This window comes from Zunongwangia sp. HRR-M8, from assembly GCF_027594405.1.
GTDB lineage: Bacteria > Bacteroidota > Bacteroidia > Flavobacteriales > Flavobacteriaceae > Zunongwangia.
The window spans coordinates 2,891,450-3,006,792 of the sequence record NZ_CP115161.1 but is presented as its reverse complement, the minus strand read 5'-3'; the positions used below and the strand labels follow the sequence as shown (position 1 = coordinate 3,006,792).

General features: G+C 35.1%; 95 protein-coding genes, 3 tRNA genes and 1 other RNA gene (2 of these 99 running past the window's edge). 54 read left to right on the top strand and 45 right to left on the bottom strand.

Features of this window, described 5'->3' with window-relative positions; genetic code table 11:
* The 3 genes from PBT89_RS12955 to ssrA all read right to left on the bottom strand — a co-directional run.
* On the bottom strand, positions 1–1,098 hold the 5' end (the start) of the coding sequence (locus PBT89_RS12955) for a T9SS type B sorting domain-containing protein (protein WP_270062264.1). The gene continues 2,142 nt to the left of window position 1, outside the view; only the first 1,098 of its 3,240 coding nucleotides appear in the window; it begins with the start codon at positions 1,096–1,098; its stop codon lies off the left edge, out of view.
* 586 nt (positions 1,099–1,684) lie between these two features.
* Positions 1,685–1,972, bottom strand: a complete 288-nt coding sequence (locus tag PBT89_RS12950; protein ID WP_270062263.1) for a hypothetical protein — start codon at positions 1,970–1,972, stop codon at positions 1,685–1,687.
* Positions 1,973–2,327: 355 nt separating this feature from the next.
* Positions 2,328–2,729, bottom strand: a transfer-messenger RNA (tmRNA) gene (ssrA, locus tag PBT89_RS12945).
* Positions 2,730–3,155: 426 nt separating this feature from the next.
* Between ssrA and PBT89_RS12940 the strand changes: the two genes are divergently transcribed.
* The 3 genes from PBT89_RS12940 to PBT89_RS12930 all read left to right on the top strand — a co-directional run bounded on the left by PBT89_RS12940 (position 3,156) and on the right by PBT89_RS12930 (position 7,423).
* Positions 3,156–4,355: an NAD(P)-dependent oxidoreductase gene (locus PBT89_RS12940; protein WP_270062262.1), complete on the top strand. Its 1,200-nt coding sequence runs from the start codon at positions 3,156–3,158 to the stop codon at positions 4,353–4,355.
* A 61-nt stretch (positions 4,356–4,416) separates the two neighbouring features.
* A complete protein-coding gene (locus tag PBT89_RS12935; protein WP_270062261.1) occupies positions 4,417–6,441 on the top strand; it encodes a M13 family metallopeptidase in 2,025 nt (674 codons plus the stop codon).
* Between the two features lie 157 nt (positions 6,442–6,598).
* Positions 6,599–7,423: an endonuclease/exonuclease/phosphatase family protein gene (locus tag PBT89_RS12930; RefSeq protein WP_270062260.1), complete on the top strand. Its 825-nt coding sequence runs from the start codon at positions 6,599–6,601 to the stop codon at positions 7,421–7,423.
* Between the two features lie 90 nt (positions 7,424–7,513).
* Here PBT89_RS12930 and PBT89_RS12925 read toward each other — a convergent pair whose 3' ends face one another.
* The 11 genes from PBT89_RS12925 to kdsA form a co-directional block, all read right to left on the bottom strand.
* Entirely contained in the window at positions 7,514–7,990 is a 477-nt protein-coding gene (locus PBT89_RS12925) for a Coq4 family protein (protein ID WP_270062259.1), read from the bottom strand.
* A gap of 54 nt (positions 7,991–8,044) precedes the next feature.
* The gene (locus PBT89_RS12920; protein ID WP_270062258.1) at positions 8,045–8,818 is read right to left on the bottom strand and encodes an oxygenase MpaB family protein; all 774 of its coding nucleotides are present in this window, start codon (positions 8,816–8,818) and stop codon (positions 8,045–8,047) included.
* Positions 8,819–8,820: 2 nt separating this feature from the next.
* On the bottom strand, positions 8,821–9,138 hold the full coding sequence (locus tag PBT89_RS12915) for a hypothetical protein (RefSeq protein WP_270062257.1): 318 nt from the start codon (positions 9,136–9,138) through the stop codon (positions 8,821–8,823).
* A gap of 47 nt (positions 9,139–9,185) precedes the next feature.
* Positions 9,186–9,491: a winged helix-turn-helix domain-containing protein gene (locus PBT89_RS12910; protein ID WP_270062256.1), complete on the bottom strand. Its 306-nt coding sequence runs from the start codon at positions 9,489–9,491 to the stop codon at positions 9,186–9,188.
* 22 nt (positions 9,492–9,513) lie between these two features.
* Positions 9,514–10,116, bottom strand: coding sequence for a hypothetical protein (locus PBT89_RS12905; protein ID WP_270062255.1), 603 nt, complete (start codon positions 10,114–10,116; stop codon positions 9,514–9,516).
* A 110-nt stretch (positions 10,117–10,226) separates the two neighbouring features.
* Positions 10,227–11,084 carry a universal stress protein gene (locus PBT89_RS12900; RefSeq protein WP_270062254.1) on the bottom strand — a complete coding sequence of 286 codons (858 nt, stop codon included), beginning with the start codon at positions 11,082–11,084 and terminating at the stop codon, positions 10,227–10,229.
* On the bottom strand, positions 11,077–12,702 hold the full coding sequence (locus PBT89_RS12895; RefSeq protein WP_270062253.1) for a BCCT family transporter: 1,626 nt from the start codon (positions 12,700–12,702) through the stop codon (positions 11,077–11,079). The genes PBT89_RS12900 and PBT89_RS12895 overlap by 8 nt, the downstream gene beginning before the upstream one ends.
* 16 nt (positions 12,703–12,718) lie before the next feature.
* Entirely contained in the window at positions 12,719–13,879 is a 1,161-nt protein-coding gene (locus tag PBT89_RS12890) for a hypothetical protein (RefSeq protein WP_443089599.1), read from the bottom strand.
* 134 nt (positions 13,880–14,013) lie between these two features.
* Entirely contained in the window at positions 14,014–15,177 is a 1,164-nt protein-coding gene (locus PBT89_RS12885; RefSeq protein WP_270062252.1) for a porin, read from the bottom strand.
* Between the two features lie 148 nt (positions 15,178–15,325).
* Positions 15,326–17,245 (bottom strand): TlpA disulfide reductase family protein, encoded by a 1,920-nt coding sequence (locus PBT89_RS12880; protein WP_270062251.1) that lies wholly within the window; start codon positions 17,243–17,245, stop codon positions 15,326–15,328.
* A 234-nt stretch (positions 17,246–17,479) separates the two neighbouring features.
* The gene (kdsA, locus tag PBT89_RS12875; protein ID WP_270062250.1) at positions 17,480–18,298 is read right to left on the bottom strand and encodes a 3-deoxy-8-phosphooctulonate synthase; all 819 of its coding nucleotides are present in this window, start codon (positions 18,296–18,298) and stop codon (positions 17,480–17,482) included.
* Positions 18,299–18,696: 398 nt separating this feature from the next.
* On the opposite strand from kdsA, the gene typA reads away from it, so the two are divergent.
* The 7 genes from typA to PBT89_RS12840 all read left to right on the top strand — a co-directional run bounded on the left by typA (position 18,697) and on the right by PBT89_RS12840 (position 25,169).
* Positions 18,697–20,499, top strand: coding sequence for a translational GTPase TypA (gene typA / locus PBT89_RS12870; protein ID WP_270060487.1), 1,803 nt, complete (start codon positions 18,697–18,699; stop codon positions 20,497–20,499).
* A 392-nt stretch (positions 20,500–20,891) separates the two neighbouring features.
* Positions 20,892–21,227: a hypothetical protein gene (locus tag PBT89_RS12865; RefSeq protein WP_270060488.1), complete on the top strand. Its 336-nt coding sequence runs from the start codon at positions 20,892–20,894 to the stop codon at positions 21,225–21,227.
* 65 nt (positions 21,228–21,292) lie between these two features.
* Complete coding sequence (locus tag PBT89_RS12860; protein WP_270062249.1) at positions 21,293–21,730, top strand: hypothetical protein; 438 nt, start codon at positions 21,293–21,295, stop codon at positions 21,728–21,730.
* A 21-nt stretch (positions 21,731–21,751) separates the two neighbouring features.
* Positions 21,752–22,123: a hypothetical protein gene (locus PBT89_RS12855; RefSeq protein WP_270062248.1), complete on the top strand. Its 372-nt coding sequence runs from the start codon at positions 21,752–21,754 to the stop codon at positions 22,121–22,123.
* Positions 22,124–22,248: 125 nt separating this feature from the next.
* Positions 22,249–23,052 (top strand): MbnP family protein, encoded by an 804-nt coding sequence (locus tag PBT89_RS12850; RefSeq protein ID WP_270062247.1) that lies wholly within the window; start codon positions 22,249–22,251, stop codon positions 23,050–23,052.
* Between the two features lie 76 nt (positions 23,053–23,128).
* Positions 23,129–24,184 (top strand): cytochrome-c peroxidase, encoded by a 1,056-nt coding sequence (locus PBT89_RS12845; protein ID WP_443089598.1) that lies wholly within the window; start codon positions 23,129–23,131, stop codon positions 24,182–24,184.
* Positions 24,185–24,224: 40 nt separating this feature from the next.
* Positions 24,225–25,169 (top strand): transporter, encoded by a 945-nt coding sequence (locus PBT89_RS12840; RefSeq protein WP_270062246.1) that lies wholly within the window; start codon positions 24,225–24,227, stop codon positions 25,167–25,169.
* A gap of 272 nt (positions 25,170–25,441) precedes the next feature.
* Here PBT89_RS12840 and PBT89_RS12835 read toward each other — a convergent pair whose 3' ends face one another.
* Positions 25,442–26,125 (bottom strand): cell division ATP-binding protein FtsE, encoded by a 684-nt coding sequence (locus tag PBT89_RS12835; protein ID WP_270060493.1) that lies wholly within the window; start codon positions 26,123–26,125, stop codon positions 25,442–25,444.
* Positions 26,126–26,377: 252 nt separating this feature from the next.
* Between PBT89_RS12835 and PBT89_RS12830 the strand changes: the two genes are divergently transcribed.
* From PBT89_RS12830 to PBT89_RS12810, 5 genes are all read left to right on the top strand, one after another.
* On the top strand, positions 26,378–29,401 hold the full coding sequence (locus tag PBT89_RS12830; protein WP_270062245.1) for a tetratricopeptide repeat protein: 3,024 nt from the start codon (positions 26,378–26,380) through the stop codon (positions 29,399–29,401).
* Between the two features lie 33 nt (positions 29,402–29,434).
* Positions 29,435–31,168 carry a TonB-dependent receptor gene (locus tag PBT89_RS12825; RefSeq protein ID WP_270062244.1) on the top strand — a complete coding sequence of 578 codons (1,734 nt, stop codon included), beginning with the start codon at positions 29,435–29,437 and terminating at the stop codon, positions 31,166–31,168.
* 218 nt (positions 31,169–31,386) lie between these two features.
* On the top strand, positions 31,387–32,511 hold the full coding sequence (locus PBT89_RS12820; protein ID WP_270060496.1) for a hypothetical protein: 1,125 nt from the start codon (positions 31,387–31,389) through the stop codon (positions 32,509–32,511).
* Positions 32,512–32,606: 95 nt separating this feature from the next.
* The gene (locus tag PBT89_RS12815; RefSeq protein ID WP_270062243.1) at positions 32,607–34,232 is read left to right on the top strand and encodes an amidohydrolase; all 1,626 of its coding nucleotides are present in this window, start codon (positions 32,607–32,609) and stop codon (positions 34,230–34,232) included.
* A gap of 43 nt (positions 34,233–34,275) precedes the next feature.
* Positions 34,276–35,208: a peptidylprolyl isomerase gene (locus PBT89_RS12810; protein WP_270062242.1), complete on the top strand. Its 933-nt coding sequence runs from the start codon at positions 34,276–34,278 to the stop codon at positions 35,206–35,208.
* Between the two features lie 65 nt (positions 35,209–35,273).
* Here PBT89_RS12810 and PBT89_RS12805 read toward each other — a convergent pair whose 3' ends face one another.
* On the bottom strand, positions 35,274–35,915 hold the full coding sequence (locus PBT89_RS12805; protein WP_270060499.1) for a peroxiredoxin: 642 nt from the start codon (positions 35,913–35,915) through the stop codon (positions 35,274–35,276).
* A gap of 154 nt (positions 35,916–36,069) precedes the next feature.
* A complete protein-coding gene (locus tag PBT89_RS12800; protein ID WP_270062241.1) occupies positions 36,070–36,630 on the bottom strand; it encodes a thioredoxin family protein in 561 nt (186 codons plus the stop codon).
* A gap of 67 nt (positions 36,631–36,697) precedes the next feature.
* On the opposite strand from PBT89_RS12800, the gene PBT89_RS12795 reads away from it, so the two are divergent.
* Positions 36,698–37,033, top strand: coding sequence for a tRNA-binding protein (locus PBT89_RS12795; RefSeq protein ID WP_270062240.1), 336 nt, complete (start codon positions 36,698–36,700; stop codon positions 37,031–37,033).
* Positions 37,034–37,038: 5 nt separating this feature from the next.
* On the opposite strand, the gene PBT89_RS12790 is transcribed toward PBT89_RS12795, so the two are convergent.
* The 5 genes from PBT89_RS12790 to PBT89_RS12770 form a co-directional block, all read right to left on the bottom strand.
* Positions 37,039–37,746 (bottom strand): potassium channel family protein, encoded by a 708-nt coding sequence (locus PBT89_RS12790; RefSeq protein WP_270060502.1) that lies wholly within the window; start codon positions 37,744–37,746, stop codon positions 37,039–37,041.
* Between the two features lie 7 nt (positions 37,747–37,753).
* On the bottom strand, positions 37,754–39,517 hold the full coding sequence (locus tag PBT89_RS12785; protein ID WP_270062239.1) for a TrkH family potassium uptake protein: 1,764 nt from the start codon (positions 39,515–39,517) through the stop codon (positions 37,754–37,756).
* Positions 39,518–39,740: 223 nt separating this feature from the next.
* On the bottom strand, positions 39,741–42,260 hold the full coding sequence (locus tag PBT89_RS12780; protein ID WP_270062238.1) for a M14 family metallopeptidase: 2,520 nt from the start codon (positions 42,258–42,260) through the stop codon (positions 39,741–39,743).
* Positions 42,261–42,338: 78 nt separating this feature from the next.
* Entirely contained in the window at positions 42,339–42,716 is a 378-nt protein-coding gene (locus PBT89_RS12775; RefSeq protein ID WP_270060505.1) for a PUR family DNA/RNA-binding protein, read from the bottom strand.
* A 76-nt stretch (positions 42,717–42,792) separates the two neighbouring features.
* On the bottom strand, positions 42,793–44,550 hold the full coding sequence (locus PBT89_RS12770) for an ABC transporter ATP-binding protein (protein WP_270062237.1): 1,758 nt from the start codon (positions 44,548–44,550) through the stop codon (positions 42,793–42,795).
* Positions 44,551–44,688: 138 nt separating this feature from the next.
* On the opposite strand from PBT89_RS12770, the gene PBT89_RS12765 reads away from it, so the two are divergent.
* The 4 genes from PBT89_RS12765 (at position 44,689) to yajC (ending at position 47,658) form a co-directional block, all read left to right on the top strand.
* The gene (locus PBT89_RS12765) at positions 44,689–45,792 is read left to right on the top strand and encodes a Glu/Leu/Phe/Val family dehydrogenase (RefSeq protein WP_270062236.1); all 1,104 of its coding nucleotides are present in this window, start codon (positions 44,689–44,691) and stop codon (positions 45,790–45,792) included.
* An 84-nt stretch (positions 45,793–45,876) separates the two neighbouring features.
* On the top strand, positions 45,877–46,821 hold the full coding sequence (locus tag PBT89_RS12760; RefSeq protein WP_270062235.1) for a transcription antitermination protein NusB: 945 nt from the start codon (positions 45,877–45,879) through the stop codon (positions 46,819–46,821).
* A 42-nt stretch (positions 46,822–46,863) separates the two neighbouring features.
* A complete protein-coding gene (locus PBT89_RS12755) occupies positions 46,864–47,331 on the top strand; it encodes a DUF1573 domain-containing protein (RefSeq protein WP_270062234.1) in 468 nt (155 codons plus the stop codon).
* 18 nt (positions 47,332–47,349) lie between these two features.
* Positions 47,350–47,658, top strand: a complete 309-nt coding sequence (yajC, locus tag PBT89_RS12750) for a preprotein translocase subunit YajC (RefSeq protein ID WP_270062233.1) — start codon at positions 47,350–47,352, stop codon at positions 47,656–47,658.
* 113 nt (positions 47,659–47,771) lie between these two features.
* Here yajC and pepT read toward each other — a convergent pair whose 3' ends face one another.
* Positions 47,772–49,004 (bottom strand): peptidase T, encoded by a 1,233-nt coding sequence (gene pepT / locus PBT89_RS12745; RefSeq protein ID WP_270062232.1) that lies wholly within the window; start codon positions 49,002–49,004, stop codon positions 47,772–47,774.
* Between the two features lie 273 nt (positions 49,005–49,277).
* On the opposite strand from pepT, the gene PBT89_RS12740 reads away from it, so the two are divergent.
* The 5 genes from PBT89_RS12740 to guaB all read left to right on the top strand — a co-directional run bounded on the left by PBT89_RS12740 (position 49,278) and on the right by guaB (position 55,422).
* On the top strand, positions 49,278–50,306 hold the full coding sequence (locus tag PBT89_RS12740) for a quinone-dependent dihydroorotate dehydrogenase (protein WP_270062231.1): 1,029 nt from the start codon (positions 49,278–49,280) through the stop codon (positions 50,304–50,306).
* A 37-nt stretch (positions 50,307–50,343) separates the two neighbouring features.
* On the top strand, positions 50,344–50,958 hold the full coding sequence (locus tag PBT89_RS12735) for a LysE family translocator (protein ID WP_270062230.1): 615 nt from the start codon (positions 50,344–50,346) through the stop codon (positions 50,956–50,958).
* Between the two features lie 107 nt (positions 50,959–51,065).
* The gene (locus tag PBT89_RS12730; RefSeq protein ID WP_270064262.1) at positions 51,066–51,923 is read left to right on the top strand and encodes a hydroxymethylglutaryl-CoA lyase; all 858 of its coding nucleotides are present in this window, start codon (positions 51,066–51,068) and stop codon (positions 51,921–51,923) included.
* Positions 51,924–52,062: 139 nt separating this feature from the next.
* Positions 52,063–53,874 (top strand): tetratricopeptide repeat-containing sensor histidine kinase, encoded by a 1,812-nt coding sequence (locus tag PBT89_RS12725; RefSeq protein ID WP_270062229.1) that lies wholly within the window; start codon positions 52,063–52,065, stop codon positions 53,872–53,874.
* A 75-nt stretch (positions 53,875–53,949) separates the two neighbouring features.
* Positions 53,950–55,422: an IMP dehydrogenase gene (gene guaB, locus PBT89_RS12720; protein WP_270064261.1), complete on the top strand. Its 1,473-nt coding sequence runs from the start codon at positions 53,950–53,952 to the stop codon at positions 55,420–55,422.
* Between the two features lie 68 nt (positions 55,423–55,490).
* Here guaB and PBT89_RS12715 read toward each other — a convergent pair whose 3' ends face one another.
* The gene (locus PBT89_RS12715) at positions 55,491–56,048 is read right to left on the bottom strand and encodes an OmpH family outer membrane protein (protein WP_270062228.1); all 558 of its coding nucleotides are present in this window, start codon (positions 56,046–56,048) and stop codon (positions 55,491–55,493) included.
* 250 nt (positions 56,049–56,298) lie between these two features.
* Here PBT89_RS12715 and PBT89_RS12710 point away from each other — a divergent pair, with 250 nt between their 5' ends.
* From PBT89_RS12710 to PBT89_RS12690, 5 genes are all read left to right on the top strand, one after another.
* A complete protein-coding gene (locus tag PBT89_RS12710) occupies positions 56,299–57,159 on the top strand; it encodes a peptidyl-prolyl cis-trans isomerase (RefSeq protein WP_270062227.1) in 861 nt (286 codons plus the stop codon).
* Complete coding sequence (locus PBT89_RS12705; RefSeq protein ID WP_270062226.1) at positions 57,122–58,573, top strand: peptidylprolyl isomerase; 1,452 nt, start codon at positions 57,122–57,124, stop codon at positions 58,571–58,573. Before PBT89_RS12710 ends, PBT89_RS12705 begins: the two co-directional genes overlap by 38 nt.
* Positions 58,574–58,586: 13 nt before the next feature.
* Entirely contained in the window at positions 58,587–59,540 is a 954-nt protein-coding gene (locus PBT89_RS12700) for an AAA family ATPase (protein WP_270062225.1), read from the top strand.
* 387 nt (positions 59,541–59,927) lie between these two features.
* Positions 59,928–62,195 carry an aconitate hydratase gene (locus PBT89_RS12695; protein ID WP_270062224.1) on the top strand — a complete coding sequence of 756 codons (2,268 nt, stop codon included), beginning with the start codon at positions 59,928–59,930 and terminating at the stop codon, positions 62,193–62,195.
* An 86-nt stretch (positions 62,196–62,281) separates the two neighbouring features.
* Positions 62,282–62,845 carry a TlpA family protein disulfide reductase gene (locus tag PBT89_RS12690; protein WP_270062223.1) on the top strand — a complete coding sequence of 188 codons (564 nt, stop codon included), beginning with the start codon at positions 62,282–62,284 and terminating at the stop codon, positions 62,843–62,845.
* Here the strand turns inward: PBT89_RS12690 and PBT89_RS12685 are convergent.
* The 5 genes from PBT89_RS12685 to PBT89_RS12665 are packed head-to-tail and all read right to left on the bottom strand — an operon-like array spanning position 62,842 to position 67,668.
* The gene (locus tag PBT89_RS12685) at positions 62,842–63,984 is read right to left on the bottom strand and encodes a lycopene cyclase family protein (RefSeq protein ID WP_270062222.1); all 1,143 of its coding nucleotides are present in this window, start codon (positions 63,982–63,984) and stop codon (positions 62,842–62,844) included. The genes PBT89_RS12690 and PBT89_RS12685 overlap by 4 nt on opposite strands.
* A 9-nt stretch (positions 63,985–63,993) precedes the next feature.
* Entirely contained in the window at positions 63,994–64,449 is a 456-nt protein-coding gene (locus PBT89_RS12680) for a sterol desaturase family protein (protein WP_270060524.1), read from the bottom strand.
* Positions 64,450–64,465: 16 nt separating this feature from the next.
* Positions 64,466–65,305 carry a phytoene/squalene synthase family protein gene (locus tag PBT89_RS12675; protein WP_270062221.1) on the bottom strand — a complete coding sequence of 280 codons (840 nt, stop codon included), beginning with the start codon at positions 65,303–65,305 and terminating at the stop codon, positions 64,466–64,468.
* Positions 65,306–65,309: 4 nt separating this feature from the next.
* The gene (locus PBT89_RS12670; protein WP_270062220.1) at positions 65,310–66,773 is read right to left on the bottom strand and encodes a phytoene desaturase family protein; all 1,464 of its coding nucleotides are present in this window, start codon (positions 66,771–66,773) and stop codon (positions 65,310–65,312) included.
* Position 66,774: 1 nt separating this feature from the next.
* Positions 66,775–67,668 carry a MerR family transcriptional regulator gene (locus tag PBT89_RS12665; protein ID WP_270062219.1) on the bottom strand — a complete coding sequence of 298 codons (894 nt, stop codon included), beginning with the start codon at positions 67,666–67,668 and terminating at the stop codon, positions 66,775–66,777.
* Positions 67,669–68,154: 486 nt separating this feature from the next.
* Between PBT89_RS12665 and sbnA the strand changes: the two genes are divergently transcribed.
* The 3 genes from sbnA to PBT89_RS12650 are packed head-to-tail and all read left to right on the top strand — an operon-like array spanning position 68,155 to position 72,438.
* Entirely contained in the window at positions 68,155–69,153 is a 999-nt protein-coding gene (gene sbnA / locus PBT89_RS12660; protein ID WP_270062218.1) for a 2,3-diaminopropionate biosynthesis protein SbnA, read from the top strand.
* 41 nt (positions 69,154–69,194) lie between these two features.
* Positions 69,195–71,006: an FAD/NAD(P)-binding protein gene (locus PBT89_RS12655; protein ID WP_270062217.1), complete on the top strand. Its 1,812-nt coding sequence runs from the start codon at positions 69,195–69,197 to the stop codon at positions 71,004–71,006.
* Positions 70,996–72,438, top strand: coding sequence for a Y4yA family PLP-dependent enzyme (locus tag PBT89_RS12650; RefSeq protein WP_270062216.1), 1,443 nt, complete (start codon positions 70,996–70,998; stop codon positions 72,436–72,438). Before PBT89_RS12655 ends, PBT89_RS12650 begins: the two co-directional genes overlap by 11 nt.
* 236 nt (positions 72,439–72,674) lie before the next feature.
* Here PBT89_RS12650 and PBT89_RS12645 read toward each other — a convergent pair.
* From PBT89_RS12645 to PBT89_RS12635, 3 genes are all read right to left on the bottom strand, one after another.
* Positions 72,675–72,758, bottom strand: a tRNA-Leu gene (locus PBT89_RS12645).
* A gap of 66 nt (positions 72,759–72,824) precedes the next feature.
* Positions 72,825–72,897, bottom strand: a tRNA-Lys gene (locus PBT89_RS12640).
* Between the two features lie 33 nt (positions 72,898–72,930).
* Positions 72,931–73,003 (bottom strand) — tRNA-Lys (locus PBT89_RS12635).
* Between the two features lie 125 nt (positions 73,004–73,128).
* Here PBT89_RS12635 and PBT89_RS12630 point away from each other — a divergent pair.
* Positions 73,129–73,653 carry a shikimate kinase gene (locus PBT89_RS12630; RefSeq protein WP_270062215.1) on the top strand — a complete coding sequence of 175 codons (525 nt, stop codon included), beginning with the start codon at positions 73,129–73,131 and terminating at the stop codon, positions 73,651–73,653.
* Here PBT89_RS12630 and PBT89_RS12625 read toward each other — a convergent pair.
* Entirely contained in the window at positions 73,646–74,146 is a 501-nt protein-coding gene (locus PBT89_RS12625; RefSeq protein WP_270062214.1) for a phosphoribosyltransferase family protein, read from the bottom strand. The genes PBT89_RS12630 and PBT89_RS12625 overlap by 8 nt on opposite strands.
* A gap of 10 nt (positions 74,147–74,156) precedes the next feature.
* Complete coding sequence (locus PBT89_RS12620; protein ID WP_270060533.1) at positions 74,157–74,555, bottom strand: RNA-binding S4 domain-containing protein; 399 nt, start codon at positions 74,553–74,555, stop codon at positions 74,157–74,159.
* Positions 74,556–74,636: 81 nt separating this feature from the next.
* Here PBT89_RS12620 and PBT89_RS12615 point away from each other — a divergent pair, with 81 nt between their 5' ends.
* A complete protein-coding gene (locus tag PBT89_RS12615) occupies positions 74,637–75,632 on the top strand; it encodes an FKBP-type peptidyl-prolyl cis-trans isomerase (RefSeq protein WP_270062213.1) in 996 nt (331 codons plus the stop codon).
* A gap of 66 nt (positions 75,633–75,698) precedes the next feature.
* Here PBT89_RS12615 and PBT89_RS12610 read toward each other — a convergent pair whose 3' ends face one another.
* The 3 genes from PBT89_RS12610 to PBT89_RS12600 form a co-directional block, all read right to left on the bottom strand.
* Complete coding sequence (locus PBT89_RS12610) at positions 75,699–76,292, bottom strand: outer membrane beta-barrel protein (protein ID WP_270062212.1); 594 nt, start codon at positions 76,290–76,292, stop codon at positions 75,699–75,701.
* Between the two features lie 125 nt (positions 76,293–76,417).
* Positions 76,418–77,371: a transketolase family protein gene (locus PBT89_RS12605; protein WP_270062211.1), complete on the bottom strand. Its 954-nt coding sequence runs from the start codon at positions 77,369–77,371 to the stop codon at positions 76,418–76,420.
* 27 nt (positions 77,372–77,398) lie between these two features.
* Complete coding sequence (locus tag PBT89_RS12600) at positions 77,399–78,244, bottom strand: transketolase (protein ID WP_270062210.1); 846 nt, start codon at positions 78,242–78,244, stop codon at positions 77,399–77,401.
* A 174-nt stretch (positions 78,245–78,418) separates the two neighbouring features.
* Between PBT89_RS12600 and tgt the strand changes: the two genes are divergently transcribed.
* The 6 genes from tgt (at position 78,419) to PBT89_RS12570 (ending at position 85,162) form a co-directional block, all read left to right on the top strand.
* On the top strand, positions 78,419–79,549 hold the full coding sequence (gene tgt, locus PBT89_RS12595) for a tRNA guanosine(34) transglycosylase Tgt (protein WP_270060538.1): 1,131 nt from the start codon (positions 78,419–78,421) through the stop codon (positions 79,547–79,549).
* 12 nt (positions 79,550–79,561) lie between these two features.
* A complete protein-coding gene (locus PBT89_RS12590) occupies positions 79,562–80,638 on the top strand; it encodes an LptF/LptG family permease (RefSeq protein WP_270062209.1) in 1,077 nt (358 codons plus the stop codon).
* 85 nt (positions 80,639–80,723) lie between these two features.
* On the top strand, positions 80,724–81,677 hold the full coding sequence (locus tag PBT89_RS12585) for an acetyl-CoA carboxylase carboxyltransferase subunit alpha (protein ID WP_270060540.1): 954 nt from the start codon (positions 80,724–80,726) through the stop codon (positions 81,675–81,677).
* A 168-nt stretch (positions 81,678–81,845) separates the two neighbouring features.
* Positions 81,846–83,402, top strand: coding sequence for a replicative DNA helicase (gene dnaB / locus PBT89_RS12580; protein ID WP_270062208.1), 1,557 nt, complete (start codon positions 81,846–81,848; stop codon positions 83,400–83,402).
* A 46-nt stretch (positions 83,403–83,448) separates the two neighbouring features.
* A complete protein-coding gene (locus tag PBT89_RS12575) occupies positions 83,449–84,696 on the top strand; it encodes an asparagine synthetase B (protein ID WP_270062207.1) in 1,248 nt (415 codons plus the stop codon).
* Between the two features lie 43 nt (positions 84,697–84,739).
* A complete protein-coding gene (locus tag PBT89_RS12570; RefSeq protein WP_270060543.1) occupies positions 84,740–85,162 on the top strand; it encodes a secondary thiamine-phosphate synthase enzyme YjbQ in 423 nt (140 codons plus the stop codon).
* A 52-nt stretch (positions 85,163–85,214) separates the two neighbouring features.
* On the opposite strand, the gene PBT89_RS12565 is transcribed toward PBT89_RS12570, so the two are convergent.
* From PBT89_RS12565 to PBT89_RS12555, 3 genes are all read right to left on the bottom strand, one after another.
* The gene (locus PBT89_RS12565; protein ID WP_270062206.1) at positions 85,215–86,108 is read right to left on the bottom strand and encodes an alpha/beta hydrolase; all 894 of its coding nucleotides are present in this window, start codon (positions 86,106–86,108) and stop codon (positions 85,215–85,217) included.
* 98 nt (positions 86,109–86,206) lie between these two features.
* Positions 86,207–87,391: a DUF4861 family protein gene (locus tag PBT89_RS12560; RefSeq protein WP_270062205.1), complete on the bottom strand. Its 1,185-nt coding sequence runs from the start codon at positions 87,389–87,391 to the stop codon at positions 86,207–86,209.
* A 25-nt stretch (positions 87,392–87,416) separates the two neighbouring features.
* Positions 87,417–91,508 (bottom strand): hybrid sensor histidine kinase/response regulator transcription factor, encoded by a 4,092-nt coding sequence (locus PBT89_RS12555; protein WP_270062204.1) that lies wholly within the window; start codon positions 91,506–91,508, stop codon positions 87,417–87,419.
* A 256-nt stretch (positions 91,509–91,764) separates the two neighbouring features.
* Here PBT89_RS12555 and PBT89_RS12550 point away from each other — a divergent pair, with 256 nt between their 5' ends.
* From PBT89_RS12550 to PBT89_RS12500, 11 genes are all read left to right on the top strand, one after another.
* A complete protein-coding gene (locus PBT89_RS12550; protein WP_270062203.1) occupies positions 91,765–95,007 on the top strand; it encodes a SusC/RagA family TonB-linked outer membrane protein in 3,243 nt (1,080 codons plus the stop codon).
* A gap of 11 nt (positions 95,008–95,018) precedes the next feature.
* Complete coding sequence (locus tag PBT89_RS12545; protein WP_270062202.1) at positions 95,019–97,013, top strand: RagB/SusD family nutrient uptake outer membrane protein; 1,995 nt, start codon at positions 95,019–95,021, stop codon at positions 97,011–97,013.
* A gap of 224 nt (positions 97,014–97,237) precedes the next feature.
* Positions 97,238–98,545, top strand: coding sequence for a BNR repeat-containing protein (locus PBT89_RS12540; protein ID WP_270062201.1), 1,308 nt, complete (start codon positions 97,238–97,240; stop codon positions 98,543–98,545).
* Positions 98,546–98,560: 15 nt separating this feature from the next.
* The gene (locus PBT89_RS12535) at positions 98,561–99,805 is read left to right on the top strand and encodes a glycoside hydrolase family 88 protein (RefSeq protein WP_270062200.1); all 1,245 of its coding nucleotides are present in this window, start codon (positions 98,561–98,563) and stop codon (positions 99,803–99,805) included.
* Between the two features lie 39 nt (positions 99,806–99,844).
* The gene (locus PBT89_RS12530) at positions 99,845–103,012 is read left to right on the top strand and encodes a glycoside hydrolase family 2 TIM barrel-domain containing protein (protein WP_270062199.1); all 3,168 of its coding nucleotides are present in this window, start codon (positions 99,845–99,847) and stop codon (positions 103,010–103,012) included.
* A 150-nt stretch (positions 103,013–103,162) separates the two neighbouring features.
* A complete protein-coding gene (locus PBT89_RS12525; RefSeq protein ID WP_270062198.1) occupies positions 103,163–104,011 on the top strand; it encodes a glycoside hydrolase family 16 protein in 849 nt (282 codons plus the stop codon).
* Between the two features lie 6 nt (positions 104,012–104,017).
* Positions 104,018–105,244, top strand: coding sequence for a DUF2264 domain-containing protein (locus PBT89_RS12520; RefSeq protein ID WP_270062197.1), 1,227 nt, complete (start codon positions 104,018–104,020; stop codon positions 105,242–105,244).
* Positions 105,245–105,258: 14 nt separating this feature from the next.
* Positions 105,259–106,398, top strand: coding sequence for a glycoside hydrolase family 43 protein (locus PBT89_RS12515; protein ID WP_270062196.1), 1,140 nt, complete (start codon positions 105,259–105,261; stop codon positions 106,396–106,398).
* A 21-nt stretch (positions 106,399–106,419) separates the two neighbouring features.
* Entirely contained in the window at positions 106,420–107,499 is a 1,080-nt protein-coding gene (locus PBT89_RS12510) for a glycoside hydrolase family 43 protein (protein ID WP_270062195.1), read from the top strand.
* A gap of 9 nt (positions 107,500–107,508) precedes the next feature.
* A complete protein-coding gene (locus tag PBT89_RS12505) occupies positions 107,509–108,486 on the top strand; it encodes a glycoside hydrolase family 43 protein (RefSeq protein WP_270062194.1) in 978 nt (325 codons plus the stop codon).
* A 34-nt stretch (positions 108,487–108,520) separates the two neighbouring features.
* Positions 108,521–109,489: a glycoside hydrolase family 43 protein gene (locus PBT89_RS12500; protein WP_270062193.1), complete on the top strand. Its 969-nt coding sequence runs from the start codon at positions 108,521–108,523 to the stop codon at positions 109,487–109,489.
* A gap of 97 nt (positions 109,490–109,586) precedes the next feature.
* Here PBT89_RS12500 and PBT89_RS12495 read toward each other — a convergent pair whose 3' ends face one another.
* A complete protein-coding gene (locus PBT89_RS12495; RefSeq protein WP_270062192.1) occupies positions 109,587–110,909 on the bottom strand; it encodes a sugar porter family MFS transporter in 1,323 nt (440 codons plus the stop codon).
* A gap of 275 nt (positions 110,910–111,184) precedes the next feature.
* Here PBT89_RS12495 and PBT89_RS12490 point away from each other — a divergent pair, with 275 nt between their 5' ends.
* The gene (locus PBT89_RS12490) at positions 111,185–111,544 is read left to right on the top strand and encodes a hypothetical protein (RefSeq protein WP_270062191.1); all 360 of its coding nucleotides are present in this window, start codon (positions 111,185–111,187) and stop codon (positions 111,542–111,544) included.
* 54 nt (positions 111,545–111,598) lie between these two features.
* Here the strand turns inward: PBT89_RS12490 and PBT89_RS12485 are convergent, their stop codons facing one another.
* The 3 genes from PBT89_RS12485 to rpe form a co-directional block, all read right to left on the bottom strand.
* Positions 111,599–112,345 carry a DUF1835 domain-containing protein gene (locus PBT89_RS12485; RefSeq protein WP_270062190.1) on the bottom strand — a complete coding sequence of 249 codons (747 nt, stop codon included), beginning with the start codon at positions 112,343–112,345 and terminating at the stop codon, positions 111,599–111,601.
* Positions 112,346–112,570: 225 nt separating this feature from the next.
* Complete coding sequence (locus PBT89_RS12480) at positions 112,571–113,542, bottom strand: YpdA family putative bacillithiol disulfide reductase (RefSeq protein ID WP_270062189.1); 972 nt, start codon at positions 113,540–113,542, stop codon at positions 112,571–112,573.
* Positions 113,529–114,191 (bottom strand): ribulose-phosphate 3-epimerase, encoded by a 663-nt coding sequence (rpe, locus tag PBT89_RS12475; RefSeq protein ID WP_270062188.1) that lies wholly within the window; start codon positions 114,189–114,191, stop codon positions 113,529–113,531. The genes PBT89_RS12480 and rpe overlap by 14 nt, the downstream gene beginning before the upstream one ends.
* A gap of 131 nt (positions 114,192–114,322) precedes the next feature.
* Between rpe and PBT89_RS12470 the strand changes: the two genes are divergently transcribed.
* Positions 114,323–115,321: a lipoate--protein ligase gene (locus PBT89_RS12470; protein WP_270062187.1), complete on the top strand. Its 999-nt coding sequence runs from the start codon at positions 114,323–114,325 to the stop codon at positions 115,319–115,321.
* On the opposite strand, the gene PBT89_RS12465 is transcribed toward PBT89_RS12470, so the two are convergent.
* On the bottom strand, positions 115,318–115,343 hold the 3' end of the coding sequence (locus PBT89_RS12465) for a BLUF domain-containing protein (protein ID WP_270062186.1). 388 nt of this gene lie beyond the right edge of the window; 26 of the gene's 414 nt are visible here — the last part of the coding sequence; the start codon falls outside the window, past its right edge — the gene reads right to left on this strand; the stop codon is at positions 115,318–115,320. The two genes, PBT89_RS12470 and PBT89_RS12465, sit on opposite strands and share 4 nt — an antisense overlap.

Below are 115,343 nucleotides of genomic sequence, written 5' to 3'. Positions count from 1 at the left end.
ATCATGATTAGGTGTACAGTTGCGTTGCCATGAAGTGCCTGTATCTTGAGTAGAACCCGCTATAAATGCTACACCTTGACCACCAATTATACCTTTATGCACTTCTACAAGAATTCGTTTTACGCCTGTAGGAACAGTAACCGGGGTTTCAAAATTAACAGTAATAATCTGAGATGAGCGCCCTATATCTGGCTGTAGTCGTTCTGTTTGACTACTACCTATTAAATTGTCCTCAGAAAATGAATAGGGGAAGTTATCGTCAATCTCATATATATTAAAGGTTAAATTGGCTGTCCACCCAGTTTTATTAACAGCTACTTGTCCAGATTTGATAATAAATTCTTCATCATTTGAAATGCCATATTTTGCAAGTTGAAAGTCTCTGGCCCAATAAATAAAGCTGTCTTTACAGGAGTAAATATCGGTCTCTATAATGTCGTCACAGGTATTGTGACTGAGACGGGTGGTTGATCCCGTAAGTTCTAACGGAACGATGTCTGCCTTTGCATTAATATAAAAATTAGCATTAGGAATCGGTGTAGGCAGCTCATTCGTATTTCGCCACAGATACCTCTGGTCACAACCCAGGTACCATGATTCTCCGGTATCATTGGTCGTTCCTGCTACTTTAAACAATGAAGATTCTGGATTGTAGTGGTCATCTTGTTTATGAAAAATTATGATTATGTATTCATAATTTGCGGGAACCACGATGGGTTGCTCAAATTGGTATGAGAATATTTCAGGTCCTCCTGTAACAACCGGGGGGCTACCCAGACCTCGCTGCCCCAGATTATTATAAGGGTTTTCATAGCCCGGTGTTTTACTATTATAATCTACAAAGCCTCCTACACTAAAATACATTGATGCTCCAGGGTTTGTTTGCAGTAGCCCTATTTCAGCAGATCGAATGATTAGTTGCTCTCCGGGACCGACGCCAAAATCAGATACTTTAAAGATACGTGCCCATGATTCATCTTCCTCACATGATGGCATTCCAGAATCTATAAGATTAGTGCCTATATTATGGTCTAATGTTATTTGAGCATGTAAGCACTGTAATGACAAGAAGAAAAGGAATAATAGTGTTTTTTTCAAATGATTTTATTTAAAACTGAAAAATAATCATTCCTTTCCAATTTAATCATTTAAAATTTTAATTCTTTCGCCCTTTACGTCTATTTTTCGCCAGTGTGCGTTCTTATGCCAGTCGCCTGCCATAATAGAGCTGTAGGGTAGTACTTTATCGAATATCGTTTCTATGTTTTGTTCCTGGATTTGTGCACACACCGTCGCCGCAGGTTTGTAGGCAATTGGCAGTTCAGATATGTCAATCTCGTTTGAGCAAAACCGAATATCCAAATCTGCTATTTCTTGCTTAAAAATAGCTCCGTCAGCTTTTTTCGCTAGATTACGTTTGTGCTGACTTTAACTCAGATTACGTACGGCTCCGTGGGAAACAAATCCCAGATTTTTTTCCGTAGTTCCATCTTAAAACTTTGAATAATCTTTAAATCAATTTCTACAAAATTATCTATCTTAGAAGATGAAAAAACCTGCAACTTTAGTGATTACAGGGTTTTGACATGAGATTAGTTTACAAATATCATAGTTTTTTTGCTATGGTATTATCGTATAATCATTAATTACATCCTAATTGAATTAATTTTATTAAGATCCAATCTTAGTCTTTCCATTTGTATATATGAAGGTGATTATTTTGAACTTTTTCTTTTGAAGGTGAAGTGATAATATAGGAAGTACAAATCAAACCCCATTTTTTGTTATCACAAAATATTGGTTTCGATATTCTTAGAACTGTTTGATTTATTTCGTTGCTTTGAACTAATGGTTTTTCTGCAATTATAGCCTGATTCTGATCTTTCTTTTCTAATACAGCTATTTTCAGGGCATCAGGATCACAATTTTTAATAAAATCTTGAAATTGAGCCGAAATATGTTCTTCTCCCATTACATTCCAATTATATTTAAGACTTTGTTCAGTTAAAAAATTTAGATTCATGAAACTTGTCCAGGGTTGAAATTCAACTTTTATACTCCATAGGAGATGGAAATCCACGACATGTTATATTATGAACTTTCTGTAATATTTATCGGAGAATTAGAACTATTTAGTGTATCAAAAGTTTTATTTATTAGAGAATTGTCGTTATCGCTTTCTGAAGTCTTAGTAGTTCTGTTTTTTTTTTAGGTAAAACTAAGTTGGTAAGAATGCTCATATTTTTGATTTTAAATGATATCCCAAAAAATAAAAAAACCCGTAAATCCTAAGATTTCGGGGTTTTTGTTTGAGTTTAACGCTCAAAAAGTGGAGTCGGAGGGGTTCGAACCCTCGTCCAAACAAGCAATTCAGAAGCTTTCTACACGTTTAGTTTTCACTTGGATTGTCGGGAAAAAATCTGGCTGAAAACGACCTAATCTTTTCCGTATCCTTAATTAAGTTTCGAAACTACATCAAGGCCCTGCAGTTTCTATATTTACTTTATCGGTGCCTCTGGTGTGGACGCCGTAAATCAAGGCTTCCACGAGACATCTCGGCTCCCTACCTAGTAGGGACTAAGCAAACCTACTATGATTCGGTTATGCAGCCAAGGCGTAGTTATTCTCGCCGTTTAAAAAAGTGTGAAATATGAGATTTACGAGCTATATCCCAGCGCTCGACGTGCTTACAACTCAATTAGACTCGCTGTCAAAACCAAGTCGACCCCATTATGTAAAGAACATTGTACTTTGTATGTGGGCGTTCCGTTTGCCCTATCGGCCAAACGGCGGGCTATTCGCTTTTAGTTTTTGTTCGTTGCCTCACAAAAAGCTAACCGCTGCTATCCCTAACGCAAAATCAAAATTCAATCAAACAAAGAACATTAATTCATCTTACCGTTTATAAAACAGCAAGGCCTGCAAAGGTACTATTAAATTTATATCTTTACTTAATAATCGAGATTTTAAATATTTTGTAACATTTTAAAATTCTAAAAAGTTAGATCTCAATATTCAATATTTAGACCACTAATTTTTAAATTAGGGAAACTAAATTCAATAAAAAACAGATCGTAAAACTAAAAAGACTCATCTGTTTTTACAAATATTAGCTTTTAAAACCTGTGCAAATTGTACAAAACCTAAACCAACCTATGCTCAAATTCGCTATCATTCGAGAAGAAAAAACGCCACCAGATCGTCGTGTAGTATTCTCCCCAAAACATCTCAAAAAAGCAAAAGATCAATTTCCCGAAGCTCAATTTAAGGTCCAGACTTCAGCTATTCGAATATTTAAAGACGAAGAATATCAAAACGAAGGATTTCAGGTTTCAGAAGATATTAGTAATTGTGAGGTGATGATTGGTGTAAAAGAAGTGCCGATAGAAAGTTTAATTCCGAATAAAAAATATTTTTTCTTCTCCCATACCATCAAAAAGCAACCTTATAATCGTGATTTATTAAAAGCGATTTTGGATAAAAACATCGAGCTTTTTGATCACGAGGTGATTACCAGTGAAAGCGGAATGCGACTTATTGGTTTTGGACGTTATGCGGGGTTGGTTGGAGCGTATAATGGATTTCGAGCGATCGGACTCAAAAACGAAATTTTCAATTTACCAAAAGCTGACGATCTTCCAGATCTAAATGCAATGTTGGCCGAATTAGATAAAATTAAAGTTCCGAATTTAAAAATAGTACTCACCGGTAGCGGAAAAGTAGCCCGTGGCGCTAAAGAAATTTTAGATCACCTAAAAATAAGACAAGTTGAGGTTACCGAATATTTAGCTTCAGAATTTGAAGAGCTGGTTTATTGCCACATCGATGTGTTAGATTATAACAAACGCTTGGATGGCAACGAAGGTAATATTCCAGAATTTTTTAAAAATCCCGAGTTGTACGAATCAGATTTTTGGCGTTTTGCAGTAAGTAGCGATTTCTTTATTGCAGGCCATTTTTATGGGCAGGGCGCTCCTGTGTTTTTCACAAAAGAAGAGGCGAAAACCCCTAATTTCAGAATAAAATATATTGCAGATATTTCCTGTGATATTGCCAAACCAATCCCCAGTACCATACGTGCTTCCACAATCGCCGATCCTATTTATGGTTATGACCCTAAAACCGAAAAGGAAACCGATTACAAAAATCCTGAAGCAATTACGGTAATGGCGGTCGATAATTTGCCTTGCGAATTGCCAAAAGACGCCAGTGATGGTTTTGGCGAAATGTTTTTAGAACATGTGTTGCCGGCATTTTTTAATAATGATAAAAACGGAATTTTAGAACGCGCAAGAATGACCAAAGATGGCAAACTAACCCCTAGGTACAGCTACCTACAGGATTTTGTGAGCTAAAATATAAAGTTAATTTATCCAATATTGTAACTTATAAGGACATTATTAATCACTACTTTTTATGAAAATTAAAAAAACTACGTTACTTCTTCTGGGGTTGCTTTCTCTGGCCTCCTGTAAAAAGGAAGAATCTACTGAAAAAGAATTTATCGAAATTACCGGTGTCGATCACAGTTTAGAACCTGGCGATAATTTCTTTAGGTATGCAAATCGCAAATGGTACGATACCGTATCGATACCAGAAACACAGGCTGGGGCAGGAGCGTACATGTTTATGAACTATCCGCAGCGACTTCGCTTACAAGGAATTCTGGATAGCGTTTCACAAAGCGAAAATCCTACAGGTAGTATTGCTCAAAAAGTGGGTGATTTTTATGCTTCGGGGATGGATACTTTAACAATCAACAAAAGAGGATTCGAGCCTTTGAAACCAATTTTAAATGATATTGATGCTATTAACGATATTTCTGCTTTGATGCATTTTGTAGCTAAAGCCACGATATCGGGAAATACTTCAATCTTAAGTTTCTATGTTGGGCCAGATGATAAAAATAGTCAGATGAATATTGCGCATGCCGGTCAAACAGGAATTGGCCTGCCAGATCGAGATTATTACTTCAGCGAAGATTCAGAAACCGTGGCGATTCAGGAAGCTTATAAAAAATATCTTTCAACATTATTTGAACTTACCGGAGTTAACGAAACTGAAGCTAAAAAGAAAGCCGATTTGGTATACGATATCGATAAACAAATTGCCGAATCACATAGAACCAGGATCGAGCGCCGAGATGTAAAAGCGAATTATAATAAGATGGCGGTGAGCGATCTTGCTCAAAAACAACCTAATATTGGCTGGAAATCTGTTTTAGACGATTTCAACACGCAAACCGATTCAATCGATATTGGGCAACCGGAATATTATGAAAAGCTGAATTCACTTTTAAAATCTGTTCCGTTAGCAGATTGGAAGGTTTATTTAAAAGCACATACTTTAGACAATTATGCCGATAATTTAAGTCGACCTTTTGTAGATGCTGCTTTCGAATTTACTAAAGTGATTTCGGGGCAAGCAGTTCAGAAAACACGTGGGGAAATAATGGCGAGTGCCGTAGATGGATATCTTGGCGAAGCTTTAGGCCAATTATACGTTAAGAAATATTTTCCTGAAGAAGCTAAAGAGCGTATGAAGGAACTTGTTGATAATGTACAGAAAGCTTACGCGGCAAGAATCGAGAATTTGGAGTGGATGAGTGATAGCACCAAGATAAAAGCAAAAGAAAAGTTGGCTGCCATCACGAAGAAAATAGGATATCCCGATCATTGGAAAGATTACGATAATGTGACTATCGATAGGCACGCTTATTTTGAGAATATTGTTTCTGCTTCTTCCGCAGCGTATCAACGTAATCTGGAAAAGCTAGGAAAACCGGTAGATAAATCAGAATGGTTTACTACACCTTCAACGGTAACCGCATATAATAATCCTTCAGCAAACGAAATTGTTTTTCCGGCAGGAATTTTACAGCCTCCTTATTTTGATAATCAAGCCGATGATGCTTTAAATTATGGTGGGATAGGAATGGTAATTGGGCACGAATTAACCCATACTTTCGACGATCAGGGAGCGCAATTTGATAAAGAAGGGAATGTAAAAAACTGGTGGACAGATAGCGATTACGAGAAATTCAAATCGAAGATTCAGCAGGTGATCGATCAATACAGTGAATTTGCGGTATTAGATTCGCTTCATATAAAAGGAGCCATGACGGTTGGAGAAAATACTGCTGATATTGCCGGAGTGGCTGTTGCTTACGATGCATTTAAGATGACAGAGCAGGGACAGGATACAACTAAAATTGGTGAGTTTACTCCTGATCAGCGATTTTTCCTTTCCGTAGCTAAAATATGGCGTGTAAAAATGAAAGATGAATTTTTACGATTATGGATTAATAATAATCCGCATTCGCCACCATCCTGGAGAGTTAATGGTCCATTGATGAATAGTACACCGTTTTATGAAGCATTCGATGTGAAACCAGAGGATTCATTATACGTTAAGGAAGAGGACAGAATTGTGATTTGGTAATTTCCTCAGAATTAATCTTCCGTTAACACGAAAACGATGACCAGGAAAAAAAATAGATCATAATTTGCAAAAAATAAGGATTGGTTAAAATTGAATAAACCAGTCCTTGTTTATTGCTATCTACATTTTTTTAAATAGTTGAAATTTACCCAAAACAATGAAAAGAAATCTTAGTGCCCTAATGCTAATTTGTTGCTTAACCAGCGCATTTGCTCAAACCAAATTGATGACCTATAATATCAAATATGCCAATGAAAATGATGGTGAAAATAGCTGGTCGTATCGCAAAGATTGGATTACCAATCAAATTAAGTTTTACGAACCCGATGTTTTTGGAGTTCAGGAAGCGTTGCATACGCAGATTACATATTTCGATGAACAAATGCCGAATTACAAATATATTGGCGTAGGTCGTAATAACGGACAGCAAGAAGGAGAATACAGTGCGATATTTTATAATGCCAACAAATTTGAAGTTTTAAAAAGCAACACATTTTGGTTAAATGAAAATCCAACCGAAATTAAAAAAGGTTGGGATGCTGTTTTGCCAAGAATTTGCACATACGGACTTTTTGAAAATAAAGAAAGCGGAGAAAAATTCTGGCATTTTAATGCGCATTTTGATCATGTTGGTGTAAAAGCAAGACAGGAAAGTGCCAAGCTGATTTTCAATAAAATCCAGGAGTTAAATACCGAAGACTACCCAGTGGTATTAACTGGCGATTTAAATCTAACTCCAGAAACAAAAAGTATCCAGTATTTATCTGAAAAAATGCTTGATGCTAAAAGTGTAGCCGAACTTGTATTTGGTCCCACAGGAACTTATAACGGATTTAATTTTTTCGAACCGGTAACCACAAAACTTGATTATGTTTTTGTTTCAAAAAATGGATTCAAAGTAAAGAAACATGCTGTTTTAAGTGATTCTAAGGATTTACATTATCCCTCAGATCATTTACCGGTGATGGTGATTTTAGAATAAAATTGTAATGGAGTTTATATCTAAAGCTATCTTTTGGATAGCTTTTTTTGTTTTTTAAAATTCGGAATTAGGTCGCGATTGAATTACCTCTCAATTATTGAAAATTACCGATGCTTGAAAAATCCTTTGCCTAAAATCTTCAAAATTAAGCTCAAGAATTTCTTTGTAATCATAGTGATGAAAAGTATTCGCATTTTTACCAATCTGGAATGAGCGATAATAATACCTGAAATAATCAGGAAGAATTAATGTTCCCAAAATGATCGCTCCAAACATATAAGGACTTCTTTTTCCGTTGCCTAAACATAAATATTGTAGCGCGATTTCATCTTCAACCTTGGTTCCGTAACCGCAAAGTGTATGATAGGCATCATGACGCTCTACTTTTGCGATTAGCTCAAAATTATTTTTATTCAGAAAGTGACCAAGATGATATCCAAAACTTTCTTGGGGATATTTCAGGAGATCAGAGGTGCTAAAATTCCACGGAATGTGATCACGTTTTAGCCATTTAGTGTATACTTTCTGAGTTTGATCGAATAACCAATGAATTAATTTCTTTCGCATATTGATTAATTTAAAGTACTTTGAAAAACAAAGTAAATGAGTAAAATTTTTTGATTAATGAGTGGTGGAATGATCTAAGGCTTTTATATCTTTTTTATACTTCTTAGGAAGTAAAAGTTCTTTTAATACATAATCCATTCTGAAAATTTTGCTTAGGCGATACAAAGGAAGTACACCAATAAGCAGCGATTTATTTTTGAAGTTTAGTAAATGCCTCACCCTGGCAGGAGCCATTAAGGTTTGCGCCTCTAATAATAAAAAATAGTGGATGGCACCCAAATGCTTTTTGTACTGAATAAAGAGATCTTCGGTGTATTTACTATATTCAAAATTCTGTTTCAGTTGAAGTTCGCGTTGTTTTTCCCAGGCTAAAAAATCTTCAGGTAGGCCTGCAATCTTCATTTGCTTGCCAACTTTCGAGAAAACTTCAAAAACTTCATTCTTTTCAGCTAAAATCAGTTTACGTTCCAGTGCTTCAAAAGCTCTTATAGAATAATCAATAAGCATAAAAAGTACATCCCGATATGCCCAATCTGGTATTTTAGCACCGCGATTTTCTTCAACTTGCCCATGAATTTTATTCATTTGATCGATCGCATGGATGGCAGATTTTTCTTCAGCAAAAACAATTAGTTTCGCATAATTCACAGTAGAGAAGAGACGCCCCAGTGGATCTTTAGGAAGACGTCCGGTAAAATATAGCCAATCTACCGCTTTATTCAAGGCAAATTCTGCAGCAGCTCCGGCAAAAATAAAAAGTATAGTATCTGCCTTACCCCAAATTTCCCTAACGATAGATTGTTTGCTTGTGAAATATTTGGTTTCCATAACTAATCCCAAAGTCCTACTCGCGCTAATGCAAAAACAAGGCTTAACCAAAAGATGACGAGAAAGCAAAATCTGCAGAAAAGGTTAATTATATTTCTGTATTTATGGTCTTTAAAAAATAAATCATGGGCCAGGTAATAAAATAAACCACTGCAGGCACCACCAATCGAAGTGGTAATTATAGGGATATACACCCAACTTTTAATTTCGCCAACTATTAATAAGATTACTGCCAATAAGAGTAATGCAATTCCTGCTCCGGTAACTGCTTGTTTGGATGCCAAAAGGTAATTTATTCTCAATGGATGTTTTATAGTCATAATTGAATAGATTTTACTTTGAATTTCAAAGTAGATTGATAAAAAAATTAGTTTAGTTCATTTTTTGATTTTATTATATTCTCAAGCGCGTCGATATGCTTTTTAAATGCAAGTTGTCCCAGTTTGGTTGCGCTATACTTTGTGTTTGGTTTACGATCTACAAAAGATTTTTGTACTTGAAGATATTCAGCTTTTTCCAAGGCTTTTATATGGCTGGCAAGATTACCATCAGTCACTGCTAAAAGTTCTTTTAACTGATTAAAACTCGCTTTTTCGTTTACCACTAAAACCGACATGATGCCCAAACGAATTCGGTGATCAAAAAGTTTATTTATATTTTCTATAATACTCACTTGCAGATTTTTTCTTCGGAAATTATTTTTTCTGAAAATTCATTAAACTTCCGTAGATAATATGCAAAAGTCCGAATCCTATCGTCCAAAACCAAAATCCAAATCCAGGAAAACAAGCGCAAATTAATCCAATTATTATTTCTGAAATTCCTAAATATTTAATGGTGCCAATCGTATATTTTGAAGCATTTAGCAAGGCCAGTCCGTAGAAAATAAGCATCAGCGAAGGCGCAGCTTCAATTTGGCCTTGATTCAATTTTAAAAGAATATAAGCACCACCGGTAAGTAACGGAACCAAAAAATGGAACACTAATCGCTTTGCGGTTTCATCCCAGATCTGCTCATCATTTTTCTTCGCTTCTTTTACTGAAAGAAAGTATGCGGTAATTATACTAAACATTAAAACCAGCATTAATATGATGACAATTGGTAATAGAACTTCTGGGTTGGCCACATTTTGATCTTCTAATACATTCGATAAAAAGAATATTTTAGAAACGCCTGCTCCAAGGATCGCATAGATGCCGGCCATAATTCCCGAAGTGCCACTTAGAGAAAGAAAGCGCGAAGAGCGATTCATTAAATTCCGGATTTCAGATAAATCCTGTGAATAATCTTTATTCATATTAAAGTACTTTGAATTACAAAGTAAATGTATAAAAATAAATTATGCAACTGAATTTTAAAATTATAGTTTAAAAAACAGTTGCATAATTAAATCAAAATCTCTTCTCTTTACTTCACTATCCAAATTGGGATTTTGGCATTAGAAGTAGAAAGCTCATCGGTAACACTTCCCAGCATTAGGGAAGAAATGTTATTACTTCCTTTATCTGCAACCATCAGTAAATCTGCGTCACGATCTTGTGAATATTCAACCAGCTTTTCAGCAATACTAGATTCTTTACTTTCTAAAGAATGCTTTGCAATATCATATGGTTTATGCAAGCGCTTTACAAATTTCTCTAAGCGCTCTTCACTATGTTTTTTAATCTTAGACTTCAAAGTTTCGTCTGATACATACGGAGAAAACTGCGCAGGTATATGATAAACATGGGCAGCTGTAACCTTAGCATCAGTATTTTTTTGAATATAATCTACATTATTGTAAATTTTCATACAGCTTCTTGAAAAATCGGTCCCTATCCAAATATTTTCAATCTTATTTTGAGTTGTCTCTGGGATAATGATTATAGGGCATTTTACCATTCTTAATAATTTGTCGGTAAGCACGCCGGCACCTTCATAATCGATTTTATTACCAACAAGAATCATATCGATATAATATTTGTTTACGATATGATTAAATATGGATTCTGTATAAGGATCTTCAGCAATTAGTGTGTCCCATTCTACATCGGCATCAAAACTGCTGTTTATTTTCTCGCTAAGTTCATCACCAATAATTTGTTCCAGATCCAAATCTTTTAATTGCTCCTGAAACAATTCAGAAATCGCGTATTTCTTTACATTATGAGTGAAGTAAACCTTCTTTATGTTCAGTTTTTTGGCTAAAAAAGAAGCATATTTAATAAGGTGATCATCCATTGGTGATAAATCAAGCCCTACCAGTATATTATTAATGTTAGTCATTTTGATCGGCTTTTTTCAGGTTTCTTTTTTGTACTATATTTTTAACTACTTCTTCGTAATTTTCTTTTTGTTTTTGCTCTTTCTTCTTATTGAGTTTTTTCATGTCTTCGTTAAGTCCTTTATATAAAGAATAACACATGACCAGGAGAATAAAAGCAAAGGGGAGACCTGTTACAATCGATGCTGTTTGCAAGGCTTGTAGTCCACCTCCAATTAATAAAACTGCAGCTATGGTACCTTCAGCGAACGCCCAGAAAATACGTTGTCCTATTGGTGAATCAATTTTTCCTCCTGAAGTTAAACTGTCTACTACCAAAGAACCAGAATCTGATGAGGTTACAAAAAATCCTCCAATTAAAATCACTCCAACTACGTTAAGTACGGTAGCTAATGGAAACTGTTCTAAGAAAACGAAAAGGGCTGTAGCAACATCGTCGTTTACTGCTTCAACAATAGCATTATCACCGGTTAAAACCTGTTGGATAGATGCGCTACCAAAAGCTGAAATCCAGAAAAAAGTAATTAGAGAAGGAACGATAAGTACACCTAATGTAAACTCCCTAATGGTTCTACCTTTAGACACACGAGCAATAAAGGTTCCCACAAAAGGAGACCATGCAATCCACCAACCCCAGTAAAATACTGTCCAGTCGTTTTGCCATTTTGTGCCTGTAAAACTTTCTGTCCAGGTAGAAATCATAAGGAAGTCAGAAAAATAGTTTCCTGTGTTTTGTACGAAAGACTGAAATATAAAAATAGTTGGTCCTAATACTAAAACCAGTAATAATAGAACAATCGCAATACGCATGTTCCATTCGCTTAAAATCCGTACACCTTTATCTACACCTAATACTACAGAAAGGGTAGCGACGGCAGTAATACCAGCAATTAATATCACCTGAGTAGTAATATCGTTGGTGATTCCAAAGACGTGTTCTACACCCGCAGCGATCTGTTGCACTCCAAATCCTAACGAGGTTGCAAGACCAAAAAGTGTGGCTAAAACAGCGAAAATGTCAATAATATTTCCAATCCATCCGTGAATTTTATCGCCAATAAATGGATAAAATACCGATCTAATAGTAAGCGGTAGACCTCGAGAATAGGTGAAATAAGCTAAAGCTAAACCTACTAAAGCATAAATACCCCAGGCGTGGAATCCCCAGTGAAGAAAGGTGAAACTCATCGCTTCACGAGCTGCTTCAACGGTACCACCTTCCGCCATTGGTGGCGTGTTAAAGTGGTTTATAGGTTCTGCAATACTCCAAAATAGTAATCCAATTCCCATACCTGCGCTAAAAAGCATGGCAAACCAGGAACCTGTTTTAAATTCAGGTTTTGCATTTTGCCCACCAATTCTTAGGTTTCCAAATTTGCTAAATGCAAGATAAAGCATAAAGCCTAGGAAAATGTTTACTACGAGTATGAAAAACCATCCTCCGTTATTGGCTACGTAATTTTGTACATTTTCGAATATTTTTTCTGCTTTTTTATCATAAATAAGTGTCAAGATAATACTCGCAATAATAATAATCGTGGACGTAAAGAAAACCGGACCGTTAACTTCGAGCCCAAAAAGGGACTTTCCTTCATCACTTCTTTTTACTTTTTCTGCCATACTAAATTGTTAGTTGTTAAAAATAATATCCTATATTTATATTAAACCGAGCCTCCCATTTGGCGTCGGGAGTTCCCACAGAGAAATCATCTACAAAATCTCCTCCAAGCCAGGAATGATTGTAACCAGCGGCATAATCGATGTAAGTATAAATCTGACCGGCGGTCACTAAAATTCCGGTTACATTCATAAATGAGTCTCCAAAACTTTCTTCAGCTTTATCCATAAAACCAAAATCATTATAGAATTCCAAATTTGATATTGGTCCTATTTCAACAGGAACTTTTCTGCTAACTGCTAGCGTATACATATTAAAATCTGCTGCGACCTCGTATGGAGCGCCATATGCTGCGAATTTTAAAACGTTGCTATTCACGGTATCTGGTGTAGCGGGGTTATGTTCGATAATCATCCCTTGTGCCTTTACATTCCACTTTTCACCCAAGTATTCATAATGAAGGGCAAAACCATGATGGTCTCCTGTTTCTTCAGTATCAATATTATAAATGCCACCATACTGTACAGATGTTCCTATCTGGTGATTTTTATTTTTGCCAAACTTATAAATAAATTTACCGTTGAACTGATTAATTTCTTTATTTCTGCCAGCAATATCGTAAGAGTATCTAGAAGGAGATACTTCTGTATTACTTCCAAATCGTAATTCTTCTGCGTTTTTGAAGAAAGCAAATTGATACTGGAAATCTTCTGAATCATGCATATATTTTATTCCCATGTCGTGGTCGTCCTCTAAGCCAACATAATAAGTGATATTGAAAAACCAGTTATGAGAATTGTATTGCTGAAGTCCGAATGGTACCTGAGTTAGTCCTACCTGAATTTGATCCTGCTCGTTAAAATTATAACCAACCCATCCTTGTTTTAGAAATCCTCCGCCAAAAGACTCAGAATACAGTCGATATTCTACATTTAGGAAGATGTCTTTATAAGATCCTTTTGCATTAATACGGAACATGTCGTAGCCCAAATCGCCTCCACGTTTTTTTTGTCCCTCTTTCCAACTGGAGAGATTGTAATTAAAACGTAATGCGCCACCAATATCCAACTTGGGCTTTTCGGCTTCGTTGTCATCTTGCGCCATAACCGAGGAAAAGCAGAAAAGAAATGCAGTGCCTAAGAGTAATTTGTAAGTTTTAGAAAGTAAATTTTTGTTCATTCACTATGGTTTTAAATGATTTTTGCGAAACAATAAAAAACTGCCTCAAAAACCTAAAAATTAGGAAATTCTTAAATCATCTTTAGGAGGAATTTATAGAATTATTTCCAAATAAACATTATACATCTAGTTTTTTAGAAGTAATACCCCACGTTAATGTTAAAACGAGCTTCCCATTTTACACCAGGATCACCAGTAGAAAATTCGTTATCAAAATCACCACCCAGCCATGAATGATTATATCCGGCAGCATAATCAATATAAGTGCTTATAGGTCCAGAATTTATAAGAACTCCGAAGACGTTCATGTAGGATTCTGCAAAGCCATCAATGCTTTTGTGCATATATCCAAAATCGTTATAAATTTCGATTTTTTCTACAAAATCTCTGTCGATGTTAATTAGGCGTGAAATTCCAAAGTTATAAATTTCGAAATTGGTAGCAACTTCATAAGGCGTACCATAAGCACCCATTTGTATAATATCTCTGGAATTGCCTGGAGCATTTTCAGGATTAAATTCGGCTTTAGTTGCTTGTGCTTTTATAAACCAATCTTCAGTTCTAAATTCATAATGGACTGCAAGAGCATAGCGATCTCCGGTTTCTTGGGTCTCAATATTGTAAATGCCACCATATTGCGCAGAAAGTCCAATTTTGTGCATGCCGTCTAAATTGGGCTTGTAAACTATTTTTCCGTTAATTTGGTTGACTTCTTTATTTTTTCCGACAATATCATAGGAATATCGACTGGATGATGCAGCGGAGTTATTGCCAAAGGTCAATTCTTCACCATTCTTGAAAAAGGCAGCATAGTATTCAAACATATCTCCTTTATAGGAATATCGCACTCCCATATCGTAATCGTCTTCAAGCCCGACATAGTATGGAAGATTTAAAAACCAGTTATGCGAGTTATAACGTTCGATCCCAAAAGGAACCTGTAATAAGCCAATTTGAATTTCCTGTTCGTCGTTTAAATGATAGCCCAGCCAACCTTGTTTTAAGAAATTTCCCCCAAATGCTTCAGAGTAAAATCGATATTCTGCATTTATATAAAGATTTTTATATTCACCCTGTACAGCAAGACGAAATAGGTCGAAACCAAAATCACCTCCTCGTTCCTTCATCTCGGGCTTCCAGGAAGATAGGTTGTAATTGAAGCGGAGGGCACCTCCTATATCTAATTTAGGTTTAGGTTTTTCATCACTTTTTTCTTGGGCATTACTTTCCTGAAGTGGTAAAAAGCATAAAATAAGTAAAGCAATGCAGTAGTTTTTTAGAGGTAGTTTTTGTTTCATTTATTCGGTTTTTTTTAAGTTACACTGAAATAAATTAATTCAGCATTAAATGTGTGATTTTAATATTTAATTAAAGTTTTTTCAATAAAAAAGGCCCTCTAAAAAGAAGGCCTCGATATAATTTTTGAAATAAACTATCTCAATTACTTTATGATTTGGCAAGTTCAATCATAATTTCAATTTCTTCAGCAAGTTTATCTGGATTTCCATTATATCCTACAGATTTAAATTTGATGCGACCATCTGGTCCTACAACAAATTTCGTAGGAATTCCCGATACGCCATAAGCATCGACAACTTTAAAATCGTTGCTATCTTCTACTTTTTCATCCATTAAAACGTGGAAGTCGTATTCGTTAGATTCGATAAATTCGGTAACTTCTTTCATACGAGCATCTGGAGCTTGTCTTTCCCAAGTATCGATAAATAAGAATTTTACGTTTGGATTGTCCTGATTTGCAACAACAGCTTTTTGCATTCCCGGGAACGAGCTTTTGCAAGGCCCACACCAGGTTGCCCAGAAATCTAGGATCACGGTTTTTCCTTTTAATTCACTTAGAGCAACTTCATTACCTTCAAGGTCTTTAAGTTTAAACTTGCTCGCCTCTTCATCGATCATCTTCTTCTTTAAATCGCTTTTAGCTTTAGCATGTCCTTTTTCTTCAAGCATCGCAAGTTCTTCTTCAAAACCAGAAGTGTCTCCAGTAGCGGTATAGGCTTCTTTATAGTATTCTTTTAATTTTTCAGAACCTTTATTTTCGGCAATAAAGGCTGAAGCTTTTTCTTTAGCGACATCATATTGTTTGTCTTCTACTAAATATTGAATGTATTTTTCAGCAATCTCAGCATCGGCCATTTTCGATTTTGTAGCCATTTCCTGATATTTTATCGCTTCTTTTAATTGATCTTGCTTATACATTATAGTGGCATAAGTGTCCTGATACATTGCTTTGCTATAATCTATATTACTAGAATGTTGTGAAGCCGATTGTGTATTTGGCTTATCTTTAGCATCAATATTATCCATAAGATCTAGTGATTTTTTGGATAATTTCTGCGCCTTATCTAATTCTTTATCTTCTTCAGCTAGCTTCCATGCAATGCTGTTATAAACTGAAGCAGATCTCATTTTCATATTTATTTTTGAAGCATACTCTTCTGCTTTATCAATATCATCTTCAGCAGCTAATTCGGTTGCAAGCATAGACAGCATGTAATCTCTAAACATATTGTCCTTGCCAATCTTATCCTGATAGTCTTCAAAAACCTTTTCTTTTTCCGTAGCTCCTTTTGCTTGATACATTTTCGAGTAAAAAGCCTGGCTAGCCATGGTTCCTTTTGGGAATTTTTCAGGAATTAAATTTTGAAGCGAATCGGCGGCTTCTTTATTACCAACAATAGAATTCATTCTATACAGATTGGTATAATCATCTTCAGTTAAAGAATCATTATCTTTTGCTGCCGTCATTTGTTTTTCTACAAATGCAGTTGCTTTTTCTTTATCAGATTTGATAAGGCTAACGTAGTTGCTACTCCATCTTTTTTCTAATTGGGGATCTTTTTTAAAGTCGGCTTCAAACTTAGAAGTGATTGAATCTTCTGGCATTTCAATATTGCCATAGCGATCGCCCTGGCTATACAAATTTGCAATTTGGGCATTACTACCGGTAAGAGCATTACCTTCTTCATCATAAAGTGGAAGAACATAACCGTCTTTTTTATTACTGTCTTCTATACCATATTGTTTAAACTGAAAAGAAATTGCAGTAACTGTATCCGGGATTTTTATGCTTGAAGAATACATGTTAGCAGAATCTTTAAGCTCTAAATCTTGTGGGTAAATGCCGTTACCGGTCATAAAGTTAACGGTGCCTTTTACTTTTTCGTCTTCGGCCTGGGGGATACTATCTTTAGCGGTGTAGCTAATTTTTATGTCGTCTCCCGGTTGCGGGAATTCTTTACTAATATGCAACGCTCCTATATCTTTTCCTTGATCTTCGGGCTCATTATTCTCGCAAGAAGTAAGCGCTGCACATAAAGCCAAAGCGGGCAATGCTAATTTTTTCATTATGTTGGTGATTTATAAGTGGTTTAAGGTTGAAAATAGTTAAAATGAATAACTATTTTATGCATAAGCGTTTATTTAACATTTAGACTGAATTTTCAATAAAATAAATTAAGCTAGATGAATAACAATTAAAAATAGCTTCGATTTTTGATAAAAGCACAAAGGCTCTAAATTTCTTAGAGCCCTTATCTATCATACTTTAATTAAAATTTAAATGTCTTTAAAAACCGACTATCAAAACGTATTAATGGTTTGTCGAATAGCAACAAGATTAGTCATCAACTTTTCCAAATATTTTAAGTCGAGCATATTTGCGCCGTCACTTTTTGCATTTGCAGGATCAAAATGCGTTTCAATAAATAAACCATCTACATTATTCACCACTCCGGCTCTGGCAATAGTTTCGATCATATCTGGTCGACCACCAGTAACACCGCTGGTCTGGTTTGGTTGTTGCAAACTATGGGTTACATCCAAAACCGTTGGCGCAAATTCCCGCATGGTAGGAATTCCTCTAAAATCAACAATCATGTCTTTATAGCCAAACATGGTACCGCGATCGGTTACCATAACCTGTTCGTTATTACAATCGGTAACCTTGGTCACAGCGTGTTGCATAGCTTCTGGGCTCATAAACTGGCCTTTTTTAAGGTTAACAGTTTTACCGGTTTCTGCAGCGGCTACTACAAGATCGGTTTGCCTTACTAAAAATGCAGGAATTTGTAGAATATCAACATATTCTGCAGCTAGTTTTGCATCGTTTATTTCGTGAATGTCGGTAATCGTGGGAACTTTAAAAGTTTCTGAAACTTTTCTTAGAATTTTAAGTGCTTTTTCATCGCCAATCCCGGTAAAACTGTCGATTCTAGATCGATTTGCTTTTTTAAAACTTCCTTTAAAAACGTAAGGAATTTTCAGTTTATCGGTAATTTCAACAACTCTTTCAGCAATTCTCAAAGCCATATCTTCACCTTCAATAGCGCAAGGACCGGCTAGAAGAAAAAAGTTGTCTGAATTGGCATTATGTATTTGTGGTATGTTTTCTAACTTCATTGGTTCAACTAATTAATTCAGCAAAGATAAGATTTTAAAATCCACTAATTATATTTTACCATATATATGGCGAAATTCAGCACTTTTTATGAAAAAGGGCAAAGTAAGTTTTTTGACGAGCAAAGGTCTATTTTTAAGCGGAATTATATTGGTTGGCATGGGGAGCTTTTTAGCTTATAATCAGAATGATGAAATTAATTTTTTTGCTTATTTATTTCTGTTTGTCGGATTTATTTATCTGGTTATTTTTAGCTATTTTACAATTAAAACCTTAAATTGATTGTAACTAATTGTAAAACAATTTGTTACTTTTGGATTATTATTTTTCAATAATATAAATTTAGGCTTTATATAGCGAAAAATAGCTGTATATTTGCGCCCTTTAAAAACAGGCTTTTATGGCAGCTATTAAAAATATTGCAATTATTGCACACGTTGACCACGGTAAGACTACCCTGGTTGATAAGATCATGTATCATTGTCGTTTATTTAGAGAAAACGAAAATACTGGTGACCTTATTTTGGATAATAACGATCTTGAGAGAGAACGTGGTATTACCATTACTTCTAAAAACGTATCTGTAGTATATAAAGATACAAAGATTAACATTATTGATACTCCTGGTCACGCCGATTTTGGTGGAGAGGTAGAGCGTGTGTTAAATATGGCAGATGGTGTTTTACTTTTAGTAGATGCTTTTGAAGGGCCTATGCCACAAACTCGTTTTGTATTACAAAAAGCAATCGATCTAGGTTTAAAACCTTGCGTTGTGGTAAATAAAGTTGATAAAGAAAACTGTACTCCAGATGAGGTTCACGAAAAAGTATTCGATCTTATGTTCGAGCTTGGAGCAGAGGAGTGGCAGTTAGACTTCCCAACAGTTTATGGTTCTGCAAAGAACAACTGGATGAGTGAAGACTGGAAAAACCAGACAGAAAATATCGAACCATTATTAGATATGGTTATCGAGCATATTCCTTCTCCAAAAGTAGATAAAGACGGATCGCCGCAAATGCTAATTACGTCTTTAGATTTCTCTTCTTTTACAGGAAGAATCGCAATTGGTCGTTTACAACGAGGAATTTTAAATGAAGGAATGAATGTTTCTTTGGTGAAAAGAGACGGTTCTATTAAGAAAACAAAGATTAAAGAGCTTCATACTTTTGAAGGTTTAGGCCGTAGAAAAGTGGAAACAGTTGAAGCTGGTGATATTTGTGCGGTTGTAGGTTTAGAAGGGTTTGAAATTGGTGATACCATTGCTGATTTAGAAAATCCGGAAGGTCTTAAAACTATCGCTATTGATGAGCCTACAATGAGTATGTTGTTCACGATTAATGACTCTCCTTTCTTTGGAAAAGATGGTAAATTTGTGACATCAAGACATATTAAAGATAGACTTACCAAAGAATTAGAAAAAAACCTTGCGCTTAGAGTTCATGAAACAGATAGTGCTGATAAATTTTTAGTTTATGGACGTGGTGTACTTCACTTGTCTGTACTTATCGAAACTATGCGTCGTGAAGGATATGAACTTCAAATTGGGCAACCACAGGTAATCATCAAAGAAATTGATGGTGTTAAATGTGAGCCGGTTGAAGAATTAACTATCGATCTTCCAGAAAATGTTTCTGGTAAAGCGGTAGAAATGGTAACACTTCGTAAAGGAGAAATGTTATCTATGGAAGCTCGTGGTGAGCGTATGGTTTGTGAATTTTTAATTCCATCTCGTGGAATTATCGGTTTACGTAATCAGTTATTAACTGCTACTGCTGGTGAGGCTATTATGGCGCACCGATTTAAAGAATATCAACCATTAAAAGGAGGTATTCCAGAGCGTTTAAATGGATCTTTAGTTTCTATGGAGAAAGGTACCGCAATTCCTTATTCTATTGATAAACTTCAGGATCGTGGTAAATTCTTTGTAGATCCAGGTGAAGATATTTACGAAGGTCAGGTTATTGGTGAGAACTCACGTCAGGACGATATGGTTGTGAATATCACTAAAACTAAAAAGCTTTCTAACGTTCGTTCTTCAGGAGCAGATGATAAAGCGAAAATTGTACCAGCAATTAAGTTTTCTTTGGAAGAAGCTTTAGAATACATTCAGAAAGATGAGTATGTAGAAGTTACACCAAATCATTTAAGACTTCGAAAGATTTATCTAACAGAAAACGACAGAAAAAGAAATAAAATTATCTAATCGATAGTTTTATACTGAAATAGAAAAAAACCTCACAGTTCTAAACTTGTGAGGTTTTTTTATGGTCGACGATTTACAGCTGTCAGCCTTCAGCTTCATTCAAAATTCAATATTTGAGTAACTGAACAATCATCACATTTTGAAATTATCAAATTTATTTTTCAGCTTTCAGCGATCAAAATTTAATATTCAACATATATTATAGTTTATCGAATCACCGCATTATCATATCATTACATTATCAATATCTAATTTCTCACTTCTAATCTCTAGAAAAAAAAGACCTAAATTTTAACTAATATGAAGTCTATAAAATCAGGGTTTAAGTTGAATAGAAATACCGTTTTACCTATTTTTACAGCGTGAAATATTTGTTTCCCATATTCGCTTTTTTGATCTTGGTAAAGCCTGTTTTTCCGGTGGTGGACTACGTGCTTAATTACGATTATATCGCTAAAGAATTATGCGAAAACAAAGAGCGTCCAGAATTGGCCTGTAATGGGAAATGTTATTTAATGCAGGCGCTTGCAGAAGCTTCAGAAGAAGAATCTGAACAGAAAAAAGAATCTTCAATTAAAAAAGTAGACATTCCTCTTTTCTATACAGAGAAAGTCGTGCTAATAAATAACAATCAGGAAACTGAAATGGTAGCGCATAGCTTTATATTTCTACCTCAGTTTTACCATTTTCAGAATTCACAGGAGTTTTTCCATCCTCCCATTGTCTAAGTTTAATTGCTGAATTTCTAAAATTCGGTTCCATTTTTATTCAATATTAAACTTAAAGATTTTCAATGAAACTTATTTATAAAGCAGCATTACTACTTAGTTTTGCAACACTTGCCCATTCTTGTGCAGAAGATACTTCAGCAAAGAAAAAAGAATACGATAATTTATTCCATGAGGTTCTGGATATTCACGATGAAGTAATGCCAAAGATGGCTGATATTCCTGAATTGTCGAAGCAACTTAAAACCATTGCAGATACTAGTGCTTCCGCAGAAAAATATATGCAAGCTGAAAAAAAGCTTCAAGAAGCAGACAAAGTGATGATGGATTGGATGCATAGCTTTAGCGACGAATTTGTGAAGGATAAAGCGGAAGTTCAGAAAATGGACAATGAGCAACTTCAGCAGCGAATTGATGCATTAGAAGAAGAGCTAGAGGACGTTAAGGCGATGCAGGAGAAAGTAGATTCCAGTATCGAAAACGCAGAGAATCTTATTCAATAATCCTATTTTTATCGATTCTACATGCGATATTTAGGCCTTTTCGTGGTCTTATTTATCCTGTTGAAACCAGTATTGCCGGTTGTGGACTATATTTTCAATTATGATTATATAGTAACCCAGTTATGTATTAACCGTGATCGCCCAGATTTGGCTTGTAACGGTAAATGCTATTTAATGCAATCGCTGGCAGAAGAGGCGAATAAAGAGCGCGATAAAAAACAAGCAAACTTAGAAAGCAGGTACAAGCTTCCCGTGCTTTATTTTGAAGATCATCAGTCAATTTTCGATAATCTGACGGATGTTTCCATAAATAAGGCTAAAGTGACGATGCCGTATTTTGTGTCTTATAGTTTCTTGTTTTCCAAAGACGATATTAAGCCTCCAATTGCTTAAAATTCATTTATAAAATTGGCAATATTGATTCTTAAACTGAGAGTCGAGAGCCACTGGTATGTCCAAATTTTAATAAACAATCGCTGCTATACCTATAAAACTGATAGCAGTATAAATTGAAAAAAATGAATTTTAATTATATAAAAATAAGTCTTCTTTTTTTAGTTGTTTCCTTTGCTGCATGCTCATCAGACGATGATGCTGTGGATACCGCAACGGGTGAAAATGAAGTGAGAATCGGGTTTGATAATGGCGTTAATGGTGATGATCTTTTATTAGGTTCTTCTACATATACAAACTCTAACGGTGAAGTTTTAACTATAAATCGTTTCAATTACATTGTCAGTAATTTTGTGTTAATCGATGCTGAAGGAAATGAATATACTTATCCTAAAGATGAAAGTTATTTTGTGGTAAGTGAAGAAAATGATCTTACTGAAGTGAGTCTAAAAAATATTCCTGCGGCAGAGTATGTAGCCATCAAATTTGGTGTAGGAGTAGATCAAGAAAAGTATCAACAAGGTGCTGAAGGACAAGGTGATTTTTTAGAAATTGCAGAGAACAACGAGATGATGTGGTCGTGGCAAGCGGGTTATAAATTTTTAAACTTTGAAGGAACTTTCACCTCAGAAACTGTTACTGAAGCAACAAACTTCAAAATCCATATGGGAAGCCACGGTAGTAGTTTAGATAATTATCGTGAAGTAATTTTAGATTTACCATCAAGAGCCTTGGTTAGCGATAAGCTAAGTCCCGTAATTCACATTGCCGTAGATGCAAATAAAATTTTAGACGGTAAAAATAAGATCAAACTTTCAGAGAAAGCGGTAGTGATGATCGATGAAGTTAAAAGTCCGCAAATTTCAGAAAATGTTAGCAGTATGTTTCGCGTAGATCATATACATAACGGAGAAAATATTCAGCATTAATAAACTTTGAGTGAACCAGATCTGGCATTTTGTTCTGTTACAGAATGCCTTGGTTTGCTTCAAAATATTTTAAGAAATGATGAATAAAATGAAGAAGATCGTATTGCCGATATTGGTGATTTTTGGTCTATTCTCTTGTAGTGATGATGAAGGTGAATATGTTGCCATCAATCGCGAGTTGGAAGTAAATATACCTTCAAATTTCCCTGCTATTCAATACGATCTAAGTGCAAATCCGCCAACCGAGAAAGGATTTGAGCTGGGCAAAAAATTGTTTTATGATGGGAAACTGTCCACAAACGGATTTATTTCTTGTGGGTTTTGTCACGAGCAGCGATTTGCTTTTACGCATCACGGCCATCAATTTAGCCATGGTATTGATGATCTGGAGGGAACACGAAATGCTCCCGCAGTTCAGAATATGGCATTTCAGAAAGAATATGCCTGGGATGGTGCCACTTCACATTTAGACTTGTTTCCGATTATCCCGATTACCAACGAGGTCGAAATGGGAGAAACAGTCTCTAATGTGATTGCTAAACTAAAGTCTGATGACGAATATCCTCGATTATTTGCAGAGGCTTTTGAAAACGGAGAGGTAAATAACGAATATTTCTTTAAAGCCTTATCGCAATTTATGGTGATGATGATTTCTTCGAACTCTAAATATGATAAATATGTTAGAGAAGAAGAAGGCGGAACATTTTCTGAAACCGAGAAATTAGGTCTTGGTATTTTTAAACAGAAATGCGCTACCTGCCATAAAACCGATCTGTTTACCGATGATGCTTTTAGAAATAACGGATTGCCACCATATCCCGGAATTAATGATATTGGAAGAGCTGAAGTAACCGGAAGCGCTGCCGATAATTATAAATTTAAAGTACCCAGTTTACGTAATGTCGCGATTACCGCTCCTTATATGCACGATGGTAGGTTTGGGAGTCTGGAATCTGTACTTAATTTTTACGATAACGGTGTGCAGGATTCAGAAACTTTAGATCCTATTTTAAAACAGAACAATCGATTAGGCATCGATTTGAGCAACGAAGAAAAAGCCGCGTTAATTGCTTTTCTGAACACACTAACCGACGACGAATATTTAAATGATAAACGATTTACAGAATATTAAATATACACTATCAATAGTAATGATGTTAAGTCTTTCTTTGATGAAAGCTGAAACATTAAAAGATTCTACTGCGGTATTCTCGAATTTCAATTTTGAATACGATGATTGTGACGTATGCGGCTGCGGAAGCAGTGGCGGGAGTATGGGGTATGGCACTATTGGGAATGGTGATTTTGTAGGCCTACGTTATATTCATCAACAATATAAATCTAAGGATGGAATTTATAACAATTCTCCATGGATAGATGAGAATTTTAATACACTGCAAGCCTGGGCAAGAATTCCGGTAACTGCAAAAATTAAAGTCAATGTAATTGTACCATACCATTTCCATAATCGTGAGTTTAACGACGGAAGCACTCAGGATATTAATGGCTTGGGAGATATTAGTGTTCTTGGTTTTTATAAGTTGATTTCACCAAAATTAGATGGATTTTTACCTGAACAACAAACAAAATTTAAGCATAATCTTGAAATTGGAGCCGGAGTAAAATTGCCTACGGGAGAATACAAACGATCCAATAATGAGGGAAGTGTTAACCCAAGTTTTCAGGTAGGGACAGGAAGCTGGGATATTCTTTTTGCAAGTAACTATTCGGTTTCTTATAATAATTGGGGATTGGGAGCTCTTGCGAATTATACCATTAAGACTGAAAACGAAAAAAAATATCATTTTGGAGATCAGTTTACTTATGGAATAAATCTTTACCGCAGTTTTATCACCATGAATGCAAAGACGTTTACGCCAATATCTATTACCCCGATTTTAGGTCTTTCAGGAGAGGTTTTTGGCGAAAATAAAAGTTATGGTTTGCCGGTTAAAGACACCAAAGGCGATATTTTATTTAGCCGAATAGGCGTAGAATCTAATTATGGTAAAATTTCAGGAGGCGTAAATCTTATGCTTCCTGTGAGTCAAAACTTAAATGCAGGAAATGTTGAAGCTAAAATGCGATTAGGAATTCACCTGAATTTCGTATTGTAATTTTATAAAATTGAATAAAAAAAGCTGCTAATTTTAAAATTAGCAGCTTTTTTATATAAAATCGTCTCTCAAATTTAGAAGGTTAGAATAAATAGTTTTCTAACTTCTCTCTATTCTCTATTCTCTATTCTCTATTCAATTTTATCCGTTCTAACCGCAAACTTACAAAGATCTCTCCACTGCGGTCGAGATGACACCTAAATTAATTTTTCAAAATAATAGTCTATTCTCTAAATTCTAACAGCGAAGCGATCTAAAATCTAATTTCTAACTTAAACTGTTTTCTGCACGACTTCAAAGACACGTTGGCCGTCACATTTCAGGGTTTTAGAAGGATATTTTAATAATAGCGCATAATCGTGAGTAGCCATTAAAATAGTGTTTCCATTTCGGCTAATTTCTTGTAAAACCTGCATCACTTCAACAGAGGTTTGTGGATCTAAATTTCCGGTAGGCTCATCGGCCAGGATTAATTCAGGATCATTTAAAAGTGCACGGGCAATGGCAACGCGTTGTTGTTCTCCACCAGATAATTGATAAGGGAATTTAAATCCTTTGGTTTTCATGCCTACTTTCTCTAAAACAAAGTCAATTTTTTGATCCATATTGGCTTTGTCTTTCCAGCCGGTCGCTTTTAAGACAAATAATAGGTTGTCTTTAATATTGCGATCGGTAAGTAATTTAAAATCCTGAAAAACGATCCCTAATTTTCGTCTTAAATATGGGATATCTTTTTCTTTAAGTTTTCTAAGATTAAAGTCTACGATACTTCCTTCGCCTTCAGTTAAAGGCAAATCTCCGTATAGTGTTTTCATAAAACTACTTTTACCCGTACCGGTTTTACCAATAAGATAAACAAATTCTCCTTTATTTACAGTCACATCAACTTCAGAAAGAATAAGATTCTCTCTTTGGTAGATTGCCGCATTTTTCAATTCAAGAACAACATTAGACATAAATCAAAACTTTTCAGAATAAATAATTCAGGCTAAAAAATACATTGCTAGTTTCTCTAATCTTAATGATATTTCAGCCTTGGATAATCGAAGTCGAAAAACTGACTTCAGATTATAAAATTACGGGTAAATATACAGTTTTAGTGCACTGGGCAATTACTTTTTTTACCATTAACATAATTATAGTGTTTAAATGGCGTTAAGAAATAAAGCATTAAATTATCTTTGATCATCAAACTTAAAAAACTATAAATGACAACTGGCAAATCTTACCTATTTGTTGTTTTCTTTTTCGTGGCTAGCTTTGGTTTTTCTCAGCAATCGGCCATTTACACCAATGATCTTGTAAAATTTAATAAGGCGTTAGAACTGTACAATAACGAGCAGTATCTGGCAGCCCAAAAGATTTTTGCAGATGTAAAAGAAGAAGCAACTGACGAGAAAATTAAAGGCGACTGTGCATACTATGTGGCTAATGCTGCTGTAAGGCTTAACCAGCCCGGAGCAGATGAACTTATGCAACGTTTTGTTTCCCGATACCCTACCAGTACAAAAACAAATTCTGCTTATCAGGATGTGGCGACGTATTATTTTAATACCGGTAAATATCCACAAGCACGCAAGTGGTATGATATGGTAGACGAAAAAAGTATAAGCCGTGGCGACATGGATAAATATTACTTTAATAAGGGATATGTTTATTTTCAAACCGATGATCTAGATCAGGCTAAAAACTATTTTAATCGTGTTATCGATTCTAAAGAATATGGCGCGCAGGCGAAATATTATATAGGATACATGGCTTATGAGGCTAATGATTACGATCAGGCCAATCAATATTTTGATGAGGTAAAAGGTGATGCTCGTTATGGCAAAGAACTTTCTTATTACCAGGCCGATATGAATTTTAAGTTAGGGAATTTTGAGAAAGCCATACAGCTTGGTAAAGAGCAGCTTCCAAAATCTAATGTGATGGAAAAATCACAGCTTAATAAAATTATTGGAGAAAGTTATTTCAACCTAAAACAATACGATCAGGCAATTCCTTATTTAAAGGAATACGAAGGCGTAAGAAGAAAATGGAATAACACCGATTATTACCAATTAGGTTATGCGTATTATAAGCAGGGTGATTATGCCAATGCGATTTCAGAATTCAATAAAATTATTGATGGGAAAAATGCGATTGCTCAAAATGCGTATTATCATTTAGCGCAATCTTATCTAGAATCTGGGCAAAAACAGCAAGCTTTAAACGCATTTAAAAATGCCAGTGAAATGGATTTTGATGCGAAAATAAAAGAAGATGCGATGCTGAATTACGCAAAATTGGGATACGAAATAGGGAATAGTTATGAGAGTCCGTCGAAAGTTCTAATCACTTTCTTAGAAACCTATCCAAATTCGGCAAATAAAGCTGAAGCAGAAGAACTTTTAATTAATTCGTTTATCACCTCTGGGAATTTCGAAGAAGCGATGCAGCTTTTAGAAAATAACAGAAATTTTGCTGATAAAGTAGCTTATCAGAAAGTTGCTTATTACTACGGAATCCAACTTTACGAAGAAGGGGATTATTATGAAGCGATCAAGAACCTTGATAAAGCTTTAAAAGAACCTCGTGATCCAAAAATAACTGCAAAAGCAACCTATTGGAAAGCAGAAAGCGAGTTTAATGTGAATAGAATCGACGATGCGATTATCGGATATAAGGAATTTAGCGGAATGAGCGCCGCAGCCGGAACCGAAGAAAAAGCCGATTTAGATTACAATATTGGATACGCGTATTTTAAGAAAAACGAATATGCACGTGCCATTGATTACTTTAAAAAGTATGCTGAAAATAACCAAAATGACATGGTTAAAAGAAACGATGCGTACTTAAGATTGGGAGATAGCTATTTTGTAAACAGCCAGTATTGGCCAGCAATGGAATCTTATAATTCTGCGATCGCAAATGGCGTAAGTAATGCAGATTATGCAGCATTCCAAAAAGCGATTAGCTATGGATTTGTAGATCGTAATGAACGTAAAATTGAAGATCTTTCAGGATTTAATAGTAGTTATCCAAGATCTGCTTTTCGTGATGATGCCCTGTACGAATTAGGGAATACCTACGTAGCAACCAATAATACCTCTCAGGCAATTTCAACTTACGATCGTTTGATTAGAGAAGTGCCGGGAAGTGCTTTAGTACCAAAAGCAATGTTGAGACAGGGATTAATTTACTATAATGGAAACCAAGGCGAAAAAGCTTTAGGTCGATTTAAAAAAGTAGTAAACGATTATCCAAATACTCCAGAAGCTATGGAAGCGGTCTCTACCGCCAGAAATGTGTATGTAGATTTAGGAAGAACCGATGAGTATGCGAGCTGGGTAAAGAATATCGATTTTGTAGAAGTGACCGATGCCGATTTGGATAATACTACCTATGAAGCTGCCGAAAATCAATATTTAGCCAACAATACTTCTAAAGCAAAATCTAATTTTGAAAAGTATTTAAGAAGTTTTCCTAACGGAATACACGCTATAAATGCAAACTATTATTTGGCAGAGATTCAATATCGTGAAGGTGCAAAAGATGCATCGGTTTCTCATTTTAAATATGTAATTGATAAACCAAATAACGAATTTACTGAACAATCTTTAGCACGACTTTCTCAAATTTATCTTGAAAAGTCTAAATATCAGGAAGCAGTACCATTATTGCAGCGTTTAGAAAAAGTGGCAGGGGATACCCAAAATACCATTTATGCACAATCGAATTTGATGAAATCTTATGACGAGATGAATCAACCTCGCGAAGCTGCAGCGTACGCAGATAAAGTGCTATCGAATACTGAAGCAGATAAACAGGCAAAAACAGATGCCCAGCTAATCGTTGCGAGATCTGCAATTAAATCTGGTAACGAAGCTAAAGCGAAACAAGCCTATGCTGAAGTTCAGAAAACAGCAACAGGAGAATTAGCGGCCGAGTCTTTATATTATGATGCTTATTTCAAAAATAAAAGCAATAACTACGAAGCTTCAAATGCTGCGGTACAGATATTGGCCAAAGATTTTTCAGGATATAAAAAATGGGGAGCGAAAGGTTTAGTGCTTATGGCGAAGAATTTTTATGCCCTTGGGGATGCTTATCAGGCAACTTACGTTTTAGATAATGTAGTTAAGAATTTTGCCCAATATCCGGAAATCGTTCAGGAAGCAAAACAAGAGCTTTCTAAAATTAAAGCTGAAGAGGCCAAAACTAATTCTTCAGTACAAACCGGAAACAATTAAAATATAACCTAACAACAATTTAAGCAATCATATATGAAATTTGTTTCAATAAAAAGAAGCTTGTTTTTATGTCTGTTTTTTGTGAGCGGATTTGCATTTGCTCAGGATCCAATCGACAGTGAAACAGTAACGGTGGTGAAACCCTATTCACCGTCGGTTAGGGAAGCTTCCAAAATAAAAGCAGTACCGGGAAAAGCCGATTCGGTTAGTACCACAAAAAAATCAGTAAAATATAATATTTTTTCTGTTCCGGTAGCATCAACTTTTACACCGGTTAAAGGTAGAGCAACCAGAGTAGAGCGTGAACGCGCACCCAAAGCTTACGACAATTATGCAAGTTTAGGTTTAGGTAATTATACTAATGTTTTAGCTGAATTTTATAGTAATATCGAAGTAAATCGCGATCAAAATTTCGGGGTTTATTTGCTTCATAATTCGTCCCAGGGAGGTATAGATGGAGTATTGTTGGATAATAAATTCTATAATACTTCACTGAATCTTAACTACGGAAGTAAGGACCGTGATTATTCCTGGAATACAGAGCTTGGTGTTCAACATCAATTATATAATTGGTATGGGGTTTCTGAAGAATTACCTCTAACGGATACTGAAATTCTTTCTATAGATCCGCAGCAAAACTATTATTCGGTATTTGGTGGCGGTAATATTGAATTTTACGATTCTTTTTTCAAAAGAGCTGATCTTGAAATTCGACAAACAGGTGATGCTTCTGGAACTTCAGAACAAAAAATAGATTTAAACAGTACGCTCGAATTTAATATCGCAGATGAATTAATTACGACAGATATTCAGGCTAACTTTTTGAATGGATCTACAGATAGATTTTATGCTGCTGATATAGAAAATAAATATAGTTTTTTGAACGTGGGAATCAATCCAAGTTTATTGATTTTAAGAAATGACCTAACCTTAAATATAGGAGCAGCGTTTTTCTATAGTTCAGATATAGAGAATAGTGATGGCAATTTTTATTTATATCCAAAAGTAACGGCAAGTTATAAATTAGTAGAAGATTATTTTACACCATATGCTGGTTTAGAAGGTGGATTGAAACAAAATTCGTATTACGATTTTGTACAACAGAATCCATATGTGTCTCCTACATCCATGGTGGCACCAACAGATAATCTTTACAATTTTTATCTAGGAGCTAAAGGGAAATTAACTAATACAATTTCCTATAATTTTAGAGGAGGATATAATGCAGAAGATGTTAAACCACTTTTTGTAAAGAATGCTTATGATCCTAGCATTGGTGAAGGTTATGCTTATGGAAACTCTTTTGGTGTAGTTTATGACAATGTAAAAACGCTTTCGTTTTACGCAAATGTTAGTGTAGATGTAAGTGATGATTTTAGATTGGGTATTACTGGAGAATTTTTTGATTACGATACCGATATTCAAGATGAAGCTTGGAACCTACCAACTTATAATGCCGAGTTAACTGCCGATTATCAAATCACAGATAAGTGGTATGCCGGCGCAAATTTATTTTTAGTAGGGCAGCGAGAAGCAATGGGTATCGTAGATAACCGTCCTGTAGATGGAGGTATCGATAGAGAGCCAATCACTTTGGATAGTTATTTTGATGCAAATGCCCATGTTGGTTATCGCATCAACGATCAATTTACTGCATTTGTAAAGGGTAGTAACCTTTTAAATAATGATTATCAACAATGGAGTGATTTTCAGGTTCAGGGAATTCAAGTTCTAGGTGGAGTAACCTACAAATTTGATTATAATTAAGATCTTGTAATTTAAGCGAGACTAGGCGATCAGGTAACTGGTCGCCTTTTTTATTTTAGAAGACTATAAATATCTGCTATAATTCTTACAATCAATTTAAAAACTTCTTAGTTTTGCCGTACTAAATTGATAACAATAACAAAACATTGGATCAATAAAATTAACGATGTTTGTATGTTAATTTGCATCCAAATTTGTCAATAACGTAAGAGAATTTAATGGCTAAGAAATTCAAACGAATTAACCGGGATCGTCCTTATCTAAACATCCTGGATTTTCTTGTAAAAGAAAGAACGTTCCTGGGGATTATTATGGTGGGAATTATCGTTGCAGGAATTTCTACTGGTTATGGTAGAGCAGCGATGTGGGTAGGTTTCTTTTTTGCGGCATACGCTACTGTTGCCAATGATAGTATCCAATCATTAGGAACTTTTATAGAGAGTAATAAGGCTCGAAAATGGTGGATTCTCTGGCTTTTTGTAGGGGCAATCTTTTTGATAACCGTTACATGGAGTTTTATTAATTACGATGGAGATGTTACCTATCAGCGTCTTTTAAATCCAGACGGTACATCAGATTATCCTCATCCAGAGAAATTTAGTTTCTTCCAGATCATTGCTCCATTGGTACTTCTTATTCTTACCAGAATGCGAATGCCGGTATCAACTACATTTCTTATTTTAAGCGTTTTTAGTGCCGATACTTCAGGGATAACCTCTGTTATAGGTAAAAGTTTATCAGGCTATGTTATGGCTTTTATTCTGTCTTTTGCAGTATGGTATTTGTCTTACAATGCAATTAGAAAATTCTTTAAGAGCCGAAAAGCGCATACTGGATGGATGGCAATACAATGGATTGTAAGCGGTTCACTCTGGGCCGTATGGGTAATGCAGGATGGTGCTAATATTGCGGTGTTTTTACCAAGACATCAAAGTGTATTTCAGTTTATCATATTTGCAACCACCATATTTTTGGGACTTGGTTTGCTCTTTTATTTACGTGGGGATCGTATTCAGGAAGTGGTTAGCGAAAAGTCAAGAATTTCTGATATTCGTGCAGCTACACTGGTAGATTTAACCTATGTAATATTATTGATTTATAAACTATTTATAAGTACCGTTCCTATGAGTACTACCTGGGTATTTCTTGGGGTCATTGGTGGTCGTGAAATTGCGATAAGCCTTGCTCGTAAGAAGAAGGGTAAAAAACATAGAAATAAGGCTTTTAGATTAATAGGTCGAGATTTTGCTTATGCCTTTTTAGGGCTAATTATTTCGGTTGCTCTAGCAGCAGCGGCAAATAAGAGCATTCGGGATGCAATCTTTGCAGGTATAGCGGGCTAAATTCTCAAATATTTTCTTAGAAAACATATAATTTCAATCAAATGCACCTTAGCTGAGGTGCATTTTTTATTTTTACATTTATCTAAAATTAAACTATGCATAAATTTTTTACAATTTTAATATTAGCAATTGGTCTTTGTTCCTGTAATTCTAAGCAGAAAGTAGATTTGATTGTAACTAATGCAAAAATATATACTGTTGATGAAGGTTTTTCTATGGCTGAAGCTTTTGCAGTGAAAGATGGCAAGTTTGAAGCTATTGGAACTACTTCAGAAATTACTTCAGGATACGTAGCTCAGAAAACAGTAGATGCAGAAGGAAAAGCGGTATCTCCCGGTTTTATAGATGCACATGCACATTTTTATCGATTGGGTCTTCAGCAGCAAATGGTCAATCTAGTTGGCACTAAAAGATTTGAAGATGTAGTAGCGAGAATTGTTGAATTTCAGCAAAAAAATGGAAAAGATTTCATAACCGGTGGCGGTTGGGACCAAAACGATTGGGAGAATAAAGAATTTCCAACCAAAGATACTCTAGATCGATTGTTCCCGGATACACCTATCGCTATAAGCCGAATAGACGGCCATGCGCTTTTAGTGAATCAGGCAGCTTTAGACAAAGCAGGGATTACTACAGAAACTACTTTTGAAGGTGGTGATATTGAACAGAAAAATGGTGAATTAACCGGGATTATAGTAGATAACCCCATGCAGTTAATTTTTGATGCGCAACCAGAACCTAGTTTAGAAGACATGGCGCTAGCACTTATGACCGCGCAAAAAATGTGTTTTGAATATGGCTTAACTACAGTTATAGATGCGGGTATAGATCGTGAGGTGATTGAGCTTATGGATAGCTTGCAGAAGCACGATGATTTTAAAATGAGAATCTATGCGATGATTAGCAATACTGAAGAGAACCTGAAATATTATCTGGATAAAGAGCCATATAAATCTGATCGTTTGAATGTACGCTCGGTTAAATTTTATGGAGATGGAGCGTTAGGGTCGCGCGGGGCAGCTTTAAAGGAGGAATATAGCGATCGTCACGGTCATTTTGGAGCGTTACTTTCTCCTATTGAAGATTTTAAAAAAGTAGCAGCTCGAGTAGCCAACTCTAAATATCAATTAAATACGCACGCTATTGGAGATTCAGCAAATTATGTAGTTTTAAAAACTTATGACTCTTTATTGAAAAATGAAGCTGACAGAAGATGGCGAGTAGAGCATGCACAAATTATTGATGAGGATGATTTTAAATATTTCAGCAAAAATATAATTCCTTCAGTACAACCAACACATGCAACTAGCGATATGTATTGGGCTGAAGATCGTTTGGGTAAAGATCGTTTACAAGAAGGGGCTTATGCCTATAAAAAATTATTGAATCAGGCAGGATTAGTAGCTTTAGGAACAGATTTTCCGGTAGAGAAGGTGAGTCCGTTTCTAACTTTTTATGCTTCCGTAGCAAGAAAAGATACCGATAATTATCCTGAAGATGGTTTTATAATTGAAGAAGCATTAAGTCGCGAAGAAACTTTAAAGGGGATGACCATCTGGGCTGCTTATGCCAATTTTGAAGAAAATGAAAAAGGGAGTATAGAAAAGGGTAAGTTTGCCGATTTTATAATCCTAAATGAGGACATTATGGAAGTTGAAGCAACTGAAATTCCAGACATAAAAGTTATAGAAACTTACGTAGGCGGAGAAAAAGTATTTTAAAAAAATAGAAAACATTATCTTTGCTGAAATTAAAAAGAAAAAAATGGATAACGGAATATACGCTAAGTTTCATACCACTAAAGGTGAAATTTTAGTAGCATTAGAATATGAAAAAACTCCAGGTACGGTAGGAAATTTTGTTGGTCTTGCTGAAGGTAATTTAGAAAACGAAGCAAAACCACAAGGAACGCCATATTACGATGGATTGAAATTTCACCGTGTAATTCCTGATTTTATGGTGCAGGGAGGAGATCCTCAGGGAACTGGTGTTGGTGGTCCTGGATACAAATTTGAAGATGAAATCCATCCAGAACTTAAGCATGATGCTCCTGGAAAATTATCAATGGCAAATGCAGGTCCTGGAACTAACGGAAGTCAGTTTTTTATTACGCATGTAGAAACTCCCTGGTTAGACGGGAAACATACTGTTTTTGGAAGTGTAGTAGAAGGGCAGGATATCGTAGATAAAATTGCGCAGGGCGATAAAATAGAAAAATTAGAAATTATTCGTGAAGGCGAAGATGCTAAGAACTGGAATGCTGTTGAAAGCTTTCGCCAATTTAATGGTGCAAAGGCTGAACGTGAAGCAGCAGCTAAAAAGCAACAGGAAGAATTGATTGGTGAATTAGCACAAGGTTTCGAAAAAACTGAAAGCGGTTTACGTTTTAAAATTGAAAAAGAAGGAGATGGTATAAAAGCAGAAAAAGGAAAAACTGTTTCGGTACACTACAAAGGTCGTTTAGCAGATGGTACTGTTTTCGATTCTTCTTACAAAAGAAATCAACCTCTTGAATTTCCTGTTGGAGTAGGGCACGTAATCGCTGGTTGGGATGAAGGTATATTAAAGCTAAAGGTTGGCGACCAGGCAAGATTTGTTATTCCTTCTCACCTTGGTTATGGTGAACGTGGTGCAGGTGGTGTTATTCCTCCAAACGCTACGCTGGTTTTTGATGTAGAATTGATGGATGTAAAATAGTATATACATAAGCATAAAAAAAGCTGCTCGATCGAGCAGCTTTTTTTATTTCAGATTCCTAAAAATTAGTCCAAATTTGGTTGTGGAGTCATTCTTAAGTATGGTTTTACTTCTTTATACCCTTTAGGAAAAAGGCCTTTAGCATCTTCATTAGAAACTGCCGGGCTAATAACAACATCTTCACCATGTTTCCAGTTCGCTGGAGTGGCTACTTTGTGATATGCAGTTAATTGTAACGAGTCGATTACACGTAAGATTTCTTCAAAATTTCTACCAGTACTTGGTGGATAAGTGAGCGTTAACTTTACTTTTTTGTCTGGATCGATAATGAAAACAGATCTTACGGTAGCTTTATTATCTTCGTTAGGATGAATCATCCCATAAAGGCTTGATACATTTTTATCTTCATCTGCTATGATTGGATAATTAAGCTTCACTTCCTGAGTTTCCTCGATATCTTTAACCCAACCTTTATGCGATTCTAAATCATCAATACTTAAAGCAATGGGTTTTGTATTTCGCTTATCAAATTCAGCTTTATAATTCGCCACTGTTCCCAACTCGGTTGTACAAACTGGCGTATAATCTGAAGGGTGAGAAAATAAGATTCCCCAACTATCGCCTAAGTAATCGTAAAAGTTGATTTTGCCTTCTGTGGTTTCCGCGTCAAAATTTGGCGCTGTATCCCCTAATTTTATATTGCTCATAATCTGATCTTTTTTAATTTGAATTCAAAATTAAAGAAAATTCAATTAAATAACCTATTAAGTCGATAGGATAAAGATGATTTATGAAAAATTTAACCTAGGCTTGATATTTAATAGAGGGCTAGTTAATTTTAATTCTTTTTCGTTTAGAAATTTAAGCCTGCTTCCATTTAATATTACAACCAATGCTTGGTTTTTGATCTTCAGAAACTTCTTTACCTGCAAGGATGGCTTCCATTGCATCTCTTAGATCTTTCCCTGTAACAGGTTTTTCATTTCCTGGTCTGGAATCATCTAACTGACCGCGATAAGCGAGTTCTAAATTCTCGTCGAAAAGAAAAAAATCTGGTGTACAAGCTGCATCGTAAGCTTTGGCTACACTTTGATCTTCATCATATAAATAAGGGAAAGTATAACCTTCATCTTTAGCATTTTGTTTCATTAATTCAGGGCCGTCTTGTGGATAGTTTTCTACATCGTTACTGGAAATTGCTACGATACCGAATCCTTTTCCCTGATATTCTTCACCTAGTTTCGTGATTTCTTCATTTACATGCTTAACAAAGGGGCAGTGATTACAGATAAACATTATTAAAGTTCCCTTGGGGCCTTTTAGCGCTTCTAAATCGAATGTTTTATCGGTTACGGTATCATGTAATTCGAAGGCTGGAGCTTTTGTTCCAAGCTCTAGCATATTTGATGGTGTACGTGCCATATTTTTTACTTTAAATTTACAAATTTGTACTCTAGAATATTTAAATTTCGAGAGAAATACAAATGCTATGGAAATAAGTTGGAGAGACTTTGAGAAAGTGGAAATGCGAGTAGGGACTATCATTGAAGTTATAGAATTTCCCGAGGCTAGAAAACCAGCCTATAAATTGAAAATCGATTTTGGAAAACATATTGGTTTTAAAAAGACTTCTGCCCAAATCACCACTAACTACAAACCGCAAGACTTAATTGGAAAACAGGTTATTGCTGTGGTTAATTTTCCTGATAAGCAAATTGCAAATTTTATGAGTGAATGTTTGGTTATGGGCGCCGTTGGCGATCATAATGACATCACATTAATCGAACCCGGTTTGCATGTAGAGAATGGACTAAGAATTGGCTAATAAGCTTATAGATTTCTCTCGTTTTTCTCTTGATCTTCTAAAAGTTTTCTCATGTCTTTTTTGTTGCCGTAGATCACCATAATATCATCTTTATATAATTTGGTCTCTGCTGAAGCAACTCCTTTGATATTGGTGATTTTTTTAGGTGCACCAAGGTCGTTTTTGCCTTCGGTGATTTTCATTGTGGTAAGAATTATCAAATTATAATCTTCCCTAAAACGAATATCTTTCAACATCTTATTGTCGTATTGTTTAGGCACCTGAATTTCGATAATACCGTAATCTTCGTTAAGCTCAAAACTATCTATTACACCACGCATGTTTAGTTTCTTAGCCCAACGTTCGGCAGTTTCTTCTTCAGGATGTATAATTTCATCTACACCCATAGCTTCAAGAACCATTTCCTGCAAACCTTGCTGTGCCCGGCTAATGAGTCTTTTAACATTCAGCTTTTTCATCAATGCAGTGGCCATAACATTGGCGCCCTTATTTTCGCCTATAGCAATTACAACCACATCGGTATCTCTTATTGGTAAATTGGATACAGCAGCAGAATCTGTTCCGTCAAGATTAATAGCATGTGTAATCTTATCTTTAATGGCCTCTATACGATCCATGCGCAGATCTACGCCAATAACTTCATTATTTAGTGCGGTTAGCTTTTGAGCTAATGATGAACCAAAGTTTCCTAATCCAATAATGATATATTTCATAATGTTATTAGTTAATTAAAACTTCCTCTGTAGGGTATTTATAATTTAAGTGTTTAACGTCGGAAAGAAATGCTGCCATGACAGTAAGCATGCTTACTCGGCCGGCAAACATAGTTGCTACCAGTACGATTTTTGAAGCGCTGGAAAAGCTTCCGGTAATTCCTAAACTTAATCCCACGGTACTATATGCCGATATACACTCGAAAGCGACGTCTAAAAGGTGCATTTCAGGATCGAAATAAGAAATTAATAAAATAGCGAAACCAACAAAAAGCATCGATAAGCTCATTATAGCAAAAGCTCTACGTAATGAGTTATTTGCAATTTCTCGGTTATAGACTTCTACACGATCTTTTCCTTTTGCTAAACTCAGGAAATTAAGAGTAGCAATTGCTATGGTGCTAGTTTTTATACCACCACCTGTAGATCCTGGCGAGGCTCCAACCCACATTAAAAACATAATAACCATAATGGTAGAGAAATTAAGTGCGCCCATATCTACAGAGTTAAAGCCGGCAGTTCTGGGAGTAGAAGATCCAAAAAATGAGGCTGCTAACTTTCCAAAGAAATTATAATCTTTTAAGGTATTATTGTATTCAAAAAACATAAAAAATACCATTCCGCCTACTAACAACACAGCTGTGGTAACCAATACAATTCTTGAATTTAAATTTAAAACCCAGGGCATATTTACCGGTTGATCTGGTCGTTGTAAACGTAGGAAATTCTTCTTCACAAAATATTTTCCGAATTTGTAGATATTTAAAACAATTGGAAATCCTAAACCACCTAAAATAAACAATACTGCAAGAATGATATGTAGCGGAAAGTTTAGGCGATATTCTGGTTGATATAAACTATATTCTAAAGTAGAGAAACCAGCATTACAGAATCCTGATATTGTATGAAAAATTGAGAAGAAAATACGATCTCCTACAGTATTAAATAATTTTGGATCTAGACTGAAATAAATAAATACAGCGCCAATAAACTCGAATATAAAAGTTATAAATAAGATCTTTTTTAAAGCAGAAAAAACTTCACCAATAGTTTCAGAATCGGTTACGTTTTTCATCATTAATTGATTTTCGTAAGAAGTGCTTCCTCGAAAAAAGTAACTAAAGTAGCTAGCGAAAGTCATAATTCCCAGTCCGCCTAGCTGTATCAAAATTAAAAGAATCGTTTGTCCAAAAAGGGTAAAATAGCTACCTGTGTCTACAACAATTAATCCCGTAACGCATACAGCACTGGTAGATGTAAATAATGCGTCAAGAAAAGAAATTCCATCATGAGTAGCCTTTGGTAACATAAGGCAAAGAGTACCCAATATAATTAGTATCAAAAAACTTAATATGAAAAGTTGCGCAGGATTAATGTCTTTGCGGTTTATTTTCAATTCAAATCGCGAAAGTTCCCGGACAAAATAAACGATAAGAACCAGATAGATCCATCCCATTTTATTAAAAAACTCGAAGAAAATGATATTTTCTCGTATAAAATTAACTTGAGCAAGGGCAAGCAAACTAAACAGACTGAAAATAACGGTATCGAAAACCTTAACTTTTTTGTCAAATATTTCGTTAGAGATAATATATCTTACAGCAATTGAAGGTATTCCTAAGAGAAGCGCAATAAAATAAAATGTCCTAATTTCAACCTGAATAAATTTATCGTGCGAAAAACCTAAATCGAAAATAACAGCAACTACCGCAAAAAAGCTTAGCCAAAAAGAAAACCTTCTTAGGTATTTTAAAATCTTAAATTTACTCATATACTACTTAGATTGGGTAGTTTTCAGTTGGTTTAATAAGTGCTAAGAAGACTTTTAAATTGAGCGCAAGATAAATAGAAATGCATAAATAGCGAGGAAGTTTGTTTTAAATAAAACAAAAAATTAAATCCAAATTACGGGTTGCAGTAAAAAAATAAAAAGGGAATTATCGAAATATAGCTCCCTTTTTTATCTAATTTTAATTTTCAGTATTCTAATTTTATTACATATGATCACCAAAGAAAATTGCATTCATAAGTAACTTATTGGTACCATACCAAAAAGCTCTAAAATTGGTGTTGTCTGTAAAATAAATTACGTTTCCTCTGCCAAGGCTTCCTTTTTTGAATGGAACAGTGTTTTTGATTTCTTCATTTTTTTCTTCGCTAATATATCCACTCAATAAGGGATCGTTAGTATACTGGATGGGATTATTATAGCTTTGATCATCTGCTTCGATAAAAGTAGTGGTATTTCTAAATAAAGCTAAATGATCGCTGGTATAACCAAAAGCGATAGGGTGAGAACGATCTAACTTTGCTTTAAAAATAGCTCCACCAATTCCCTGTGCTCCATAAAAATCCCGACGTTGCTCAAAGCTTACGTTTTTTGCTTCAATATCATTAGTTTTAATTTCTAAATCCAAAAGTTTATTAGCATTTAAGAATCTAGCAGCATTTCTGTAAGCGATTAAAGTTCCGCCGTTTTTGATCCAGGTTTTTAATTTTTCAGTGTCACTTTCGCCTAATGCAGCACCCCAACTATTCACTAAAATAATATCGGTGTAACGGCTAAGATCTGCCCTTCCAAAATTACGAGTATTCAATTTTGTAACTTTAATATCGTAGCGTTGATCGAATAAATGCCAAATTTCTCCGGCATCATAAGGAGTAACACCTTCACCAACTAAAAGCGCGATTTCCTGATTTTCTAACGGAAGGAAAAATCGACTTCCTAAATTAATTCCTGAAGTTAATCCTGTACCAACCGCATCAATTTCAATATTAGAAGATTCAGCAACGTTTTTGATAAAATCGAAAAGCTCTTCTTTATTAAGTTTCTGGTTCTGAACAGGAATCATAATACTTCCGTAGTCATATTGCTTATTTTTTGTTCCAAATTCCTGCATCGCTACTTTGGCTCGTAATCCTTTATTTAAGATCATATTTAACGCCTTTGGTGCATTATAATCGTGCCATTCCATAACGTAAGCGTAATCGCTTTTTTCTACGGAAGGAATCGCTGGTTTTTCTAATTCAGTAATTCTTTTTACTGCATTTATTAAAGACGCATCTTCGGTATAATCTACATTGAAAGCTAAAGGAAATGTCCAAGCTGAAATATCGTAGAATAGGCTATCCTTAAAACTGGTTCTTTTTTCGAACATGGCTTGTACCAAACGGTGCTGACGTTGATTTTTTGGAATGATATAAGAAGAACCAGGTTTGTAGGTTTTGCCGTCCTCGGTAAATTCTTCTGTTACAGGATGAATTTCAATTTGGTGTCTTTTCATAATTTCAGCTAAGTAGTAAGCTGAATTTGCATCTTTACTGCTACCAAAAGCCCAGGCTCCTTTACCGGCAGAATTTCTAGCGTTTTTATAAAAATCACGCTGATAATTCAACAATTTTACTCGCATGTTTTTGGCAGCTTCTAAAGTAGAAAGTGCTGCAGTAAATTGGTTTCTAATGGTGAAGGGAAAAGTCAATATTCCGTTATCGGTTTCCTGAGCATGGCCACGAGAACTAGCCTGCTCGAATAAAATTCCTATACTTCCGTTGATATCTGGGAATGTAGAGCCTTTTCCGTAGTAAAAATCGTCGTAGCTTTCTTCAGTAAAATAAAAACTTCCTAATTTGTCAAAAGCTTCGGCATGATAATTTCCTATTTCACGAGTTAATTCCTGGTTTAAATCTGGTGTTAATGGATGTGTTCTTGATGGAATTCCCGGCTGAAAGAAAAATGAAGCATTAGAACCCATCTCGTGATGATCGGTTAAAATGTTAGGATACCAATCGTGAAATGTTTTGATTCTCGCTCTAGATTCTGGCAATTGTGCTGGCAACCAATCTCGGTTAAGATCGAACCAATAATGGTTGGTACGCCCGCCAGGCCAAACTTCGTCGTATTCGCGATCTTGTGGATCTGAATTAATATTTGCACTACGATTGGTATTTGCCCAGTAAGCAAAACGTTGCAGACCATCTGGATTAAAAGAGGGATCAAAAAGAATAATGGTGTTTTTCAATAATTCTTGAATTTCTTCACCTTCAGCCGCAGCCAAATGATAAGCAGCAACCAAAGCAGCATTGGTGCCGCTGGGTTCATTCCCATGAATCGAAAATCCCTGATTCACTACAATCGGCATATCTTCAGTATTAATATCTTCAGATCCTGCTTCCACTAAAGCTTTGTGATTTTGTCGAATTTGATCTAAGTTTTTAATATTCTCTTCCGAAGATATAATTAGCAACAACAAAGGTCTGCCTTCGTAAGTGGTGCCACGATTTTCTAAGCTAATGCGTGGGGATACTTCAGCAAGTTTTTTCATGTAATTCACCAATCTGTCGTGGCTAACATGCCATTGGCCAGGTACAAAACCTATCACATCCTGAGGTTTGGGGATTGTAGGATTGTAAGTAATATTTTTTGGTAAATAGTAGTCGAGTGTTAAGGTATCGAAGTCCTGTGCCTGCGAAGCAATTGAGAAAATAAGTAATAAAAGTGTAATAACTCTTCTCATAATGTTATTTGGTTTGAGGTATGAAACAAAAAAACCGCCTCTGGTTAGGAAGCGGTTTGTAATTTATAGAAACTTTTTTTAAATATCATCAAAGCTAACATCTGTAAAATTCTCGGGAGCAGCTTTTGCTTCTACAGCACCAGTACCTTCGTAAGTTGGTTTAAAGTCTTTCTGGTGGCGCTCACTAATTACTTCTTCGCCTTTTTCATCAAGAATAAAATCTGTCATTTCTTGAAGAATTTCATTGAATCCTGCAAAATCTTCTTTGTAAAGGTAGATTTTGTGTTTCTTGTAATAGAAAGATCCATCATCATTAGTGAATTTCTTACTTTCTGTAATGGTTAGGTAGTAGTCGTTGGCACGAGTCGCTCTAACATCAAAGAAATAAGTTCTTCTTCCTGCTCTTAATACTTTAGAGAATATTTCTTCTTTCTCCATCAATCCCTTGTCGCTCATAAAATAAAATTCTTTAAATGGTTTAGTAAAGTTGCCTTCAAAAATCTAAAAAAAATTAACATTTTACAAGTAATTTTCACATTTCTTTCTCATTTAACTGTTTTGCGTACAGTTCTTTATAATAACCTTCTTTTTTAATTAGCTCATCATGTGTGCCCTGTTCTAAAATTTCGCCATCTTCAAGGATAATTATTCGGTCGGCATTTTTTGCTGAAGAAATCCTGTGACTAACGATAATGGTCGTTTTTTCTCTTGAAATCTGAAATAGATTATTAAGTATTGCTTCTTCGGTTTCTGTATCAACGGCTGAAAGGCAATCGTCAAATAACAAAATTTGAGGATCCTGAATAATAGCTCTAGCGATGGAAACTCGCTGTTTTTGCCCACCAGATAAAGTAATGCCGCGTTCGCCAAGTACGGTTTCGTAGCCTTTGCTAAATCCTTCGATGTTTTTGTGAACAGAAGCCGTTTTTGCAGCTTTCACAACTTCCTCGTCGGTAGCATTTGTTTTTCCGAACTTGATGTTATTCCCGATAGAATCACTAAATAGGAAAGCATCTTGCGGAACATAACCAATGCTGCGTCTTAGATTATCTAAGTTTAAATTCTCAACATTTTTGCCATCTACTTCAATAGCTCCTTCATCTACATCATACAGGCGACCAATAAGATCGAGTACCGTAGATTTACCAGAACCTGTTTTACCAATAATCGCTAAAGTTTCTCCTTGATTTACTTCAAAAGAAATATTCTTTAAAGCGGTAATATTTGTATCGTCGTAGGTAAAGGTCACATTTTTAAAGTTTATTTTACCCAATATTTCATCCTCGGTTTCTTTGTGATTTTTAATTTCGGGTTCGCTGTCTAAAAATTCGTTTATACGTTCTTGTGAAGCTTCGGCTTGTTTAACTAAAGACGTCACCCATCCAATAGAAGCTACCGGCCAGGTAAGCATATTTACGTACAGTAAGAATTCTACTATAATACCAAGATTATCAATTTGTCCTGTAATATATTGTCTCCCGCCGATATAAATTACAAGTACATTACTAATACCTATAAGCAATACCATTAACGGAAAGAAAAAGGCCTGAACTTTTACAAGATCAATATTTTTATCTCTGCTGGTATTAGAAAGATCGGTAAAATTATCATCGGTTTGCTGCTCGAGTCCATACGATTTAATAACTGCAATTCCGCTAAAACTTTCCTGTGTAAAGGTGTTTAGTTTAGATAAATACTGCTGAACAACTGTACTGCGTTTTTGGATCGAGATACTAAGTTTGTAAATGGCAAACGATAGTATTGGCAGAGGAATCACCGTGTACAACGTTAAAATAGGTGCAGCCTGTATCATAAAGATTAATACTACGATGGTAGAGGTAAGTGTGGTTACCGTATACATTATAGCAGGCCCCAGGTACATCCTTACTTTGGTAACATCTTCACTTATCCGGTTCATTAAATCTCCGGTACGATTTTTCTTATAGAAATTAAGCGATAATTCCTGATAATGTTTAAAAACCACGTTTTTAAGATCGTACTCGATATGTCTGGAAACTACGATAAAAGTCTGTCGCATTAAAAAAGTAAAAAACGCAGAAATTAGGGTAGAACCAACCAGCAATAAAATATTTTTAACAAGCTCTGCTTTTAACGTATCATAATTGGTAAGTTCACCATTAACATATTGCTCGATAGCATCGGTAGAATTACCAACAAGTGGAATAAAATATAGCCCGAAAATTCTCGAAATAATCGTAACCACCAATCCGATTAGCAATTTCCACTTGTATTTTAGAAAGAATTTATTGAGTGTTCTTAAATGTTTCATCTTTAAAATAGATCTCTAATTTTTAAGAATATGATATTTTAACCATTATTTAATGATGTTAAATTAAAATATTCTTATTTTTGCAGCGTCATTTTTATGAAATTCAAAAATGACATTAATTTTAAAAACCCGCAAATTATGCAAGTTGATGTTTTAAATGCTAAAGAACTTAAAAAAGCTGCACCAGTGTTTGGACAGCTTTCGTTCGATAATCATGAACAGGTTGTATTTTGTAACGACAAAGATACAGGATTAAAAGCAATAATAGGTATTCATAATACAGTTTTGGGACCGGCGCTTGGTGGTACAAGAATGTGGAATTATACCAGCGAATGGGAGGCATTAAATGATGTATTACGTTTATCTCGTGGGATGACATTTAAAAGCGCAATTACCGGTTTAAACCTTGGTGGTGGTAAGGCGGTAATTATGGGAGATGCAAAAACTCAAAAGACTCCAGAGTTAATGAGAAGGTTTGGGGAATATGTAGATTCTCTTAGCGGAAAATATATCACAGCTGAAGATGTTGGTATGGAAACTTCAGATATGGATATTGTAAGAGATGTAACTCCTTATGTTGCGGGAATTTCTGAAGAAAGAGGAGGAACAGGAAATCCTTCACCAGTTACCGCTTATGGCGTGTTTATGGGAATTAAAGCAGCAGCTAAATATAAGTTTGGTACAGATGAACTTGAAGATCGCACTGTATTAGTACAGGGAATAGGTCACGTAGGTGAAGCTTTAGTAGAGTATTTAACAAACGACGGTGCAAAAGTTTATATTACCGATATTAGCGAAGAACGTTTGCAGGAAGTACGTAATAAATATGGTGCAATTATTTTTGATGAAGCCGATATTTATAGCGCCCATGTAGATATTTATGCACCATGTGCTTTAGGAGCTACAATCGACGATGAAACTGTAAATCGTCTAAACTGTAAAGTTGTTGCAGGTGCGGCAAACAACCAACTAGCAGATGAGGTAAAACATGGCCAGATTTTGCGTGAAAGAGGAATCGTTTATGCGCCAGATTTTCTAATTAATGCCGGAGGAATAATAAATGTGTATGCTGAATTAGAAAAATACAGCAAACAGGAAATTATCTCTAAAACAGAAAATATTTACAATACAACCTTGCAAATCCTTGAAACAGCGGCAAGGGAAGACATGACGACTCATTTTGCAGCGCTTAAAATTGCGAAACAAAGAATTGATGATAGAAAAAAATCAAGTTTGAAGTAGCCAGAATCAAAATATTGATATTTTTGCAGGGCGAAAGAATAATCTTTCGCCCTTTTTAAATTCTAAAAAAGTTCTTTTACAGTTATGTTGACAAGAAGACATATTCGAGTTAAGGTAATGCAATCCTTATACGCATTCATCCAAAGTGAAAATGACAATCTTGCTAGCGAGGAGAAATTCCTGCTAAAAAGTATGGAAGAGATGTACGATCTTTTTCTGCTTCAGCTAAGTTTGTTTATTGAAATTAAAGCACATGCCCAAACTTTTTTAGAGCGCTCCCAGCAAAAACATCTTGCTACCCAGGAAGATAAAGATCCAAATAGAAAATTTGTTCAGAATTCAGTATTTGAAATTTTAGAGCAAAATACGCAGCTAGAGCAGTTAATCGATGAGCGCAAGCTTAACCATTGGAAGTTCGATGATGAGTATATCGCTATTCTATGGGAAGAGATCAAGAAAAGTGAAGCTTTTGCCGATTATATGGAAACTCGCGATAACTCTTTTAAAGAAGATAAAGATTTTGCTATTGCGATATTTAAGAAAGTAATTGCGCCTAACGACAAGATTTACGATTATTTTGAAGATAAGAAGCTTACGTGGCTGGACGATCTTCCGATAGTTAACACGGCAGTAGTGAAAATGCTTCAGAAGCTAAAAGAAACCGCAGATGCAGAGGATAAGCTTCCGAAGTTATTTAAATCTGTAGATGATAAAGATTTTGCCGTACGCTTATTTAGAAAAACTTATCTTAAAGATGGTATGCTTTCTGAAGAAATGCAGGGAAAAACACCAAATTGGGATAAAGATAGAATTGCAGAGATTGATACTATACTTATTAAATTAGCGATATGCGAATTTTTAGAATTTCCTTCGATTCCTGTGAAAGTGACGATAAACGAATATTTAGAAATTAGTAAAGAATATAGTACTCCAAAAAGTAGTATTTTTATAAACGGAATTCTTGATAAGCTTTCTAAAGAGTATAAAAACGACGGAAAACTAAATAAAATGGGGCGCGGCCTTATGTAGTCTAGATTTTTTCTTAATTTTAACCCTCAAATTTGTAGTATTATGAAAAAAGGAATTTTATTAATAGCAGCAGTGGGAACAATGTTCTTTACTTCCTGTAAAGACGGCGGTAACAACGCTTCAGAAAAAGTAAAAGCTGAAAACGTAGATGCAGCTGCAGCGCGTGACTCTAAAGCGACGGTTTATCCTGAACTAAGTTTTGATGAAACTGAATTTGATTTTGGAAATATTCCTCAGGGAAATCCTGTAGAACATGTATTTACCTTTACCAATACAGGTAGAGCACCGCTAGTAATAACTAATGCCAAAAGTACTTGTGGATGTACAGTGCCAGATTATCATAAAAATGAATCTATAGAACCGGGAGAAACTGGTGAGATTCGCGTAAAATTTAATGGATCTGGTAGAGGACAAGTGCAAAAAACAGTAACAATTTCTGCTAATACAGAAAATGGACAAGAGCGTATTAAAATTAAAGCTTTTGTTGAAACCCCAGAAAACGCAAGTTAAAAGCGAGAATTAATTTATATGGATCAAATACAACAGTTTCTTCCTTTAATCTTAATGTTCGCGGTAGTGTATTTTTTTATGATACGCCCGCAAATGAAAAAGGCTAAACAGGAAAAGAATTTTATTAAAGAATTAAAAAGAGGAGATCGAATAGTTACCAAAAGCGGAATGCATGGTAAAATTATCGATTTTAGTGATAAAAACAATGCGGTAATTATTGAAACCGGTGCTGGAAAAATCACTTTCGATAAATCTTCAATTTCGCTGGAAATGAGCCAAAAGCTTAATGAACCAGCTAAAACTGAAAAAGAAGAGAAGAAGAAGTAATTCAATCTCTTTTAAAAAGAAAAATCCCTTCAGAATAATTTCTGAAGGGATTTTTTTATAATTATTTTTTGAAGAATTATTGCTTCTGCTAATAGCTAGGCTTTAAAAGCTTTTTATCGAGCATTGAGTTCGGCGATTTTTATAATTACTTCAGTTGCTTTAATCATACTTTCTAGAGGAACATATTCATATTTTCCATGAAAATTGTGCCCGCCTGCAAAAATATTAGGACAAGGAAGTCCTATAAAACTTAGTTGTGAGCCGTCTGTTCCGCCGCGAATTGGTTTTATAATTGGCTTTACATCTACTTCTTCCATTGCTTCTTTGGCTAATTCAACAATATGCATCATCGGTTCAATCTTTTCACGCATATTGCGGTATTGATCTTTTACTTCAACATTTACACAATCACTTTCGTATTGCTTACATATTTCTATACCAAGATCTGCAATTACTTTTTTACGCGCTTCGAAATGCTTTTTATCGTGATCACGAATTATGTAGTGCAAAATCGTTTCTTCTACATCACCTTTAATATTGCTAAGATGAAAAAATCCCTGTCTACCTTCAGTATGTTCGGGAGTTTCTAATCGTGGTAAAGAATTAATAAAATCCTGAGCGATATACATACTGTTCACCATTTTATCTTTTGCATAACCGGGATGAACGCTTTTTCCTGAAATGGTAACCTTGGCGCTGGCTGCATTAAAATTTTCGTATTCTAATTCACCAATCTGGCTTCCATCCATTGTGTACGCCCAATCTGCGCCAAATTTATGGACATCAAATTTATGCGCTCCCCGACCAATTTCTTCATCTGGGGTGAAACAAACTTTTATAGTGCCATGTTTAATTTCAGGATGATCAATAAGATATTTCATTGCAGTCATAATTTCAGTAATTCCTGCTTTATCATCGGCTCCTAAAAGCGTGTTCCCGTCTGTAGTGATAATGGTTTGTCCTTCGTACTGCTTTAAATCCTCAAAGTATTCCGAAGAAAGAACGATATTTTTTTCAGCATTAAGAGTGATATCACCGCCATCATAATTTTCGATAATCTGCGGCTTGATATTTGCCCCGTTGAAATCTGGTGAGGTATCAAAATGAGAAACAAAACCAATAATTGGCGTTTCCTTTTCGATATTTTTAGGCAAAGTAGCCATAACGTAAGCATTCTCGTCGATGCTTACATTTTGCATTCCCATTACTTCTAGTTCCTTTGCTAATTTATTGGCAAGAATCCATTGTTTTTCCGTGCTGGGAGTGTTTTCACTTTCAGGATCACTCTGCGTATCGATACTTATGTAGCTTATAAATCGATCTAAAACTTCTTGTTTATTGATCATATTTTGTGGTGTTAGTTGTCTAAAATTGGTTGATTTTTAGGAGTTTTTTCTGAAATAAATTCTGAATAAACTCCTTTTGATATCTTAAACTACCTATGAGCGCGCTCCTTAGACGTTTATTGAAAAACTATTTTTTATTTCGAGGCTTTCTTCGAAAGATTTAATCTCGATTATCGAGTCAAAATTAGCGAATTGACTTCCGGGTGCAAAACCTTTTAAGATTTAGTGTGTTCATTTTTACAATTCATTTATTTTTGCACAAACCAGCCGTTTATGTATAAGTCTTTAATTCGCCCAATACTTTTTAAATACGATCCAGAGGCGATTCATCATTTCACTTTCAATAGCATTAGAAACCTGAATAAAATTCCGGGTGTTCATTCAATTTTAAAATCGAAATTCAGTAATAATGATCCGCGTTTGGAGCGTGAAGTTTTTGGATTGAAGTTTAAAAACCCTGTTGGACTAGCAGCAGGATTTGATAAAGATGCGAAATTATATAAAGAATTATCGAATCTTGGTTTCGGTTTTATAGAAGTAGGCACGGTAACGCCAAAACCACAGCCTGGTAATGAGAAGAAAAGGATGTTTCGGTTAAAAGCCGATCAGGCTATTATCAACCGCATGGGTTTTAATAATGGCGGAGTTGAAGAAATGGTGCAACGCCTTAAAAAGAATACCGATGTGCTTATTGGTGGTAATATTGGCAAGAATAAAGTGACGCCAAATGAAAAGGCGGTTGAAGATTATAAAATTTGTTTTGAAGCTTTATTCGATTACGTAGATTATTTTGTAGTGAATGTTAGTTCGCCAAATACACCTAATTTGAGAGCGCTACAGGATAAAGAACCATTAACACACTTGCTTAAAACCTTAATGGACCTAAATAATGCAAAACCTACGCAAAAACCAATATTGCTAAAAATTGCCCCAGATCTTACCGATTCTCAGTTATTAGATATTATAGAAATTGTACAAGAAACCAAAATTGACGGCGTAATTGCAACCAATACTACCATAAGTCGCGAAGGCCTGGTTTCTGAACATAAAGATGAAGCTGGTGGTTTAAGTGGGAAGCCCTTAACCAAAAGATCGACAGAGGTGATTCGATTTCTTTCAGAGAAAAGCAATAAGTCTTTTCCTATTGTTGGTGTGGGAGGCATTCACAGCGCAGATGATGCTATCGAAAAGTTAGAAGCCGGGGCAAGTTTGGTGCAATTGTATACAGGATTTATTTATGAGGGGCCTGCGCTAATCAAAGCCATTAATAAAAAGATTCTCGAAAAGTATCCAAAATCATAATTTTGAAAATACTATTCAGCTTTAAAATTAAAACCGTTTGCTAGAACAGCTTATTCCTTTTTTTACGGCTACAATCTTACTAACCTTAGCACCTGGGCCAGATATTATTTATGTATTAGTGCAGGGCATGGTAAATGGTAAGAAACACGCAATTATCACGGCATTGGGATTGGTTTCTGGAGTGTTGGTACATACTACTTTGGTTGCTTTTGGAGTTTCAGCAATCATAAAACAATCGGAAACCATTTATTTGATAATTAAATGTTTTGGAGCTGCTTATTTGTTCTATTTAGCCTACAAAGTTTTTAAAAGTGATCCTGAAATTGCTTTTTCTACGGAAGGAATTAAGCAAAAAAGTCTGTTTGCTTTGTATCGACAGGGATTTATAATGAATGTGCTAAATCCTAAAGTAACGATTTTCTTTTTAGCACTTTTTCCTGGCTTTCTATGGGATCCTGAAGGAAATACAGTATTGCAATTTTATATTTTAGGGGCTCTTTTTATGCTTCAGGGATTTTTGGTTTTTGTTTTGGTAGCGATTCTTGCCGGAAGCATTTCAAAATATCTTCAAAAACATCGAAATTCAGGTGTCGTTTTAAAATGGACGCAGGTTGCTGTTTTTATTGGAATAGGGATTTTTATTCTTCTATAGTTTATTACATTTTTATTGAAATGAGTCTTTCAATATTCACATCATTTTAATATTTCTTGATGGGATTTAGATTTCGTAATCAAAATCTAAAAGGTATCTTTGGGAATATGGGAGAAATTAAACTTATCGAATGTCCTAGAGATGCGATGCAGGGAATTAAAGAATTTATTCCTACTGAAGCGAAAGCAAGATACATTCAATCATTATTGAAATGTGGTTTTGATACTATCGATTTTGGGAGTTTTGTTTCTCCAAAAGCCATTCCGCAGATGCGAGATACTGCACAGGTACTCTCTAAGCTAGATCTGAGTAGATCCCAAAGTAAATTGTTGGCTATCGTTGCAAATACGCGCGGAGCTGAGGATGCTTCTCAATTTCCTGAAATAGATTACTTAGGATATCCATTTTCAATTTCAGAAAATTTCCAAATGCGTAATACGCACAAGACAATTGAGGAGTCAGTTGATATTTTAAAAACGATACTAGATATCGCAGCTAAATCTGATAAAGAAGTTGTAGCGTATCTATCTATGGGATTTGGAAATCCCTACGGAGATCCCTGGAATGTAGAGATCGTAGGAGAATGGACCGAGCGACTTTCGAATATGGGTGTAAAGATTTTATCACTTTCGGATACGGTGGGAACTTCAACAGCAGATGTGATTAGTTATCTTTTTTCAGAATTAATTCCAAAATTTCCTAATATCGAATTTGGTGCGCACTTGCATACTACGCCAAGCACCTGGTTTGAGAAAGTTGATGCTGCCTTTACTTCAGGATGCCATCGATTTGATGGTGCAATTCAGGGTTTTGGTGGTTGCCCAATGGCCAAAGACGAGCTTACCGGTAACATGCCTACCGAAAAAATGGTTTCCTATTTCAACACAAAAAAGCAAAATTCAAATATTAGAATGGGTAGTTTTGAAGCTTCTTTTAATAAGGCTACAGAAATTTTCAGAAAATAGCAATATATATTGTTTAACTTTTCTTCATATCATTGCGTACTTCAATCAATAATTTTTCGTTTTGAAAATCAGTTTTTTAGGGATTTTCCTGCTTCTTATCAATTTTTCTTCTATAGCGCAGTCTGATTATTCCAATCAGATGAAATCAGATTCGGTTATCTATTATCTGGAACAAGCTAATAAATCTTTATTTAATGATTTTGATAAAGCCATTTTAGGTTTAAAAAAGTGTGATGAGTTGGTAAAAGATTTTGATGATCCTAAACTCAAGGCAGAAGTTATTCTAAAATGGGCTATTGCCTATTATGTAAAAGGAGATTATTATAAGTCTTTGAAGGATTTTTTGAAGGCTGAAAAAATATACAGGTCGATCGACGATTATGAAGGTGTAGGGAAATGCTTAAATGGTCTTGGGCTGATCCAGCAAGGGATGGATCGGCACGATATTGCTATAGAATATTTTCGCCAGGCAATTGAATACTATAATCAATCTGAAAATAAATATGCAGCCGCACCGGCAGTGATCAATATTGGTATATCTAAATTAAAATTAGGACATCTAGAGGAAGCCAAGACCATTTTGGATAGTGCGCTAATTATATCTAAAGCCGCGAATAGAAAAGATATTGAACACTTAACGATGAATCACCTGGGAGATTTAGCGTATCAAAAAGAAGATATTCCTTCCGCAATAAATTATTTCGATAACGTATTGAACGATAAAACTTCTCCAAATAACTGGGAGAAATCTTTTGCGTATTTTGGTTTAGCACAGAGTTACTTTTATCGAGGCAATCTGGCTAAAGCTGAAAAAAATGCACTTGAAGCTTTAAATTTTGCTGAAATAAATGATTCGTTTTATGAATTAGAAAAGATTACAGGAATTCTTTTCAATATCTACGAGCAAAAAGGAGAATCAAACAAAGCGCTACAATATTCGAAACAGCATAATATTTATGGAGATTCGCTATATAATCAAAAGCGTTTGAGATCTATCGATCTTCTTAATCTGGAAAGTAAAGAAGAAGATAATCGTAGGTTGCGATTAGAAAGGATGGAAAAAGATAGAGAGCTTTCCCGTAATAAATTAATTATCGCTATCCTGCTTGGGGTGGGCGTTGTGCTGAAGGTTATATTGTTTTTTAGAATAAAAACGTATCGTCAAAAAGAGAAATTTAGAAAAACAGTAGAAGAGAAGAACGAATTAATTGTTCAGAAAAATAAATTAATTACAGAACGTAATAAAGAGCTAGCCAATCTTAATAAAAGTAAGGATCGATTATTTTCAATCTTGTCACATGATTTAAAGTCGCCTATCGGTTCTATACAAAAATTGCTTGAACTTATTAAAATAGGAGAATTCTCTGAAAAAGAACAGGCAGAGTTGCTTGATGAAATGCTTAAACAGGTGTCGGCAACCTCTACCATGCTGCAAAATTTATTACAATGGGCTAATTCGCAATTAGAAGGTTCTAAAATGCATTTGGAAGAAGTGGTGCTGCCAAAAAGAGTGCGAGAAATTATGGAAGCTCATTATCTGGTAGCAAAGTCTAAAGATATTCAAATAAAGCACGATATACCGGCGAGTTTAAGTGCTATTGTTGTGGATAAAGGTCATTTGTCTATCATACTTCATAATTTAGTAAGTAATGCCATAAAATTTACGCATCAGCATAAAGAAATTAAAATCCATTATAAGGAGGATGAAGAGTTTGTTTATTTTAAAATAAAAGATGGCGGCGAGGGGATTTCTGAAGAGCGAATAGCACAAATACAAAATTTCAATACCCAGTTAATGTCTGAATTAGGTACAAACATGGAAACCGGAACGGGTATAGGGCTGCTGTTAGTAAAGCAATTTTTACAACTGAATAAAGCAACTCTCGATATTAAAAGCTATACTGAAGAAGGCTCAGAATTTATTATTCGTTTCATAAAAAAGACAGATTAATGATTTATTCACTTTAGCCTAATGCATTCTGCCTAAAACTGTGTATATTTGCATGCAATTAAATTCTTAATTGCCATGATTGCACACGAATCCAAAATTCTGGGAGAAGGGCTAACATATGATGATGTTCTTTTAGTCCCTGCCTTCTCTGAGGTTTTACCGCGCGAAGTAAATATCCAGACAAAATTTACCAAAAACATTACGATCAACGTTCCTATTGTTTCAGCAGCGATGGATACCGTGACAGAATCTCGTATGGCGATTGCCATGGCTAGAGAGGGAGGTATAGGTGTTCTACACAAAAATATGACGATAGAGCAGCAAGCTTTAAAAGTGCGTAAAGTAAAACGTGCTGAAAGCGGTATGATTATCGATCCTGTAACTTTACCAATTTCCTCTACGGTACAGGACGCCAAAGATTTGATGAAAGAGCACAGTATTGGTGGTATTCCTATTGTTGATGATGAAGGAAAGCTAATTGGTATTGTGACTAACCGTGATTTAAGATTCGAAAAAAATCATAAGCGGCCCATTGCTGAGGTGATGACTTCAGAAAATCTTGTTACTGTTGCAGAAGGAACTTCTTTAGATCAGGCAGAAGATATTCTTCAAGAAAATAAAATTGAAAAACTTCCGGTTATCAATAAAGATAAAAAACTGGTTGGTTTAATCACTTTTAGAGATATCACTAAATTAACACAGAAGCCTAACGCTAATAAAGATAGCTACGGAAGATTAAGAGTGGCTGCGGCTATCGGAGTAACCGGCGATGCTGTAGAGAGAGCTGAAGCACTTTATAACGCAGGTGTAGATGCAATTATCATTGATACTGCACACGGGCACACCAAAGGAGTAGTTTATGTGTTGAAAGAAGTAAAAGCTAAATTCCCTGAGTTAGAAGTAGTGGTAGGAAATATAGCCACAGGCGAAGCCGCTAAATATTTGGTAGAAGCAGGAGCTGACGCTGTAAAAGTTGGTATAGGGCCAGGTTCTATTTGTACAACCAGAGTTGTAGCCGGAGTTGGTTTTCCTCAATTTTCTGCAGTGCTTGAAGTTGCAGCGGCCATTAAAGGAACAGGTGTTCCCGTAATTGCAGATGGAGGTATTCGTTATACAGGTGATATTCCTAAAGCACTTGCAGCAGGAGCCGATTGTGTAATGCTTGGTTCACTTTTAGCAGGTACTAAAGAATCCCCGGGAGAAACTATTATTTACGAAGGAAGAAAATTTAAATCTTACCGAGGAATGGGATCTGTAGAAGCCATGAAGAAAGGTTCTAAAGATCGTTATTTCCAGGATGTCGAAGATGATATTAAAAAACTAGTTCCTGAAGGAATTGTAGGACGTGTACCTTACAAAGGAGAATTAGAAGAAAGTATCCACCAATTTGTAGGAGGCTTAAGAGCCGGAATGGGTTACTGTGGAGCCAAAGATATTGAAGCTTTAAAAGAGCATGCTAAATTCGTTAAAATCACCTCTTCAGGTATTCACGAAAGTCATCCTCACGATGTTACAATCACTAAAGAATCTCCAAATTATAGTCGATAAGTTTCTTTATTATTAGATATAAAAAAAGCCCGCAACTGCGGGCTTTTTTGTTTTATGCTTGTAATATTTTAGTTTGAATTAGCATTGTTACTATCTGCAGAAGGTTGCGTAGTGTTTACTTCTTCAATAGATATTCCTAATTTTTCCATTACTTTTTCGGTAATATCGCTTCCTTGCTGTGAGTATGCTAATGCACCACCGCCTGCATGGAAAATCTGGGTGTACCCTTCTTCATTAATCACTTCTTGCATTGCAGCGTCGATCTTTTTGTATAATGGTTGGGTAAGCTCATTACGCTTCATTTGCATCATTACCTGTGAACGTTGGCGAAATTGTTTAATCTCATTCTCCAGGCCAAGAATTTGATTTTCACGTTGTTTTTTAACGTCTTCAGTAAAAACAGCAGTGCTATCCTGATAATTTTTAATTAGACCTTCGTAGGTTTGTATGGCATTTTCAACATCAGCCTGCAAAGACTCATTATAGGCTTTAACTCCGTCGTTTACATTGTTAATTTCAGGCATTTTAGAAATGATATATTCTGCATCTATAGTGCCTATTTTAGTTTGTGCGTTAGCGGCTATTGCTAAAAATAAAAATGTGATTAATACGCTAAATTTCTTCATTTTTTTTCTCTTGTTTTGCGCAAATATAATAGGGAGTAGTAATAAAACATAGAAAATTTTGCGAAAATGACACTTTGCGTTAGTTTAAATTAGTTTCTGTTCAGATTATATTCAGAAAAAAACAAGCACTGCTTGATAATCAGTAATGTTATATCTTGCAGAACCTCTAAGAATTCTTATTTTTGCTCCACTTAATAAGAAATTTCAGAAAAAAGCGTTTTACTGAAGTTGAAAGAATTGTTTACCTGGTTTGAGAATAGGAGTTAAAGCCATTTTTATAAGCTTTGTATTAGTTTTGGTGATTTCTTGTGATCTTTTTAAATCTCAGGATGACCGAAAGATAGTGGTGCGGGTAAATAATTCATATTTATATGAGGAAGATATAGCAGAGCTTGTAGGTGAAGGCATATCTGCAGAAGATAGTTCGATTATTGTAAATAGTTATATTAATCGATGGGCGACGCAGCAATTACTTATAGATAGGGCTAAGTTAAATTTGCCTGAAGAACAGCAACGTGAATTTAATGAATTGGTTGAGAATTATAGAAACGAGTTGTACACCAATGCATACAGCGATGCTATAGTTTCACAAGAATTAGATTCTGTTTTTAATGATTCTGTTATTTCAGGATATTATAAAGAGCATAAAGAAAACTTTAAATTGAGTCAGGATCTAGTAAAGTTGCGCTATATAAATTTAGAAGCGAATAATACGAATCTGGATAAAATTAAAAAGTGGTTTGTTCGTTTTAATGAAGAGGATAGAAAGAAGTTGCAGGAAAATGCACTTCAGTTTAAAAATTATTCATTTAATGATTCTGTTTGGGTGAAAACTTTAACTGTTTACGATAAAATAGTACCATTAAGTGTAGAAGATCGAGCAAAATTATTGCAAAAGGAAAAATACATAGAATTAAAAGATTCAGTAGAAACTTATTTGATCTATGTAAATGATGCGCTTAAGAAAAATGATGAAGCGCCATTAGAATACGCCAAACGAACCGTGGAACAGATTTTGCTTAATAAGCAAAAGTTGGAGTTGGTTAAGCAACTAGAAAAGGATATTACTAAAGATGCAATTAAAAACAATCAATTTGAAATTTACAATTAAGAAAGCTTTGATTTTGGGAGCGCTAGTGCTGGGCATAAATGCTGGGGCACAAGAAATTATCGTGACCGATAGTACATCAATACAGCCAGAAGATGAGTTGGTACAAAACCAGCCTTTATCTGAAGCAGAAGGTTCTCGTAGAAAAGTAGACGGTATAGCCGCAGTAATTGGTGATTATATTATTCTTGATAGTGATGTCGATTTAACAAGAAAAGATATTCAATCACAGGGAGGAAGTACAGCGAATGTTACAGACTGCCAACTAGCAGGTTCTTTGATGGAGAATAAGCTATATGCTCACCAGGCTATACAGGATAGTATTGTAGTTCCAGATGCACAAATCAATAATTATATCGACCAGCAGATTGCAGGAATGGTGCAGCAGTTAGGAAGTATGGAAGATGTTCTGGAATTTTACAAAAGAGATTCTGAAGCAGAATTTAGAAATGAATTATTTGAGCTGAATAAGCAAAGCCAGCTTGCGCAACAGATGAGACAGAAGATTGTTGAAAATATTGAGGTAACCCCTGAAGAAGTTCGACAGTATTTTGATGAGATTCCTAAAGATTCGTTGCCTATTTTTGGGGACGAAGTAGAAATTTCAGAAATTGTAATAAAACCTGAAGTTCCTGAAGAAGAAAAGCAAAAAACGATCGATCGATTAAATCAGTTTAGAACCGATGTTTTAGAAAATGATTCAAAATTCGCCACTAAAGCGATTCTTTATTCTGATGATACACAAACTGGCGGTGATATTTTAAGTTTTGGTAGAAAAGATCCTTTTGCAAAAGAATTTAAAGATGTAGCTTTTTCTTTAAGAGAAGGTGAAATTAGCGAACCTTTTGAAACGGATTTTGGATATCATATTGTTCAGTTGGTTAAAATTAGAGGTCAGGAAATCGATGTGCGCCATATTTTGTTAATTCCAGATGTAAATAACGATGCGCTGGAAAAAGCGAAAGAAAAAATTGATAAAGTAAGAGAGAAAATTGAGAATGGAGATATCGAATTTGCACAAGCTGCCAGAGAAGTTTCAGATCGAGAGGAAACAAAAGCTGACGGTGGTAAAATGAGAAATCCTACCACAGGAGATTCCAGATTTGAACAAACTAAATTAGATACCAAATTATATAATCAAATTTCAGATTTAAAAGAAGGCGAAATTTCTTATAGAATTACGGAGCAGGATAGAATGGGGCGACCATTTTATAAGATTATCAAAATGGACAAAAGAATTCCGCAGCACACTGCAAATTACGGTTCAGATTATATGAAAATTAAAGAGCTTGCACTACAGGACAAAAGAATTAAAGCAATCCAGGAGTGGCAGAAAGAAAAAATTCAGGATACTTACGTTAAAGTTAGCGGAAAATACCGAGATTGTGAGTATACTAGCAATTGGTTAAAAAAATAAAATTTACTACTGAATGTCTGACGTTAGCTTACTAGAAAATTTTGTAAAAAAGCATCAAAGCTTAAAAAATGAAATAGCAAAAGTAATTGTTGGACAAGAAAATGTAATAGATCAAATATTGCTCTCCGTATTCTCCGGAGGGCATTCTTTGTTAATAGGGGTGCCAGGTTTGGCAAAAACGCTAATGGTAAATACTATTGCAAAGGCTTTGGGTTTAGATTTTAAAAGAATTCAATTTACTCCAGATTTAATGCCTAGCGATATCCTGGGTTCTGAGATTCTGGATGAAAATCGAACGTTTAAATTTCTAAAAGGGCCTGTGTTTACTAATATATTATTAGCTGATGAGATTAACCGAACTCCGCCTAAAACCCAGGCTGCGCTTTTAGAAGCCATGCAGGAAAAATCGGTTACAGTAGCGGGAAGACGTTACGATCTTGCTTCTCCTTATTTTGTATTAGCGACACAAAACCCAATAGAGCAAGAGGGAACATATCCTTTGCCAGAAGCTCAGCTCGACCGTTTTATGTTTGCTATAAATTTAGAATATCCTAGTTTCGAGGAAGAAGTGAATGTGGTTAAAAACACGACTACAGATAAAAAATATGAAATAAAATCATTATTTGCTGCAAACGAGATTAGTGAAATTCAGCATATAATTAGAAAAATGCCAGTAGCAGATAATGTGATAGAATATGCCGTAAAACTTGTTGGTAAAACTCGGCCAAATACAGATGCTGCACCAGAGCTTGTTAAAAATTATCTGGATTGGGGAGCAGGGCCAAGAGCTTCACAAAATCTTATCTTGGCAGCAAAAACTCATGCTGCGGTGAACGGGAAATTTTCACCAGATAAAGAAAACGTTCAGGCAGTTGCGATAGGCATACTTCGCCATCGTGTAATAAAAAACTATAAAGCAGAAGCAGAAGGTGTAACTCTGGAATCTTTGATCAGAGCTCTTTTCTAAAGCTTAATAAGCAATATTTTATTTGCTATCTTTTAATATAAATTGATGGTATTAAATTTAGGAACAATCTTTAGTTCTAGATATCATTTGTTATTTTCTATTTTAAATTCTTAAAAAAAATATAAATAGATAATTAAGAATGGCTATAAATAAAACTAATGCTGAATAAAAATGATGTTTAATTGCCAAATTCTTAGAAATCACGATGTCTTTTTATGAACATCATTTTTAAATTAATAAGATGTTGATTTTTCTTGAAAAAAATACACTTCTGTGATTTAATCTAAACCCTTTTACTCAAACCTTTTAGGAGTAGTTTAGATTTTCAATATCCGGCTATTTTTCTTACTTTTGCTAGACTTTTTTAGAACAAAAATTATAAAAACAATGGCATACGATATTGATATGATCAAGAAGGTTTATGGCCATATGGCAGATCGTGTAACTAAAGCACGTGATGTTGTGGGTAAACCTTTAACACTTGCAGAAAAAATTCTTTATTCTCATTTATGGGATGGTGAAGCAACTACTGCTTACGAGAGAGCGAAAGATTATGTTGAATTCTCTCCAGATAGAATTGCTTGTCAAGATGCAACTGCGCAGATGGCTTTATTGCAATTTATGCAGGCTGGTAAAAAGAAAGTTGCTGTGCCAACTACAGTGCACTGTGATCACCTTATCCAGGCAAAAATGGGAGCTGCAATCGATCTTCAAAGTGCCAATAAATCTAGTAGTGAGGTTTTCGACTTTTTAGAGTCTGTTTCTAATAAATACGGAATCGGTTTCTGGAAACCAGGTGCAGGTATTATTCATCAGGTAGTATTAGAAAATTATGCATTCCCAGGAGGAATGATGATTGGTACCGATTCTCACACTGTTAACGCAGGTGGTTTAGGTATGGTTGCTATTGGTGTTGGTGGAGCCGATGCTGTAGATGTAATGGCAGGTATGCCTTGGGAACTTAAATTCCCTAAACTTATAGGTGTAAAATTAACTGGAAAACTGTCTGGATGGACAGCTCCAAAAGATGTAATTCTTAAAGTTGCAGGTATCTTAACTGTAAAAGGTGGTACTGGTGCAATTATTGAATATTTTGGTGAAGGTGCACGTTCTATGTCTTGTACTGGTAAAGGTACTATTTGTAACATGGGAGCTGAAGTTGGAGCAACAACTTCAACTTTTGGTTATGACGAATCTATGGAACGTTATTTAAAAGCTACAAACCGTGCAGATGTTGCTGAAGCAGCTAATGCTGTTAAAGAGCATTTAACAGGTGATGATGAGGTTTATGCAAATCCTGAGCAATATTTTGATGAAGTTATCGAAATTAATCTTTCAGAATTAAAGCCTCATTTAAATGGACCTTTTACTCCAGATTTAGCGACTCCAATTTCTGAAATGGGAGTTAAAGCTAAAGAAAACGACTGGCCAATAAATGTAGATTGGGGATTAATCGGTTCTTGTACTAACTCTTCTTATGAAGATTTGACTCGTGCTGCTTCTATTGCACAACAGGCAGTTGATAAAAAGATAAAAGCAAAATCTGATTTTGGTATTAACCCAGGTTCAGAGCAAATTAGATTTACTGCAGAGCGTGATGGATTACTTCAAATTTTTGAAGATCTAGATGCTACTGTATTTACCAATGCTTGTGGACCATGTATTGGACAGTGGGATCGTAGTGATCGTAAAGGTGAAGAAAAGAATACGATTGTGCATTCTTTTAATCGTAACTTCTCTAAACGTGCCGATGGTAACCCAAACACCCATGCTTTTGTTGGTTCTCCAGAAATGGTTGCAGCTATTGCAATTTCAGGTCGTTTAGATTTTGATCCAACTCGTGATAAATTAATCAATGAGGATGGTGAAGAAGTAATGTTAGACGAGCCTAAAGGTATCGAGCTTCCAACAAAAGGTTTTGCTGTAGAAGATGCAGGTTATGTTGCTCCTAAAGAAGATGGTAGTAGTGTAGAAGTAAAAGTTGCTGAAGATAGTGAACGTTTACAATTATTAACTCCTTTTGAACCTTGGGATGGTAAAAATCTAACAGGAGCTAAACTTCTTATCAAAGCTTGGGGTAAATGTACTACCGACCATATTTCTATGGCTGGTCCTTGGTTACGTTACCGTGGCCATTTAGATAATATCTCTAATAACTGTTTAATTGGAGCTATAAACGCATTCAATAAGAAAACAAACTTTGTAAAAAGTCAGATCACCGGAGAGTATGACGGTGTACCTGCGGTACAGAGAGAATATAAAAAGGAAGGAATTCCTACAGTTGTAGTAGGAGATCACAATTATGGTGAAGGTTCTTCTCGTGAGCACGCTGCAATGGAGCCACGTCACTTAGGTGTTAAAGTGGTATTAGTAAAATCTTTTGCTCGTATACACGAAACTAACCTTAAGAAACAAGGGATGTTGGGACTTACTTTCAAAAATGAAGAAGATTACGATCTAATTCAGGAAGACGATACATTCAACTTTATAGATCTTGAGGAGTTTGCTCCAGACAAAGATCTTACAATTGAGATCGTTCACGCAGATGGTTCTAAAGATACCATCAAAGCTGAGCATACTTACAACCAACCACAAATTGAGTGGTACAAACATGGTTCAGCTTTAAATTTAATTAAGAAAGAAAATGCAGCTTAATTAGTTGTTTTTAATTTATTCAAAAACTCTCGCTTTTTGCGGGAGTTTTTTGTTTAAAACTATATTTGTGTTGAAATTAGTATAGAATGAAAAAGCTTTTCCAAAATCAGTGGGTAAATATTATTCTTGTCGTGATTATTTTAGCGATGGTTTTACCGCAAACCAGAAAGCCGATTGCGATTGTTTTTAATAAACTTATTGCTTCCAGTCCTAAACTTACTGATGAAGAAGATCGCCAGCAAATTGAATCTTACAATTGGATTCTTGAAGATCGCTTTGGTAATAATGTTGATTTTGCCCAATTTCAGGATAAAGTTATTCTTATAAATTATTGGGCAACCTGGTGCCCTCCTTGCATTGCCGAGATGCCAAGTTTAAACGATTTGTATCAAGATTATAAAGAAAAAGTCGTATTTCTTTTTATAAGTGGAGAAGCATTAGAAACCAGCCAGGGATTTATGAATGCTAAAGGCTATAATTTACCGGTTTATCGCATGAAAACGAATTACCCCGATCCTCTGGAAGGTTACAAACTGCCCACCTCATATCTTATAGATAAAAATGGTACTATCGTTATTAAAAAAGAAGGAGCGGCAGATTGGAATAGTGCTAATTTTAGAAATATTCTAGATCAGCTTTTAAAAAATTAAAGCTTCAATTTTCTGAAAAATGAGGTGATAAACTCAGGGTCAAAAAGGCTAAACATAATTTTTAAGTCTGTTTTTCTTGAAGTTTCTTCATCTAAATACGCGAAAATTTCTTCTACCGAATTCTTTTCATAGAAATTAGTAAATATTTGCTCGCCTTTTTCATTTCTTCTGGCTAAGACATCCAGAAAAATACTATCGTATTGTTTGAATTTTTTTCTGAAAAGATCTTTTGAAGGTAGATGACCAGATTTTATGTTTTTTATAATTTTTGAAACTTTCTTTTCTGTGTGCTTAAAAGAATAGCCGGTCGAAGCTTTAACCCAACCGCCACCAGTGCCGATTTTGGTGATTTCAGCAGTGTTTTTTTTATCGAAAGGAAAATCTGTCATTGGAATAATTCCCTGTTCTTCTCTAAGAATCTCGTAGGAGTCTAATTTAAGGTACTCTTTAATATATTTTTTAAGTTGTGTATCGTAAATAGCTTCTTCAGTAATGTAAGGAGTGAAAAAAGTATATTCAACTAAAGCCTCTGTCTCAGAAAAAGGTAAAATGTAAGTAAAACTTGTACTGTTTTTATAGGTGAGTCTAAAATCCATCATCGTAAACTGCTCTGGATTAAAAACAGGTTGGTTTGTTTTTAGATGATAGCCTTTAAAATGCTGAAAAATTTTTGTGTAATCTTTAGTTTCTAAATATTCTGATGGTACTCTGCTATCGAAAAAATGAGTGGAGTTATAGGTGTTTTTCTTTCCTATAGCTTTCATTTTTACGGTATCTATTTCAGTAATCTCGTCTTCAATTAAAGAAATATCTTCAGATTTACGAATTTCATCCAAAGCATGTTCAAAGAAAGCTTCAGAAGTCAGCATTTTATAGGAATAGGGAGAAAGCTCAAGTTCCTTTTCAGTATAAGACGAAATGAATTTACCTTTAGACCAGTCTGCAGAAATTAAAAAATCCCAGCGACCACGGTTTTTTTCCCAATAGCACCAGGTTTTATCCCTATTAATTTGGAATGAAGGATCTAATATGGCAATCTTTTTTCCTTTAAAAAAAACATCGTCCTTAAGGCGTAAAGCCAATTGAAGTCCTGCTAATCCACCGCCAACAATTACATAATAATATACCGGGCCTAGCATACACTAAAATTATCTGGATTTTTTAAAATATTTAAAAGGAACAAACAGCATCCCAAAGTTTTCGCCGTCCTCTTTACCAATGTGTTTGTGGTGTATTTTGTGTGCTCTTCTTATTCCTTTAGCATAGGTGCTGTTGGCATTTCTAAAAATTTTAAAACGTTGGTGTATAAAAATATCATGAACGCTAAAATAGGCGATTCCGTATGCTAAAATGCCAAGGCCAATAGGCAAGGTGTACCATACGTCTTCGTAACGCCATAGTAGAAAACAACCAATGCTTACAGCTGCATAAAAAACAAAAAATAAATCGTTACGCTCCCACCATCTGCTGTGGTCTTTTTGGTGGTGGTCTTTATGCAGGCTCCATAAAAAACCATGCATTATGTATTTATGCGTAAACCATGCCATAAACTCCATGCCAATAAAAGTAGCCAGAAATATCGCGATCCAAAGAATTGTAGTCATAGGTTAAATTTACAAATTATATAAGATTAAGACGGCAAGAAATATAAGATTTTGCCAGCAGTCCTGCTTTTTGATAATCTGATACTCTAATTCGCTTTTTCTTAATCTCTAAAGAGGGTGTTTGTTTGAGTTTGTAAAGTAATTTTTTGTAATAAATATATGCTGTGTATACGCCGAATTTTGCTTCAACGGGAAGGTGAATAATTCCGTTTAATCCTTTTCTAAAATCTTCGTCAATTTCATCGATAATCCTCTTTTTACTTTCTTCATCTAACTCTTCTAAATTAGTGTTCGGAAAATAACTTCGGTTTAAATCTTCAAAATCGGCTTTTAAATCTCTAAGAAAATTTACTTTCTGAAAAGCTGAACCTAAACTCATCGCTGATTCTTTAAGTTCATCGTACTTTTTCTGGTCGCCTTTTACAAATACTTTTAAACACATTAGCCCCACTACATCTGCACTGCCGTAAATATATTCTTTATACTCGTCTACAGTTAAATAATCTGATTTGTAAAGATCTAACCGCATAGACTTCATAAAAGCGATATAAAGTTTTTCGTCTATATCATATTTATGTACCGTTTCTTGAAAAGCATTAAGAATCGGATTTAAACTTATTTTTTGCGTTAAAGCTTTATATAAATCTTCTTCAAAATCGTTGAAAAGTACTTCTTTATCGTAGCCATGAAAACTGTCCACAATTTCGTCTGCAAATCGTACAAATCCGTAAATATTGTAAATATCTTGTCGTATACTTGGAGCTAGCATTTTTGTTGCAGAAGAAAAAGAAGTACTGTAGGCGTTGGTAACTTCTTTACTGCACGTTCGCGAGACAACGTCAAAAATAGATTTCATAGCACTAAATTTTATTCTTTTTAATTAGACCTGCGGTTAATTTTCCCGAGATTAACGATGGCGGAACCCCCGGGCCGGGTACCGTAAGTTGTCCTGCAAAAAATAGATTTTTAACTTTTTTGCTTTTCAGTTTAGGCCTTAAAAATGCTGTTTGAAGCAAAGTGTTGGCGAGACCATATGCGTTTCCTTTGTAAGAATTATATGCTTCTTTAAAATCATTAACACAAAAAGACTCTTTAAATATAATATTATTTTTAACACTTTGATTTGTTATCCTCTCAAAGCGCGTTATAATTTTATTAAAATACTTTTCCCTAAGCTGTGGTGTGTCCTCGATATCGGGAGCTAATGGAATTAAAAAGATGCCTGCTTCGTTTCCTTGCGGAGCAATATTAGTATCTGTTACTGAAGGAAAACTGGCGTAAAATAAAGGATCTTCCGGCCACTTAGGATTATCATAAATATTCTTAGCGTGCACATCAAAATCTGTATCAAAAAATAAGCTGTGATGAGCTACGTCCTCTAATCTTTTGTTAAAACCAACATAAAATAGTAAAGCTGAAGGCGCAAATGTTCGATTTTCCCAGTATTTCTCTGAATATTGTCTTGATGCTTCTGGTAGTAGCTGTTCGCTATGATGATAGTCTGCTCCACTTAGTACAATATCACTAGTGATAAATTCATCATTAATATAAAGGCCTTTAGCGGTGTTATCTTCAACAGCTATTTTTGTTACATTGGCGTTTGTTTGGATTTTTACACCTAATTCTTCAGCAAGTGATTGGATGCCTTTTATAACTTCATACATTCCGCCTTTGGGATGCCAGGTTCCCAGACCAAAATCTGCATAATTCATAAAGCTATAAAATGCAGGAGTAGCGGTAGGTTTGGCGCCTAGAAATAACACAGGGAATTCAAGGATTTTGATCAAATTTTGGTTATTGAACTCTTTTCGTACCTTCTTTGAAATTGTGCTGAAAAATTGTCCAATTCTGGCAGCAGTTTGCGGAGTAACTAATTCTATCGGAGAAACGCCAGGACGGTAAACTACATCCTTAATCGCAATATCATAATTTTCCTGCGCTTCTTTTATAAACTTTTTTAGTGCTTTAGAGCTTCCTGCTTCTTCTTTTTCAAAAGCAGCATATATTTTTTCAAGACTATCCTCTATACTAATATGGTGTCCCTCTTCAAAATATACGCGGTAAGCAGGATTCAATTTTATAAGTGTATAAAAATCTTCTGGTTTTTTATCAAAATCGGCAAAAAAGCGTTCAAAGACATCGGGCATCCAGTACCAGGTTGGTCCTATGTCGAAAGTGAAGCCATTCTTTTTTAACTGTCTGGCTCTACCACCAACTTCCGCATTTTTTTCATAAATGGTAACGTCGTAACCGTCTTTTGCCAGGTAACATGAAGCTGCTAAAGAAGCGAATCCAGATCCTATTATGGCAATTTTTTGCTTCATGTTAAAGGGTTTTTATAAAGTTATCTAACTCTTGGTGAACTTTTATATTTTCGGGTAAAGGCATTTCTTTTAGGTTGTTTGTTTTATGTCCAAATAAATTAAGTTCGTATGGGCGATGTTCGCATATAATTTCTTGAAATTCTTGTATGAAATCTTCAATATTCAGCGGAGCAATAGTGCAATAGCTCAGAAACTTTACATTGGAATAGCGCTCCAATAGAAATTTCATATTAGAAAGTGGTAAGCTTGGACCAAGAAATATCGTTTGATAGCCTGAGTGTAATAGTAAATATTGAATATACAGAATACTTAAATCGTGTATTTCATTTTCTGGTAGGAACAATATAAAAATATCTTCTTTGGTAGCTTCTTTTGAAGCTTTTATATCTGCTATATTTAGATATAATTTTTGTTTTATCAAATCGACAATATAATGTTCGTGTATTGGTTTTATAGTATCGGTTTGCCACAAGAGCCCAACCTCATTTAAGAGAGGTAAGAAGATGTCGTTAAATATAGCTTTAAAACTCTTCTTTTTTAATAAAGAGTTATAGGTTTGATTGAAAAGGTTTTCGTCAAAATTCATCATAGCCATCTTAAATTGATTGATAGCTCGATTTTCTTCGCTTATGCTAGAAGTAATTCGATGAACCATTCCCGAAATTTCTTCTTCCGTTAATTTAGAAATTCGCGATATTTTGTATCCATTTTCGTTAAGGAAAGAGATATTTAAAATCTTTTGTAGGCAAGAACTATCATACATGCGTATGTTAGTTTTTGTACGCTGTGGTGTTAAAATATTATAGCGTTTCTCCCACATCCTTATGGTATGTGCTTTGATACCACTAAGGTTTTCGAGGTCTTTTATGCTAAAGCTTTGTTTGATTAATTCCATATAAACTATGATACCAAACAAATCTATACAAATTGTAATCGCAATTTATATAGGAAAAAGTTAAAATGTTTAATGTAGTCGTTAATTGATTAAACAAAATTAAATTTTCAAACTTTTGAGTGTCATTTTGTACCTATTCAGTATCCGTAATGAATCATTAGAATGCCGTCATCCGGTTTCGATGGTTATCGGAATTGATTAACGGTCTCATCGTCTAAGTGCTGTTTTTTCAATCTATATGAGATTCCGTATCAAGTTCGGAATTACAAAAATTTCAATGATTAAAATTACGGTTAATCTTTTTAAAATTTAATTGATCTTAAGCTTCAGTACACTTGCAATTTCAAGCTATTTTTTAAGATATCATTCGATGTTCTAGTTAATATATATAAAATAGATTATGAAGAGATAATTATTAATATGACCTTTAGATAAGGTTTCTTGTCTTTCTTATTTTAAGACAAAGAAATCGCATAAAAGCTTTGTATGATATTAGATAGAATCAAAAACAATCATAGTATAATAGATGCTATTGGCGATACTCCATTAATCCATCTTCATAAAATGTTCTTAGACTCTAAGATTAATTTTTATGGAAAATTAGAAGCAGCGAATCCTTCTGGTAGTCTTAAAGATAGAACTTCTGCTTTTATTCTTCAAAATGCTTTAGAGGAGGGTAGAATTAGGCCAGGGGATACTGTAATCGAATCTAGCTCTGGGAATATGGCTTTAGGCCTGGCGCAGGCATGTTTATATTTGAAACTGAAATTGATTGTAGTGGTAGATCCACATATTAATAAACATACTGAAAAATTGCTTTTAGCGTATGGCGCGAAGATTGAATATGTTACCAAACCATCCAAAGAAGGAGGTTTTCTTGCTGCAAGATTAGACAAAGTACAGGAGCTTTTAAAAGCTATTCCAAATAGTTTTTGGACAAATCAATACGGAAATCCAGATAATCCTTTGGCGCATCATAAAACGATAGAAGAGATTATGATCGCATTAGAAGGTGATGTAGATTATATATTTGTTTCTGCGAGTACATGTGGTACTTTAATGGGATATGCAGATTATATTTTAGAAAATAACCTAAAGACCAAATTAATTGCTGTAGATGCAAAAGGAAGCGTCCTGTTTGGAGGAGAGGCTAAAAAACGATTAATCCCAGGTCATGGGGCTGCAGTGCCTTCACAATTTCTTCGGAAAGAAAGAATTTATGATTATCTAGCGGTAAGCGATCTAGATTGTATAGAAGGATGCTGGTCACTACTTAAATCTGAAGGGATTTTGTGCGGTGGTTCTACAGGAGGTGTGGTTACCGCGATTAAAAAATATAGCGCGAAGATTGATGATTCAAGTAATTGTGTGTTTCTTTTATGCGACAAGGGCGAGCGGTATTTAGATACGATCTATAATCCAGATTGGATACAAGCAAACTTTCCAGATTATAAATCAATTGAAAATTCGGAAATCGGGTGGTAGATATCAGAAATTCTGAAATTAATAAAACCAAAAAGTATAAGGTGGCGATAATAGGGATGGGGCCTAAAGGGCTGTATGCCCTAGAGCGTTTATTAGCTCAAATTAAATATAATACAATAGATCAAGGTATTGAAGTACATATATTTAATGCTGATGAAAATTTTGGTTCGGGCAATGTTTACGCTAAAAATCAACCATCTTATTTGATTATGAATTATGCAAGCAGTAATATAAATGCCTGGATAGATGAAACGCCAAAGCCAATAGTACAGCAACCATTAAGCTTTATAGAGTGGTTGAAAGAAAATAAAGTTGATAAGCGTTCAAATTTATATCTCGATTTTGCTCCACGTGCGATAGTTGGAGAATATTTAAATACTGTTTTTAAGGAATTAGTGAGTAACTCGCCAGAGAGCATTAGCTATTACTTTCATCCAAATATAGTGGCAGATATAAAAAAAACAGGCGATAAATTTCAGATTAAAGAACAATCAGATCCAAATTATCTTAGTAATAAAATCGATAGTGTTTTACTAACCACAGGTCATCTTGGGGCAGGAGCAGATTTTATTTCAGAACAACCGGCTTCATCTTTTATTAATTTTGTCTATCCTACGAAAACTAAACTAAAAGATGTAAAGGCGGGTAAGGTTGCTATCCGTGGGTTTGGTTTAACCTGCATTGATACCGTTTTAGAACTAACCGAAGGGCGATCGGGTATCTTTAAATCTGGGGCCTCAAATAAAATGAAGTATTTGCCATCGGGTAAAGAACCAAATTGTATTTACATTATTTCAAGATCAGGTTTACCAATGTTTCCTAGAAATAGTAGTGAAGAGGAGATTGAAAGATTGGTTTATTTTACTGAAGAAAATATCGAGGCAGCATCAAAATTATCTTTTGTTGATTTGTTTTTGCCTTTAATTAAAAAGGAATTTTATTTTCAGTATTACAAAATTGCTTTTAAAATCAAGAATCTTGAGTTGAAATTTGATGAAGATTTTGAAACTGTGACTGCTCAGGTTACCGAATTTCATTCTAAATTTCCTGAAGAAGAAAAATATTGTTGGGATCAATTAATAGATCCATTTCATGATCAAGCCACAATTTATAACGCTCAATTAATCGATTATCTAAAATTTTTGATTTCAGAAGCAAAAAAGGGTGTGCACGCAAGTCCCATTATGGCAGCCGTGGGCACTTGGCGAAAAATGAGTCCGATCTTTAATAAATATTATAGTTTTGGAAGGTTGGATGCCAAATCACATGCATTGTTTGATCGAGATTATTTTGGTCTTTTCAATCGTCTATCTTACGGCCCACCAATTGTAAATACTGAAAAGTTGATTGCTTTGGCTGAAGGAGGTCTTATAGACTTCAGCCGAGTAAGAAATGCTGAGATTATTCAGAATAAAAAAAATGAGTACGAATTAATATTGGATAAAAAATCCAGTTCATTTAGAAGAAATTCAGAAAATTATGACACTGGTAAAATAAAGATTGATACCGTTATCGACGCAAGAATACCACGCGGTATAGATAGACGACCTAAATCCTTATTTAGCAATTTGCTGGCTAAAGGTCTTCTGCGCAGTTTTAAAAATAAGAATAACGGCTATTACGAGGCTAGTGCTGTCGATATTAATAAATCTGGTAAAGCGATCAATGCAAACGGAACTTTAGAAGATAACCTGTCACTTTATGGAACACCAACAGAAGGAGTGACGCTGGATAATGATACGTTATCCAGAACTCGAAATAATTTTGCGTCTGTATGGGCTCAAAATGTAATTCAGGATATTCAGAATAAAAATAAACAGAACTTAATTAATAATACAATTAATGTACACTAAGGCGAATAAGATCAATGGCTTAACACCAATAACCAGTGAATGGATGGAGCAAGTTATGCGCGATAAATCTTTGATTGAACAATTGATTTCAAAATATGGCTCTCCGGTAAACCTTCACCATTTGCCTACTTTTTCAAGTAATATTGAAAGATTTCGCGAACTTTTTGTCCAATATGGTTTAAGACATCAAATTTACTATGCCCGTAAAGCAAACAAAAGCAAAGCACTTGTACAAAAAGCTTTGCAATCTGGGATTGGGGTAGATACCGCAAGTTTTAAAGAATTAGAACAGTCATTAGCGCTGGGAGGTGCTGGGGAAACCTTGGTACTTACATCGGCTATCAAAACCAAAGAGCAATATGCTTTAGCCATTAAAAAACAAGTGCCCATTATTTTAGATAATGTTGATGAGTGCGAACTAGCTAATACCGTTGCTGTAGAAATGGGGGAAGTTGCAATTGTAGGTTTTAGAGTAAGCGGATTTAAAGTTGAAGATAAAAAACTTTATAGCCGTTTTGGATTTGATATAGAATTGCTAAAACAGTTTATTCTTGAAAACCTTGGGGCAGAAGGTACATACAAAAACTTAAATATTGCAGGTTTACATTTTCACTTGGACGGTTACTCAACCCATCAGCGAGGAAAAGCTTTAAGTGATTGTATAAGTATGTTAAGTGAATTAAACGAAGCTGGGTTTAATTTAGACTTCATTGACATAGGAGGTGGCATATTGATTAATTATCTGGAAGATGAACAGGAATGGAGCAATTTTGATAAGCAATTAAGAGCACAAGTCGCTTCGGGAGAGGGGAATCTAACCTTTAATCAAAATGGATTGGGATATGAACTTATAAACGGAAATGTAGAACGTTCCCTGAAAACATATCCATATTATAACAACGTAAATGGCGTAGACTTTTTAAAACAAGTACTGGAGTATAAAGAATCTGCCGAGTCTTCGCCTAATTTTTCGAGACTGCAAAAAAACAATATAGAAATACGAATTGAACCTGGTAGATCACTGCTCAATCAAATAGGAATGACGATCGCTAAAGTTGCCCATCGTAAACAAGATGCGAAAGGACAATGGTTGGTTGGATTAGAAATGAATATGAGCCAGATGATGAGTTCTAGTGCAGATTTTCTTCTCGATCCTTATTTGATTTATGAAGATGATTTTTCTGAAGAATCGGCCGTCGATATTTTTTTTACGGGTGCGTACTGTTTGGAAAGAGATGTGCTATTGAAACGCAAAATTACCTTGCCGCAATTACCTAAAATTGGAGATTTGGTGGCTTTTGTGAATACAGCTGGTTATATGATGCACTTTTTTGAAACCGAAGCTCATCTTTTTGAGCTATCTACAAATCTTAGTTTCAATAATTCTGAAAAGCTAACTTTAGTAGATTTTGTAAATGATGATATGCTATAAAATTCATGGAGTAGGAAGGTATTATATTTCTTGCTCCATGTTGAAATCAAAAACATTTTAGTTATTACTGGATAGCAAAAACACTTTTAAATCTTTTTTGAAGTTTTTTTGTATTGAATAATTTCAGAAATCTTTTAGAAGAAAAACCTAATGTTTTTTGGGAAATCTAAAGTAGAAAGTTGACTAAATGTTGACTGCGGAAATTTTAAAGTAGGGTCGTAGGATAATAGAGTGAGTGCCCAGGATGGGAGTCGAACCCATACGCCCTAATGGACACATGGCCCTCAACCATGCCTGTCTACCAATTCCAGCACCTGGGCAAATGCGCCATTAAAAATAACGGGCCTTTGTATTTCATAATTTCATAAATCTATAAAATAAAAAAGTGATCTGGCTGGGGCTCGAACCCAGGACCCTCTCCTTAAAAGGGAGATGCTCTACCAACTGAGCTACCAGATCAAATTTGAATTTTATAAAAAAAGAACATCTATGTGATCTGGCTGGGGCTCGAACCCAGGACCCTCTCCTTAAAAGGGAGATGCTCTACCAACTGAGCTACCAGATCAATAAAAATGCATCCGTTTTTTTGCGAATGCGGGTGCAAATATATAATCTATTTTTTATTTTTCAAGCATATTTTGATATAAATTTGCTTTTAGTAGAAATTAACTTCAAAAAAATAAACTTAAAATGAAAATTTTCCTGAATGGTTACATGGGATGCGGTAAGTCTTATATAGGTGAAAAACTTTCTGAATCAATGGATTATCCATTTGTGGATATGGATAGTCAGATAGAAATTATGGAGGGTAGGACGATTCATGAAATTTTTCAAAAAAAAGGAGAATTATATTTCAGAAAACTCGAAAATGAAGTTTTAAAAGATATTTTAGCTTCAAAATCTGATATGATTATCTCTTTAGGAGGAGGAACTCCCTGCTACGGTAATAATTTTGAGCTTATAAAAGAAGATGCAGAAAATCAAACGCTGTACCTCAAAGCTTCAGTTGAAGTATTAACCGAGCGCTTGTTTTTAGAGAAAGTTCATCGACCGGTTATTAGTCATTTAGAAACCAAAGAGCAGTTAGAAGAGTTTATTAGAAAGCATTTGTTTGAACGGGCCTTTTATTATAACCAATCTAATATTATTGTGGATGTAGATCATGCTACACCCACGAAGATTCTTGAAGAAATAAGAGCTAAGCTAGTTAAATAAGCTCTGCTCTATCATCTCCTTTTTCGAAGGTTATTCTTACCATTTCGCTTAAGGAGGTGGAAAGTGAAATTCCTTTAAAATCGGCTTTTACAGGATACTTTTTATGATTACGGTCTACCAGTACTGCTGTTTTAAATTGCTTTAATGGAACGTCTAAAAAATGGCGTACACCGTATATTAAAGTTGTGCCCGAGTTTAATACATCGTCGACTAAGACTAGGGATTTTTCAGAATAGTTTTCGGGAAGAATAGAAGTAGTTACTTTATTTCTTGGACTTTTCTTGTTTACATGAACTTCGCATAAGATAATTTTTAATGGGGATATTTTTTCGAGTTCTTCCTGGATTCTTTTTGCTAGTTTAAAACCTTTTCTGGCAATACCTGCCAATACGATCTCTTCTTCATTTATGTTGCTTTCATAAATCTGAAATGCTATTCTTCTAATTTTTTGAGCAATTTCAGTATCGTTTAAAATCTGAATTCTTTCTTTCATTTTAAAAGTCTTAGGTAGTTTGGTCTTTGTTTTCTTTGTCATCGGCATTTTCAAACCAATCATCGATATCTCTTCGGTCTTTTTTGGTTGGTCGTCCTGTGCCTTTTTTTCGGTAATAATCTTTCGAATATTTAAGAAGGTCTTGTTTTTCAAAAGCTTCTTTGGGGGTGTGATCCTGTACGTAAATATTCACAAGCTTTGCTCCAACTCGGCTTTTTGGAAGATCCAAAACTTCAATTTCGTAGTTTATTTGATTCTTCCTAACAACCAATCTATCGCCAGGGAAAATATCTTTAGAGGGTTTAACATTGGTGGTTTCCATTTTTACTTTACCCTGCTTGCAGGCATTTGTTGCGATGCTTCGGGTTTTAAAGTACCGCACACTCCATAAAAATTTATCAACTCTCATAATAAATGGTCCTTAAAACTGTTCTATTATCTTAAACAAAAATACAAGATTATTGTATCTTGCGCCCTTAAAAACGAGACAATGCGATTGAATAAATACTTTTTAGCCGGAATTACTTTGGCTAGTCTTTCTTTTACCAGCTGTAACGACGACGATGATAACAACAGGAATATACCTCAAGAGGAGCTTAGGGATGAAACCGAACAGGCCTTAACAGATGATGATAGTATTGTTGAATATCTACAGACGCATTTTTATAATTATGAGGAATTTGAAAATCCATCTTCAGATTTCGATTATAGAATCGTTTTTGATACAATTGCTGGAGAAAATAGTGATAAAGAATCGATATTTGAATCGGATTTTCTGGAAACTAAAAAGGTACCTTATCGGGTTAACGAAACAGAGGTGGACTATAATCTATACATTTTGAAGGTTAGAGAGGGAGAAGGAGAGCGTCCTCATTTTTCAGATTCTACGTATGTAAGATATAAAGGTGAATTGTTGAATTCTGAAGTGTTTGATAATAGCGTAAATTCTCCTGTATGGTTTGATCTTGTTGGTTATATTTATGAAGATTTCAATAACGGTCAACCTGTTTTAAGAAGAGCAGGTGGAGTAGTGCCTGCATTTAGAGAAGCTATGACTGAATTTCAAGGAGCCTCTAGCTATACCGTTAATGGCGATAATACAGTTAACTGGTCTAATGATTATGGTATTGGGGCTTTGTTTGCTCCATCTGGATTAGGATATTTTAATGGTGCGACAGGAGGAAACAAATATAGCCCGTTGATTTTTACGTTTGAGTTGTTAAATGTGAATGAAGCTGATCACGATGGTGATGGAATTCCAAGCTGGATGGAAGACATAAATGAAAATAGAGATTTATATGACGATGATACCGACGGCGATGGATTGCCTAATTTTTCTGATAATGATGATGATGGTGATGGTTTACCAACACGCCAGGAAATTATTATTAATGCAGATGGCACGATAACTTTCCCGGATTCTAATAACAACGGCACTTCAAATCACTTGGATCCAGATTATTTTCAACCTGTAGGTGAGGAATAATAATATAAAAAAAGTAAATAAAAAAAGCTCCTTCTTTAGGAGCTTTTTTTATTTATAAAATACTATTTAGAGCGCTATAGATAAACTCAAAATCCATTGTGAAGGTCTTGAATCTATGGAGAAATTTTCTTCTGCAGTTTCGCTGAAAGCAGTATTATCTGTAAATGCACCTTCATATCTAACGTCTATTCCCAAGTTGCCAAGGTTTAGACCCGCTCCTAATTGATATCCTACTGTAATATCCTTATCAACATTTCCTATTTTAAATGTGCCGTTTTCAATTTCGTTGTTCGTGATGTATTGAAACGATGGCCCGGCTTTTACATTTAACGGGCCTAAAATATCGACTCCTAATAAAACCGGTAGGTCTATTTTATTCAGATCATAATCAAAAGCACCATAATCGGTAGTTAGTTTGGTGTAAATAAGTTCTGGCTGAATGAAAACTCCTGAAATTCCAAATTTTCCGAATACACCAAAGTGATACCCCGCTTTAGATTCTCCATTCTTTAAATCAGGGAAATCTTCTCTAGCTTCATCAAAGCCATTGATGTCACCAGTAGATCCATAATTTAATCCTCCTTTTATTCCAAATTCTGATGACTGCGCCCATATGCCTGTTGATGTTAGACAGAGCATAATGATTAAAATTTTTTTCATAATAATAGTTTTAGTTTCTATATCGAACGTAAATTAAGATCTTAAATTTTGGCTGAAAATAACAAAGCCTTTTAAAATGACTTTAAAAGGCTTTGTTTTATAAAAGTTTAACGGTTTTTAAGCTTTTATTTACGTTTTATAACTTTTTCTGAAGCTGCTATAATCGCATCGGCGTTAAGACCATACTTCTCCATTAATTGCTCTGGAGTACCACTTTCTCCAAAAGTATCTTTAGTAGCTACAAACTCTTGTGGAGCTGGTTGGTGTTCTGCCAAAGTTCTGGCTACACTTTCTCCTAAACCGCCAAGGAAGTTATGCTCTTCAGCAGAAACTACACATCCGGTTTTCTTCACCGATTTGATGATCGCTTCTTCATCTAAAGGTTTAATTGTGTGAATATTAATAATTTCAGCACTAATACCTTTTTCAGCTAAAGCCTCACCAGCTTTTATAGCTTCCCATACTAAGTGACCGGTAGCAATAATGGTAACATCTGTACCTTCGTTCAGCATAATAGCTTTTCCGATCTCAAATTTTTGATCTTCAGGAGTGAATATTGGCACTTTTGGTCGTCCAAATCGTAAATAAACAGGTCCCACATGTTCTGCAATAGCAATTGTCGCAGCCTTGGTTTGGTTATAGTCACATGGGTTAATCACTGTCATCCCAGGTAACATTTTCATTAAACCAATGTCTTCAAGAATTTGGTGAGTAGCACCATCTTCTCCAAGTGTTAAACCAGCGTGAGAAGCACAAATTTTGACATTTTTATTAGAATAAGCAATAGATTGTCTAATTTGATCGTAAACACGACCGGTAGAGAAGTTAGCAAATGTTCCTGTGTAAGGAATATATCCACCAATTGTTAATCCAGCAGCCATCCCCATCATATTTGCTTCGGCAATTCCCGTTTGGAAAAAGCGATCTGGATTGGCTTCGATAAAATCGGCCATTTTCAAAGAAGGGGTAAGGTCGGCACAAAGTGCAACTACTTTTTCGTTAGTTTTTCCAAGCTCTGCCAGCCCGGCACCAAAACCACTTCTAGTATCTTGTTTTTCTGTATATGTATATTTTTTCATTGTATTCTTTTTTGGGAAAACACGAGTTTAGTAATCGCCTAAAGTTTCCGGGTTTTGTGCCAAAGCACTTTCTAATTGTTCGTCATTTGGAGCTTTACCGTGCCATTCGTGCGTATGCATCATAAAATCTACACCATTACCCATTACGGTAGTCATTAGCACACAAACAGGTTTTCCTTTACCGGTATGTTCTTTAGCTTCGTTAAGTCCTTCGATTACTTTTTCGATATCATTTCCTTCAGCAATTTCTAAAACATCCCATCCAAAAGCTTCAAATTTAGCTCTTAGATCGCCCATGTTAAGAACAGTATCTGTACTACCATCAATTTGTTGGCCGTTTACATCTACTGTAGAAATTAGGTTATCCACACCATTTGCACCGGCATACATTATCGCTTCCCAGTTTTGTCCTTCCTGTAATTCTCCATCACCATGCAAAGAGAAAACTAAATGACTGTCTTTGTTCAATTTTTTAGCTTGTGCTGCTCCCAAAGCTATAGACATTCCCTGGCCTAAAGATCCAGAAGCTATTCTAATTCCTGGAAGGCCCTCGTGAGTAGTTGGGTGTCCCTGTAGGCGAGAATCGATCATTCTAAACGTACTTAATTCTTCTACCGGAAAGTAACCACTACGTGCTAGTACACTATAGAAAACAGGGGAGATATGACCATTGGAAAGGAAAAATAAGTCCTCACCAACCCCGTCCATATTAAAGCTAGGATCATGCTCTAAAATTTCTTGATAGAGCGCTACAAAAAACTCAGTACAACCAAGAGAACCTCCTGGGTGGCCAGAGTTTACTTTATGAACTTGTCTTACAATATCCCTGCGTACCTGGGTAGCAAAACTTTTTAATTCTTCAATGTTTGCCATTTATATAGTTATTGTTGTGAATATTTATTGCTAAAATAAGTCAATATTATGCTTTCTCAAAACGAAAGCGCATGAGTATTATGATAAGTGTTAAATTTACACTTTATTTTTGAAATATCATAATTCTTTAATTTGCAGAAATGTTAAGTATCTTTGCATCCACTAAATCTGAATATGGAATTTGAACTTTTAAAGACCGATCCCGCCAGTAAAGCCCGGGCCGGTAAAATTACTACCGATCACGGCGTAATTGAAACGCCTATTTTTATGCCGGTTGGTACAGTAGCATCGGTAAAAGGAGTACATCAAACAGAATTAAAACAGGAAATAAATCCAGATATAATTTTAGGAAATACCTATCATCTTTATTTAAGGCCACAAACCGAAATTTTGAAAAAAGCTGGTGGACTCCATAAATTTATGAATTGGGATCGCAATATTCTAACCGATAGTGGTGGCTACCAAGTATATTCTCTTTCAGAAAGAAGAAAAATAAAGGAAGAAGGCGTAAAGTTTAAATCGCATATCGATGGTTCTTATCATGTTTTTACGCCAGAGAATGTCATGGAAATTCAGCGAGAGATCGGTGCGGACATCATTATGGCGTTTGATGAATGTACACCCTATCCCTGCGATTATAATTATGCAAAGAGATCGATGCAAATGACGCATCGTTGGCTGGATCGTTGTATAAAACATTTTGCTGAAACTCCGCCGCTTTATGGATACGATCAGACTTTATTTCCAATTGTTCAGGGAAGTACATATAAAGATTTAAGAAAGCAATCTGCAGAATATATTGCTTCTCGTGATGCTGAAGGAAATGCTATTGGAGGATTATCTGTAGGAGAACCCGCTGAAGAAATGTATGCGATGACTGAAGTGGTTACCGAGATTCTTCCTGAAGAAAAACCAAGATATTTGATGGGAGTAGGAACTCCTATTAATATTTTAGAGAATATTGCATTAGGTATAGATATGTTCGACTGTGTGATGCCCACCCGAAATGCTAGAAACGGAATGTTATTTACGGCTCATGGTACGATAAATATTAAAAATAGAAAGTGGGTAGATGATTTTTCACCTATAGACGAGATGGGAATCACTTTTGTAGATACTCAATATTCTAAAGCATACGTTCGTCATTTATTTAGCGTTAATGAAATGCTTGGCAAACAAATTGCTACTATTCATAACCTAGGATTTTATCTTTGGTTGGTACGCGAAGCCAGAAAGCATATTTTAGCAGGAGATTTTAGAGCCTGGAAAGATATGATGGTAAAACAGATGGATAAAAGATTATAAAAAAATCGTAGTTTGAAAATATTAGATTGGTATATTTTAAAGCGCTATTTAGGAACATTCAGCATGATGCTGTTACTTTTTATTCCAATTGGGATAACTGTAAATCTAGCTGAAAAAATAGATAAGATTCTTGAAAATGAGGTGCCTTTTGTTGAAGTGGCCGAATATTATCTAAATTTCACGATCTACTTTGCCAATCTTTTATTTCCGCTTTTCCTATTTTTATCTATTATATGGTTTACTTCAAAACTAGCGAACAATACAGAGGTTATTGCCTTTCTAAGTAGTGGAGTATCATTCTATCGATTTCTACGACCTTATCTTATAGGAGCTACAATTGTTTGTATTGCGGCACTAGGATTAAGTATGTTCCTTGCACCAAAGGCAAGCAAGGGATTTAACGAATTTAAATATGAGTATTTAAAAAGAGGGCATCAAACTCAAGAAACTAAAGACGTGTATCGGCAGGTTAATGATAACGAAGTTATTTATGCCAGCCATTTTAGGCCAAAAACCCATACCGCCAGTAATTTTACTTTAGAACATTTTGAAGGGAATGAGATGAAGTTTAAAATTAGTGCCTCCAGATTAAAATTTAATACAGAAGATTCTACCTATACTTTATCGAATGTTGATAAAAGGGTGGTTGGTGAAGATGGAGATATTATCACCAAACAAACCATCTTAGATACTGTTTTGCCATTCGAGTTTGATGAGTTAACCCCGGAAACCTATATTGCTGAAACGCTTAATTTTTCAGAATTAAATGAATTTATAGAAAAAGAAAGTCGACGTGGATCTGGAAATATGAATATGTATCTGGTGGCTGCTTACAAGCGTGTAAGTATTCCGGTTTCAGCATTTATTTTAACAATTATCGCTGTGGCAGTTTCTTCAATGAAGCGTCGTGGCGGGATGGGAATTAATCTTGCGGTAGGAATTTCGCTGGCCTTTCTATTTATCTTTTTCGATAAAATATTTGGTACAATTGCCGAGCAATCAACATTTTCACCATTACTTGCAGTCTGGATTCCTAATATCTCATTTGGGATATTAGCGGTCTTTCTACTGTTAAAAGCAAAACGTTAATAAAAATAATTGAGCAAAGGCTTTAATTCTTCGATTTAAAGTTTGTTATATTTGTAGGCTCAAAATAAAACAACCATAGGTACTTATGGAATATTTAGACTTTGAATTACCGATTAAAGAACTTGAAGAGCAGTACGATCGCGCCTGCAATATTGGCGAAGAAAGTGAAGTTGATGTGACTGCTACATGCAAGCAAATCGAGAAAAAATTAAAGGAAAAGAAGAAGGAGATTTATAAAAATCTTACCGCATGGCAACGTGTACAATTGTCAAGACATCCTAATCGTCCCTACACACTGGATTATATAAATGCGATCTGTGGTGACACTTTTTTAGAATTACACGGGGATAGAAGTGTAAAAGACGACAAAGCAATGATTGGTGGCCTTGGTAAAATTGGTGATCAAAGTTTTATGTTTGTTGGTCAGCAAAAAGGATTCAATACCAAAACTAGGCAATATCGAAATTTCGGGATGGCAAATCCAGAAGGCTATCGTAAGGCTTTACGTCTAATGAGATCTGCAGAAAAATTCAATTTACCTGTAGTATGTTTCGTTGATACTCCGGGTGCTTATCCTGGTTTGGAAGCTGAAGAAAGAGGACAAGGTGAAGCTATCGCTCGCAATATTATGGAAATGACACGCCTTAGTGTACCAATTATTGTTGTAATTATTGGTGAAGGTGCCAGTGGAGGAGCTTTAGGAATTGGTGTTGGTAACAAGGTTTTAATGTTAGAAAACACCTGGTATTCTGTAATCTCACCAGAATCTTGTTCTTCAATCTTATGGCGAAGCTGGGAATATAAAGAAACAGCTGCAGAAGCATTAAAACTTACTGCGGAAGACATGAAAAAGCAAAAGCTTATTGACGAGATTGTAAAAGAGCCATTAGGAGGAGCGCATAGCGATCGTGAAGGTGCTTTTAAAGAAGTTGAAAAATCTATTTTAGATGCTTTTGAAGAACTTAAAAACTTATCAAAGGAAGATTTGATAAGTACAAGAATGGATAAATATTTGGACATGGGAGTTTATAAAGACTAACCCATTCATTATCATAGGATATTAGAAGAATCCGAAACAAAAGTTTCGGATTTTTTTGGCCTTATCAACAAAAAAATAAAGTTTTCAACAACCATATTGTTCATTACTAGTGAACTAGAAATTTCTAATTTCTTAAGGTCTAGTTAACAAATTGGTTACTTTCGTGCTATGGAAAAAATCGCAACATCTAAAGGATACAATAATCAAAATGCTAATGTCATTAGCCTGGAAAAAGGAAAGATTCCTCCTCAGGCGGTTGATTTAGAGGAGGTTGTGCTTGGTGCTATGATGATCGATAAGAAAGGTGTAGATGAGATCATTGATATTTTACATCCCGATGCGTTTTATAAAAATTCGCATAAATTAATTTATGAGGCTATTTTCAAACTTTTTGAAAATACCGAGGCGATCGACTTATTAACCGTTTCTAATCAACTTAAGAAAGACGGAAATTTTGAAAAAGCTGGCGGGGATTATTATTTGATTCAGCTTACACAAAGAGTATCATCGTCAGCGCATATCGAGTTTCACGCTCGTATTATTCTTCAGAAATACATACAGCGTAGTTTAATAAAAATTTCTTCGGAAATCATCGAAGAATCTTATGACGAAAGTGTTGATGTTTTCGATCTTTTAGATTCAGCTGAAGCAAAATTATACGAGGTAACTCAGGGAAATATTAAAAAATCTACCGAATCTGCACAAAGCTTAGTTATTCAGGCAAAAGCACGAATTCAAGAGATTTCTAATAAAGAAGGATTAAGTGGTGTACCTTCAGGGTTCGATAAATTAGACGAATTAACTTCAGGATGGCAACCTTCAGATTTAATTATTGTTGCAGCGCGTCCCGGTATGGGGAAAACGGCACTAACCTTGTCGATGGCAAGAAATATTGCTGTAGGACAAGGAATTCCAGTTGCTTTCTTCTCTCTAGAGATGTCTTCAGTACAGTTAATTACCCGTTTAATTTCTTCGGAAACAGGACTTTCTTCAGAAAAATTAAGAACTGGGAATCTAGAAAAACACGAGTGGGAGCAGTTAAATGTAAAAGTGAAGGATCTTGAAAAAGCACCACTTTTTATTGATGATACTCCATCTTTATCGATTTTCGATTTAAGAGCAAAAGCCCGTCGATTAGCTTCTCAATTTGGGATTAAATTGATAGTGATCGATTATTTGCAGTTAATGACAGCCGGTGGAACGCAAAAAGGAGGAAACCGTGAGCAGGAAATTTCTACAATTTCGCGAAACCTTAAAGCTCTGGCAAAAGAATTGAGCGTTCCGGTGATTGCACTTTCTCAGCTTTCTCGTGCGGTAGAAACACGTGGAGGCAGTAAAAGACCATTACTTTCAGATCTTAGGGAATCTGGAGCGATCGAGCAGGATGCCGATATTGTCTCGTTTATCTACCGTCCAGAATATTATAAAATTGAAGAGTGGGATGACGAAGAACGTTCTCCAACAGAAGGACAAGGAGAATTTATCGTCGCAAAACACCGTAATGGCGGTTTAGAAAATATCCGACTTAAATTTATTGGTCATCTAGGTAAATTTGATAACTTAGAAGACTTTGATTCTCCATTCGAATTTCATTCTAAGATGAACGATGGTGATGATAATAACGAGTTTGGAAATACAAATCTTCCCAGTCCAAGCGCCGATGAAGCATTTGGAAGTTCGATGAATGATTTTAATCAGGATGATGATAGCGACGTTCCGTTTTAAATTTAGAATTACGATAAAAAATAACCAAAGACAGTTTAAAGCTTTTATGCTTTTTACTGTCTTTTTCTTTTTAGGAATTACAGGTTTTGCCAATAAGATTTTAGTTCCTATGGATCCCGAAGCTCAGGGAAATCATTTAAAAGCTTACGGCATCACCTACTTTGCTTTAGAAAATCAAATTAGCGCGCAGTGGTTATTAAATTATAGAGGAGGTTCTTTTCTTTTTGCTGCGGAAGAAAGCTTAACGCGAGAATGTAAAATTAGAGGTGTTTCTTTTGAAATTCTAACCGATAATGATGCACAGGCCATTTTGGATGAAATTTCGAGTCCTTCTAAAAATATGGAAAGCGTAATTTTAGAAAAAGCACCTAAAATTGCTGTGTACTCGCCAAAGGGAAATAAACCCTGGGACGATGCAGTAACGATGGCCCTTACATATGCTGAAATTCCGTATGAAACTATATATGATACCGAAGTTCTAAGCGATGCGCTTATTTTGTATGATTGGTTGCATTTGCACCACGAAGATTTTACCGGGCAATACGGGAAATTTTATAGAGCTTACCGAACAACCCCTTGGTATATTGAAGATAAAAAAAACGCTGAAGCATTAGCAGCAAACCTGGGGTACAAAAAAGTTTCAGAAGAAAAATTAGCTGTTGCTTTAAAAATTAGAGATTATGTAGTTGGGGGCGGATTTATGTTCGCGATGTGCAGTGCCACAGATAGTTTTGATATCGCCTTAGCTGCGGAAAATACAGATATTGCAGAACCTATGTTTGATGGCGATCCCAGTGATCCCGGCTATCAGTCAAAATTAGACTATACCAATGCTTTTGCATTTACAGATTTTATTTTAGAAAGGAGTCCCATGGTTTACGAATTCTCTTCTATAGATATGACGTCTAAAAGAGCAGTTCCAACAGAGAAGGATTATTTCACTTTAATGGATTATTCAGCAAAATGGGACGTGATTCCTACCATGCTAACTCAAAATCATACAAGATTGGTTAAAGGATTTATGGGGCAAACTACCGCTTTTAATCCTGAAAATATAAAAGCGAATGTTTTGGTAATGGGAGAGAATAAAGTAAACGGTGAAGCCAGATATATTCATGGTGTAAAAGGTAAAGGTTTTTTTACTTTTTATGGCGGGCACGATCCAGAAGATTATCAGCATAGGGTAGGAGATCCAAAAACAGAATTAGAATTACATCCAAATTCACCGGGCTATCGTTTAATACTGAATAATGTATTGTTTCCTGCTGCAAAGAAGAAAAAGAAGAAAACTTAAGTGGATATAGTATATATTTCTGCTTATTTTATTAGAAAAAAATATGAAAACATTTCAGAAACAAATATCATTAAAAGCTAGATCTAGAGGATTTCATTTAGTAACTAGAGAAATTGTAGATCAGTTTCCTGAGATTGGTGAAATTCAGCAAGGAATTTTTCAGGTATTTATAAAGCATACTTCCGCAGGATTAACGATTAATGAAAATGCCGATCCTACGGTAAGAGATGATTTTGAAAGCCATATTAATAAAATGGTTCCAGAAGATCAGCCATATTATAAACATACTTTTGAAGGTTCAGACGATATGCCTGCCCATATTAAAGCTTCACTTATGGGAACATCGGTGCAAATCCCAGTAACCAACGGAAAACTAAATTTAGGAACCTGGCAGGGGATTTACTTATGCGAACATAGAAATCATGGAGGTTCTCGAAAATTAGTGTTAACGTTAATGGGAGCCTAATAACTCGTAAAGTCTTTCAAAAATCAAAAAGCTTAGGTCGCCTAGCTTTTATTCAGGTAAGATGTTCGTTTAAAAAACTGGTCATAATATTTATAATTTGAGGTTGCACCCAATATGCTCCTCCATGTTCTGCATTTTTAACAACATATCTTTTAGCTTCGATACCTGAATCTTGTAAAGCATCGTACAAATACTCGGTTTGGCTAGGAGATACTAATTGATCTTTATCGCCATGCATAAGTAAAAATGGAGGTGTATCTGCCGAGATATATGTAGCTGGATCACTTTTTGCGATCGATTTGTTTAAATCTTTTTCAACTTCATCAAATGGTGGAGTTCCATTTAGGAATAAATATTCGGAAGAAGCCGGAGATTGGTGTTTTTCCTTGGTTTCTTCTGAAAAATCTTTAGCAATTTCACCCAAATTCGATAGACCATACAAATCGATTACCGCATTTACATTACTGTTCTCTTCTAGGAAATCACCTATATCAAAGCTTGTATGATTATTAGTAGTTCCGGCTAAAGCTGCAAGATAACCACCGGCTGAATCACCCATCACAGCTATATTATTTCTTGAGAGACCATACTTTTCAGCATTAGCTTTTAAAAAACGAATAGCGCTTTTTACATCTACCAGGGCATCAGGGAATTTTCCGTTAGGAACAGTTCTATATTCCATACTGGCTACTAAATATCCTTTTTCGGCTAAGGCCAAACGTTGTTGTATAAAACTTGCTTTGTTGGAGCGTAAAAAACCTCCACCCGGAATAAATAAAACCACAGGTAGTTTTTTATCTATCTGTGGTTTTAAAATGTCCATTTTTAGATTTATGGATCTATCTGTTAAATGTATTAAAGGCTGTGCAAAAGTGATATTTTCGTATGCTTTTACTTCAATTTTATCATTAGTGATTTCAAGAATTTCTGCCGTAGTATTATTCATGCCTTTTTTCAGCAAAATAAATTTTCAACGAGGATTATTCTTATAACTAAATTTTAAAGTTTTTGCATTTCATCTTAAAACTTAGAAAAAAATATGTTTTATTCTACAGTAATCTCTAAAGGTGAAGCTATGGTTTTGGCTTGTTTTTCTAACATATTAATCCATTCTTGTTTACTCCCTACATCACCGCTTTTTTCCCAGGCAAAACCTGCATAGTAGGTAAAAGTTTCTTTTGGTTGTGTAGTTATTAATAAATTACTTTGATCTGGAATTTTACTTTTGAAAGCAAATGCAGAATCTATCGCTGCAGGTTCCATTAAAATCCCTTCACCTACATGGGCGTCATCGATTTTTTCCCAATGCATAATCCAACCTTCTTCTTTATTAATTTGGTATTCACCCTCGTTGTTATGCAGCGTAATACCGGTAGCGTAATTTGGTATGCTATCGTCTGCCTGTAAATCGATTTCAAATTTAGCGAAATTGGATCCTAAAGCCAGGCTAATCCTCTTAGTTTCTTTTGCATTGTAGGGTCCCCAGGGATCATATGTTAATTCAAAAACTGTTTTTAGCGGTCCACTGGCAATGGTTTTGTATTCCATAAAATTTTGGGATACATAAAGGCTATCATCTTCAAAAACACCAATACCAGCTAGACCTCGGCTTTTACCCACATGGTAAGGATCGTAGCCTTCACCATGATCAATGTGATAATAACCGGGATTTTTAACATGTTCAGCATACCATTTATTAATAACCGGTTTTTTTGTACGTTTTAGCCAAATGTCTATTCCGCTGGAAAGGGTGCTACCTGGAACGCCTTCTAAAGCTTCTTTTTGCCCTGTTGGGCCATAAGTTCTAAAGGCTACTTTGTCGTTTTCCCAAGCATAATCATCGGTTCTTTCAGGAACAAATCTAGAATACGCTACCGCGTCTTTCTTGGGAGCTGTGCTTGTGCTATCATTTACAAGCTTATATTTTGCTGAAGCATTTGCTGCAACTTTGGCCTGAAACAAAAATTCTTCTGGTGTACCATCGTCGTTATAATCTATCCATTGATGTCTTAAAGTTTGTCCCGAAGAATCTTTAATATGGATATGATCTAAGGAAGCCTTTTCAAATTTTGAAAGTATTTTTGAAGCGTCAAAACTAACAATTTCAGTTCTTGCAAAATCAAGATCGTTAACTACATTCAAAGAAACAGTAGTTTCCTGTTCTTTTTCAGATTGGCATCCGGTGAGCAATAGAAGACCAAGTAAAGATGTGGTGAAAATGGATTTCATAATTTTTGTGGTTAAGGTTTGTGGTTTAGGTAAGATCTTTTTTCAATGAAAATTCTGACGGTAATTTACCAAATTTTTCTTTGAAAATTTTTCTATAGTATTTCATGTTATTGAAACCAACTTCAAAAGCGGCCGTGGATATATTAAACCCCTCTTTTTCTATTAGATTTAAGGATTTTTCGAGTTTTATATCACGAATATATTCATTTATACTTTTACCGGTAAGTGCTTTGATTTTTCGATATAAAGAAGCTCGGCTCATCCCCATTTCTTTAGAAATTAACTCCACCATTTTACCTTGGATCTGAATATTATCATGGACGGTTTTTTCAAACTTTTTGAGGAATTCCTTTTCAATTTTAATCTGTTTACATTCGGTATCGCTCTTAGATATCTCAGAATCCTCATTTTGCTGAAGACTTTTTTGTAAGCTGATTTTTTTATTCAAAAGATTTTTAATCCTTGCTTGAAGAATTGCGGTGCTAAATGGCTTGGTGATATAATCGTCTGCACCTTCGGTATAACCGCTTAATATAGATTCCTTAGTATCTTTAGCCGACAATAAAATTATAGGAATATGAGTGGTTTCTTTGTTAGTTTTTAAGGTATTGGTTAAATCGATACCGCTTTTTTCTGGCATCATAATATCTGAAACAATAAGATCTGGAACGTGCTTTTTTGCCATGTTGATGCCTTCCTGGCCATTCAGCGCATGTAACAAATCATACTTTTCTTTTAAAATTGAAGATAAATAATGATGAATATCGGGGTTATCATCAATTAATAATAGAAGCTCACGGTTAGAATCTGGATTTAATAGCGCTCTGTTTTCTAATTGTTTATTTTCGTTAAGCAGTTCTTTAGTAAAACGTTCAATTTCTGAAAAGCTTTCTTTATCGCTTATATCATTTTCGTATCCCTTTTCATTTGCGATCGGTAGATAAACCTTGAACTTTGTGTATTTATTCTCCTTGCTTTTAACGCTTATTTTTCCACCATGTATTTCAATAAATCTTTTGGATAGAGCCAGCCCAATACCACTACCTTCTTTTTTTATTTTTTCATCTGAATGGTAATACCAATCAAATATATGCGGTAGGTTTTTTGGTGGAATTCCGGTTCCGCTATCTTTTACTGAAAATTGAAATCCATTATTCTTTTCTTTAAGTTTTATCTTGATACTTCCCCCAGTAGGAGTGTATTTTATGGCGTTAGACATAATATTATTGAAAACGATCTGAATTTTTTCTATATCACAATAGATAGTAGACTTGTCATTATTGTAGGATGTTATGATTTTGATTTCCTTTTTTTGGGCAATTGGCTCATACATCTTAATCCAGTGTTTTAAGGATGATTTTAAGTCGTAATTATTAACTTGTAGTTTGTTTAGGCCTTCTTCAGTTTGTCTAAAATCCAGTAATTTATTAATACGGCGCAATAAGGTTTTTGCATTTTTTTCGATAATTCTTAGACTGTTTTTATGTTCTTTTTTTCTTATCTCGGTAAGTAGTGTTTCTACCGGAGCAAGAATCATGGTTAGCGGTGTTTTAAGTTCGTGAGAAAATCCTGTATAAAAACGTAAACGTTCTTCGTTAAGTTCTTGCTCTAATTCTCTCTGGCTTTTTTCAAATATTAAAGACTGTTTCAGTTTAATACGGTCTGTATAATATTTTAAACTAAACCATATTATAAAGGAGGCTAGAAATAGATAAAATACATAAGCAGCCGGCGTTTTCCATAATGGTGGTACTACACTTATATGTAGTTGGTTAGAAGATTCTAAGTAATCATTATCGTTTGTTTTAAGTTTTAAATTATAATCACCAGGTGGTAACTGGCTAAAGTTTATTCGATTGGCATTTTTAATATTGATCCAGTGGTCGTTATAACCCTCTAGGATGTAGGAGTATTCAATATTCGATGATTTTGGATATTTTAATGCTGAAAAATCTAAGGAAAATAAAGCCTGATTATAGTTAATAGTAATAGTATCTGCCAGGGAGATAGGTTTGTTAAGCACTGTTTGTGCAGAATCATTAACAGTTAGAGGTTTACCATAGATTTCTAGATTTTTAAAAACCGTAGGAAATGTTTCTTTTTCAGGATTGGATAAATTTTTGGTATTGAAAATATTAAGTCCTTTATTACCTCCAATAAAAAGGTCTCCGTGCTCGGTCACCAGACTGGCTCCAATATTAAATTCACTTTCCTGAATATTATTAAAATTGTTGAGATTTTTTAGGGTATTTGAAGTAATGTTATAAAGGCTGATGCCATCATTTGTTCCTATCCAAAAATTACCCGAGAGATCACGCGTTATCGAATTTATGGTATTATTGCTTAGTCCGTCGTAAGTGGTAAATCGATCAATAGCTTTGGTATTGATATCGAATTTTAAGAGACCTTCGTTCATCGTTCCAACCAAAAGCGTATTTTCATCTATAAACTCAAAACTAAAAATTATATTGATCGGAAAATTAGTGTTAGCAGTATGAAAATCAACTCGTTTTCCGGTTTCAAAATTGTAGTTTATTATTCCATTACCGTAAGTAGCCAACCATATTTCATTTTCATCTTTTTGTTTAATATCGCGAATGTCTAGTTTACCTAATTCTTCTATATAAGTAAAAGAGTCATTCAATTTATCATATTTATAAAGGCCGCCACGATTGGTGCCTACCCATATATTGGATTGTCTGTCTTCAAAAATTATTCTTACGTCACTACCTTCAGAAACTTTGGTGTCTAAGTACACTTTTGATTTTCCGGTATTAAGATTGTATTTAATGATCCCATATCTATAAGTTCCTATCCATAAATTGCGATTATCATCTTCTAAAAGAGATAATATTAAGTTACTATGTAAATTGATGTTTAAATGAGAGAATTCTTTCGATGCTATAGCATAGTTGTCAATTCCACCTCCATCTGTACCTATCCAGATGTTGTTATTATTTCCTTTGGTAATAGCTTTAACCCTATCATGTGAAATTTGAGAATTATCATTTGGCTTGTAATCGAATAATTGAATAACTTCACCTTTAGGATCTACAAAATCTAAGCCTGCTTCAGTACCAATCCAAATATTTCCATTGGAATCTTTAAATAGGCTTAGAATATTTCTATTATGTACACTACTATCATCGGTATGTGGTATGAATTTTTGAACCTTAATTTTATCTGCTCCTGCAAACACGGAGCTGGGATCTAAAATATTAATGCCGCCGTTACTTGTTCCTATCCATAAAAAACCATCATCGTCTTCAACCAAACTTCTAATCGAACTATCGTTAAGCGGACTATTATTTGTTGTGAGATGTAGAACTTCGTCGTTTGCCTTTATAAGCAGTAATCCTTCATCTGTACCAACCCAATGTTGATTTTCTGAGTCTTTATAAATAACATTAATTCTACCAGAAAATAGCTTTTTAATTTTTGTTACGCTTGTGTCTTTTATAGAGATCGAGTAAATACCATTACTATAAGTTCCTGCCAGTATAGTGTTCTTATCTTTTAATGCTAAAGCCGAAATTCTATACTTTTCAAGTAAAACATTTTTTCTTTTATTATGATAATTAAGAGGGATTTGTCGATTGTCTTTTATAAAATGAACTCCAAAAGAATAAGCGCCTATTGCTAATAAATTATTTGGGAGTTCAAGAATGCTTGTAATTCCATCAGACAAATGAGAGTTATGTATGGTATTTTGAGAAAGTAGATTTTTTTCAATCCGGTAGGTGTGTAATCCGTGGTTTGTTGCCAGATATAAATTGCCATTTTTAGAGGGAACAATTTGTTGAATATAGTTATTCGTTAGTCCCGAATTTTCCTTGTCAAAATTTTCAAATTCATTACCATCAAATCTATTTAGTCCAGAATTTGTTCCTATCCAAATGAATCCAAATTCATCTTCAGTAATAGAACTTACCATGTTATTAGATAATCCGTTGGAGGTATCATAATGGTAGAATTTGAGATTGTTTTTATGAATTAAATGCTTTTGATTTTGCCCAATTAAGTTTAAGGACGTTAAAATCAAAATACCTAAAAATCTTAACGTTTTTATAAAATTTAAAGGCATTGTCTCTAATTTTTCACTTAGTAAAATTTTCATTTAAAATTTCATTTAATTGGATTTTGATCCATTTATAGCCCTAAATCTATCAGTATACCCTCCAAGCGATTGCAAAATTAATAGGAATTTTGCCTAAATGATAGGGGAAATTAAATCAATTAAGCTGCTCTTTTTTCTATCAAAATAATATGAAATCTTAAAAATATTTAAAGATTTTAAAATAAGCGTATTTATTACATAAATAAAAAATATAAGGATTCGAACCTAATTTTATGTCTAACATTTAATAATCAATATGAAAAACAACTATTATAATTTTTATGTTTTCGCTTTTTCATTTTCGCTTTTATTTTTATTGAGTTTTGCTATGCAATCCCAAGAGAAGAATATAGAAGGGAAAGTAGTAGATGAGGAAGGAGTTCCTATACCTAGTGTAACAGTGAGTATTAAAAACACTTCTAGAGGAACAGTGACCGATTTCGATGGATTATTTTCTATTCGTGCTAATCCCAAAGATATTTTAATGTTTTCTTTCATGGGTTTTGAAAGTAAAGAGGTTAGTGTAGGAGATAAGGCTTTTTTAGAAATATCTATGGTAACAGATACAGACCAACTTGAAGAAGTTGTTGTTATTGGTTATGGAAAAATAAAAAAGAAGGATTTAACAGGATCTGTTGTTCAGGTGAAACCAGATGATTTCGAAAATCAAAACCCTCAGACAGTTCAAGATGTTTTGCGTGGTGTCCCCGGATTAAAAGTCGGCTATTCAGCAGATGCCAAAGGAGGAGGATCATTAAGAGTTAGGGGGCAAACTTCTGTGTATGATAAAGGGGGGCATAATTCACCTCTTATTATTTTAGACGGTATGCAGTTTTATGGTGAATTGTCAGAAATAAATCCTGATAATATAGAACAAATAGATATTTTAAAAGATGCTTCATCAACAGCGGTTTATGGATCAAAAGCTTCGGCAGGTGTTATAATAATAACTACAAAAAAAGGAAAAAAAGGTAAGCCGCTAGTAAATATTAATTCTGATATTTCAATCAATAGAAGAAGTGATTATCGCGAAGTATATAGCCCAGATGGTTATACCAAATATAGAGAAGATTGGGAAACTGCAAAAACTTACGGGGTGAATGAAGAGACAGGTCAATACGAAGCATATGTAAATAATAGACCAGGGCAGTTGGGGTATTTTTCGAATCCTAATCGATTAAATGAATACGGTATAACACAAAACGAGTGGTTAGCTTATCAAGATATATCTGAAACTGAAGGTAGAAGCTTATATGAGGTCTGGGGACGTCGTTTAGGAATAAAAGAGGGGGTGTTACTAAATAATTTTATCGATGGAAAAACGCATGATTGGTATGATAGTACGTTTAGAACAGGGATAAATAAAGATTTAAATGCCAGTATTTCTGGGGCAGGTGATAAAGCAAATTATTATTTATCTATGGGGTATCTAAGTGCTGAAGGTGCTGTAAAAGGGAATGACTATTCCACTGTTCGTGCTAATATGAAGATTAACGGACAAATTACAGATTGGCTAGAAATTGGTGCCAATGTTAATTTTCAAGATCGTACAGATGGAGATATTACTGTAGGTACGGGTACTGATTATTGGGATTCGAATATGCTTAGAATTAGTCCTTTTGGAAATTTTAGAAATGAAATGGGGGAATATGAAAGGCAACCAATGGGTGAAGATATAGGAGGATATAATTATTATTATGACCGCCAATTTATGGAATTAGAGCGAGGTGTTACTGTATTAAATGCTATCTTCAATACAAAAGTTACGCTGCCATTCGGTATTACTTATTCTTTTAATATTTCACCTAGATACCAATTCTATTATAATCGCTATTTTCAGTCATCAGAACATGCCGGCTGGAATGCAGCCAATATAGGTGTAGATAGAGACCATAGTAAGAATTTTGACTATAATCTCAATAACAATATTACATGGGACTATCATATAAATGATAAACATCACATAATAGCCACTTTTGTTCAGGAGGCGGAAGAACGTAAGTATTGGTCAGATAATATTGATGCTCGTAACATACAGCCCTCTGATGCTTTAGGTTTTCATAATACCTCGAATGCAACATTAGATAATAGCGGTTTTTCAACTAACGATTCTCACCAAACTGCTGATGCATTAATGGGAAGGTTATTTTATTCTTACGATGATTTGTATTTAATTACAGGGACTGTTCGAAGAGATGGGTATTCGGCCTTTGGAGCTTCTAATCCTTATGCAACATTTCCTTCTGTTTCAGTGGCATGGAATTTCACTAATGAAAGCTGGTTTAATTGGGATGCTATGAGCACTGGAAAATTACGCGTTTCTTGGGGTAAGAATGGTAATAGATCACTTTCAGATCCTTATGTTAGTTTGGCCAATTTAGCTTCTGGCTCAGGAGCTACAATGGGTTACATAGATTCTTCTGGAGAGATTGTAGATGTAAAATACTTGGGTATAGATAGAATGGCTAATCCAAATTTACGATGGGAAAAAACGACTTCTACAAATATTGGTTTGGATTATGGATTTTTAGATCAGCGAATTTATGGTTCTATAGATGTGTATCACACGATAACAAATGACATGATTATGGGGCAGCGATTACCAGGATTTTCTGGATTTGGATCTATTACAACAAATCTTGGGGAAGTTCAAAATAGAGGCCTGGAAATTAGTGTAAACTCTGTAAATATAAGGAACTCAGATTTCGAATGGAGAACTAGTTTCGCACTCTCTTATAATAAGAATAAGATCAATTCTCTTTATGGAAATATGGAGGATATTCTTGATGCCAATGGAAATGTGATTGGAAGAAAAGAGGCAGATGATCTATCAAATGGTTGGTTTATTGGAAAACCAATTTCCACAATTTGGGATTATGAAGTAACAGGAATTTGGCAAAAAGATGAATGGGAAGAAGCTGCAAGGTATGGTCAGCGACCTGGAGATCCAAAAATAGCCAATAACTACACTGAGGATGATAAAGAAGACGGAACACCGGTTTATAACGACAATGATAAAGTATTTTTGGGACAAACAGCACCACCAGTAAACTGGTCACTCCGTAATGATTTTAGCTATAAAAATTGGGAATTGGCTATAAACATGTACTCATATATGGGGCATAAATCTGTTAGTGGTCGTTTTATGAATAATTATAACTCAGGAAGTTTATATACCAATAATTACAATCCATTTGTGAATCCCTATTGGACGGTAGATAATCCAACTAACGATTGGGCGCGCTTAGATGCTATAGCTCCTGCCGGTGCAAGTGCACCAAAATTATACAATCGTAATTTTATAAGATTAGATCATATTTCACTTGCCTATACTCTGCCTACTGAAATTACTCAGAAATGGAATGTCCAACGAGTAAAATTTTCGGCTTCGATTAGAAATGTAGCTACCTGGGCTGCTGATTGGGAATACTTTGGAGATCCTGAAACAGGAGGACTGGCTACACGTATGTTTAATTTTGGTATGAATTTAACCCTTTAAGAAAAGCTATAATGATGAAAAAATTCAATAAAAATAAAATTTCAAAGGTTGCAGCTTTAGTTTTAGCAACTATGATGGTTACATCATGCTCTGAAGACTTTCTTGAACCAGACCCGTTATCCTTTTATGAACCAGAAGCAACTTTTTCAACAGAATCTGGTTTAGAAGCAACAATTGCAATGGCGGACAAATCACTTAGAGGGTACTGGATTCACTATGAATATGCGTCCAATAGTGTGCCAATTGGGACAGAATATGTATTCTCAGATATGGCAAAATACGGTAAAACTGATAATAGCCCTACAGCTGCAGATTATGCAAATACTATCGTGCCAACTGGAGGTTTTTCAACGGCTACTACCGATTGGATTTATCTTGGTTATTACTGGGATGAAGGTTACAATGGAATTAAATATGCGAATACAGTTTTAACCTATATTGATGAAGTAGATGGATTAAGCGAAGAAGTGAAAAATAAATATCGAGGACAAGCTTATTTTCATAGAGCTTATAGATACCTTAATTTAGTTTATCAGTTCGGTGATATTCCTTTGATAACTAAAATACTTCAGGTTCCAAAACAAAATTATTATTCTACTAAAAAGGAAGAAATCATAGAGATGATAACTTCAGATATGGAAAAAGCGGTAGAATGGGTTCCCGAACAATCGAGTTTAAATTATTTAGGACAGGTAAACAAGGCTGCTTGTAGGCAACTTTTGATAAAATGCTATCTAGCATCAGGCCGCTTTGCAGAGGCTGAAGAGCAAGCAGATATTTTAATTAATGAATCTGGTTATACACTTATGCAAAGTTCTTTTGGGACTTTTGATGAAGGAGGAAATGCAAACACTTGGGAGATTACCAGAAATGTTGTTTGGGATCTACATAGACCTGAAAACAAAGTAACTTCAGCAAATACTGAAGCCATAATGATTATTCCTAATGGAGGTGCACAATCGTTTGTTCCGTTCAATTCTATGCGTATTTTCGGTCCATTTTGGAATTCAGCAAATATCATTACTCCTAGCGATGGCAAAAGAGCTGCTGACAGGTTTTCTTTGAATAATTCAAATTATGATCCAAATTATGACTACACACGAGCTTTTGGTCGTGGAATAGCCACAATTAGTGCATCTTATTATTCACAAGAGCCGATGTGGGTAGTTAATGGAGTTGAAGATGAGCAAGATTTGAGGCATAACAGTCAGGTAGGGAATTGGGTTAATATGGAGGATTTAGAATATAGTGATCCTTCTTCAGAAGATTATGGAGAGAATTTTAGAATGTACAGCGAGAGTGGTAATTTATTAACTAGAGATACGATTCGTGATTGGTTTGATTTTCCGCTATATAAAATATACTTACATGATGTAGTTAATGAAAGTAACCCAAATTCAAATAGCTTTTACGGTGCTTCAACGGGAAGTGCGGCTCACTGGTATCTTTATAGATTAGCAGAAACTTATTTATTGCGAGCAGAAGCAAGATTTTATCAAGGAAATATAGCTGGCGCTACACAAGATGTTAATACTATTAGGGAAAGAGCAAATGCTTCTCAATTATATACTGATGTAACCATCGGAGATATTTGTGCTGAAAGGGGTAGAGAACTTTATTTAGAAGAATGGAGAAATGTAGAATTAACCCGAATTTCACACTGCTTAGCCATGAGTGGAATGCCAGATGAATGGGGAAATACCTATAATCTGGATACTTGGGATCAGCAGTCTGGAACAGATGAATCTGGGGGAAGTTACTGGTATCAGAGAATAATCCATTATACACTATATAACAAGTATCCGGAGGGAATAGTAGTACCCAATAATACACTTTATTATACTATGGATAAGAGAAATGTATACTGGCCAATACCAAATAGTGCTATAACAGCCAATACAAAAGGACAATTGAGTCAAAACTATGGTTACGACGGCTACGATTCAAGTGTGAAAGTTTGGGATAGTTGGGAAAGTGCCGTTGAAGATGAGGATAATGTTGATTGATATAATAATTTATTGATATAGGCAATTTATCTTTGCTAATCTTAAGTAGAGAATTTAAGTTATTAAATCTTTTATTCTCTACTTTTTTATATTATACCATAATTTTCTTGATATAATTGGTTGTAATTCATATTTGAATCATTTGCCCCTCTTAAAAAGTCATTTTATGCCATATAAAATCTTATAAAAAAAGAAATATTGTACCGCAAATACAGTCTTACTAAATGTTGAAAAACATCATTTTTTATATCCTTTCTATAATTCTTTTGGCTTCTTGTTCTTCAATTAGTAATACGGTTGTAGAAGTAGGCGAGGGTTGGGCAAACAACTCAATAAATACTGTGATTTTCCGTAAGAATGCAATTACTTCAAACTCCACGCATCAGTTTTTAGCTTATTATGATGAAAACGGAAAAATGATTATCGCTAAAAGGAAGCTGAATTCATCAAATTTCGATTTATCTCATAGTGATTTTACCGGAAACACAAAAGATGCTCATAACGCAATTAGCATCGCCTTAGATGGTAATAATAAACTCCACGCTAGCTGGGACCATCATGATAATCCGTTGAACTATGCAATAGGTATAGCCGCTTTAAGTACGCAGTTGGGAGACAAACAAAACATGACAGGTAAGGATGAAAATAAACTTTCTTATCCTCAATTTTACAATCTTAAAAACGGAAATCTTTTTTTTCTATATCGATCAGGCCAGTCTGGAAAAGGAAAGTTAGTTTCCAAATTATATAATATCGAAAATCAGCAATGGGAAGATCTACATGATAATTTAATCGATGGCGAAGGAGAACGCAATGCCTATTGGCAGGCTTGTGTAGATAGAGAAGGAACTATTCATTTATCTTGGGTGTGGCGAGACAGTTGGGATGTAGCTACTAATCACGATATGGCATATGCGAGATCTAAAGATGGTGGTAAAACCTGGCAACGTTCTAATGGGCAGCAATATAATTTACCAATAACCGCATCATCGGCAGAATATGCCTGGGAAATTCCGCAGAAAAGTGAATTGATCAATCAAACATCGATGACTGCCGATAAAAATGGAAATCCTTATATTGTAACCTATTGGACTGAAGATCATAAAACAAATTATCAAATTATTTATCTTGAAGAAGGAAAATGGAAGCATGAAAACACAAACTTCAGAAATTCTTCATTTCAGCTCGGTGGAGGAGGAACAAAGAAAATCCCAATTTCCAGACCTGAAATTTTGCTGAAAGAAACTCAAGATAAACCAATGTTTTATCTTCTTTTTAGGGATGCCGAAAGAGGAAATAAAATTTCTATGGCTTACAATAAAATTGGGAGCAAAAAGTCATGGAATGTAATCGATTTAACTAAAGTATCTGTAGGAGAATGGGAGCCAAATTACGATTTGGAACTTTGGAAGCGAGAAAAGAAATTACATGTATTTGCACAAAAAGTGTATCAGATTGATGGGGAGGGGGTGGCAACCGTTAAACCTACGATGATCCGTGTTCTTGAAATTAAAAATTTACCATTAAAATAAATATTAAATATAATCATGAATTCATTAAAAGTATTAGGTCTTTCGTTTGTGCTTTGCGCAGCGATCTCCTGTAAAGATAATCAGGAAGAAAATAAAACTTCTTCTGAAGCGACCGAAGCAGTAGAAAATAAATTGACGAAATCAATTTCACAAGAAAAGATTGATTCGGTTACGCAACTAGCAGCAAATCAATATTTGTCGATGGCTGGCAAAATTGAAGAGGGAGAGTATCCAAAAACTTTTTACCCTAAAAAAGAAGAATTTGAAGCAAGTAATTCTGGTTGGTGGACTAGTGGATTTTATCCAGGTACATTGCTTTATCTATATGAAGAAACCGGAAAGGATACTTTAAAACAAGAAGCAGAGCGTATTCTTGCACATTTAGAAAGAGAAGCTAAAAATACCAGTACACACGATTTAGGATTTATGATGTATTGTAGTTTCGGCAATGCAAACCGTATTGATCCAAAACCTGAGTATAATGACATTCTAATGGAGAGCGCAAAATCTTTAGCTACGCGCTACAACGATACCGTAAAAGCAATCCGGTCTTGGGATAGTGCTCCTTGGAATAAAGCAGAAAAAGGAGATTTGGTAGTCATAATTGATAATATGATGAATTTGGAACTTCTTTTTTGGGCTGCCGATCATAGCGGTGATGAGCGATATCGTGAAATAGCTATTAATCACGCCAACACTACCATGAAAAATCATTTTAGAGATGATTATAGTACTTATCATGAGTTAATTTATGATGAACAAACCGGAGAAGCGAAATCAAAAATTACCGCACAAGGTTTTGCAGATGAATCTTCATGGGCTCGTGGACAAGCGTGGGGATTATACGGGTACACTTTAATGTACCGAGAAACCAAAGACCAAAAATATTTGGATCAGGCTAAAAATATTGCAAAGTTCATTTTAGAGCATCCAAATATGCCAGAAGATATGGTGCCTTACTGGGATTTTGATGCTGAAGACATCCCTGATGATTTACGCGATAGTTCCGCCGCTGCGGTTATTGCTTCTGCTTTATTAGAATTGTACAAATATACTGACGACGAGAACTATTTTAATGCTGCTGAAAAAATGTTGTCTAGCCTGATGTCAGAGGAATATTTAGCCAAACAAGATGAATTGGGTGGATTTCTTTTGAAACACGGTGTGGGTAGTAAACCGGCAAATTCTGAGGTAGATGTACCATTAACCTATGGAGATTATTATTTTGTTGAAGCTTTAAAAAGGTACGAAGAACTTTAAAATTCAAAATTCAAAATAAAAAATTGATTTACTAAAAATATGAAAAAGACCTTTTTTAGCCTTCTTGGCTTGCTGTTATTTACAACCACGTATGCGCAGCAAAACGAGTGGGAAAATCCATCAAAAGTAGATAGAAATAAACTGGAAGGGCGTAGCGATTTTGTGCTTTACACTTCAGCTTCTAAAGCCTTAAAAAACGAACCGGAATCATCCGATTTATACCAAAGTTTAAATGGCACCTGGAAGTTCAATATCGTGAAGCATCCTAGCGAGCGACCAAAAGATTTTTATTCATCATCACTAAACGACAGTGAATGGGACGATATCAACGTTCCTTCTAATTGGGAATTAGAAGGCTTTGATCTTCCTATTTATACCAATGTAACTTATCCGCATCCTAAAAATCCGCCTTATATCGGATTTCCTTCGGAAGAAAAAACGGAGAGTGGCGAGATCATCAACAAAAACTCCAAAGATGGTGATGAAGAAATTTATAATCCGGTAGGGACGTATCGCAGAACTTTTTCTGTTCCGCAGCAATGGAACAACCACGAGATTATTCTTCGATTTGGATCAATCTCTGGTTATGCCAGAATTTTTGTAAACGGTGAAGAAGCGGGAATGACCAAAGCTTCTAAAACGCCGGCTGAATTTGATATTACTGAATTTCTTAAAGATGGGGAAAATCTTTTGGCGGTTCAGGTTTTTAGATGGCACGATGGGAGTTATTTGGAAGATCAGGATTTTTGGCGTTTAAGTGGTTTGGAACGTGATGTGTATTTGCAAGCGGTTCCAAAAACCACGATATGGGATTATTTTGTAACCAGTGGCTTGAGTAACGATTATACTGACGGCGAATTAAACGCCAACATAAAACTGAAAGATTTTGATAAAGGAAGTATCAAAAAGCCAAAAGTAAAATTTGTTTTAATGGATCCTTCTGGTAAAGAAATCTATACTGAAACCAAAGCTTTAGATAAAAAAGCTACGGAAGTAAGCTTCCATAAAAATCTTGCTGAGGTTCAAAAATGGAGCAATGAATTTCCAAATCTTTATAAATACAGCATTAGTTTATTAGATAAAAAGGATGATGAAGTTGCCGCGCTTGCTGGTAAAACTGGTTTCCGTGAAGTGGAAATCAAAAATGCGCAGTTAATGGTAAATGGTGAAGCTATTACTGTAAATGGTGTTAATTTACATGAACACCATCCCGATAAAGGCCATACTCCAGATCGTGAAATGATGCTTAAGGATATCGAGGTAATGCAAAAGAACAACGTCAATGCAATCCGAATGAGTCACTATCCACACGATTCGTATATCTATGAATTGGCAGATGAATACGGAATGTATGTGGTTGATGAAGCGAATATCGAAACTCATGCTATGGGAGCAGAGTGGCAAGGTAATTTTGATAAATCAAAGCACCCAGCTTATTTAGAAGAATGGGCACCAGCGCATATGGATCGAATTCAACGAATGGTCGAGTTCCATAAAAATCATTCTTCAATTATTGTTTGGTCTTTAGGAAATGAAAGTGGAAATGGCCCCGTATTTTACGATGCTTACGATTGGATTAAAGATCGTGATACCACTCGTAAAGTTCAATTTGAACAAGCAGGTGAAAATCGCAATACCGATATCGTATGCCCTATGTATCCAAGCATCAAGCATATGAAACAATATGCCAACGATAACAGCAAAGAGCGCCCGTTTATTATGTGTGAATATTCTCACGCCATGGGAAATAGTAACGGAAACTTTCAGGAATACTGGGATATTATCGATAACAGCGATCATATGCAAGGTGGCTTTATCTGGGATTGGGTAGACCAGGGATTACGAACAGAAACCGAAGATGGCCGAGAGTTTTGGGCTTATGGAGGTGATTTAGGTGCTGAAAACTTGCAAAACGATCAGAACTTTAATGCTAACGGACTCGTGACTGCTGATCGTGAACCACATCCGGCTTTAGAAGAAGTTAAAAAAGTATATCAAAACATCAAATTTGAATTAGATGGAAATGAACTTTCGATAAAAAACAAATTCAATTTCACGAATTTGGATGCTTTCGATTTTAAATGGGAATTACTTGCCGATGGAGAAGTTGTAAAAACCGGAAAGTTTACTATTGAAGTGGCTCCAAATTCAACAAAATCGGTTAGTATTTCTTTGCCAAAAATCGGTGATAAAGAATATTTCCTAAGTGTATACGCTTATACTAAACAGGCGAAAGCAATGGTTCCTGCGGGGCACGAAATTGCCAGGGAACAATTTAAAATTGGTGAGAATACATTTTTTACTGAAACCAAAACTGAAACTTCTGGTACGTTAAAAGTTAAAAAGAAAGGTGATATACTTCAATTTTCAAATGACATGATCGAAGGTATTTTTAATACTGAAACTGGAAGCTTTGAAGCCTATCATCTGAAAGGCAGTGAAAAATCACCAATATCAGCATTTCCAAAGCCATATTTTTGGAGAGCGCCAACCGATAATGATTTTGGAAACGGCATGCCGAAAAAACTAAAGGCTTGGAAAGAAGCGACTCATAATTCAGAAGTAAAAAATGTTGAAGTTGCTAAAAAAGATAAAGACGGTCAGCTGATCACCGTGACGTATCAGTTAGCCGGAGTAGACGTCCCATATACAGTCGAATATCATATTCAAAACAACGGAGATATTAAAGTAACCGCGAATTTAAATTCTGAAAAAGACCTTCCTGAACTTCCACGTTTTGGAATGCGCATGATCTTACCGGGAGATTATGAAAATTTGGAATATTACGGTCGTGGTCCATGGGAAAATTATTCCGATAGAAATACTTCAGCGTTTTTAGGAATCTATGAAGACAAAGTAGAAAATCAGTTTACTTGGGGCTATATTCGCCCGCAAGAGGCCGGTTATAAAACTGACGCCCGTTGGATTCAGCTTCAAAATAAAAATGGAAAAGGTTTGAAAATCATCGGTGAACAGCCATTAGGATTTAGTGCTTTAAACATTGCTACCGAAGATTTAGATCCGGGAGAAGAAAAAGCGCAACGTCATCCCACCGATATCAAAGTTCAGGATAAAGTATTCCTGCATGTAGATTATAAACAACGTGGACTGGGTGGAGATAACAGCTGGGGGCAGTATCCGCATAGACAGTACCGTTTAGAAGATAATAACTATAGCTATACGTATATAATTTCTTTGCTGCGATAGTTTGAAATTCTATATAAATAGCACTCAGTTATATCCAAACTGAGAATTAAAATATTACAGTGTGAGTTGAGAGCTATCCCTTTTTTGAATTTATTTCATAAGGGGTAGCTTCTTTTTAAATTTCAGTGGTTTAACTGATATATTAAAAAAATGAAATTAAAATTAGCCTTTTTAATCATTTCAATGTTTTCATTTTCAGGTTGTTTTTCGCAGGAGATCAAAGAGAAAGCCGAAAATTATGAGTTGATATGGGCAGATGAGTTTGATAAAGCAGGAAAACCCGATACTCAATATTGGTCGTACGAAAAAGGATTTGTTCGGAATGATGAATTACAATGGTATCAGGCTAAAAATGCTATTGTAAAAGATGGATTTTTAGTGATTGAAGCTCGACGAGAAAAAATAAAGAATCCTAATTTTAAGGCTGAAAGTGAAAACTGGAAAGAAAACAGAGCGTTTGCCGAATACACTTCATCAAGTTTAAATACCAAAGGGAAATTCAGTTTTAAATACGGAATTTTAGAAGTAAAAGCTAAAATAGATACTGCCATGGGAATGTGGCCGGCAATCTGGACGCTCGGTATCGAAAAAGGGTGGCCCTCTAATGGAGAGATTGATGTGATGGAATATTATTTGGTCGATCAAAAGCCTGCAATTTTAGCAAATGCAGCATGGAAAGGACAAACCGATTATGTGGCTTGGGATAGTGAAAAAATTCCGTTTTCAAAATTCCTCGAAAAAGATCCAAACTGGGCAGATAAATTTCATATCTGGAAAATGCAATGGACTTCAGAAGCGATTACTATTTATTTAGATGAGGAATTGCTCAATACAATCGATGTTTCAACTGCAACAAATCCAGATGGTTTTAATCCTTTTCAGCAACCGCATTATTTACTGCTGAATTTAGCAATTGGAAGTAATGGAGGCAACCCTGAAACAACAGCATTCCCAAAATATTATAAAATAGATTATGTACGAGTTTATCAACCGAAATAATAGATTATGAAAATATCGAATATTAAATTATTGTTTGTCTTTTTTATATGTACAGGTAATTTATTGGCGCAAGAGTTAGATCAGCCTAAACCTGAAAAAGTACGTGAATTTTATGTAGAATCGCTTGTGAAAATAGCCGATCCTGTATTAACCAATTTGGCAGAAGGAAAGCTTAAAGCAAATATGCCGGTAGAGCGTTCACCGGGAGCCTGGGACGATCGTAAGCATGTAACTTATTTAGAAGCCTTTGGCCGAACTTTATCGGGTATTGCGCCTTGGTTAGAATTGGGACCAGATAATACCAAAGAAGGAAAATTAAGAAAAAAATATATCGAATTATCTCGAAAAGCGATCGATAAAGCAACCGATCCCGAATCACCAGATTTTATGAATTTCAATAAAGATGCGCAACCTTTGGTAGATGCTGCGTTTTTTGCTCAGGGATTACTTAGAGCGCCTACACAGCTTTGGGATCCGCTTTCAGACGAAACGAAGCAAAATGTAATCGCTGTATTAAAATCTTCCCGCGATATTCAGCCTTACTACAGTAATTGGTTATTGTTTACCGGAATGGTAGAAGCTGCTTTGCTTAAGTTTGATGGAAAAGCAGATGTAGTTCGATTAGCTTATCCTATCAATAAGCATATGGAATGGTATTTAGGGGACGGAATGTATGGTGATGGCCCTAATTTCCACTGGGATTATTACAATAGTTTCGTGATTCAGCCTTTTCTGATGGATATTTTAAAAACTATGGAAGAAGAAGGTATTGGTCGTGAAAAAGATTTTGAAAAAGTACAATATAGAGCCAAACGCTATGCTAGTATTCAGGAACGATTAATTTCTCCTAACGGGACTTATCCGCCAATAGGACGATCTTTAGCGTATAGATTTGGTGCTTTTCAGACGCTTTCTCAAGTAGCTTTATGGAAAAATTTGAGTGAAGAGCTGAGTCCTGCACAAGTACGTTCGGCATTATATGCAGTAATTAAAAATCAAATTGAAGCTGAAGGAACTTTTGATAAAGAAGGTTGGCTTCAAGTTGGTCTTATGGGGCATCAGAATAATATCGGTGAAGGTTATATTTCTACTGGTAGCTTGTATTTAAGTACTGAAGCATTTTTAGTTTTAGGACTTTCTACTGAAGATGAATTCTGGACGGCACCTGCCGAAGCCTGGACGCAAAAGAAAATTTGGAGTGGGCATACTATTCCAATCGATCATGCTCATTAATTTCCCCACGAAATATGAAAAATCCGAAAATCAATTACCTCATTTTATTTGTATTAGTTTTTAGCCAATTTGGGTTAAAAGCGCAATCTTCTTCGCCTAATTATAAAGCATTCTATCCGGGAGAAATCTGGAAGGATACCGATGGTGAGCACATCAATGCGCATGGCGGTGGAATTTTATTTAAAGACGGAACTTACTATTGGTATGGCGAGCATAAAGGAAAATCTAGTTTAGCGCGAGTTGGGATAACAGTATATTCTTCAGAAGATTTATATAATTGGCAAAATGAAGGCGTAGCGCTTTCAGTAGAAAAAGATCCAAATTCTGAAATTACTTCGGGAAGCGTTATGGAGCGGCCAAAAGTAGTTTTCAATGAAAAAACAGGTAAATATGTAATGTGGTTTCATCTGGAATTAAAAGATCAGGGATATTCCGCAGCAAGAACAGGAGTAGCCATTAGCGATTCGCCAACAGGACCGTTTACTTATTTAAAATCGTATCGTCCTAATGCTGAAGAATGGCCGCGAAATTTTAAAGAAGAGTGGAAATATACTCCTGAAAATGGAGATCCAGAAAAATGGTGGACGCCAAAATGGAGAAAAGCTTTAGCTGAAGGAATGTTTGTTAGACGTGATTTTGATAAAGGACAAATGTCCCGTGATATGACGGTTTATATCGATACCGATGGTACGGCATATCATATTACCTCTTCGGAAGAAAACCAGACTTTGCATATTTCAAAATTGACAGATGATTATCTGGAGTTTACAGGAGAATGGATTCGTGTACAACCCGGAGGACAAAATGAAGCGCCCGCAATTTTCAAAAAAGATGGTTATTATTATATGATCACTTCCGGGTTAACAGGTTGGGATCCCAATGCAGCTCGTTCGTTTAGAGCAAAATCTATCATGGGACCCTGGGAAAAATTAGGTAACCCGGCTGTTGGGGAGGATGCCGACAAAACTTTCTTTTCACAAAGTACTTTTGTGTTACCGGTACAGGGAAAAAAAGATAGTTTTATCTTTATGGCAGACCGCTGGAAACCTAAAAATCATATTGATGGACGCTACATTTGGTTGCCTATAGAGTGGGAGAACCAAAAACCAGTTATTCGCTGGAAAGATGAGTGGGAATTATCTGTATTCGAATAAAATCGTATTTAACAATTAAGCATGCAAAAAAGTAGTTTTGTTTTAAGTTCATTAGTGGTTTTTGTATTCGGGATATTAGCGTGTGGATCTACATCCGAAAAACATCAAAATACCTATGAAAATAATGAAATTAAAACAGAAAAAATGGCCGCTTACCTAATGGTCTATTTTAAAGATAATGACCATAGCCTTCATATGGCTTTAAGTAAAGATGGTAAAAGCTTTACAGATATCAATGGTGGGGATGCTGTAATTGCTGGCGATACTATTGCCGAACAGAAGGGAATACGAGATCCTCATATTTATCGCGGTCCAAAAGGCGAATTTTATCTGGCAATGACCGATCTTCATATTTTTGCAAAACGTGATGGACTGCGGGAAACCGAATGGCAGCGTGATGGCGAAAAATATGGTTGGGGGAATAACCGCGGATTCGTTCTTATGAAGTCTAGTGACTTAATTAATTGGAGTAAAACTAACATTCGGCTAGATGGCTCGTTTCCTGGTCTTAAAGAAGTTGGAGCAGCATGGGCGCCAGAGACGATATTTGATAAGAAAGAAGGCAAATTAATGTTGTATTATACCATGAGAATGGGAAATGAGCGCAATCAGATGTATTATTCTTATGTGAACAACGACTTTGATAGTTTGCTGAGTCCGCCAAAATTAATCTTCGATTATCCAAAAGAAGTATCTTATATCGATGCCGATATTAGTGAAATTGGCGATAAATTTCATATGTTTTACACTCCGCATGATGGCACACCAGGAATAAAGCAGGCAATTTCTTCAGAAATTAATCAAGGTTATCAATATCAAGAAAAATGGATAGATAAGGAAACTAAAGCCAGTGAGGCCCCAAACGTTTGGAAAGTTATTGGCGAAAATAAATGGATCTTGATGTATGATATCTACGGAATTCAGCCGCATAACTTTGGATTTTTGGAAACTTCAGATTTTGAAAATTTCAGAGATCTTGGTCATTTTAATGAAGGAGAAATGAAAGCGACTAATTTCTCTTCTCCTAAACATGGGGCTGTGATTTATCTTACTAAAAATGAAGCTGAAATATTAGCTGATCATTGGGGTTTTGACTTTTAAAACTGAAGTATGAAATTTAAATTTGGATTGTTAGTCTTGTTATTGCTTTCGCAAATATCGATTGCCCAAAATAACATGCAGGCGTATCTTTTCGCCTATTTTGAAGGAACAGGAAAAGGCGAACTTCAAGAGCAGTTGCGATTTGCAGTAAGCAGAGATGCTAAAAATTGGAAAGCTTTAAATAATAATCAACCAATAATAGGTTCAGATAGTATTTCGAATTCCGGTGGTATTCGTGATCCTCATATTTTAAGAAATAACGACAAGTTTTTTATAGTAGCTACAGATATGTTTACTGTGAAAAATGGCTGGGAAAGTAATCCCGGAATTGTTTTGATGCATTCTGATAATTTGATCGATTGGAAAAGTACAGCAATAGATTTTAGAAAAGAATACCCTGAAAATTTTAAAAATGTACAGTGGGTATGGGCTCCACAAACTTTTTACGATAAGGCTAAAGATAAATATCTTATTTATTTTACGATTCGATTTAAGGGACAGGATAATCTTGATTTTTATAGCGCTTACGCTAACGAAGATTTTAGCGGTTTTGAAAATGAACCTACTTTAATGTTTCGCGCAAAATATGGTGCAATCGATGGTGATATCATTTATAAAGATGGGATTTACCATTTGTTCTATAAGGGAAATACTAAAGATAGCAATGGTAAAGAATTTAAAAACGGAATTCAGCAGGCTATTAGTAAATCTTTGAGTGGACCTTGGAAAGAAGATTTTAAGTATTTAGATGCTTATGCCGACACAAAAATAAATGTTGAGGGATCTTCTGTATTTAAACTGAATAATAGTGACGAATATATTTTAATGTACGATCTGTATTCAAATGGTCGTTACGAATTTCAGCGTAGTAAAGATCTTTTCAATTTTTCAGAAGAAACAGAAAGTTTTACAAAAGACTTTTTTCCACGTCATGGTAGCGTAATTGGCATAACCAAAGAAGAATTAGAACGTATTTATAAGAAGTGAGGCGGTGTACCCGAAAAAGAATAAATTCAGATTAATGAAAATAAGAAGCATTTTTATAGTGGTGATATGTTTGTTTTTTGCAGTGAATACTTATGCACAGCAAGATTCATCTATGGTTTTTGAACCTAATCAAAATCCAATTTTTACACATAAATATACGGCAGATCCTGCAGCATTTGTAGAGGATGATGTCTTATGGTTGTTTACCGGCCATGATTACGAAGGTGGTCAAAAAGGTTATAAAATGAAAGATTGGCTAGTATTCTCTACAGAGGATATGAAAACCTGGAAAGAACATCCTATACCTTTAAAAATCACCGATTTTAAATGGGCCACCAGTGGTGATGCTTATGCCGGTCATGTAGAGAAAAGAAACGGAAAATATTACTGGTACATAAGTACCAACTGGAATGGTATTGGTGTTGCCGTAGCCGATAAACCCGAAGGGCCTTATATGGATGCATTGGGAGAACCATTATTGACTAATGAAGATTGTTTTGCTTCAACCCACTCCTGGACGTGCATTGATCCTGCGATATTTATCGATGACGACGATCAACCCTGGATCTTTTGGGGTAATGGGGTTTGCTATTATGCAAAGCTTAAAGATAATATGATAGAAATTGACGGTAAAATTAAAAAAATCGATTTTGAAGGTTTTGAGTTTACTGAAGCGCCATGGGTCCATAAAAAAGACGGAAAATATTATTTGACATATGCTACTGGTTTCCCCGAAAAGATTGCTTACGCCATGGCAGATGATATTGAAGGGCCTTACGAATACAAAGGTATTTTAAATGAAATTGCAGGAAATAGCAATACCAACCACCAGGCGATAGTAGATTTTAATGACGAATGGTATTTTATTTACCATAATGGTGGGATTCAAAATGATGGTTCAAGTTATAGCCGATCTGTTTGTATTCAAAGAATGGAATACAACGAAGATGGCACTATTAAGCCTATCGTAATGACGACTAAAGGAATTTATGAAGAAGAGTAAATTAACTTAGGGTAAGCCCACAAGGCACTCGTTGGAAATAAATTTTTAATTTCAAGGCAAGCCTCGGGGTATTATACCCTTTGGCGGTGCCAATAAATTATTCTCTTTCTGATAGCCCGAGACCAAGATCTTCTAAAGATTTTCCTTTGGTCTCTGGCATCATAAATTTTACGAACAGTAATTGCAATACCATCATAAACGCAAAACAGGCAAATACCCAACCAGGCCCTATACTTCCAAATAAAATAGGCACCAAAGATGGGATAATAGCAGCCAACACCCAATGCGTAGAAGATCCAAATGCCTGCCCGCCCGCGCGTAAATGGTTTGGGAAAATTTCAGAAATAAAAACCCAAATTACAGATCCCTGCCCGATAGCATGAGCGGCTATAAATATAAAGATGAAAATAGGCACGCTTAATCCACCCCAATCCAAAAAGAACGCAGCCGAAACCATTGCCAGAGAAATGATATAACCGATCGAGCCGATATACATTAAAGTTCTTCGGCCTAATCTATCGATAAGAAAGAGCGCGATAAATGTAAAAATGATATTTGTTACTCCAACGCCAATACTGCTCATAAGTGAAGCGCTTTCCTCTAATCCTGCTTCCTCAAAAATTCTTGGTGCGTAATATAGCAGTGCGTTTATACCAGAAAATTGATTAAAAAAAGCAATAAGAAAAGCAAGAATTAAGGGTTTTCTATACTTCTTCATAAAGATATTTTCTTTTGAAGATTTTCCTTGATCGGCCTGTCTTTTAATTTCAGTAATCTTTGCATCCAGATCTTTAGAAATGTCGATTTTAGATAAAATAGATTTTGCTTTTGCAATCTTTCCCTGTGAGATCAACCAGCGCGGACTTTGCGGAATAATAAGCACCAAAAAAGTATAAATCAAAGCAGGTAAAGCTTCCATGCCAACCATCCAACGCCAGGGTTCGCTGCCAGTTTCCCGTAAGAGATAATTTGAGGCATAAGCGGCTAACATCCCTAAAACAATATTGAATTGGTAAAAAGCAACTAGGCGGCCACGATCTTTTTCAGGAGCAATTTCAGAAATATAAGCTGGTGCAGCTATGGTTGAAGCGCCAACGCCCAGGCCACCAACAAATCGAAATATCCCAAAGGTATAAGGGTCGTCTACCAAAGCAGATCCTAGTGCCGAAATAACATATAAGATTCCTATAAAAAAGAGACTCTTCTTTCTTCCGAAGAAATTAGTAGGGAAACTGCCAAAAAGTGCTCCCGCTACCGTACCCCATAATGCCATGCCAATTACAAATGTGCCATGAAAAGCATCAGAGCTTTGCCATATTCGTTGTAATTGCTTCTCAGCTCCCGATATTACTACGGTATCAAATCCGAATAAAAAACCTGCGAATGCAGCACAAAGTGACCAGAGAACTATTTTATTCATTTTGTTAAAATAAAATTCAAATTTTTTTAAAATATAGCCATTTTTATTGAAATGATAATTTAAGCTTTAAAATTTCAGGAATTTGTATTTCAGAAGTTTATGGAAAATAAGCAATTATTTGATTCTGATTTTAGTTGGGTTAAAATTGAGACACTTACGAAAACGATATTGTGAAAGTTTTATATCTTCGAGTTAAACCTTACATAAATGCTTTTTTAAGTCTATGGATTGAAATTATTTTCGCTGAGTATTAACAACAAAAAACACTAAAAACTATGGCATCTTATTTAAGAACGGAGGAGATTAAAACATCATTGAGAGTATTGGTAAATCAATATATCGAGGAATGCAAGGATTGTAAACAAATCCCACAGGATTTTATTGATTTGCTACGTCATAATTTTTTAGCAAAATTTGTTTTTTATAACAAAAAAGAGGAAACTATTGAAATTGGTATTAATCAAGGGTCAGAGCCTTCTGGATATCCAAACATAAAAGTGTTTAGTTTTCCGGTAAATAAGGCTTCAGAATGGTTTGACGAATCGTTTAAAAGCGATAAAAATGATCTCGAATTTTACGGAAAATTATTGAACAGAAATGAAATTATCAGTTCCTCGGAATTGGTGCTGATTTAATATACTAAAATGTTGTGATACAAGCCCTGAAAGTTTCTTTCGGGGTTTTGTTTTTTATTGAAGTTTTTTTGCTTTTTCAAATAGTTTTTTAACCTGTAGGTCACCAAAACCATAAATGCTTTCGCGTTTACAGAATTCTCTAAAAATAGGAGAGAAATCTTCCGTTTTCAGGTCAGTCATAATTTCTAAAATAGTGTTTATGGGACGACCGGGATTATTTTTCTTTGGAATTCTTGCTATATGAGCTTCAATCGCTGGTAGTAAAAATGGAAATTCTTTTTGAAATTTTTTAGCTACTAGTTTAAGATTTTCCAGATCATTATTTTGATAATGTCGCCAGAGTTCTGCAAAATTCTCGAGTTTATTGATCGGTTTGCGATCTTTGTAGGCTTTAATTAATTCGGCTTCACCTAATTTGCCAAAGCCGTATGGGCTATGCTCGTTGGGCATCACTAAAAAGATCTTGTTTAAATGTGGATTTTTAGCGATTAAAGAAGTTACAAACCATAGATTTACCTGGCAAAATAGATCTTGCTCAAACCAAAGATTAATTTCGCAGTCTTGCGTAATATTCAGAATTTTCTGAAACTCAGATTTTACGTTTTTGATGTAATTTTCTTCAGTTTCAGTATAAGTTTTACAAATAAATGTAGCTCTACTGGCAAAAAAATCGTCAAAATCAGTTTCCTGCGTGGGCCCTTCAATCAAACACTCGCGGGCGATTATTAATTTGTCTGTAATCGCTTTAGGAAATTGATTTTTTAAGGCATCGCCGTTTAGAATATGATATTGAACTGGCATAGGAGAAAAAATAAATACCTAAAGTTAATTTATTTTAAGATAAAAAAAGAGATCCCAAATTCAGGAAAAATAAATCTTGAAATTGTATAATTTGGGATTAGATTTTATAATCCCTCATTAATATTTAATTCCCCGAGAATTCCCCGAGAATTCCCCGAGGCTTGCTTCGAAATTGTAAAAAAAGACTTTCCGATTCAAACTTCGGAGCTTGCGAGATTTTAAATTTTATCCAAGGATGTTGGCTACGATAAGTTTCGCATGAACCCTGGAGTTTTCGATAAACCATTTGTAGGTCTCCATCCCACCGCAAATAACGCCGGCTAGATAAATCCCAGGAATATTGGTTTCCATTGTTTTTTCATCGTACATCGGGATTCGCTTGCTTTCGTCTTTTAAAGCGATTCCTATTTTATTTAAAAACTCGAAATTTGGACGATATCCTGTTAAAAGCAACACAAAGTCATTTTCTATATGCTCTTCGCCATCTTGCGTTTGCACGATAACTTCCTTCTCTTTAATCTCCTTGATACTCGAATTAAAATATGCTTTAATGCTTCCTTCTTCGATCCTGTTTACGATATCTGGTCTAACCCAATATTTTACACGTGGTCCAATATCTTCGGCTCTAACGATCATGGTAACGTCTCCGCCTTTTCTATAAATTTCTAAAGCAGCATCGACAGCCGAGTTACTAGCGCCAACAACAATTGTTTTTTGCGTAGCGTAATAATGAGGATCGTCATAGTAATGCGCTACTTTAGGGAGTTCTTCTCCCTGAACATTAATATAATTTGGGATATCGTAAAAACCGGTAGCAACCACAATATTCTTAGCTTTGTAAGAACCTTTTGTAGTGATTACTTCTTTTATTTCAGCATCAGATTTTACTTCAGTAACCTTTTCGAACAGGTGTATGTTCATTTTGTTAGAAGTAGCAATTCTGCGATAATATTCTAAAGCTTCAGCTTTTCGTGGTTTAGGATTGGTGCTTATAAATGGGATTCCGTCCAACTCCAATTTTTCAGAAGTGGAAAAGAAAGTCATATTGGTAGGGTAGTAATAAAGGCTATTTACTAAACAACCTTTTTCAAGGATCACATAGGATAAACCGTGTTTTTCGGCTTCTAATCCGCATGCAATTCCTATAGGACCACCACCTATAATTACAATGTCGTATGTATCGTTATTGGTTTGCAAGATTCTTAAGATCTTTAATAGTTTCTAATTGATTTTCAGCTTTAAAGACAAAACTACCGGCAACTAGAACATCTGCCCCAGCTTTTGTAAGTTCTAAAGCATTTTTATTGGTCACCCCACCGTCTATTTCGATTAGCGTTTCGGCATTATTATTAAGGATCATTTCTTTTAATCTTCTCACTTTAGAGTATGTATTTTCGATAAAAGATTGCCCGCCAAAACCTGGGTTAACGCTCATTATAAGAACTATGTCGATATCTTTTATCACATCTTTCAATAAATCTACATTAGTATGAGGATTTATAGCGACACCGGCTTTCATACCTTCAGCTTTTATCGCTTGTAACGTTCTGTGCAAATGGGTACAGGCTTCGTAATGTACAGTTAAATGAGCTGTGCCAAGCGCTGCAAAATCTTTGATGTATCGATCTGGATCAACGATCATTAGATGTACATCCAAAGGTTTTTTTGCATGTTTTTTAATCGCCTGTAACACCGGCATTCCAAAAGAAATGTTGGGAACAAAAACACCATCCATAATATCGATGTGAAACCATTGTGCTTCACTATTATTCACTGTTTCGATATCGCGTTGCAGGTTTGCAAAATCTGCCGCGAGTAGGGAAGGGGCAATTATTTTTTCTTTCATTGTTACAGTATGTTTCTCTAACAAAAATACTAAGAATATGTTTGACGTGTAAAGATTATAAGTAAAAGCTTACGCGACTTCTTTATCGATCTTTAATTGAATATCTTTGAAAAAACTAAAGAGAAAAGAGCATGATTTTTATCGAAAATGAAGGAAATAACGATCCTTTTTTAAATCTGGCATTAGAAGAATATATACTTCGGAATTTTAAACAAGGTCAGGATTACTTGTTGTTTTACATCAACGAACCTTCGATCATTATTGGTAGAAATCAAAACACGCTTGAAGAAATTAATCATTCTTATGTTGAAGAGAACAACATTAAAGTAGTACGTAGAATTTCTGGGGGCGGTGCTGTTTACCACGATTTTGGGAATTTAAACTTCAGTTTTATTACCGATTATGATGTAAAAAGCCTAAACAACTTTAGAAAGTTTACCGAGCCGGTAATTAAAGTACTAAATAAAATAGGTGTGCCAGCCGAGTTGAAAGGTCGTAATGATATTGTAGTGAACGATCGAAAGATCTCTGGAAATGCCCAATTTAGTAGTGTAAAAAGAATGTTTAGCCACGGAACTTTGTTGCTAGATTCAGATTTGGATGAAGTAACCAAAGCACTTCAGGTGAAAATGAGTAAAATTCAGTCTAAAGGACACAAATCTGTGCGTAGTCGTGTAGCTAATATTAGTGAGTTTTTAGAAGAACCTTTAGATATCGAAAGCTTTAGAAGTATTATTTTAAAAGGACTTTACGAAGAGCGTGAAGAATTTGAAACCTATCATCTAAGCCCGGAAGAATGGGAAGGTGTGCATAAACTGAAAGCTGAAAAGTATAACTCTTGGGATTGGAACTATGGACGGTCACCAAAATTTAATATTCAACGAACAAGGCGATTCCCAATAGGGGAGATCGATCTTCGAATTTTTGTGGATAAAGGCCGAATTGAAGAGTTTAAGATTTTTGGGGATTTCTTTGGGAAAGAACCCGTTGCTAATATCGAAAATAAACTAATTGGCGCGCGTTACGATAAGCCAGAAATAGAATCTCTTTTAGCCGATATCGATACTAAATTTTATTTTGGAGATTTGCCAAAAGAGGATTTTATAAACCTTGTTTATGGCGAAGATTAAAAATTATCGCTGAGGAAAGCAT

What these genes read in the sequence shown, in the direction of transcription:
- PBT89_RS12610 (WP_270062212.1), bottom strand. Translation starts at nt 76,292, where the DNA reads ATGAAAAAAATTTTAATCATTATGCTCTGTCTAACATCAACAGGCATA.
- guaB (WP_270064261.1), top strand. Translation starts at nt 53,950, where the DNA reads ATGATTGCACACGAATCCAAAATTCTGGGAGAAGGGCTAACATATGAT.
- PBT89_RS12560 (WP_270062205.1), bottom strand. Translation starts at nt 87,391, where the DNA reads ATGAAATCCATTTTCACCACATCTTTACTTGGTCTTCTATTGCTCACC.
- PBT89_RS12525 (WP_270062198.1), top strand. Translation starts at nt 103,163, where the DNA reads ATGAAATTAAAATTAGCCTTTTTAATCATTTCAATGTTTTCATTTTCA.
- tgt (WP_270060538.1), top strand. Translation starts at nt 78,419, where the DNA reads ATGGAATTTGAACTTTTAAAGACCGATCCCGCCAGTAAAGCCCGGGCC.
- PBT89_RS12950 (WP_270062263.1), bottom strand. Translation starts at nt 1,972, where the DNA reads ATGGGAGAAGAACATATTTCGGCTCAATTTCAAGATTTTATTAAAAAT.
- PBT89_RS12515 (WP_270062196.1), top strand. Translation starts at nt 105,259, where the DNA reads ATGAAAAATCCGAAAATCAATTACCTCATTTTATTTGTATTAGTTTTT.
- PBT89_RS12585 (WP_270060540.1), top strand. Translation starts at nt 80,724, where the DNA reads ATGGAATATTTAGACTTTGAATTACCGATTAAAGAACTTGAAGAGCAG.
- PBT89_RS12510 (WP_270062195.1), top strand. Translation starts at nt 106,420, where the DNA reads ATGCAAAAAAGTAGTTTTGTTTTAAGTTCATTAGTGGTTTTTGTATTC.
- PBT89_RS12550 (WP_270062203.1), top strand. Translation starts at nt 91,765, where the DNA reads ATGAAAAACAACTATTATAATTTTTATGTTTTCGCTTTTTCATTTTCG.
- PBT89_RS12820 (WP_270060496.1), top strand. Translation starts at nt 31,387, where the DNA reads ATGGCTAAGAAATTCAAACGAATTAACCGGGATCGTCCTTATCTAAAC.
- PBT89_RS12545 (WP_270062202.1), top strand. Translation starts at nt 95,019, where the DNA reads ATGATGAAAAAATTCAATAAAAATAAAATTTCAAAGGTTGCAGCTTTA.
- PBT89_RS12715 (WP_270062228.1), bottom strand. Translation starts at nt 56,048, where the DNA reads ATGAAGAAATTTAGCGTATTAATCACATTTTTATTTTTAGCAATAGCC.
- PBT89_RS12605 (WP_270062211.1), bottom strand. Translation starts at nt 77,371, where the DNA reads ATGAAAAAATATACATATACAGAAAAACAAGATACTAGAAGTGGTTTT.
- PBT89_RS12810 (WP_270062242.1), top strand. Translation starts at nt 34,276, where the DNA reads ATGGATAACGGAATATACGCTAAGTTTCATACCACTAAAGGTGAAATT.
- PBT89_RS12555 (WP_270062204.1), bottom strand. Translation starts at nt 91,508, where the DNA reads ATGAAAATTTTACTAAGTGAAAAATTAGAGACAATGCCTTTAAATTTT.
- PBT89_RS12785 (WP_270062239.1), bottom strand. Translation starts at nt 39,517, where the DNA reads ATGAGTAAATTTAAGATTTTAAAATACCTAAGAAGGTTTTCTTTTTGG.
- PBT89_RS12505 (WP_270062194.1), top strand. Translation starts at nt 107,509, where the DNA reads ATGAAATTTAAATTTGGATTGTTAGTCTTGTTATTGCTTTCGCAAATA.
- PBT89_RS12765 (WP_270062236.1), top strand. Translation starts at nt 44,689, where the DNA reads ATGCAAGTTGATGTTTTAAATGCTAAAGAACTTAAAAAAGCTGCACCA.
- PBT89_RS12540 (WP_270062201.1), top strand. Translation starts at nt 97,238, where the DNA reads ATGTTGAAAAACATCATTTTTTATATCCTTTCTATAATTCTTTTGGCT.
- PBT89_RS12855 (WP_270062248.1), top strand. Translation starts at nt 21,752, where the DNA reads ATGCGATATTTAGGCCTTTTCGTGGTCTTATTTATCCTGTTGAAACCA.
- PBT89_RS12830 (WP_270062245.1), top strand. Translation starts at nt 26,378, where the DNA reads ATGACAACTGGCAAATCTTACCTATTTGTTGTTTTCTTTTTCGTGGCT.
- PBT89_RS12680 (WP_270060524.1), bottom strand. Translation starts at nt 64,449, where the DNA reads ATGACTACAATTCTTTGGATCGCGATATTTCTGGCTACTTTTATTGGC.
- PBT89_RS12790 (WP_270060502.1), bottom strand. Translation starts at nt 37,746, where the DNA reads ATGAAATATATCATTATTGGATTAGGAAACTTTGGTTCATCATTAGCT.
- PBT89_RS12905 (WP_270062255.1), bottom strand. Translation starts at nt 10,116, where the DNA reads ATGAATAAAGATTATTCACAGGATTTATCTGAAATCCGGAATTTAATG.
- PBT89_RS12825 (WP_270062244.1), top strand. Translation starts at nt 29,435, where the DNA reads ATGAAATTTGTTTCAATAAAAAGAAGCTTGTTTTTATGTCTGTTTTTT.
- PBT89_RS12575 (WP_270062207.1), top strand. Translation starts at nt 83,449, where the DNA reads ATGCTTTTTACTGTCTTTTTCTTTTTAGGAATTACAGGTTTTGCCAAT.
- PBT89_RS12775 (WP_270060505.1), bottom strand. Translation starts at nt 42,716, where the DNA reads ATGAGCGACAAGGGATTGATGGAGAAAGAAGAAATATTCTCTAAAGTA.
- PBT89_RS12930 (WP_270062260.1), top strand. Translation starts at nt 6,599, where the DNA reads ATGAAAAGAAATCTTAGTGCCCTAATGCTAATTTGTTGCTTAACCAGC.
- PBT89_RS12800 (WP_270062241.1), bottom strand. Translation starts at nt 36,630, where the DNA reads ATGGCACGTACACCATCAAATATGCTAGAGCTTGGAACAAAAGCTCCA.
- PBT89_RS12665 (WP_270062219.1), bottom strand. Translation starts at nt 67,668, where the DNA reads ATGGAATTAATCAAACAAAGCTTTAGCATAAAAGACCTCGAAAACCTT.
- PBT89_RS12690 (WP_270062223.1), top strand. Translation starts at nt 62,282, where the DNA reads ATGAAAAAGCTTTTCCAAAATCAGTGGGTAAATATTATTCTTGTCGTG.
- PBT89_RS12730 (WP_270064262.1), top strand. Translation starts at nt 51,066, where the DNA reads ATGGGAGAAATTAAACTTATCGAATGTCCTAGAGATGCGATGCAGGGA.
- PBT89_RS12530 (WP_270062199.1), top strand. Translation starts at nt 99,845, where the DNA reads ATGAAAAAGACCTTTTTTAGCCTTCTTGGCTTGCTGTTATTTACAACC.
- PBT89_RS12520 (WP_270062197.1), top strand. Translation starts at nt 104,018, where the DNA reads ATGAAAATATCGAATATTAAATTATTGTTTGTCTTTTTTATATGTACA.
- PBT89_RS12695 (WP_270062224.1), top strand. Translation starts at nt 59,928, where the DNA reads ATGGCATACGATATTGATATGATCAAGAAGGTTTATGGCCATATGGCA.
- typA (WP_270060487.1), top strand. Translation starts at nt 18,697, where the DNA reads ATGGCAGCTATTAAAAATATTGCAATTATTGCACACGTTGACCACGGT.
- PBT89_RS12770 (WP_270062237.1), bottom strand. Translation starts at nt 44,550, where the DNA reads ATGAAACATTTAAGAACACTCAATAAATTCTTTCTAAAATACAAGTGG.
- PBT89_RS12890 (WP_443089599.1), bottom strand. Translation starts at nt 13,879, where the DNA reads ATGAACAAAAATTTACTTTCTAAAACTTACAAATTACTCTTAGGCACT.
- PBT89_RS12925 (WP_270062259.1), bottom strand. Translation starts at nt 7,990, where the DNA reads ATGCGAAAGAAATTAATTCATTGGTTATTCGATCAAACTCAGAAAGTA.
- PBT89_RS12470 (WP_270062187.1), top strand. Translation starts at nt 114,323, where the DNA reads ATGATTTTTATCGAAAATGAAGGAAATAACGATCCTTTTTTAAATCTG.
- PBT89_RS12630 (WP_270062215.1), top strand. Translation starts at nt 73,129, where the DNA reads ATGAAAATTTTCCTGAATGGTTACATGGGATGCGGTAAGTCTTATATA.
- PBT89_RS12570 (WP_270060543.1), top strand. Translation starts at nt 84,740, where the DNA reads ATGAAAACATTTCAGAAACAAATATCATTAAAAGCTAGATCTAGAGGA.
- PBT89_RS12615 (WP_270062213.1), top strand. Translation starts at nt 74,637, where the DNA reads ATGCGATTGAATAAATACTTTTTAGCCGGAATTACTTTGGCTAGTCTT.
- PBT89_RS12760 (WP_270062235.1), top strand. Translation starts at nt 45,877, where the DNA reads ATGTTGACAAGAAGACATATTCGAGTTAAGGTAATGCAATCCTTATAC.
- PBT89_RS12490 (WP_270062191.1), top strand. Translation starts at nt 111,185, where the DNA reads ATGGCATCTTATTTAAGAACGGAGGAGATTAAAACATCATTGAGAGTA.
- PBT89_RS12740 (WP_270062231.1), top strand. Translation starts at nt 49,278, where the DNA reads ATGTATAAGTCTTTAATTCGCCCAATACTTTTTAAATACGATCCAGAG.
- PBT89_RS12500 (WP_270062193.1), top strand. Translation starts at nt 108,521, where the DNA reads ATGAAAATAAGAAGCATTTTTATAGTGGTGATATGTTTGTTTTTTGCA.
- PBT89_RS12495 (WP_270062192.1), bottom strand. Translation starts at nt 110,909, where the DNA reads ATGAATAAAATAGTTCTCTGGTCACTTTGTGCTGCATTCGCAGGTTTT.
- PBT89_RS12840 (WP_270062246.1), top strand. Translation starts at nt 24,225, where the DNA reads ATGAAAGCTGAAACATTAAAAGATTCTACTGCGGTATTCTCGAATTTC.
- PBT89_RS12835 (WP_270060493.1), bottom strand. Translation starts at nt 26,125, where the DNA reads ATGTCTAATGTTGTTCTTGAATTGAAAAATGCGGCAATCTACCAAAGA.
- PBT89_RS12620 (WP_270060533.1), bottom strand. Translation starts at nt 74,555, where the DNA reads ATGAGAGTTGATAAATTTTTATGGAGTGTGCGGTACTTTAAAACCCGA.
- PBT89_RS12705 (WP_270062226.1), top strand. Translation starts at nt 57,122, where the DNA reads ATGCAATTAAAAACAATCAATTTGAAATTTACAATTAAGAAAGCTTTG.
- PBT89_RS12670 (WP_270062220.1), bottom strand. Translation starts at nt 66,773, where the DNA reads ATGAAGCAAAAAATTGCCATAATAGGATCTGGATTCGCTTCTTTAGCA.
- PBT89_RS12880 (WP_270062251.1), bottom strand. Translation starts at nt 17,245, where the DNA reads ATGAAAAAATTAGCATTGCCCGCTTTGGCTTTATGTGCAGCGCTTACT.
- PBT89_RS12685 (WP_270062222.1), bottom strand. Translation starts at nt 63,984, where the DNA reads ATGCTAGGCCCGGTATATTATTATGTAATTGTTGGCGGTGGATTAGCA.
- PBT89_RS12885 (WP_270062252.1), bottom strand. Translation starts at nt 15,177, where the DNA reads ATGAAACAAAAACTACCTCTAAAAAACTACTGCATTGCTTTACTTATT.
- PBT89_RS12700 (WP_270062225.1), top strand. Translation starts at nt 58,587, where the DNA reads ATGTCTGACGTTAGCTTACTAGAAAATTTTGTAAAAAAGCATCAAAGC.
- PBT89_RS12795 (WP_270062240.1), top strand. Translation starts at nt 36,698, where the DNA reads ATGGAAATAAGTTGGAGAGACTTTGAGAAAGTGGAAATGCGAGTAGGG.
- PBT89_RS12600 (WP_270062210.1), bottom strand. Translation starts at nt 78,244, where the DNA reads ATGGCAAACATTGAAGAATTAAAAAGTTTTGCTACCCAGGTACGCAGG.
- PBT89_RS12485 (WP_270062190.1), bottom strand. Translation starts at nt 112,345, where the DNA reads ATGCCAGTTCAATATCATATTCTAAACGGCGATGCCTTAAAAAATCAA.
- PBT89_RS12860 (WP_270062249.1), top strand. Translation starts at nt 21,293, where the DNA reads ATGAAACTTATTTATAAAGCAGCATTACTACTTAGTTTTGCAACACTT.
- PBT89_RS12920 (WP_270062258.1), bottom strand. Translation starts at nt 8,818, where the DNA reads ATGGAAACCAAATATTTCACAAGCAAACAATCTATCGTTAGGGAAATT.
- PBT89_RS12755 (WP_270062234.1), top strand. Translation starts at nt 46,864, where the DNA reads ATGAAAAAAGGAATTTTATTAATAGCAGCAGTGGGAACAATGTTCTTT.
- PBT89_RS12845 (WP_443089598.1), top strand. Translation starts at nt 23,129, where the DNA reads ATGATGAATAAAATGAAGAAGATCGTATTGCCGATATTGGTGATTTTT.
- PBT89_RS12725 (WP_270062229.1), top strand. Translation starts at nt 52,063, where the DNA reads ATGAAATCAGATTCGGTTATCTATTATCTGGAACAAGCTAATAAATCT.
- PBT89_RS12625 (WP_270062214.1), bottom strand. Translation starts at nt 74,146, where the DNA reads ATGAAAGAAAGAATTCAGATTTTAAACGATACTGAAATTGCTCAAAAA.
- rpe (WP_270062188.1), bottom strand. Translation starts at nt 114,191, where the DNA reads ATGAAAGAAAAAATAATTGCCCCTTCCCTACTCGCGGCAGATTTTGCA.
- PBT89_RS12565 (WP_270062206.1), bottom strand. Translation starts at nt 86,108, where the DNA reads ATGAATAATACTACGGCAGAAATTCTTGAAATCACTAATGATAAAATT.
- dnaB (WP_270062208.1), top strand. Translation starts at nt 81,846, where the DNA reads ATGGAAAAAATCGCAACATCTAAAGGATACAATAATCAAAATGCTAAT.
- sbnA (WP_270062218.1), top strand. Translation starts at nt 68,155, where the DNA reads ATGATATTAGATAGAATCAAAAACAATCATAGTATAATAGATGCTATT.
- yajC (WP_270062233.1), top strand. Translation starts at nt 47,350, where the DNA reads ATGGATCAAATACAACAGTTTCTTCCTTTAATCTTAATGTTCGCGGTA.
- PBT89_RS12650 (WP_270062216.1), top strand. Translation starts at nt 70,996, where the DNA reads ATGTACACTAAGGCGAATAAGATCAATGGCTTAACACCAATAACCAGT.
- PBT89_RS12815 (WP_270062243.1), top strand. Translation starts at nt 32,607, where the DNA reads ATGCATAAATTTTTTACAATTTTAATATTAGCAATTGGTCTTTGTTCC.
- PBT89_RS12935 (WP_270062261.1), top strand. Translation starts at nt 4,417, where the DNA reads ATGAAAATTAAAAAAACTACGTTACTTCTTCTGGGGTTGCTTTCTCTG.
- PBT89_RS12915 (WP_270062257.1), bottom strand. Translation starts at nt 9,138, where the DNA reads ATGACTATAAAACATCCATTGAGAATAAATTACCTTTTGGCATCCAAA.
- kdsA (WP_270062250.1), bottom strand. Translation starts at nt 18,298, where the DNA reads ATGAAGTTAGAAAACATACCACAAATACATAATGCCAATTCAGACAAC.
- PBT89_RS12535 (WP_270062200.1), top strand. Translation starts at nt 98,561, where the DNA reads ATGAATTCATTAAAAGTATTAGGTCTTTCGTTTGTGCTTTGCGCAGCG.
- pepT (WP_270062232.1), bottom strand. Translation starts at nt 49,004, where the DNA reads ATGATCAATAAACAAGAAGTTTTAGATCGATTTATAAGCTACATAAGT.
- PBT89_RS12675 (WP_270062221.1), bottom strand. Translation starts at nt 65,305, where the DNA reads ATGAAATCTATTTTTGACGTTGTCTCGCGAACGTGCAGTAAAGAAGTT.
- PBT89_RS12895 (WP_270062253.1), bottom strand. Translation starts at nt 12,702, where the DNA reads ATGGCAGAAAAAGTAAAAAGAAGTGATGAAGGAAAGTCCCTTTTTGGG.
- PBT89_RS12850 (WP_270062247.1), top strand. Translation starts at nt 22,249, where the DNA reads ATGAATTTTAATTATATAAAAATAAGTCTTCTTTTTTTAGTTGTTTCC.
- PBT89_RS12900 (WP_270062254.1), bottom strand. Translation starts at nt 11,084, where the DNA reads ATGACTAACATTAATAATATACTGGTAGGGCTTGATTTATCACCAATG.
- PBT89_RS12780 (WP_270062238.1), bottom strand. Translation starts at nt 42,260, where the DNA reads ATGAGAAGAGTTATTACACTTTTATTACTTATTTTCTCAATTGCTTCG.
- PBT89_RS12805 (WP_270060499.1), bottom strand. Translation starts at nt 35,915, where the DNA reads ATGAGCAATATAAAATTAGGGGATACAGCGCCAAATTTTGACGCGGAA.
- PBT89_RS12940 (WP_270062262.1), top strand. Translation starts at nt 3,156, where the DNA reads ATGCTCAAATTCGCTATCATTCGAGAAGAAAAAACGCCACCAGATCGT.